The following is a 115,343-nucleotide window of genomic DNA, read 5'->3' on the forward strand; positions in this document are numbered from 1 at the left end:
CGCCGGAATTCTACCCATTTTTCCCATAACACAGTAAGAATACCCATTTTTACCGGCATTCCAGCTGCTGCCCGATTGTCTCCAGAAATACATCTTCCAATGTCGTACTGCGAAGCGCTGTTTCCTGTTCTGACGCGGACAAATACTGAATTGCCTCCTCCTTTCCATGAAAATAGTGTGATTTCAGCCCATCTGGTGAAGTCTCATCAACCGCATACCGCCCCAGCGTCTCTATCATATGCCCCGGAGCATCTGTTTCCTCCAGACGTCCACCGCACATAAAGCCGACACGGTCACAAAGCGTTTCTGCTTCCTCCATATAATGCGTTGTCAGAAGAATGGTAAGCTTTTGCTGATTCAGCTTTTTCAGAAGATTCCACATCTGACGGCGGGCAAATGCATCCATCCCTGCAGTCGGTTCATCCAGAAGAAGGATTTCCGGTTCTGTTAAAAGTGCCCGGCAGACCATCAGCTTCCGCTTCATGCCTCCGGAAAGCTTTCGGACGGTTCTCTTCCGATAATCGATCAACCCGCAGAATTCCAGCAATTCCTCTGACCGCTCCCGAATCTTTTTGATCGGCATATAATAAAGACGTCCCTGATATTCCATAATCTCGTTCATCGTCATATCCTGACGCATCGAGTATTCCTGCGTAACGACACTGAGTTTTTGTTTCAGCTGGTTTTTCTGACGGGTCAGCAGCTCTCCGTTGATCCAGATTTCACCCGAAGTCGGAAGCAGGAGAGTGGAGAGCATTCCGATGGTGGTCGTTTTTCCGGAACCATTCGGTCCCAAAAGCCCAAAGAACTCGCCTGTCTCAATTTTCAGGTTCAGATCCTCGACCGCCAGAAAATGATCGTATTTTTTTGTCAGATGCTTTAATTCAATCATGGTTCCCTTCCTTCACGACAATAATCGAATAATAACTTGCCCGTTCTGGAATTTCATCGATTTTATGATAAATATGCTCCTCTGGCATACCACAATTTTCGATCATGATACCTGTCATATGCTTTTCTTTCAGGGTCGCCTTGACAAGCGGCATCTTGGAAGCTGCTTTCATCAGAACCTTGGTACCTGGAAGTTCCAGCGCCGCCTCAATATCATAAGTGGACGGAATAATATGAAGCTGTTCTGAGCGGTCAACAAGACTGTCCTGAAGCTTGGCGCTGACCGCGCAGAAGGACGGAATGCCATTAATGATTTCAGTTGCATAACCATGTGCTTTTACAATTCGATGGATATAAATATAGGTACTGTAAATCGTCGGATCTCCGAGCGTGAGGCAGGCAACATCCTTCCCCTGTTCCAGCTGCTCTATAATCTGATTCGAGGCAGCCTGGTATGCTGCATTTAAAACAGCTTTATCTTTTGTCATCGGAGTAGTGAGGTTTAAGCATTCCTTTTCATCCAGATTTTCCACGATCCCGCTGGCAATTTTATAGGAAACTGCATTTTCCTTTCCATCCGCCGGTACCGCAATCACCGGGCACTTCTGAATCGTGTCAACTGCCAGATACGTCATGAGCCGCGGATCGCCCGGACCTACTCCTACGCCATATAAGGTTCCTTTTATCATAAACATTTCCTTTCTGTGAAAACTGTGAGAAATTCAAGTGTTCAACTTTTAAAATTTTTGTACGATGCCTTTTTTGCTTTTTTAATAAAGTACGAAATTAGCCTTTTTCAAAAGTAAAAAATTTTGTACTTTATAGTTAGTGGTTAATAAATGGCTTAGATACAAGGATTATAGCATAAAGTACAAAAATTTCAAAATGCACTTTATTTCAGAATGTACTTTATTTCGAAACAGAATAAAGTACATTTTCAAATCGCTCCATTTTGGAAATTTCATAAATAGTGGAATAAAGTGGGTTACAAGAATTCCAAAAGCAGTTATCCGCAAAAAGGGTTAATGTCAGTGGAATGTATTTTGGATATGTTCCCCAAAATGGAAAACAAATACAGATGAGCTTATCCGATGGCTTTGACTGTTATCAGTCTACACCATCGGTTTCCTCAAGTCCAGCTAACCCCTGAATAGTAACTGAGAGGTCATTGTATAGTATGAAGTTGTATTCTAGACAGAAAAATTTTTTGGATGTATACTATAGAGTTGGATTTACTAAAAAGCAAAAGCAGGAGGAAATAATACTGTGCGCGATGTACTGCGGGAAGAAAAGAAATTTCTGCTGAATCAGGCAGAAGCTTTAAAACTCCGGAATTATCTGTCAAATGTGGTTCATACCGATTTACATAATGGATCCGATGGTTACCAGGTACGTTCTTTGTACTTTGATTCTTTGTCAAATCGGGATTTTCAGGAAAAAGAAGATGGTCTGGAGTTAAGAAGGAAGTTTCGTTTGCGGGTATATAGTCCTGATGCGGATTTTGCACTGTTTGAAATGAAGCAGAAGCAGGGACCATATCAGCGAAAGCGATCATTAAGATTATCCAGAAAGGAAGCGCAGGCTCTCATTGAGGGTGATTATTCTGTACTTTTAAACAGTGGCAGTGAGTTTGGACAGGAATGTTATTCAATTATGGAAATGTGGGCATACCGTCCTAAAACAGTTGTAGAATATGACAGATTTGCATTTATCGCGCCAGAAAACTCTATTCGAATAACCTTTGATTCCGGAATACGGGCTAATGAAGTGAATTTTAATGTGTTTGATAGAAATCTGGTGTTAAACAGTGTAATGTCGCCTTTTGCTGTAGTGCTGGAAGTAAAATACAATGGCTTTTTGTTAAGCTATATCAAGCATATGCTTCTGCCCGTTCAGAAAAGCGAGCTTTCCGTGAGCAAATATTGTATGGCAAGACAAGTTGGCTGTAACTACAGGTTTTAGGAGGAAAGGAAATGAAAGAGACGATTTATAACCTGCTTGCCCAACAGGGGGATATGACCTGGCAGCAAATTATAATGCATATTCTGGTAAGTGCTGTCATTGGTCTGTTTATTTTTATTTCATATGTGATTTCACATAAGGGAACGATTTACAGCAAAAAATTTGGAGTAACACTGATCGTTCTGACGGTTATGACAGGAACAGTTATGACTGTCATAGGAAACAATATTGCATTGTCGCTTGGTATGGTCGGTGCATTATCTATTGTGCGTTTTCGAACTGCAATAAAAGATTCCAGAGATACTGTATATATTTTCTGGACGATTATTGTGGGAATATGCTGTGGAGTTGGAGATTATCTGGTTGCTGCAGTAGGCAGTTCTGCTATTTTTCTTATTTTTCTTATCATGGGAGCGATTCGCAGTGATAACCGTATGCTTTTGATCATCCGTGCAAAAAGAAGCCGCTGTGAAAATATAGAATCCCAGGTCTTTCGTTATTTTGGGACTGGTGTCGTTCTTCGGGTAAAAAATACGACAGAGGAAAATGCTGAGTACATTTATGAATTATCCAGAAAAATACTGGAGAAAGTTCAGAAACAGTATCCGGCTTTAACAGATGATTTCTATAACCTTGGACAAATCGAAAGTGTTAATATTGTAGCTCAAAGCGATGAAATTTATAACTGATATGAAATATAAAATAATAGGATTTATATGCTGCTTTGCGGTTATCCTGATTGCCGTTTTTGCGCCATTGTCTTATAAGGACTACCGAAAAACGGAGAGAATTCATCAGCATGAACAGGAAATTCCCCAGGAACCATGTACGGATCCTGCGGATGGCGGTCTGTGTACATATCTTCCGATTGTCAAAATTGATACAGATGGGATAGAAATCCCGGGAAGACCCATTAAGGATGATGGAAACAACCGCATTTATACACGCGCTACGGATGGGGAAACTACAATTGCTGCTCAGATGGATATAATTGGGAATGACAGCAAAGAGTACCATCATGCAAATGAAACGGCAGATGTATCTTCTGAAATCCGTATACGAATGAGAGGTAATTCCTCAAGAAAGTTTGATAAGCCAAGCTATGCCATCAGACTTGTAGATAAAAAAGGGGAAAACAATCCGCTTTCCATTATGGGAATGGATGCGCACCATGAATGGGTATTATACGGTCCCTGGCTCGATAAAACAGCCATACGAAATTATATGTTTTACAATCTTGCCGGAGAAATGATGTCTTATGCGCCAAATGTAAGATTCTGCGAAGTAATTCTTAATGGTGAATATGAAGGTCTATATGTAATGACTGAAATGATAACCGGCGGAAAAGATGGCGCCAGGCTGGGACTTCGTGTAAATGCCAAGCGCAGCACATTTTCCGGATACCTGCTTCGCCTGGATCATCAGCATGCGGGCGAAGAAGCTTTAAACAGCTTTACAACGTATACCTACAAAACCCCCTTCCTGCTGCAGATAGAATATCCCGGAAACAGGAACAGGGATGCCAGACTGACAGAAGAAATCCGACAGGATTTTTCAAATTTTGAAAAAACTCTGTATTCATATGATTATGACAGGGAAAAACATGGCTACACTTCTATGATAGATGTAGACAGCTTTGTAGATTACTTTATAATCAATGAGCTTTCCAGTAATGCAGATGCCGGAAACTATTCCACTTATATTTATAAGGGAACCGATAATCTGTATCGTATGTGTGTATGGGATTTTAATAATGCCTGCAATAACTATTTCGAGGAGGAACTTCCTTATACAGGATTTTTCCTGAACAACCGATTATGGTTTGAAATGCTTATCAAAGATGAGGATTTTACTGAACGGATCATCCAGCGATATCATTCCTTGCGAAAAGGTCTGTTAAGTGAGGAATCACTTTATCGTTATATCGATGAAACCCTTGATTTTATCGCACCAGCTCTTGCAAGAAACGATGCACGATGGGGAAGTGTGGAACAGCAGGCAAAGGGACTTCTGGTTCCGGTATCGAGAAATCTTGACAGTAGATCTGCCGCTGAAGGACAGTTAAAAGGTTACTTGCGAAACAGAGGAAAATGGCTGGATGAAAACATTGAGACTCTGCGTCAGTATTCAGCATCCTCCCGTGTAAAGCAGTATAATGAGGTTAATGATTAAAATATGAAACGATTTATTATCAGTATATCTGCCATCATTCTGCTTGTATTTATTGGATTTATAGCTGTGTTTTATGGCGGATTTTATGTAGACTCAGGCCGAGACAATCATGTAAACACATTTGTCCGGACTGAGAATAAAGAGATACTTATAAAGGACAAAGATAAGTGGAAACCATTTGAAGTCAGAGGAATTGACATGGGAAGCGGTATTCCAGGTGAATGGTCTACCGATTATGCGATCACCAAAGAAACCTATCTGCGCTGGTTTCAGCTGATCCAGGAAGCAGGAGCAAATACGCTGAGAGTCTATTCTGTCCAGAATCCGTCTTTTTATAATGCGTTCTATGAATACAATTCCCAACATGAGGAGCCGTTATATTTACTTCAGGGAATCTGGGTAAATGATTATATACAGAACTCCCGAGTGGATGCATATGCCGACTCCTTTGCAGGAAAGCTTCTGGATAATTGCCTGGTCACTGTAGATGTGATCCATGGAAAACGACTTATCATCAATAATGATGCAGATACAAGTACAGGACTTTATTTACACGATATCTCGAAATGGGTGCTGGGATATATTATCGGAAATGGATGGGAAGATACAACCGTTGCATATACAGATGAGAAATATCCGGATATGGAACCGTATAAAGGAACCTATCTTACTGCTTCAAAAGATGCCTCTGCCTTTGAATCCCTGCTTGCAGAAACAGGTGACAGGATGCTGTACTATGAATCAACAAGATATGATGAGCAGCGTCTGATCTCCTTTTCCAGTGGAAATGCAACAGATCCTTTTGATTATCCTAAAGAGATTGCAGAATATTTCCGAAAATGTGCCCGGATCGACGCAGAACATATAACTGCAACTGATAAATTTATATCCGGTCAGTTTGTCAGCTACAGTGCATCTCCATATGATCAGGATTACCTTTCCTGTATGGAATACACAACATGGAACAGCTTGTCTGATAAAAAGATTGACTTTAGTGACTGTATCACTCCTGACGGAAAAAGGAATACTTATCGGGCATATTTAAGACTTTTAAACGAACATCATACAATGCCGGTTTTGGCTGTTGAATTTGGTGCAGCCACAGGACGAGGTGAGATTCAGGAGAATCAGGTAACCAGCAGAGGACTTGGATACTATTCTGAAAAAGAACAGGGAAAGATTCTGGTAGATTGTTATGAAGACATTATGGCTGCCGGACTTTCCGGAGGCTGTGTCTACTCCTGGCAGGATGAATGGTTCAAGCATACCTGGAATACCATGTATGCTGTAGATTTAAGCCGTAATATTTACTGGGAAGATGCTCAGACAAATGACCAGCATTTTGGCTTGCTGGCATTTGACTGTGGGGAAAAAGAAAGTGTTTGTTACGTGGACGGGGATACTTCCGAATGGACGGATAAAGATATGGTGATCCAATATGAAGACGGCTCTTTCATCAGTGTGAAGTATGATGCCTCCGATGTTTATTTATATCTCCATAAAAAGGGCTTTGATCTGGAAAATGACACGCTGTATGTTCCGGTTGATACGACCCCTAAAACAGGCAGTACCCGTATGGAAAATTGTACAGCAGAATTTGAAAGACCTACAGATTTTGTACTGATCTTAAATGGAAAAGATAATACTCGTCTGTTGGTTCAGGATCGGTATAATCCCATTCATGCCAATTATGAGGAAGATATTACAGGAGAAGATTCTTATATTGATCCACCGGCTCGGGATAGCGCTGTATTCGAAAATATCTGCATGGTATTACGGGATGTTATTGGTCAGTATCAGGATGCTGCCACACCGTTAAGAACCTTTGAAAGTGGAAAGCTGCATTATGGTAATGGAAATCCATCTGCATCTGATTATGATTCCAGAGCAGATTTTATCTGTAACGGAGATGATGTGGAAATTAGAATCCCATGGCAGCTGCTGAATTTTTCTGATCCGTCCCGAATGCAGATTCATGATGATTATTATGACGGAAATTATGGCATTGAAGCAGTGGGGATCAAAGAGATGTTTATAGGTCTTGGCAGAGAAGGAAATACTATCGAGATGGGACGGCTTAAACTGAAAGGATGGGAAAATACAGTATCTTACCATGAAAGATTAAAAGAAGCATACCAGGTTCTGAAGACATACTGGACAGGAAAGGAACACGAATGATAGCACAATTTGTGATTGTTTTTTATTTTATTGTCTGTGTGGGGATTATTCTGTTTAACTGCTTCACAGAGATAATTTCAAGATATCGTTCCTGTGTTCTGAAAAGGAGGGAACAACGATATTGCGAAGAATACAGACAGTTGTTTTTAGATAATATAACGGAAAATAAAAAGCAGGAAAAAAGGCTGGTTAAAGAGCTTCAGTCAACCAGTAGACTTCTGACGTTCAGTGAAGCATTATATAAAATTGAAAACAGTATGCCGGAACAATTCCAGCAGGGAATAGCATCTGTAAGTCGGCTGATGGAAGAACTGATACCGGTTTATAAAAGAAAATCGGATACGGAAAAGGCCTGCTTGGCTTATGTATTTGCCATATTTCATATGACGAAATTCCAGGCCAAGGAAATTGTTTTCCCATTTCTTTTTGAACTGCTTGGAAATAAAAGTCTCTATTGCAGAGAGAATGCTTTGCGGGCGTTATACAGTTCAGAAGATATACACGCAGTTATGCAGGCATTGGAATTCCTGAATGCAAATGAGCAGCTGCTTCCGCATAAAAAAATACTTGCAGATGGACTTCTTTCCTTCGATAAAAAAGAAGAACTGATACCACTCCTTTGGAAAAAATTGAGTGAATTTCATCCAAGGATGCAGGTAAACCTGTTGGATTATATTCGATATGCATCGTCAAACTGGAAGGATGAAATGCTGTCTATGTTGGAAACAAGCCAGGATATGGAAATTCAGATCGCATGTGTCCGCTATTTTGGCAGATATCAGGATGAAAGAAGTGTTTCTTTTTTGCTTCATCACGCCAAAGAAGAAAAGGAAGGGGTCTGGGAATTGCAGAATGCCTGTATTTCCTCTCTTGCTATGTATCCCGGACCGCAGACACTGGAAATTTTGAAAAAAGAGATTTACAGTAAAAACTGGTATGTCCGTCATAATGCTGCAAAAAGCCTTGCAGTTCTGAATACAGATAGGGACGCATTAGCTGATATTTTACAGGGAAATGACCGCTATGCAAAAGAAATGTTAGAGTACCAGTTAGATGCAGCAAAAGCACAAAGGAGGGCGGGTTTATGACCGATGCATTTCGTTTTTTTCTGGAATGTGTCAATCTGTTTTTTATTATATATCTGATTGGATATTCCAGCTTTTTGTTTTTGTCGGTTGTAGCAGGAGCAATTGAACTGTACAAATCATACCGCCTTGAACAGCTGCACAATAAACTGTGGCAAAGCTATTACATACCGGTTTCCATTCTTGTTCCGGCTTATAACGAGGAGATCACGGTGAAGGACACAGTTACTTCACTTCTCAACCTGGATTATAAACTATATGAAATTATAGTGATAGATGATGGTTCTAAAGACAAAACATCTCAGATCCTGATTGATGCATTTCATATGGAGCGAGTGGCGCGCCCGATCCGTCATCTAATCCAATGTCAGCCTGAGGAAGATGTTTATGAATGCCCGAACCAGAAAGTACCCATTACTTTGATCCGCAAGAAGAACGGCGGAAAAGCAGACAGCTTAAATGCCGGAATCAATGCAGCCAGGTATCCTTGGTTTATCTGCATGGATGCGGACTCTATTTTACAGCATGATTCGCTGGAGAAAATCATTCGTCCGGTTCTGGAGGACGAAAATGTAATAGCCGTTGGTGGAAGTGTCCGTCCAGCCAATGGTGTTGTCATAAAAAAAGGTCATGTGATAAAATATAGGCTACCTAGAAATATAATAGCAAGAATGCAATCCCTGGAATATGACCGTTCTTTTCTGGCAGCACGTATCCTGTTGGATAAAATCAATGCAAACATGATCATATCCGGAGCTTTTGGATTATTTGAGAAAAAAACAGTGATTGCCGTAGGCGGATATGACAGCAGTACAATGGGCGAGGATATGGAACTGGTAGTCAGACTTCATGAATTCAGCCGCATGAATCGTAAGCCATATAAGATTGATTTTGCACAGGATGCCATCTGCTGGTCGCAAACACCGGAAAAATTAAGTGAATTGGGCAAGCAGCGGAAAAGATGGCAGAGAGGATTGTTCCAGTGTATGTGGGGACACCGTAAAATGCTGGCAAACCCACGGTACGGAGCTGTAGGACTTTTATCCTATATTTATTTTCTGTTTTACGAATTATTGTCACCATTTATTGAATTTTTTGGTATACTTACAATGGTTTTATCTGTGATGATGGATATGCTGAATGTGAAATTTATGCTGGTATTTCTTGCCTGCTATGCCCTGTATGGTATTTTACTCACATTAACTGCATATTTTTCAAGAATCTATACCATTGACCAGAGGCTTTCTTTTCGAGACTGATCCTTGCTATTACTGCTTGTTTTTTTGAAACAACTTTTCTCCGCTTTTATCTGGCATTTGTCCGTGTGACTGCATTTGTGGGATACAAGAAGAACAAACTGAACTGGGGTAAACTGGAAAGAAAGAAAATGAACGGAATATAATTTTATTACTATGTCAATTTAGATTGATCGAAACGGCGGGAGGAAGTCTTGATTTAGCTGCGGGAAAAATAAGATTTGAGACTATATTACAATGGGTTATCAGTCATCAGAAGTAATGATTTTGGGAGAGATACCTTTACGGCATCTCTCTTTTTGTTTCATAGGAAATTGCGTCCTATGTCACATTATTTAAATAATCCATGTTACCGAGTGCTCTGGAAATGCCCTAAAAGTAAAAAATAATGCGGATGCAGTAGGAGCATTTAATATCCTGCGTAAATATCTTTCCGTATCCGGAAAACAGAAAGAACTGTCCGTAACCGGACTAAAGAATCCAGAAATAATAAAAGTAGCTGTATAGCCGAAAGGTAAGCAGTAGTGGTGTCATGGACGCACCCTGAAAAAAGGCGGTATCCCGCCAGATTTCAGATGCTCTGGTAACTTAGTTACCGAGTAGTTCACATAAATTGGATTCTTATAATATTATGGTTTTCAGAACTTATTTCTTATCTTTTGGTATTCTCTAGGTGAATATCCTTTTAGCTTGTGGAAGAGTCGGCTGAAATAAAGCTGGTTATCATACCCGACCATCTTAGAAATCTCATTGATGGAATAAGTTGTTGTTTCAAGTAAAATCTGAGCATTGGTGATTCGGATTCCTACTGGATAGTGGATTTGAAAGTCAAAGAACGTTTAACCGAACATTTAAAGAAAGATACAAAATATCGCCGAGTGACTATCGGAGTAAATGCGTGAAAGATATGTTGTTATAAACGGTTCTATTAATGGAAAAGAGCTTTCTGTATCCACAAAGAAAAATCCGGAACGGAAGTTTCAGACGGAAACCCATACCGTTATAGGAAAAGCAGCCGGAGACTTCCAGAACCAACAGAAGATCCAGAAAAATGATCGTGAACAGAGGCTGGCAGGAATCTACTACAACCGAGGAAGAAATGCAGGCTGTAAACCGGAACATCAATGAGCAGAAAACGCAGACCATCGAGACGCTGCGGCAAACCATTAAGGAATGGGACATTTCATGAAGAATTGGAGAAACTGTTTCCAGAATTAAAATAGACACATATAATTGAACCGGCCTTTCATACATTGAGAGGGTATTCTTAATCAAAACATAAGGGAAATCCGTATAGAAATCAATGAAGATACAAAGGAAACAATGCAGGAGAAGATTAAACGGATGCCGGTTACAGAAGCAAGCCGAATGGCAGTGTACTAAAATTTGGTGGATGTAACTGAAGAAAAAATATGATATAATGTGAGTAACAAGTCGGGATTTATAAAGGAGAATATTGATGAAACTATTTTTATGTTCGCACTTTTCAAGTGTAGGAAGTCTGATAAAGGAAGAAATTGAAAATAAGAAAGTCGCATTTATTCCAACAGCTTCACTGCGTGAAGGCTACACCGGTTATGTCGGCTCGGCTCGAAAATTATTCAAAAAGTTGGGAGCAATCGTAACTGAAATTGATATTTCAACGGAGGCTTATTCAACGATACAGTCTGTTTTTGAAGAAGCAGATGTGATATATTTTACCGGCGGAAATTCTTTCTTTCTTATGGACCAGCTCCGTAAAACGGGAACTGATGGACTGCTGAAAAAGGAATTGGCAAATGGAAAATTGATGATCGGCGAGTCGGCAGGCGCAATTATATGCGCTCCAAGCATCCAATATATCGAGCAAATGGATGAAAAGCCGGAGGACTACTCACAAGAAGATGATGCAGGGATTGATTTGATTGATTTCTATGTTCTTCCGCATTATCTTACAGCACCATTTAAGAAAGTTACCGAGAAAATAATGACTGAGTTTTCGGATTTGAATCTATGCCCAATTAACAACCGTCAGGGAATTGTAATTGATGGTGAAGATTCAAAGGTTATTTGCAAAGACTAATTTGAAAATTTCAGTTTGCCGATGCTAAAAGGTTAAAACAGAATATCGCGGAGACGATGGACTATACGATTTATTAAAATATATTATCTATGCGAGTTTCTACATAATTGTGATTAAAACGGGTATGGATTTCTATGGGTATAAGCGCTTTCCGAAACTATACGAATCGTATTCTGCACCGTGGTATACAGAAGCATTACTGTATATCGCTGCCTCGCTTTTCGTGATTGTCGTATGTTTTGTGCTCAGAGTAATCATTGGACGAAAGATGAAGAAGAGGTGAGCTATATGTTTATGCTGTTTGAGTTTATGTTTCCGATTATCTTCGTAATGGTTTTTGGCATGATCATCTTCCAGTTTGTGACAGGAATCGGAACATGGCATAAAAACAATCAGTCACCGCGTTTGTCGGTGAGTGCAACCATCGTCGCAAAGCGTGAAAATATCACACATCATAGCCATGCAAATGCGGGTGACCTGTCTGGAACTCATGGCTACCATTCGACTTCAAGTACCAGCTACTATGTCACGTTTCAGGTAGAGAGCGGTGACCGGATGGAACTGTCGGTTTCTGGCAGAGAATATGGAATGCTGGCGGAAGGCGACATTGGGAAACTTACGTTTCAGGGAACGAGATATCTGTCATTTGAGCGCGTGTGATTCTGGAGGTGATAGTGTGAAAGGAAGTAGACGAGGAGGTGATTTTAAGAAAAAGTTTATGTCAATTCAAGTTAACGAATCCAGAATTAATGTCGCGATGGTCTTCTAATAATGAAGAACCAATGTCACATTATTTAAATAATTCATGTTACCGAGCACTCTGGAAATGCCCTGATTGTGGTGGCGAATATATAAGTTCTATTCGAGATATGGCAACGGGAAACGTGGATTGTGTGTATTGTTCAATGAAAGAAGTTCTTCCGGGTGTTAATTCCTTTGCCGTATTGCATCCGGATTTAATGAATGAGTGGAACCATTTGGATAACTATTTGTTATGTGATCCTGATCAGATTTTGGATAATTGCATAACACCTGTTTGTTGGACATGCCCAGTGTGTGCACACGATTATAAGTGCTCACCAAAGCAACGGATTCTTTATCAAAAACGAAACATGGATGCTTGTACTTTCTGTAAAGGTTTGCGAAGAAAGGAACGGCATTATATTTGACTAAGAGAAGGTCACTTTACATCCCTCAAAATGGGTAAAGTGACCTTTAACATCAATTATGCGACGGGGGACAGCTCGGCTTCTGGAACAAACAAGACGGCAGAAACAGAGCAGGCCACACAGGCTGTTACGCAGGCAGCTTCTCGGCAGACCAGCACGGAATCCTATATCCTCAATACCAATACAAAGAAATTTCATCGGCCGTCCTGTTCATCGGTCAAACAGATGAAGGAGAGTAATAAAAAATCCTCATCAGAGAGTAGGGATGCGCTGATTGCTGCAGGTTATGATCCGTGTAAAAAATGCAATCCGTAAAAATGTGTCAGATATTTAAAAAATATGGAAGAGGAAGGTTGTAGTTCTATATTGCAATACTTCTTCTTTGCGCATATTGGATATGCTGTTGAGGGCGACTGTTGCACGCAGAAGGTAAGTTGCGCCGGTCTGCGATAATGTGCTGTTTGTATAAGGAAAAGGACAAGGAGTTATGATGAATTTTAGTGGGATATTGATTGGTGTGCTTACCTTTTTTCTGATTGGATTGTTCCATCCTATTGTTATATATGCGGAGTATTACTTTGGAAGCCGCTGTTGGCCGGTATTTTTGCTGGTGGGCATTTTGTGTATGATTCTATCCGTAAGAATGCAGGAAATACTTTGGTCGGTTTCCCTGGGTGTTTTGGGCGTCAGTTGCTTTTGGAGCATTAAGGAACTGAAAGAACAGGAAAAAAGAGTGGCAAAAGGATGGTTCCCGAAGCGGAAGGTGGATAAGCACTAAAGAAGAAAGCGGGGAGATGAGAAGATGGCGGTATGGAGATTACAGGTGAATACTGGAGGAGCGAACGTTGCGGATTATTGCTTGCAAAACCATGTTGCAGCACTTTGGGCTGGCAAGGTACTTGCTATGGAACGTTTACGAAATGAGAGATAGAGCGTATGGAAATAATCTATACGTTGTCAACGCACCATAGCGTTTACTATACGTTCTATTTTTTGCCTTTTTAAGAAAAGTGATTAAAAAACTATTGACAATTTGTTACTGGGAGAGATAGAGAGTGCGTTTTGATGAACTTTTTGAAATGAGAAAACTGACAGGAATAAAATTAAAGGACTACATCAGTGGCAATGGATTCTCTAAGGTATCGTTCTGCAAAAAGGCAGAAATTTCTCGACCTACTTTAGATAAAATTTTAAATGGCGAGATAGATAGTAAAAGCTCATTCGATAAGCATTTGAATAAAATTTTTACCAGTTTGGGCATTGGCCCGGATACTTTGATGGAATTTTCAACGAAAACGCAAAGCGTAGATGCGATGTACTCGCAAAAGGCTCTGATAAATTATCAAATGAATGATAAGGCAAAGATGGAGTATGATCTGTTGCAGGATATTTTAAACCTTTGCAGTGTTTATTATTAGAGGCAGAAGGCTATGAGTGAACAAACTACAGCAGCCAACTTAGACGAAGTTATTGAGACACAGATGAAGCAGAGTGAGAGTGCTTGAACTAGGAAAACCGATGGCATAGACTATAAGCAGTCGAGGTCATCGGTTTTTACTTGGCAAATATGAATTTTAAACTTTATTTTAGCAAAATACTATTTTCACTTTACACGGAAATAAAGTACGAAATTAGCCTTTTTTACCTAAAAATTTTTTTTACTTTTTGCCTTTTTGCCCTTTACTCTATTTCTCTCAGCTGCACCTTATTCCTTGCGCTTCGCCGCCGTTCATCCTCCAGCGCCGCATAATGCTTCTTCGTCGTATTGACATCACTGTGTCCCAAAACATCTGCGACGAGGTAAATATCGCCGGTTTCACGGTACAGATTCGTGCCGTAGGTGCTGCGGAGTTTATGTGGCGTGATCTTTTTTAGCGGTGTGACGAGCTGTGCGTATTTTTTGACCATTTTTTCCACGCTGCGTACGTTAATGCGCTTACGCTGCATGGAGAGGAAGAGTGCTTCTTCGCTGCCTTCCTCTGGGACAATATGTTCACGCTCGCTGAGATAGTCCTGAAGCGCATATTCTACCTCGGCACCAAAATATACGATGACTTCCTTTCCGCCTTTTCGATGAATCCTAAGACCACCGTTTCGGAAATCAACATCGTTGATATTCAGTCCGACACATTCTGATACACGAAGCCCCGTACCAAGCAGAAGCGTCATCATCGCCAGATCTCGCAGCTTGGTCTTTGCATGGTAGGCTTTCTGTTTTTCGGTCAGACATTCGCCATCCTCAACCTCATCCAGGAAACGCGCCACCTCGTCAACATCGAGGCGTATAATTTCTTTTTCATGAATCTTGGGAAGCTGCAGAAGAGAAGCGGGATTATTCTGAATCCGCTCGGTCCGGTAAAAATAGTTGTAAAAGCTTTTGACCGTCGATACTTTCCGCATGATACCCCGCTCTGTATTCATCAGATCCTCACGTTTTTCGGTCGAATAACATTTCAGATACTCCATATATTCTTCCAGATCCATCAATTTGATTTCATCCAGAAGAGAGAGCGGCAAATCGCGCAGCTTCTTTGATTTAAGCTCTGGATTTGCTTGTTTCAGGAAATCAAAAAATGTCTTTAAATCATAGGCATACGCAAGCCGGGTGCGCGCTGATGTACGAGGTTCAATGCCGCGGAAGAAATCGGTACAGAACGGTGGCAGCTCTTTCAGAATGCCTCGGATTCGTTTTGTGTTTTCGATGTCTTCCTGTTCGTGGTAGGAGAGTGCAGCCATATCACAATTCCTCCTTTGGTGATGATGAAAGGTCCGAATGTATCAAATTTTTCAGGTGTCGATCGGTCCGTTCCGGCCATCGGGATTGTTTCCATCAATAATCGCATGGAAAAAGCGATCTTTTACCCCCGGTGAATCATGGTTGAGTTTCTTTGTTAATTGCTTCACATACTCGCGTTTTGTTTTTCCATCTACCGGGCATGGATTTTTACAGACTGGAAGATGGTATTTGTTTTTAAATCCGATCACATCGGCTTCCTGGACATACATCAGCGGGCGGATCAGAGTCAATCCCGTTTTGTCCAGATGGGTTTTCGGCGAGAAGGAATAGAAACGTCCCTCATAAATCAGGGATAAAAGCATGGTTTCGATCAGGTCGTCGCGGTGATGTGCATAGGCGATTTTATTACAGCCAAGTTTCAGTGCCGCTTCATTTAAAGCGCCTTTTCGCATCTTGGCACAGAGCGCACATGGATTGGATTCCTGACGGGTTTCAAAGAGAATCTTGCCGATTTCCGTCGGGACGACCGTGTAGGGCACGTTTAATTCATCACAAAGCTCCTGAACCGGTTTTAAATCAAATGCAGCCGCATCCGATGAAAGCGTCGGCGACAACCGGTTCGAAACCTCCGGAGAAAGTGCCTGAAAGCCCAGATCAACTGTAATAGCACAAAGTTCAAATGGTTCCGGGTAAAACCGGCGAAGCCCTGTAAAGCATATAAAAGTGTCAGGCTGTCTTTACCGCCAGAAATACCGATAGCTATTTTATCGCCGGATTGAATCAGACGATAGTCATCAACCGCCTGGCGGGTTAAACTTAGAAGACGTTGAAGTTTCATGAGAACATCCTTTCAAATATAACGAATGAATAGTTTAGCAAATAGATTAAGTGCATACACATATTTATATTTCAAACTATTCGATAAAGTAGGCTTTCACGAATAGTTTTGTCCATCTCCCTATCATACCATGTTTCCCTTTATTTGTAAATAAATCATTTTATGAATTATTCAATATCGTATTTCAGCATAAAAACAAACCTAAACACAAAATGGATGGATGCCGCCTTTGCCATTTACCAGCAAAAAAACAAAGGTAACATCCATCCAACTCTTAATCCAAAAACGCCCGGTAATACGGCCAGACCGTATGGACCTTTCCGACCGTTACATTGCTTGCACTGCCGGATTCATGTACGCCCAGTATGGTTCCGTCTGCGTTCCAGCCTAAAAACATTACAACGTGCGAATCACCGCCAAGCTGGACAAGCAAGTCGCCCGGCTGAAGCTCTGCGCTGTTGATCGCCCGTCCTGTCCGCACAATCTCGTAGGTGCTGGCGGCACCCATTCTATTGCCAAGCGCGGTCCAGTATACCCAGTTGACCCATCCAGAACAGTCAAGCCCTGACAAAATCCGTCCCTTGTAATCCGGGCTTGTCACGCTGGCAAAATGATTGCCGGAAAGTCCTGCTGTACTCGGTTTTCCTCCATAATAATATGGAATCTTGCCAACGGAATTGAGCGCGCATGTGATAACGGCACGCCGCTCCGGTGATAAATCCTCTGGAAGTAAATCCAGGTAAGACGCAATTTCTGCCGGTGTCAGCGGATTCCCGAGTGCAAACTCTGAACTGGCAATCCCGTACATTCCCTGCCAATCCTGAGCAGCGAGTGTCTGGGCGGCTGTCTGTTTTTCTTCCGTCCAACCCTGCCAGTTCCCGACAGCCTGATTTCCCGTTCCATCGAGTGCAAACAGATTATGCTTCTCTTTCAGACCGGTTGTCTTAACGGTAATGGTCAGATCAACATGTCCCGGGCAATATTTTCCGTTTTCATTTAATGTAACTGCCGCAGCGCTCTCCGCACTGAACGTCGCCTCTGACGGGGACGCTGCCGCTTTTGATTCGGCTGCCTGCTCCTGTGTGGAAGCCCCCGGTCCCTGTGCCGGTTTGACATAATTATTTGCTGTGGATGCCGCCTCGCTCTCCGTTAACGGCTCTTCTGCCGCTGTCTGACTGTCTCCTGCGCCCTGGGCATCTAAAGCCTCCGAGGATGCCTCTCCTGCTGCACTGCCGCTCTCCACATCGTCATCTGCTGTTCCCTCTGTCGCCGGCTCGTCCGGCAGTTCTGTACAGCCCTCACAGTAATACACATTGCTAATGCTCACGTGGTACTGGTGGGAACTGGTCCAGAGCTGATTGATATAGGTATTGAACAGGTCTGTATTTTTCCAGTCCAGGCTATATGTATATACATTTGCCATAGACAAAATATCGGTCGCATTGGATACGAGGGACGTCGGCTTTCCGTCTCCGTCACATATCTGGAAACGGATATTTTTCCAATTTGGAACTACCCAGCTCGCCGGGTCCTGTGCGTTATGCTCTGGATTGGAGGGATCATAGCTGCCGAGTACCTGTGCAGCTAGCAGCCCCATTTTCTGTGAAGCCGTAAGCGGTGTCGTCTGGATCCACCCGTAAATCTCCGATATCCACTGTGCATCCCGTGTTCCAAGCGCTTCGTACATCTTCGCGCCCCAGGTATCTTCTGTCCCCATACTCCGGAATCGTTTTGCAAGTTTATACCATGGAAGAGACTCAAATGCCGCCAATGGATCAGACAGATCAACAGCGCTCTCTTCCGTCCGGAGCGCCATCAGGTTATACTCCGTTTCCGACGGAATATATTCTTCCGAGTCTGCTCCCAGACCATTTAAAAATCGGGATGCCATGTGAATCGGGTGTACCATTTTCTTCATCAGACGGTCGCAGAAGGATTCGTCTGTATCATTTTGTGTCTCCTGGTCTAAAATCCCATCTGCAATCACAACTTTATCAGCAGGCACACCGACTGATAAATCCACCTCCGGGCGCACTGCTTCGGCAATCCCGCACAATAAAATACCCGATGCCGCCATGAGCGCCGTTCGGATTATATAAGAATGTCTTTCTTTCATCATCATTTTCTTCATGTATCTACATTCAAAATCTTAAGTAACTATTTTGTTTTTATACCCCAACGCAATCTCATCTTCAAAGCATCCAGGCGCAAAAAACCGGTGCGTCCTTTCTGATTCTTCACCAGATATTCAAACACACCGGTTTTAATTATACTTTTATGCGTTCTCGTTTATCTTAAGAAATTCTTGTTTCTTTTTGGCGAATTCCTTAATAATTTCTACGGCACCGTCGATGCCTACGACACTGCTGTTGATGCAGAGGTTATAGCTCTTGGAGCTGCCCCAGCGTTTGCTGGAATAATAGTTATAATAACCAGAACGCTGCTTATCGGTCTTGATCATCACATCTTTTGCCTTATCGCGGGTAATATTGTGACGTTTCATCAATTCCTGAATCTTCACTTCCTCATCTGCACAGATGAAAACAGACACTACGTTCGGATAATCTGCCAGCGCATAGTCCGCACACCGTCCTACAATGACACAGGATTCTTCATCTGCCAGTTTCTTGATCGTGTCAAACTGTGCCAGGAAAATCTTGTGGTTGATCGGCATATCCATATAAGCCGATGTATTATAACCCATCGAATAGGTGTCCATTACCAGTGAATATAAGAAGCTGTTGGTTGGTTTCTCATCATGCGTCTTAAAAAGCTCTTCACAGAGACCGCTGTTCTTCGCTGCCAGTGCAAGAAGCTCTTTATCATAGCACTTGATTCCCAATGATTCCGCCAGTTTTCGTCCAATCGCTCTTCCGGAGCTGCCGCATTCGCGACCGATTGTAATTACTAAATTTTTTTTCATGTCTCCCTCAACTCCTTTCAAGTTCTGCCTTTATTATAACACAAGCTATCTGAAAAGTCATCATTTTTTCGGAATAAAAGGTATTTATTAGCGACACAGAAATAAACTATCTGAAAAAAATGTGTATACGAATCAGAACGATCTTACTATTCACGTTACTTTTACTTTCCAGCTTTTTTCCGCAGCTTCTCCAGCAGTTCTTCAAAATACGCTGGCAGCGGCGCAGAAAACTCCACATATTCCCCGGTCCGCGGATGGATAAAGCCTAAGACTCCCGCATGCAGGGTCTGCCCTTCCAGTGAAAATGGCTGCCGCGCCGGACCGTACACCTCATCGCCCAGAAGCGGATGACCGATGCTTGCCATATGGACGCGGATCTGGTGTGTGCGTCCCGTCTCCAGGCGGCACTCGATAAATGTATATGCCCCGAAGCGTTCCAGTACGCGGTAATGCGTGATCGCATCGCGCCCCTGTTTGGAGTGGATGCTCATTTTCTTGCGATCCGTCGGATGACGCCCGATCGGTGCATGGACAGTACCCTCATCCTCGCGCAGATTGCCAAATACGATGGCATAATACACGCGGGTGATCGAATGCACCTTGAGCTGTTCTGCGAGAGAATTGTGGGCGAAATCATTCTTGCACACCACCAGCACGCCGGTCGTGTTCATATCGATCCGGTGGACGATCCCAGGGCGCATGACTCCGTTGATGCCGGAGAGCTGATCCCTGCAATGGTACATCAGCGCATTGACCAGAGTCCCCGTATAATGCCCTGCCGCCGGATGGACAACCATCCCCTTCGGCTTATTGACTAAAATCACATCCGAATCTTCATACAAAATGTCCAACGGGATATTTTCCGCCTCGATCGCCGCCTCCTGCGGTTTTGGAACTTCAAAGGCGATAGTTTCCCCGCCATTTACCTTGAAACTGCTTTTAACCGCTTTTCCGTCTGCTGTCACGCTGCTCTCTTTCAGAAGTTTCTGCAAAAAGGAACGGGACAGATCCGGGCAGGCGTCCGCCAGAAATTTATCGATGCGGGTTCCAGCCGCCTCTTCTGGAACCAGATATTCCTGCATCATCGCCCCGACTCCTTTTTCGCACCTTTAAAAGAAAGAAATTCCAGTTCCTCATCCGAATAGAAGAAGAAAAACAGAAGGATCAGCGAGAAAGTCGCGATCACCACATAGCAGTCTGCCACATTAAAAATCGGGAAATCAATCAGCTTAAAATACAGGAAATCCACCACATATTTCTGTGTCAGACGGTCGATCATATTGCCAACTGCGCCTGATACGAGCAGAAACAAGCTGCACATCAGCGGCAGATACCGTTTCCCTGCCGGCATCCGGTAAACCGCCCACAACACCGCCAGAATGACTGCCGCTGCAATCAGGAAGAAGAATCCCTGCCGTCCCTGCAGCATTCCAAAAGCAGCGCCACGGTTTTCAGAATAATAAAATTCAAACACACCTTTAATGAGCACAAATGGCTTCTGCCCTTTCAGATGGACAACTGCCAGATGTTTTGTAAACTGATCCAGTCCGATGCTGACTCCCAACCCGATAAAAAAGATAAAGAACTGTCGTAATTTCGTGTTCATGCACCTGATTCCTTTCCTGCTATTATACCAGCACCTGATCGAGTGCCTGTTTCATCTCGTCCTCGGTTACCGTGCGATCCACGTAGGCATCGCCGATGGAATGAATAAGAATAAATTTGATGATGCCGGAATCCATCTTCTTGTCGTTCTTGGACGCTGCCACAATCGCATCTTTCTCAAGCCCGGATACCTGCGTACCGATATGGAATTCTCCCAGTGCTTCTTTGAAGCGGTTTGTTTCCTCCGGTTTGATCATGCCGCGGTTTTCCGACAGTTTCATCGCTGCCAGCGCGCCGAGTGCCACGCATTCACCGTGCAGAAGTTCAAAGTTTTTCAGCTTCTCGATCGCGTGTCCCAGCGTATGACCAAAGTTTAAAAGCATACGGTCGCCTTTTTCGGTCGGATCCTTCTCTACCACAGCACGCTTGATCTCATTGCTCCAGGTCACTGTCTTGCGGAGTGCCTCCGGTTTTCTCGCCCAGATATCTGCCGCATTTTCAAGCAGCCACTCATAATATGCCGCATCCTTGATCAGACCATGTTTGATAACCTCTCCCATACCAGCGGAAAACTGGTTGTCCGGAAGCGTCTGAAGCGTATTGATATTGGTAAATACCAGCTTCGGCATATGAAACGCGCCAACCATATTTTTGTACGCGTCAAAATCAACGCCCGTCTTGCCGCCAATGCTGCTGTCCACCTGGGAAAGAAGCGTCGTCGGAATCTGCATGAAGGCAACGCCGCGCAGATAGGTCGCCGCCGCGAATCCGCAGAGATCGCCCACAACTCCGCCGCCGAGTGCTGCCAGCATATCGTTGCGGTCAAAATGGTTCAAAATCAGGGTCTCATATAAATCCCGGACGGTGTCGAGGTTTTTGTGCTCCTCTCCCGCCGGAAATACGAACGAAATTACCGTCTTGCAGCACGGCGCCAGGAGTTCTTTTACCTCATTCAGATATAATTTTTCTACATTCGAATCCGTCACGATGCAGAGACGGCGGTTTGAAATGGAGAGTTTTTCGATTTCACCCGGAAGTGCCGAAAAATCTTCGGTCATCACAATATCATAGATCGCCTTCTCGTCCAGGTGAACGGTTACGCGATTCATTTTCTCATTCTTTACTTCTGTCATTTGTTTTCAGTCCTTTCTTTTTTACACATATTTATCCGCATAAACATACAGACGTCCCTTTTTCGACAATCCCCCGCTCCCGGCAAAGCGGAATTTTCCCATGCCGCGCACAGATACAATCTCGCCCTCTTTAAGCTGCACCGCCGGGGAAGTCACCTGTTTCCCGTCAATAAATACCTTTTCGCCCTCAATGAGCGGCAGTATCTTCGTGCGGGAGGATGAAAATACCATCGCGATCACACTGTCAAGACGCGGTGATGCAACGCTTCCACTCACGCGCTCCATCTTCGGTGTGATCGGCTCCGTCGCGTCCGCCTTGCGGCAGATCACGGAGGTGTGGCGCACCATCGTGAGTTCCTGGCAGAGATAATCCGCCATCTTTTCCTGGCAGAAGACGCAGCAGCCATTTTCCTTCATCAGAATATCCCCAATGCAGCTGCGCTCAATCCCCAGGTTCATGAGCGCCCCGAGATAATCCCGGTGCGTCAGCGCCTCACTGTAACGCAGGTTTGCCGGAATGACCTCCAACACGGCAATCGGAAGTCCAAACTCCTCATCATCATACGAAGCCAGAAAACAAAGAAGTTTGCGCTCTGCGCCCTCAAAGCCACCCGTCAGGCAAGTCCGCACCGGCGGCAGCGTCTTCTCGATCGAGTGAAAGATCGCCTGTTCATTTAACGACAAAAAGCCGGTACTTGTCTGTATATCGCGCTGATAACAGAGTCCGGCCAGTTCTATCATTCTCTTTTTTAAAAGCTGTTCTTCTTTTTCCTGCAGCATCGCGTGTTTCTACTCCTGTTCGAAAGTGCTTATATAAAGTATGCTCCTGCCCAGAGAGCCTGTATACAATCAGAAATCACACAAATTTCCGATTGTATAATAAATACTCCCAGGTTCAGATATATAGCGAACCTGGGAGTATATCAGTATCAGAAGTGGAGATTCATCCCGGAAACATTCATGGAACCGTCTGCTAAGAGTTCGGGAAAGTCGCCGGACAGCTCAACCGATGACGGTGTCGCAATAAAAATGTAATTGGAAATCTTCTGGAGATTTCCATCCATCGATAGGTCGCGCCACAGGTAAAATCAATGATACGCTGTGCAACCTCCATGTGGATTCCTTCCATATTTAAAACAACAGCTTTTCCAGCCAGCAGGTAATCGCAAATCTCTCTCGTATCCTCCATGGAAGTAGGTTTGATCAGAGATACTTCCATGCTGCGGCGCATCTGCACTACCTTATTGTTAGAGGAACGTGGCAGAAAACGCGGCTTAGATTCCTCCTCGTGGCGGTAATCATCCATCTCTTCGTCCCTCTTGCCGAAAGAACGCTTCTTAATCACCGGTTTTTCTTCTTCGTAATCTTCCTCATCAAAGTAATCGTCATCATTCTCTGTGAGACGCATTGTATCCATTAATTTGTTCAGAATACTCATAACCCTATTTCTCTCCTATCTTTGCCCTGGTTCCAAAAATGCCCGTACCGACTCTTACCATAGTTGCACCTTCTTCAATCGCTGTCTGATAGTCTCCGGTCATTCCCATCGAAAGGACATTCATAGTAACATTATCAATGTTTTTCCGTTTCATGTCAACATATAATTCATATAATTTTTTAAAAACACCACGATTTTCTTCCGAATTCTCTACAAATGGTGCAATCGTCATAAGTCCCTGTATGTGGACATGCGGGTACTTTGCAATTTCGCGTGCCGCTTCCTCGACTTCTTCCGGGGCAAAACCAAATTTGGACTCTTCTCCGGCGACATTGACCTCCAGAAGAATAGAAACGTCCAGATCACGTTTGACCGCTTCTTTTTCGATCTGCTCTGCCAGTCCCACCGTATCGACGGAGTGAATCAGAACTGCCTTGTCAATTACCTGACGGACTTTATTTTTCTGTAAATGTCCAATCATATGCCAACGGATATCAGACGGCAGCTGCGGTTCCTTCTCCAGAATCTCCTGCACCTTGTTTTCGCCGAAATCTCTGGCGCCGGCATCATATGCCTCTTGAAGCATCGGCACCGGCTTTGTCTTACTGACCGCGATCAGCGTGACATCCTCCACCTTCCGTCCGCTCCGCTCGCAGGCGTTCCGTATATTCTGACGTACTTCTTCTAACTGTTCCTGAACCATATGTGATACACCTTCCTTATCTCTATATTTTGGAAATATCATTACTGATATACGATCTGGCCATCCGATACGGTGCTGGCATCCAACACGATATGGTCATAAACCGATAATCCATATTTGGTTCCTTTTTCTACAATGTAATATTCACCGCTATTTGCAAGTTCTTTCACCTGCTTGAACACCGCGTATCCCTTATTAATATTGTAAGCACCTGTCAGCTTTGCCGTCGGTCCTACCTGGAAGCGCTCGTTTGAATCCGGCTTCACCAGATAATCGCCGCTCTTTAACAGCCCATCGTCGCTCTTCTCGACATAATAATACTCATCGGTCGAGCTGTAAATCTCTGGCGTGACAAATTCAATCGACGCCTTTCCGCCTTCGCCGTAAACTTCTTTATTGAAACCAGCCTCATCTTCAGTAGCGTTGCCGCCCGTTGTCATATAGTCAACTGGAATGGTATAAAATTCCTTCTCCATCACCGATGATACCGGAATTTTAAGTCCCTGCGTTTCCTCGCTGGAGATCTCAAAGGTCATAAAACGCTCGGATTCAAACTGGATCATGTAACGGTCCAGATCCAGGCGTCCATACAGATTGCCATCGGAACCGGTAAACATCGAATAATTTCCCCGGAATTTCATATCACTTCCCAACGGCTCGATCGCCAGTGTATCTTGATCGGCAAACTGCTCTTTATCCTTGTCATCCATCTGAAACACGATACTCCAGTTCTCCGATGTGATGATCTTGTACACCGGCGTGCCCGCCTCGATCAGTTCCCCAGCTCGTCCCACCTGCCGCGTATATTGACTCCGGTCAAACGAATCCGCCGTCACCTCCTCCGGCGCGACTCCCTCAAAAGAATCGGTCACATAGGAAATAATACCCGGCTGGGGCGCCGATATCTGTTTGTAATTGATACCCTGTGCCTGAAGCTGTGCATCCATATCGCCCAGCGCATTGAAATTCATATACTCTGCAACCGAAGCCTGCAAAGAATATTTGGCGTCGTAAACGCTTTCAAAGTGCTGATCGTTGTAGGATAAACAGAACGAACTGAGTTGTTTCTTCAAATCAGCCAGATTTTCTGCTGACAGGGACACCCCAGAGGACTGATTTTCTTCCAAAAATTTCCCCAGCTCGCCGGTCTCATCTAGCGAATAGACGCGCGCCCCAGCGCCTGCCCGCTTTCCCTCGCGCACATAATAGTTGACGTACCCGGTCTGCGGTGCATTTTCCACTGTCTCATCCCGAAACAGGATTCCGTTGTATTCTTTATTATTTACAATACTTCCCTCGACGACCTCATAAAACTGGACGTGATCCCGCCTGAGATATGTATAGACACTGAAAGAAAGATAGACGAAAATCATGGCAAAAATGATCATGCCTACATTGATATTCAATGGCTTTCTGTAGCGTACAATTTTCTTGTTTTTGGCCATGCAGCTCTATCCTCCCTTTTCCCGATGTACTTCTCTGGCAGCTGTTTCTGCAGTTTCACAGTTACCAGACAAAAATCCACGCAAATTTGTCTCCGGCCATGGACTTTTGCAATATTCTGTATAGCCCAACGTACAGCCTTTATTATACGAGTGAATTGTCCAAATTTCAAGATCAATTCATCCCGTCAATTATACAGAATCATCCATAATCTGCAGATGCCAGAAGGAGCGGCAGGGAGTATCGCCCGCATTCCGCATCGTGTGATAGAGATTCGGCTTGATATAGATCGAATCGCCCGGTCCTAAGAGATAAACCGTTCCATCCAGATTGACCTCCATCTTGCCTTCCAGAATGACTCCGACCTCCGCGTATGGATGCAGCCCCCAGGACGGCGGTGTATCTTTTGTCTCTGGATCATAGGTTGAAAACTCATAAATACCGCGTTTCTTTCCAAAATCCAGACGGCGGATTTGAAGCTTGTACTCATCATATTCATATAACTGCTGCTCCTCCTGGCGGATCAGGGTTCTCTCCTCGCCGGAAGGACTGAGCAGATCCCGGATCGAAATACCAAGCGCCACGCAGATGCGCTGCAGATTGTTCAGCGTCGGGCTTGCTTGGTTCCGCTCCAGATTGCTCAGATATCCCACTGACAGATCGGTAAACTGGGACAGCTTCTGGATCGTGATAGATTTACTCTTGCGAATCTCCTTGATCCGCTGTCCAATATTCTCCACTTCTTCAAATTCCATGCAATCCCTCCGAACGTTTTATTTTTACGGTTCTGCTATTTTTCATTATGCGTTCCGTTTTTTCCATGCCGCCTCGATCTGATCGAGCGCCTGTGCAATCACACTGCGCGAACTGCCCAGATTAAAGCGCATAAATCCAGATCCCTGTTCACCTGAATGCGTGCCCGGATCCAGCCATACCTTCGCTTCATCCGAGAAGAATGCCATCAATTCATCATCCGTCATCCCCAGTTCACGGCAATCCAGCCATGCCAGATACGTTCCCTCCGGTTCTACCAGTTGAATCTGCGGCACACGGTTTTTACAGAAATCGCGCACCAGTGCCAGATTGCCAGCCAGATAGCCGATAAGCTGATCCAGCCATTCCCCGCCGCCTTCATACGCTGCACGGCAGGCGAACAATCCCAGACGGTTCATATTTTCCTGACCAACATCCAGCAGCTCCGACCGGAATTTACGCCGCATCTCCGGATCCGGGATAAAGAGGTTTGATGTCGCCATGCCAGCCAGATTGAAGGTCTTGCTCGGCGCTGTACACATCATCGAATGAAGGCATGCTTCCTCTGAAATCGACGCATACGGAGTCTGCTCATGCCCCTGCCATACAAAATCGCCATGGATCTCGTCGCTGATCACGTATACATGGTGACGCAGGCAGATGTCAGCCAGTGCGGTCAGCTCTTCCCTCGTCCAGACACGGCCAACCGGATTGTGCGGATTGCATAAAATCATCAGTTTGACATGCTCATCCAGCACCTTCTGCTCCAACTCTTCCAGATCCATCTCATAATGTCCATCTTTTAAAACCAGCGGATTCTCCACCAGCGTCCGCTTATTGCGGAGGATCGCCCGGCTGAATGGATGGTAGACCGGCGGCTGGATCAACACCGCATCGCCCTCCTGGGTAAAAGCCCGCACTGCGATCGAGAGTGCAAACACGATACCTGGCGTGCAGGTCATCCACTCCGGCTGCAGAGTCAGATGATGGCGTTTCTGATACCACGCTGCCACCGCATCAAAGTACGACTCATCTGCCCGGCTGTAACCGAAAATCCCGTGATCTACTGCCTTTTTCAGCGCTTCAACCACGCTGTCCGGCGATCGAAAATCCATATCCGCCACCCAGAGCGGTAAAATATCCTCCGCCTTTCCATTCTCCTTCTTAAAATCGTGTTTGATCGACCACGTATGGATTCGATCGATCGGTGTGTCAAAATCGTACTGCATAGAAAATCCACCTTTCTGTTATATATCGTTAAAATTTTCCAAATTCAGCCATAATTTTAAAAAAATTCTAACTAATATTTTACACCAGTCGGCGATCAATGTCTACAATTACTCCTTCAATTAGCCAAAAAACTAAGAAGCTGACGAGGACAGGGCGGTCTGGCTTTCAGCTTATCAAATTGTACGCATTTTGAGCACAGATGTCCGAATGAGGCAGATGTAAGTCCGCATCAGGCGAGCATCTGTAGCGAAAGCAAGCGAACAATGATAAGTCTGAGAAGCCAGGCTGTCCTGTCCCCGTCAGCTTCGACGCCTTCACGAATCTATTTAATTTACTTTACCATATGACAAGCCACAAAATGCCCCGGCGTCACTTCCCGGAGTTCCGGCAGCTTCGCCCTGCACTCCTCCGTCGCATACGGACATCTCTCGGCAAAACGGCAGCAGTCCTTCGGGTTGATCGGGCTTGGAATCTCGCCCTTAACCATGATACGCTTCTTCTCACGCACCAGTCTCGGATCCGCAACCGGAATCGAGGACAGAAGCACCTGCGTGTACGGATGCAGCGGATGTGCATACAGCTCTTCGGAATCGGCAAATTCAACCATCGTTCCCAGATACATAACGATGACACGGTCGGAAATGTACTTGACGACGCTCAAGTCATGCGCAATGAAGAGATAGGTCAGTCCCATTTCTTCCTGCAGTTCCTTTAACATATTTAATACCTGCGCCTGGATTGAAACATCCAGTGCGGAGATCGGCTCGTCGCAGATCACAAACTCCGGTTCGACCGCTAATGCCCTGGCAATACCAATTCTCTGCTTCTGACCGCCGGAAAACTCATGCGGGAAACGGGACATATGGTCGCGGTTCAGACCGACGCGCTTCAGGATCGCCTCTACCTTCTGATCCACATCCTTGTCCGTCGCCAGTCCATGCAGTTTCATGCCGGAACCGATGATATCCTTGACCGTCATACGCGGGTTCAGGGAAGAATGTGGATTCTGGAAGATCATCTGCACATTCTTGCGGAATGCTTTTTCCTCTTCACGGGTGTATTTAAAAATATCTTTTCCTTTATAGGTAATCGTGCCTGCTGCCGGCTCATAGAGCTTTACCAGGCACCGTCCCGTCGTGGACTTGCCGCATCCGCTCTCGCCTACCAGACCTAACGTTTCTCCTTTATAAATCGTAAAATGCACGTGATCGACTGCTTTCAGCACCTTACCCCTGCCGACATTGAAATACTGGCAGAGATCGGTGACCTGAAACAAGGGTGTGCTCCTATCAATTTGTTTTGCCATGGTGTCCCCTCCGTTTCTCTTCCGGCAGTGCCGCAACATTTTTCTCTTCTTCCTGTTTCTGCGCCTCAGTCAGCCCTTTCATGATATCCACCTTCGGCGCATATTCATGCTGCAGCCAGCACGCACAGGTATGTTCGTCTGAAAGCCTGTGAAATTCCGGCTGTTCTTCATAACAGACCTTCATCGCAAACTCACAGCGCGCTGCAAACGGGCATCCTTTCGGCGGTGCGAACAGATCCGGCGGTGTTCCGTCGATGGGCACCAGCTTCTGATTCTTGGAGGTATCCAGCGTAGCGATTGATTTGATAAGACCTGCCGTGTACGGATGTGCCGTCTCATAGAAGATCTCATCAACCGTTCCTTTTTCAGCCACCTTGCCGCCGTACATAACAAGCACGCGGTCGCACATCTTGGCGATAACTCCGAGATCGTGGGTAATCAGGATAATCGAGGTGTTCATCTTATCGCGCAGTTCCTTCAGAAGATCCAGGATCTGTGCCTCGATTGTTACATCCAGCGAGGTCGTCGGCTCATCCGCGATGATGATGCTTGGCTTGCCAACCAGCGCGATTGCGATCATGACACGCTGTTTCATACCGCCGGACAGCTCATGCGGATACTGTTTATAACGGCGCTCCGGCTCATTAATGCCGACCAGACGCAGGATCTCCAGCGCCCGTTCCCTGACTTCTGCCCGGGTCATCCCCTTCCGTCCGACAAAGACCTCCTCGATCTGTTTTCCAACTGTCATGGTCGGGTTTAACGAGGTCATCGGATCCTGAAAGATAAATCCAATCTCCACACCGCGGATTTTCCGCATCTCGCGGTCTGTCTTGGTGATGATCTCCTCGCCTTTATATTTGATCGAACCGCCCTCAAAAAATCCCGGCGGCTCCGGATTGAGCTTTAAAATGCACTGGGAGGTAACACTCTTGCCACATCCGCTCTCGCCTACGATTCCAAGAATCTCGCCTTCGCGTACATTAAAACTAACATCCCGGACGGATTTTACCACGCCGCCGTATGTATGGAACGAAAAGGTCAGATTCTTGATTTCCAATATATTTTTAGCCATTGTCTCCTACCTCCTATTCCGTTCCTCTCAGTCTCGGGTCAAATGCATCCCGCAGACCGTTTCCGAGCTGGTTGAGCGCCAGTACGGTTGTACAGATAAAGAATGCCGGCACGTACAGCATATGCGGCGCTGCCGTCATCATACGGGTTCCCTCTTTTGCCAGAACGCCCCAGCTTGCCTGCGGCGGGGAAATGCCGAGACCGATATAACTCAAGAACGCCTCCTGGAAGATGGCGCTCGGGATTGCCATTGTCAGGTTTGTGATCAGAAGACCCATGATATTCGGGATGATCTCACGCACGATGATGGTGAACGCCGACTCGCCCATGACGCGGGCTGCCAGTACGAAATCCTGCTCTTTCAGGCGGTATACTTCGCCTCTGGTGAAACGGCAGGTTCCCGTCCATCCAACGATAACCATTGCAATGATTAAGCTCTTAACGCCGGAGCCTAATACTACCATAACCAAAATACAGACGATCAGGGATGGGATACCATAAATAACATCGATGATACGCATGACGATCATATCAAGCTTGCCGCCATAATAGCCGCAGAAACCGCCCAGCACCGTACCAATTACAGTATTTAAAAGGGCTGCCAGAAGACCGATCGTCAAAGAAACACGTGCGCCCATCCAGACACGTACCCAAAGGTCACGCCCCAGAGAGTCGGTTCCCAGCCAATGAGCTGCTGAAATCCCCTTGCTCATCGAGTAGGCATCCTGCTGGTCAAATCCGTAGTGGCTGAACATCGGTGCAAAGATCGCTAACAATCCATATGCAATCAACAGAATCAGGCTGAAATATGCCGCCTTATTTGTCCGGATTCGTCTCCACGCCTCCTGCCAGAAGGTCAGGCTTGGTCGGGAGATCGATTCCATTTTTTCAATATTTTTACCTACCATCTCAAACTTGTCGCGGGTAATCCTGCGTCCATCTGTCAGGTTTTCGGATGTGCCTGCTGCTGCGCCGGAATTCTCAGAAGGCAGCACATTTCCATCTTTCATTTTCATCTCACCCATACTGCCACCTACTTTCCGCCGATCCGCACTCTCGGATCGATCACGCCATACAGAATATCAACTACCATGTTGCAGAATACCAGGAATGTGCCGTAAAACGCCGTCATGCCAAGGATCAGGGAGTAATCGTTGTTCTGCACACTCTCAACATAATATTTACCCATGCCGGGGATAGCAAACAGGGACTCAATAACAAATGTACCGGTCAGAACGGCTGCTACCGTCGGACCGAGGATCGTGACAACCGGCATGATCGCGTTCCGGATCTGATGCTTCCAGGTCACACGGAACTTGGAAATGCCCTTCGATCGCGCTGTCTTGATATAATCCTGCTGGACTACCTCCAGCATACTCGCACGCATGATACGCGAGACGGACGCCATCGTGTAGAATCCCAGTCCGATCGACGGCAGGATCGTGTAGGCGAAGCCTTGTACTGCGCGATCGGGAACAGCCCCCATTTGACTGCAAAGAAATGCTGCAGCAGCGCGCCCATGATAAAATCCGGGACACTTGTACCAAATACAGCTACAATCACAAAGATTAAATCAATTTTATTGCCACGGTTTAATGCAGAGATAATACCAAATACAAGACCAAAGGAAATCGCAAAACATAATGCGCGGATACCAAGGTCTGCCGAATACGGAAATGCACCTGCTAACAGGTCATTGACGGTACGGCTCGGATATTTGGTAGAAAAACCGAAATTTCCATGAATCAGATTATTCAGATATGTCAGATACTGCTGGAGTAAGGGTTTATCGAATCCGTAGTAGGCACTTAAATTGGCCTTTGCGGTTGCTGACATTTTCGGATCATTGAACGGTCCGCCCGGCATCAGCCTTGCCAGGAAAAATACAACGGATACGAGAACAAACACAGTCACAATGGATATTCCCACCCGCTTCAGTATATATTTTTTCATAGGTTCACGCTCCTTTAACTACGGGAACATCCCAAATCCGGTTGTTCCGGCCGCCGGTTACGGCTCATTCATCCGCCAGGCAGCCACCGGATATGTACTGCGCTTCAGAAATCCAGCCGCTTTGCCGGATCCTGAAGCGCAGGTGCTTCAATCATCTTCTAAGGTTTTTCAATATGTTTTGGATAGATGATGGATTAGTTTGTGATGTCCACATACATATAGTCATAGTTCAGTCCAACAAAGTATGCGCCCAGATTCTGTACACGGTCAGATACCATATACGGAACCTCTCTTAACTGAAGCGCTACCAGTGCGCCGTCTTCCAGGAGTGTCTTCTCTGCATTGAACAGATTGTCCATACGCTCTTTACCGGAAGTTGTCTTGGAAGCGTCGATGTACTTATCGTATTCATCACTGTGGTAATTTAAGTAGTTGTAGCCGGAGGTGCTGTACCAGAGCTCCAGGTAGCTGTACGGGTCAGAGTAATCCGGTGCCCAGCCGCTCATGATGATATCGTACTCATCACTGTCCGGAACCAGGAGTGCGTTTTTCGTTGCGTACGGAACCATGTTGATATCTACGTTGATACCCAGGTTGTTCTTCCACTGGTTTGCAACAACCTCTGCCTCTTTCTTCGCTGTGTCAGAATCGGATACAACCAGTTTCAGGGAAATATCAGAAGCACTAGAAAGACCTAATTCAGATAATGCCGTATCCAGATACTCTTTTGCCTTATCCATATCACCCTGAAGTGGGAATGCCTCTAACGGATACTCGGTGCCGTACTCGCCGTCCACGCCGCGAACCTGCGGAAGCACATATCTCTGGTTAGCCTGATATAAGCCATTGTGGGTCAGAAGAATGTATTCTTCACGGTTGACTGCGTAGTTCATCGCCAGACGCAGGTTCTTGTTTGCCAGATATTTATTCCGGTGATTCAGTGCCGCATAATCGTCTGCGCCGTTGTAGTAGGACTGTGTCTTGCCCTCATACTGCGCTGCCAGCTCGGTTGGAACCTCTGCCAGATCCAGCTCGCCTGCATCGAACATCGAAACAGCAGTAGTCTGATCGGCTACGGTCAGAATCTCAACGCCGTCCAGACTGATCTTTTCATTGTCATAGTAATCTGGATTCTTCGTCAGTTCTACCTTGCCGTTACTGTATTCACTTACAACGAACGGTCCATTGTAAACCTGTTTATCGGCACTTCCGCCGAACTCATTGCCATATTTCTCAACCAGGTCTTCACGTACCGGCATGAATGCACTCATGCTTGTCATGCTGACAAAGTAATCAGCCGGATTCTCAAGCGTAATCTCCAGGGTAAAGTCATCCAGTGCCTTGACTCCCAGTTCATCCACCGGAAGTTCACCCTCACTGACCTTGGCACCGTTCTTTAAAACAGCACCCAGATAGCTGGCAGGGCAGGCTGCTGCCGGATCGCAGAGACGCTTCATACCGTACTCATAATCCTTAGCCGTAACAGTCTGTCCATCACTCCACTTTGTATCCTGACGGAGTTTGAAAGTATATACGAGACCATCATCGCTGACTTCATAGCTCTCAGCGGTTGCCGGCTGCAGCTCGCCCTGTACGTTGCGGTACAGACCATCATAGATATGATAGGAGACGGTCGCGTCTGCTACGGAGTTTGTCTTATCAGGGTCAATCGTCGCGATATCCGCCGTGTTGGAATAACGGAAAATCTTTTCGCCCGCTGCTGCTCTCTGGGAACTGTCACTTCCCGATTCAGCTGCCTTCGTATCATCCACCGAAGCGCTCGGAGTGGAACAGCCCGCTACACTCGCTGCCATCAGTGCAGCTAATCCCAGTGCAAGTAGTTTGTTTTTTCTCATAATATTCCTCCTTGTCCTTTTTTATTAAAGCTCAATCAGTTCCTTGGTGGCGCTGATCAGGTTTTCATTGCCTGTCTCCGTGATGAGAAGCTGATCCTCAATGCGGATACCGCCCCATCCTGGAATATAGATACCCGGTTCCACGGTCATGACATTATTGGCATGCACGATATTTTTAGAAACAGGCTCATAAATGGAATCTCATGGACAAACATGCCGACGCCGTGTCCGATTCCTGTGTAGTGATATGGAAAATACTCGGTCCCCTCGATGATCTTCGTGGATTCATAATATGCATCTGATGCCGAAACCCCGTCTTTTAAGAATCCTTCCACCGCGGCGACCATCTGCTGCTCAATCCTGTATACTTCCTTCTGCTTCGGCGTTGCGCGTCCGACTACCAGAGTACGCGTCATATCAGATAAATAACCGTGATACTGGCATCCATAATCCATCAGGACCAGATCGCCGTACTCAATCGCTTTCTGAGACGGGATTCCATGAAGCAGGGACGTTCTCGCACCGGAGATGAGGATATTGCCGTATGGCTGTGTATCCGCACCCTCCAGAACCATATAGAGCTTAAACGCGCCGCCAGCTCTTTCTCGGTAATGCCGACCCGGATATCCTTCTGGATCTTTTCATATGCCCTTGAAGCAATATCACAGGAGATACGCAGGCACTCAATCTCTTCCGGCCTCTTGATGGAGCGGAACTCCTCAATGATGCCGTCCGCCGGTACCAGCTCTGCTTTTACCTCCGACTGGAGATTCTGGTACTGTTCAACGGTCAGGTGGGATGCTTCATAGCCGATCGTCTTTGCTCCAACCTTTTCCGCCGCGTAGGCAAGTGCCTTTCCGATGGAGCCGTAGGTGTCTCTCCAGTTCAAAATCGTGTAATCCGGGCACTCATAGGAAACCTGCTCGGTGTAGCGCGGATCTGTCAGAAAGAATTTTTCCTGCTCCGTGATAAAAAGCCAGGAATCTTCGCCGGTATAATGGCTGACATACTTTACATTGACCGGGCGGCTGATGAACATGCCATCCAGGTGCTCTTTCTGCATATACGCAAGTAACTGTTCCATGCTTACTCTCCTCCCATCACTGATTCTATTTCTTCTATCGTTCTGGGGATGGATGCTGTCAGATTCTCACAGCTATCCTCCGTTACCAGGCAGTTATCCTCGAGGCGGAAGCCGATGCCCCATTCCTCGCAGTAGATGCCGATATCCACGCAGAAAACCATACCCGGCTCTACGATATCGACATCGACCAGATCATGTGTGTCCCAGCCAACATGGTGGGCGCCGCCGTGCCAGATATATCTGCCGACATCCTCATACCGGTCACATAAGCCGATCGCTTTGAGCTGTTCGAAATTGTATTCCCTCGCCAGCCGGTCCACGTCTGCCATCTTCATTCCCGGCCGAATGATGGAGAACATATGCTGCGAAGTCCGGTATGCACATGTGTAAAGAAGTCGCTGCCGTTCGGAAAACTTTCCGTTGCACGGCCAGCCGCGCGATACATCATTGAAGAGGTGGTCGTACTGGGCGCCTACGTCGTTGAGAATCATATCGCCGTCTTTCGCCTGCCCTGTGTACTCATAATAGTGAATACAGAAATTATTGGCTCCCGCGGAAATGATACTCGGAAATGCCGGTGCAAGGCATCCGTGCTGCGCCAGTGCGTAGTCGAATTCGGCTTTATACTGGTATTCGTACATTCCCGGCTTTGATGCTTCATCATCGCCAAAATGCCGTCCCTTGTAATCTTGACTGCCTCCCGCATCGCCTCGATCTCACACGGCTGCTTGATGGTGCGCTGGCGGCGTATCTGACGGGAAATATCCGTGAGTGTGGCTGCCGGGTACCACTTTCTAAGTTTCCGTGCCATCCGGATACTCTCGGTATCTGCATCCTCCGGATCGTGCCGGTACAGATCCATCGCAATCCGCTCAAACCGTCCGCTCCGCATCAGAAGTTTCAGACGGTTTTCCCACTCGCCGCTCGATGCGATCTGCGCGGTCCCGGATCGCGCCCTGGCCTCCTCCGGTGTGAACCGTTTCCCGGTCCACCGCTCGGCCAGCATATCCGGCGGAAGTATGTAAAGTGTTTCCTGTACCTCTTCTCCGTCCTTCTCTGCCATCAGGACTGTGTGTTCCTGCCCGATGCCGGTCAGATAGAGAAAACTCCGATCGGCATAAAACGGATAATTTTCATCGGCTGTTTTTCGGATGGAAGAACCGGAAAACAGGAGAAGCAGGGTGTGATCCGGAAGGCTGTCATACAGCCGCTGTCGGTTCCCCTGGTAGAATTCTGCATTCATAGTATTTTCCTTCCTGTCTTTTAAATGATTTCCGCATACTTTTGTATCTGTCTCACAAATAGACGCATCGGAATCTTTTGTCTCCCGACACGTGTCATTATACCGTATAAATCGAAATTTTACAATTATTTTTCAGTATATTTTGTAATTTTTTTATCCAATACAAAAAATTTCATATGCATGATAGGAAATACTTATAATTTTGAAAAAAATGTAAAAGCATATCTATTTTTTCCCAAAGGTGGTACCTGCAAAAGAAGCATTTCAATGAAAATGTGGAAAGATGGTTTTGAGCCCAAACTAGAAAATTAGAAAAAAAAGAGACCATCCAATTCTCCTTTTTCAGATGAATCGGACAGTCTCCTGTCTCCGCCCTGCGCTGACAGCTGCGGTTTCGTTCATTTTGAATCTCTTATAAAGATACTACAACACTTTCTTTCGCGCACTCTGGAAGATCGGCTGCATTCATGGATATGCTTAAAACGAATTTTACATGATATTTCTCACTGATGGTCTCCAGCGTCTTGTAGGTCTCTTCAATATCCGCTCCCTCGAGGCAGGCAAGTTTCAGGAAGCTGTCAAGATACATCTGCTCCAGATCATGATCCTGGCAGATAATACCACAAATAAATCCGATAAATCCATCGCTGGTATCAATCGGATATTCCTGTACATTGATAAGGCGAATCTGGTTATTCAACTCATACATATGTTTGGAACTCTTATCCAGATAGACAACGGAACCCTTGGCTTCTTTGACAGCCGTGTTCGCCATATCGAGTAAATATTTAGTTTTTCCTTTTCCCTTTGCTCCTGCGATGATCTGAACCATAACAATCTCCTCCTTGAGTTTATTTAAGTTGTATGTAAAATCTTTTATTGTATAAATAATTATAGTATAAATTTATAAATATTGCAATCACTTATTTGAAATTTTAGTCAAAATTTCCGTCATATTGTCATAAAGTGACGGACGATTTGCAGATTTTAGCACAACCGATATATATTCCTTGCCATCGTCCCCATCGCTCGCCATGATCAGGCAGTAGCCAGCCGCCTGTGTGGTGCCAGTTTTGCCGCCTAAGACAGTCACTCCCTCCGGTGCCTCGCGGTCTCCCTTCAGATACCAGTTGCCAACCTTCCAGACCTGCTGTTTTGCGGCTCCATTTGCATCGGTATAATCAGCTGTATAAGACTGCGCGTTAATGATCTCACAAAACAGCGGCAGTTTAAGCGCCTCGTTGAAAATCAGATAGAGATCATATGCCGTTGTATAGTGGTCGGTGCTGTGCAGACCATTTGCATTGACAAAATGCGTGTGGGTCGCACCGAGTTCCTTCGCTTTCGCATTCATCTTCTCCACAAACGCATCCGTGCTTCCGGCGATATGATCCGCAATTGCATTGGCTGCATCGTTGCCGGACGGAATCATCAGTCCGTATAAGAGCTGCTCCAGCGTAAAGGTATCGCCCGGCTTGATGCCTGCCATCGAAGCGCCTGCCTCGCGGATCACGACATCGTCATTTGCCGTCACCGCATCGGAAAGATTGCCTTCCTCGATCGCGATGATCGCCGTCATTACCTTCGTGATGCTCGCCGGGTACATCTGGTCATAGATGTTCTTACCATATATAACGCTGGAGTCGGTCACATCAAACAATGCGCCCGCCTGCGCCGTCACCGCATCATCTGGAGCAATATCGCCGTCTGCAGATTCCGGTACGCAGAGAGAAGAGGCAAAAAAGGGCGCCAGCCCGGCACCTGCCGCTGGCGTCATCTGCGCTTCCCGTTCTTGAAATGAATATGCCTGTTCCAGACCGCGGGCACCACAGCCGGTCAGCATGCCGATACCGCAAAGCATCAGTGCGCCCGCAAGTCCGATTGTCTGTTTTCTCATTTGTACATCTCCCGCCATTCCATATCGCCGCGGTCAAGCGCCTTGACGAGAAGCTCTGCCGTCGCCAGGTTTGTCGCCATCGGGATATTGTGAATATCACAGAGGCGGACAACATCATTAACATCTGGCTCATGCGGCTTCGGCGCCAACGGATCGCGCAGGAAAATCAGCAGATCGATCTGATTGTGTTCGATCTGTGCGCCGAGCTGCTGGGAACCTCCCAGATGACCCGGCAGATATTTATGGAGGGTCAGATTCGTAACCTCCTCAATCAGGCGGCCTGTCGTTCCTGTCGCATAGAGTTCATGCTTGCTCAGGATGCCGCGATATGCGATACAGAAGTTCTGCATCAGTTTTTTCTTCGCATCATGTGCGATTAACCCGATATACATCTATACCTGCCTCCTTAATGATTCCTATTTTTCATAACCATAAAATTCAATTTCCATGCAGCTTCACAGTCCATGCATGTACTTACTGAACGGTTACGTTATTTCGTTGCAATCCAACATTGAGAACAACTCCCATTCCGATAAACATACTGAGCAGCGAACTAAGTCCGGAGCTTATGAAAGGAAGCGGAAGACCCGTGTTCGGGAAGATTCCCGTGGCTACCGCAATGTTGGCAAAACTCTGGAACGCCAGAAGCGCCGCCATGCCCGATGCAATCAGACGTCCAGCTGTGTCTTTTGCGCGCGCCGCAATCCAAAGGCACTCATACACCAGCAGCGCATAGAGGGCAATGACCGCCACGCCGCCGACAAACCCAAGCTCCTCTCCGATAACAGCGAAGATAAAGTCCGTCTGTTCCTCCGAGAGGAAATTTCCATTCTTGACGGAGCTTAATGTGTTGTTAAAAAGCCCCTTGCCGCGTAGCTGCCCGGAGCCGATCGCCATCATGGAGTTATCCTGCTGACGGTTCAGATCCGTAAATTCACTGCTGCTGTGGAAAATCTTTCCCATGATACGCTGTGCCTGGTATTTCTGGAGAAACGGGATGAATCCCTGCAGCGACAGATAGATAAGCGCCGCAAATCCAGGTACCCCGACCGCCACCGCACCGGCAATCCATTTGTAACTGATACCGGCTACATAAACCATGCACAGAATCATGAAGCAGATGACGATGGTGGTGGAAAGGTTCGGCTGTAAATATACCATGCCGACCGGAAGGACACAGATAAGCGCCGTCATCCCCAATGTCTTTGGCTCATTGATTTTATCCCGGTTTCTGGAAAGAAAATTCGCCAGGATGAGGATCAGACCGATCTTTACAAACTCGGACGGCTGGATCTGAATCCCGCCGATCCGCAGCCAGCGGGTCGCGCCCTTGGTGGTACGTCCAAACAAAAGAACTGCCGCCAGCATTCCGGCACAGACCACATAAATAAGCGTGGTAAATCGGAAATACTGATGGTAATCAATCAAAGACAGAACCAGACAGATAATCAGGGATACAACCACTCCGATAACCTGTTTTATCACAGAGGAACGGTCCTGATTGCTGGCGCTCCCGACAACCAAAATGCCGAGAACACTCAGCAGAATCATATAAATGAGGGCTCGAAAGTTGTAATTTCTAAATTGGTAATCGAATATCATGCTGTAAATGGCTCCTTAAAGTAAGAACCGGCACCGACGCACAGACCGCCGGGAATACCTCCGCCGGCTGTTCTGAGGATGTCCTCAGAATCCGGAGTGTCACATCCCCCGGATCAATCTCCAGATAACGTGACACGCTCCTCAGGAAATCTGCGCGAATCAGATCCAGAAGTTCCGGCGAACAGCCGCCCGATCGGCAGTCAGAAGGTGTTTTAAACGCTTTCTGGCTATCTCGCCGGAATTCTTTTTCGTAAACAGTTCTGCAATCAGAATCATAGCGTCCCCTCCTATGCACGTTTGAGGAAGCCGGATATCCGGGACCAGAAGCCCGGAGACGCATCAAGCTGTATAAATGGTACCGATTCTCCAAGTATTCGTTTGCATATGTTTAAATATGCCTGCCCGGCATATCCATTCATGCCGACCAGCGGTTCGCCCTGATTCGTGGATATAACGATATCCTCATCGTCCGGGACTGTGCCAATCACAGGGACAGACAGAATATCCATCACATCATCCACCGACATCATATCGCCCCGGCGCACCATATCGCTCCGGATCCGGTTGATGATCAGGTCCATACGCCCGACCCCGGATGCTTCTAAAAGTCCGATGATCCGGTCAGCATCCCGTATCGCGGATACCTCCGGTGTCGTGACAATCAGCGCCCGGTCCGCCCCGGCGATCGCATTGCGAAAGCCCTGCTCAATCCCGGCGGGACAGTCAAGCAGTATGTAATCAAACTCTTCTCTTAAGTCTTCTACTAATTTTATCATCTGCCCCGGACTCACGGACGACTTGTCCCGCGTCTGGGCGGAAGGTAATAAGAACAGGTCAGGATATCTTTTGTCTCGAATCAGCGCCTGCTTCATCCGGCAGTTTCCCTCGATCACATCGACCAGATTGTAGATAATCCGGTTTTCCAGTCCCATGACGACATCCAGGTTTCTCAGACCGATATCGGTGTCGATGAGAACCACCCGTTTGCCAAGCATGGCAAGCCCGGTGCCGACGTTCGCTGAGGTTGTCGTTTTGCCGACGCCTCCTTTTCCGGAAGTAATAACGATAACTTCGCTCATAGGAACATCCTCCTGTATTCTGTTTTACCATTTTATTCTACTCTAAAAAGTAGAATAATTCCAGTCTTAAATCCATTAAATACGCTAAATAAAATGAAAATAATCTAAAAAACTTTTTTTGACCGATTCTACGTCAATGTTTCCACCGGATACCGATGCAATCATCGGTCCGCGCCCCATCTTTTTACCCTGGCTGCGCGTTTTGGCTGTCAGATCAGCAATCCGAGGTGCATCGGCGACATTGCCAGCGCGGTGATCACCGCGTCCTCACTTCCCGCCGCCCCAGCATGGGCGGAACCCGCCAGCGTGCCAAGGACAACGATATTGCCCCGTGCGCTGACACGCGCGCCGCGCTCCACATTCCCGATGATCACGATGCTCGCATCGGATTCCAGCAGATCGCCCCGGGATAAATTACCCTTATAAAATTGTCCCGTCCGGGCAGTCAGCTCCATCAGCCGCTCGGTCAGCGCCTTTTCACAGCGGGCGATGCGGTTAGCGTCAGTATCCAGCAGACAGAGAATCTCTATCTGGGAATTGGCGGTAATCGCATCCGTCACCTGCAGTTCCTCGATTGGGGTCAGTTCCCTCCCCTCCAGGGTCAGCGTCATCTGGGCGGATCCCCAGAATTTTTCACTTTCTTTAAACTTTTTCCCTACATCCTCCAGTAACTGTTCAAAGGGAGTGTCCGGATTCAGAATTACCGTCATACCGGACTTACATCCCTTTATTACTACGGAACTTTTCATAGTTCCATCACCTCTTAATCTCCATTGATTCGTTCATTGGACGCATCCAATGCTCCTGAATTCAGGATATCATCCAGACTCGCATAGCCATAGAAGTAACGATATACGTGTTTTGCCACCATCGCCGCATTCGAAGAAGAATATCCATTCGGGATACTGACCGTCACCGAAATTTCCGGATTCTCATACGGTGCAAACGAAATAAAGAACGCGTGGTTGCCCCGTTTCTGGGACTCCTGCGCCGTACCGGTCTTACCGGCACGTGTACGTCCAGACCATCAAACACACGCTTGGTCGAACTGTTGGTAACTACCTGGCGCATACCTTGTTGGACTGCATCCCAGGTGCTTGTCTGGAAATCAAGGGTTGACGCCACAGCCGGCGAATAATCCTTGACCAGATTACCCTGGGAATCCGTCTCCTTATCAATCAAGCTCAGATCATAGACCGTGCCGCGGTTGGCAAGCGCCGTCACATAGCGGGCAAGCTGCACGCTCGCAAACTGGTGCGTACCCTGTCCCATACTGGAACGCTCCGGATCGGTATCACTGATAGACGGCGTCGCCTCCGAGATTTCAATGCCCGAAGTCCGGTCCAAACCGAACATGGTCGCGTATTTTTTCAGCGTCTCCAGACCTTTCTCCGGTTTGTAGCTTCCATCTGCCTCTGTGGACAGGCGGTGCGCCACCTCCGAGAAGAAATAGTTACAGGAATTTTCGATGCCTCCCACGACATTTAACGGTCCGTGGAAGCCCGGATATTTCCAGCATCGGATCGGATTGCTGACTTCCTCATAAATACCGGTACAGTTAATCATATCAGAAAGCGTGATTGCCCCCTCTTCCAGACCTGCAATCGCCGTGATCGGCTTGAAGGTGGAGCCTGGTGCTTTCAGTGTCTGCGTCGCATTGTTTCGCAGCGGCAGCGACTGATCGGCATTTAGCTGGGCAAAATAGGTGCTGTCCGAAATCCGGTTGTTGTCATAGCTTGGATAAGATACCAGTGCCAGCACCTCGCCAGTCTTCGCGCTCGTCACGACACAGCTCGCCGTACACGGGTCAAGTGCCAGCTGCGCCGGTGTGATCTCAATATTGCGGATCTTATTCATCAGGAACTGGTACGCATATTCTTCCCCGCTGACACGCAGCAGGTTGACCTCATTCTCATCGTATGCAAGCACATTCTGGGAATAGAGCGCCATGCAGAGCTCGCGCCCGGTCACAACATTGTTATTGATTAAATACTGATAAATCAGTTTCTCGAATGCCGGATCCTGTTCCAGATCGCGGAAACAGTCGTCCAGCAGTGCCGTGAAGACATCGTCCGCATTCGAATACCGGCTCTGGATGTCCAGCTTCGTCGTATCGATCCAGTTGTTGGCAATTCCATAATATAAGTATTCCCGCAGACTGATCGTACCGTTCTTCCACGCCTGATACATGTCACTGGACGTATCGATCGCATCACGCTGGACAATCGCCTTGTTGCTGGAAGAAAGATACGAATAGATATACTGCATATATGCCTGCATTTCCTCTGAAAGCGCGTTCATCGGCGTTGCATTTTCAGACTGCAGTTCGCCCCGCAGTTCCTGTTCAATTCGCACGCGTGAGCTCTCGTACTTCTGATAAATCTGCTGTTCCACATCGGATGCCTCTTCGGAAGCAAAATTGTCAATCGAGAGGACGTTGTTGTTGATCAGCTGGAAGTATGCCTTCTTGATCGGTATCTTAATACTGGAAGAATCGATATAAGCGATATCTTTCTCATCCTGGTTGACAATCGTCTTTAACAAGACGCCCGCCAGCTGCTTCTCCAGAATGTGGTAAATACCCTTCTGAAGGTTCAGATCGAGGGTCAGCCAGATATCGTTGCCTGCCACCGGTGCGACTTCCCCGGTCACGCTTAGGATTCTTCCGACATTATCTACATATGCCGTCTGGGAACCTTTCTTACCCTTTAATTCCAGCTCCATCGAGGATTCGATGCCGGTACGGCCTACGACATCATTTAACTCATAGTCATCGTTGACCGCCTTTAACTCCTCCAGACGTTCGCTCGTTACTTTTCCCGTATATCCAATGATCGGCGCAAAGTAGAGGCTTTCATTGTACATACGGATCGTCGATTCCTGTATATTGACGCCCACCAGATCGGCTGCGTGCTCTAAAATGTCTGCAACGGTCTCATCGCTGATATCCGTCGCGATCGTTGTCGATTCGTACTTCTGGAACGCGGTAAAACGCATCGTGTAGCGGATACCGACGATCTGCAGCGCCACCTCATCCGAAACATCGATGGGATTGCCGTCTTTGTCAAGCGGGCGCCCGTCCCGGTTCTTATCGTCACCGAGTGTCAGGTGGTACTCCTTTTTCATCCGCTCCAGCAGATCTGGCGCTGAAATGTCGGACGGGTATTTTCCATCTGAATCGTCCATCTCATCCACATTTTTAAGACCATAATAATCACGCAGGAATCGCTTGCGTCCGGACTGTGTCTCGGAGGTATACACGACATTTCCATCGTGATCGAGCGTAAGCTCTAAACTGGTCTGTGCGCTCTCACCGTGTTTATTCAAGATCGATACCAGATCGTAGAGCATCGTGTTCCACTGTGCATCCGTCTTGTACGCACCGGTATCCTGTATGGTAACGTCGTATGCCAGTTCGTTGTACGCCAGCACATTGCCGTTCCGATCGTAGATATTACCCCGCGTGCTGGCAGTCTTTATGACTTTTTCCGTCATCGCTGTATATGCATCCTGATACTCTTCGCCCTTGATGATCTGCAGGTTGAACAACCGCATCACCAATGCGGACGACATCAGGCAGAACACAACCACCAGGACAAAAAGCCGGGAGGTAATCACTTTTTTGAACCATTCTCGCAGATATTCTTTCAGGTCATCAAACAATGTTCGAATCTCTCCTTTGTTCCCATTCTTTCAGTTTCCGGTTGATAAAAAGGAAAAACCGGTATACGACAAGCGTCGTAACCGTGGTAAATATGATCTCCGGGATAATGATGGAGACCAGATAATGCCCAAAATTCAGACGATTCCGTATCAGGAACCGGAATACATAGATGTACAGGTTATAGATTAAATCACTTGCCAGGCTCAAAAGCAGCGGCAGCGTGATGTAGTCTTCATAATAATACTTGTTGCAGATTCCACTGACATACCCCAGATTGATGAAAAACAGTGTATAAAAGCCAAATGGTCCACTGTAAAACAGATCCATAAAAAGACCTGCCACCAGCCCGTAGAACATCCCCCGCTCGCGCCCCTCGATGAAGCTGCACACAAACACCACAATCAGCAGCAGGTTCGGAGCCGAAGATAAGAAGGCGATCTGTGGGAACACGCAGATCTGGATCGTGAATGCCAGAATCAGCATGACAAGGTTAATCAGCAGCTTCCGCATTATTGTCGCCTCCATCCCCATTTTTCAGCTGGGTGATTACCAGTACCTCCTGCAGGTTATCAAAATCTGCAACCGGAATGATTGTACCGGATTTGGTTACGTTGTTGGCATCGGTCGTCAGCCCGGAGGCATAACCGATGAGAATGCCCGGCAGGAAAATATCACTGATGTTGGAGGTCACGATCTTGTCGCCCTCCTGGATATCTGCCTCTTTCTTGATATGGTCAAGTCCCAGCCGTCCATCCTGGTAAAGCGTCAGGTTGCCGGATACATTACAGGTATCGCCGGTCCGCAGGGACATGCCGCTGACGTTGCTGTCGTCATCGATGATCGCGCGGACAGTTGCATAGTTTGCCCCGACATCGGTTACAATACCGACCAGTCCGCCGCCTGCCATGACGTTCATATCTTCCTGGATGCCATCGTCCGCTCCCTTGTCGATCCGGAATACCTGAAACCAGTTTCCAGAGTCCTTTGCAATGACACGGGCGGCTATTTTTTTATACTGCATATATTCCTGATCAAGCTGATACAGCTCTCTGAGACGGTCTAACTCGTAAAGCTCCGACTGCAAGCGGTTGTTCTCTTCCACCATCTGATCCAGACGCATCTGGAGATTTTTGTTCTCCTCCTGCGCCTCCCGCAGGGAGGAAAAATTTTCAAGCGCATTGTAGAGACCTGTGCCGATCGCGTTGACGCCTGACTGCAGCGGTACCAGAACAAAACCGACACCCGTCCGAAGCGGCATCAGAAAGCTTGATTTGATAGACGTTGCTGTAATCAGCACAAGACAGAAGGCTGACATACCTGCCAGAATATACTTGCTGTTTTTCATAATGATAGTATTCCCCGTTCTTTGAAACTAAAATAGGCTTGTTCGCCGATAATCACATGATCCAAAAGCCGGATTCCCAGCATAGCGCCCGCCTCCTGAATCCGGACGGTCGTCCGCCGATCCTCCGCACTGGGGGTAGGATCCCCGCTCGGATGATTATGTACTAAAACGATGCTGGCTGCATGATAGCGCAGCGCCTCGATAAATATCTCCCTCGGAGACGCCGGAGAGTGATTGAAGGTTCCCCGAAACAGCAGGATATCCCGAATCAGCTTCTGCTTCGTATTGAGGATCATCAGGTGCATCTCTTCCTGCTCTTTGTGACGCATTTCCTCCATATAAAAGGCGGCGATCGCCTCCGGCGCCGTAAACGCAGGCGCTTCTGAAAGCGTCAAGGTGCGCCAGATCCGCTGTGACAGTTCTCCCACACACAAAAGTTCGATTCCCTTGACCCTGCCGATTCCTTTCTGCTCCATCAGTTCTGGAAGAGTCAGATGCAAAAGCCCTAAAATTCCCGGTGGCTGCGCCTGCGCCAGAATCCGGGTTGCCAAGGAAAGTGCCGACTCCTGCCGGTTTCCGGTCCGGATAAGGATCGCTAAAAGCTCGGCGTCCGTCAGTGCCCCAACTCCCTCCCTCTCACATTTTTCGTAGGGTCGGTCTTTTTCAGGGATATCTTTCATGGTAAGACGCCATCCAGCGGTCGGTTCAGAACTTTTTACTGGTTTCTCTGTTTCTTTTTTCATTGATTGTCCTCCTGCGTGCCTCTCCTCTGCATACAGAAAGCCATTCCCACCAGGCGGGATTCTTTGATTAAATCAGACGATATGCGATCAGTGCAATGACAACGCCGATGATGCTCGCCATCGTCACCCGGATTGACAGACCAAACGTGATAACCAGGATTCCTAAATCAAGAACAACCGGGTCCATCAGACCGAAGGATTGTCCGTAATTCAGCCACGACAGTCCCCTGACGCCGGATGCCATATTTCCGATAAATCCACCTAACACAATCCCTGTCATCAGGAGCAGCAGAAGAATCCAGAAATTTTTTGCTCGATTCATGATACCGAATACCGTCCCTTTCTATAATCTTTATTATCTTAGCACAAACTGCCGGAATGTGTATAGACAGTCCGGCAGATTTTTTTTTAAAGTTTTCTTAAAATTAATTACAAAATCATTCAAAAAACGTCATTTCTAGTCGATTTTGAGCTGCTCAGGTTTTACTATGCCTGCATCCAGAAGCTTCTGCAGGGACATTAAAATGCCTAACTTCGCATGGTACCAGGTCAGTCCGCCCTGGAAGAAGACGTTGTACGGCGGTTTGATCGGACCATCCGCGGAAAGCTCGATCGAGGATCCCTGGATAAAGGCACCTGCTGCCATAATAACCTGGGAATCATACCCCGGCATATCCCACGGTTCCGGCGATACATAGCTGTCAACCGGCGCCGCCGCCTGAATGCCCTGGCAGAACGCAATAACACCCTCCGGTTTTCCAAACGTGATCGCCTGAATGATATCATAGCGCGGCTCCGTGCTGTTCGGAACCACATCAAAGCCCAGGCGCTCATAGACGTTTGCCGCAAAGATAGCTCCCTTTAATGCGCCGGATACAACGGTCGGTGCCAGGAAAAGTCCCTGGAAGAAGGACTGGTTGACGCCAAGACTCGCGCCGACCTCCCGTCCGAGTCCCGGAGAACCAAGGCGGTACGCTGCATTTTCGATGCACTGTCTGGTTCCGGCGATATAGCCGCCGATCGGCGCCAGTCCGCCGCCCGGGTTTTTGATCAGGGAACCGACTACCATGTCCGCACCGAGATCGCTCGGTTCGATCCGCTCAACGAATTCGCCATAGCAGTTGTCTACCATACAGATCACTTCCGGTTTGATGGATTTAACAAATGCAATCAGTTCACCGATCTGCTCTGCCGAGAGGGTTGGACGGGATGCGTATCCCTTGGAACGCTGGATGGTTACCAGTTTTGTCTTCTCGTTGATCGCCGCGCGGATGCCGTCGTAATCGAAGGTTCCGTCCGGCAGCAGGTCAACCTGACGGTATGAAATGCCATACTCCCGCAGGGAACCGTTGGACTCGCGGATGCCGATCACTTCCTCCAGAGTATCATACGGTTTTCCCACCGGCGAAAGCAGCTCGTCGCCCGGGCGCAGGTTTCCGGCTAATGCCGTGTAGAGCGCGTGCGTTCCGCACACGATCTGCGGGCGCACCAACGCGTCCTCAGTGTGGAATACATCCGCATATACCTGTTCCAGCGTCTCACGTCCGAGGTCGTTGTAACCATATCCGGTTGTACCGGAAAAATGAATATCGCTGACGCGGTTTTTCTGCATCGCAGCGATTACCTTTAACTGATTGTACTCTGCATTGCCATCGATCTCTGTGAAACGGTCTTCCAGAGCCGCTTCGATTCTGGCTCCATATTCAAGCACTTCTTTCGAAATGCCGAGGTCGCCATACATTTTCTCTAACTCCATGGTGATTCCTTTCCTGTTGTCGGTTATTCGTAACTGTTCAGTACCTTCACAGTCACGCGCAAAAATCCATTAAAAATTGCCTACGGCAATGGGATTTTTGCCTGCTGACCCATGTTTTCGTACGGTCAGCGCAGTAAATGCGCAGACCTACTGAACAGTTACGGTTATTCTATAATTCTTTTTTTGTTTCTTTAACTTTTCTTGATTTTTACAACTTATAATTTAGAGTGTTCCATCCATCTTATGAATCACACTCCATAATACCCGCTTCCGCCGCTAATTCCTGCAGAATATGTTCCAGCACGCGTTCTCGGTCATTATCAAATTCCGGCAAATATAAGAAACGCACGTCGCGTTCCCGCCGGAACCAGGTAAGCTGACGTTTCGCAAAATGGCGCGTATCGCGTTTCAGGATATTGACCGCTGTCTCCAATGACATTTCGCCATTTAAATATGCCAGAATTTCTTTATATCCAAGTCCCTGCATCGCCACTGAATCACGCCTGCAGCCCATCGCCTGCAGCTGCCTCACTTCCTCGACCAGTCCCTCTTCCATCATCTCATCGATCCGCTTCTCGATCCGCTCATAGAGAACCGTCCGATCGGTATTTAATACATAATAGAAGAAATGGTACGGTGAAGTCTTTGCCCGCTCCGCCTCATTGTGGGCAGAAATCTTCTCGCCCGTCTGCTCATAATATTCCAGCGCGCGGATCACACGTTTTACATTGTTTGCGTGGATCGCCTCCGCCGATTCTGGATCGACCGCCCGCAGACGCTCATGCAGGACTTCTGCCCCCTGTTCGGCTGCCAGGCGTTCCATCTCCTCCCGAAACTGCGTATTTTCGTCGATCTGGGTGAAATCAATATCATTGAGCAGTGCCTGAATATAAAAGCCGGTTCCACCTGCCACGATCGGAATTTTTCCGCGGCTGTAAATATCTTCCGCCGCCGCGCGGGCAAGTGCCTGAAACCGCACGACATTGAAATCCTCAGTTGGCTCTAAAATATCGATCAGATGGTGCGGCACACCGTCCATCTCTTCCAGGCGTATCTTTGCCGTACCGATATCCATGTGGCGGTACACCTGCATCGAATCCGCGCTGATGATCTCGCCGCCGATCCGCCTGGCAAGCTGAATGGACAGCGCCGTTTTTCCGACTGCCGTCGGTCCGGTCAGGACAATCAGGGGCTTTTTTTCAGCCGCTTGTTCCAGATTTCCCATAAGACTTTCTCTCCTTTTAATGGGTTATACAATCCGTTTGAATTTCTTCTCCAACTCATATTTGCTCATCGATATGATCGTTGGGCGTCCATGTGGGCACGCATACGGATTTTTGAGTTCCAGAAGTTCATCGATCAGCTTGTCCGCTTCGGCAAATGATAATGTGTGATTGCCCTTGACCGCCGCCTTACACGACATCGTCGCCACACGCTCATTGATGAGATCCGGGGTTCCGCTTCCATTGCCCTCCGCCAGATCGTCGATCATCTCCATCAGAAGCTCGCGTTTTGCGACGGAAAAGAGGTTCGCCGGGACGGCACGCACCGCGTACTCCTTGCCGCCAAACGGCTCAATCTCAAATCCGATCGAAGTAAAATGTTCCATATACTGCTCTAATTTGAGCTGCTCACTGCTGTTGAGACTCAAAATGATCGGCGGATCGATCATCTGGGAGGTGTACTCCCTCTTTTGAAGGGATGCCATCGTCCGCTCATAGAGGATTTTCTCATGCGCCGCATGCTGATCAATGATGTACAGATTATCATGATACTCCACCAGCCAGTATGTGTCAAACAGCTGTCCAATCAGGCGGTGGTTCGCACGCGCCGGTTTGGTCAGGAGTTTATCTTCAAACAGATCCATCTGACGGGGCTTTTCAGATGGGGCGGACTGGGTCGTTCCCGTTGAAACAGATGCAGGAGATGCAGTTTGCCCCGCTGAAGCTGAGATGGATTCGCTGGAAGGCGCTGATGTGGCCGGCTCTGGCAGATCTGACTCTGTATTAATTGAAACATTTTCAACTCTGCCGGTTGTGTCGGTTCTTCCAAACACTTCATCGAACCGCCCCGTTCCTGACACAGCCGCATTTGATCCGCTGCCGTTTTCAGCCCCATATCCCGGCACATCTTCCGAGACCGACATCATTTCTGCCTGCGACGCCCCCAGACGTTTCGTCTCAAACGGTTCCGGATGTTCCTCACGGATACGGACTGGTTTTAAGGACGGACGGCTGCCCTGGCTGCTTTCCATCTTTCTGGTTGGAAGCTCCGGCAGCACTCCCTTTTCCAGCCCCGGAATCTTCAGCTCTTTCTCTGCATTCTTCTCATTCTCCAGCGAAACCGCCGGAATCAGTTCCCGGTTAGCGAGTGCCATCGCAATCGTATGGTAGACCGTCCGGTAGATCTGTTCGCCGTCCCTGAAACGGATCTCCATCTTCGCCGGATGGACGTTGACGTCAATATACGACGGATCGATCGTAAATTGCAGCATCGTAAATGGATACTTGTGCTGCATCATGAACGGTTTATATGCGTCCTCGATCGCCTTTCCGATGATACTGCTCTTGATATAGCGTCCGTTGATGAAATAATTTTCATACGTGCGGTTGCCGCGCGCGATCAGCGGCTTACCGATGAAGCCGCCTACCCGGATCGGATCAGCTCCGGCATCCACCTCAATCAGGTTTGCCGTGATCTCGCGTCCAAAGACCGCATAAATTATATCTTTTAAGTTATGATTTCCAGAGGTATGGAGACGGCTCTGGTTGTTATTGATGAAACGGATGGAGATTTCCGGATGCGACAGGGCAATCTTTTCGACTAAATCTGCCACATGGGACCCTTCTGTCGCCGGCGTCTTTAAAAACTTCCGGCGTACCGGTGTATTGTAGAACAGATCTCTGGCGATAAAGGTCGTACCTTCCGGCGCACCGACCTCCTCCAGTCCCAGTTCCTCGCCGCCCTCGATGCGGTAACGGGAACCGCTGATCGAATCGTTTGTTTTCGTGATCAGTTCCACCTTCGCCACCGACGCGATCGACGCCAGCGCCTCGCCGCGGAACCCTAACGATGCCACCTGAAACAAATCCGACGCCGTCCGGATCTTGCTGGTCGCATGGCGCTTAAATGCCAGTGGGATCTCCTCGCGTACAATGCCGCTTCCGTTATCCGTCACCCGGATCGTCTGCAGACCGCCGCCCTGAATCTCCACCGTGATCGCCGTCGCCTTCGAATCGATCGCATTTTCCAAAAGCTCCTTGACAACCGACGCCGGCCGTTCAATGACCTCGCCGGCTGCAATCTGATTGATTGTATTGGAATCCAAGACCTGAATCGCAGCCATCTATCTCCTCCACATCCTTCCTAAACTCTTTTTTACTGGTGCATCCACCGGTTTTTCAGCTTCGCCTGCAGCTTATCTAATGTATTGAGCGCATCCAGCGGAGACATCCGGTTTACTTCCAGTTCCATGATCTCCTTGATGATATCGTCCTCATTGACCGTGTCAAAGATCGACATCTGCTGCAGATCTACCTCGTCCGGTTTTGCCACCTTTTTGCGCGTCTGGGTTCCCGGACCATTTTCTGCAATCTCCTTCGCACGCGCTGTAATGTCGGCATCGCTCAACTCTTCCACCAGTTCTTTTGCCCGATCGATGACCGGAGCCGGAACGCCTGCAAGCTTCGCCACCTGGATGCCGTAGCTCTTATCGGCGCCACCCTTCACGATTTTACGCAAGAAGACGATATCGTCGCCCTGTTCCTTGACCGCGATACAGTAGTTGTTGACGCCGCTTAAGGTTCCTTCCAGCTCTGTCAGTTCATGGTAATGTGTCGCAAACAGCGTCTTAGCACCCAGAATCTTCGTATTACTAATATACTCCACAACCGCCCAGGCGATCGAAAGGCCGTCGAAGGTACTCGTACCGCGCCCGATCTCGTCGAGAATCAGAAGGCTGTTTTTCGTCGCATTCCGCAGGATATTCGCAACCTCGGTCATCTCCACCATGAAGGTACTCTGACCGGATGCCAAATCATCCGAAGCGCCCACACGGGTAAAAATACGGTCGCAGAGACCGATATCCGCCTCATCCGCCGGGACGAAGCTTCCGATCTGCGCCATCAGCGTGATCAGCGCCGTCTGACGCATATAAGTTGACTTACCAGCCATGTTCGGACCGGTAATGATCGAAATCCGGTTCTTTCCGTTGTCTAAATATGTGTCATTGGCGACAAACATCTCGCCGCCCATCATGCGCTCTACGACCGGATGACGTCCGTTTTTGATGCGGATGATGCCCTTTTCGTTGATATGAGGTTTCACGTAATTGTAACGCGTCGCCACCACCGACAGAGACGCCAGCACATCCGTCATCGCGATCGCACGGGCGGTACTCTGAATCCGGTTTACCTCGCCCGCGATCTGGTCGCGCACCTGGCAGAACAGATCATATTCCAGAGAAACCAGCTTGTCCTCGGCGCGAGAATGATATCTTCCAGCTCTTTCAGCCGGTCGGTCGTATAGCGCTCTGCGTTTGTCAGGGTCTGTTTACGGATGAAATAATCCGGCACCAGATCCTTAAAGGAATTAGTCACCTCAAAATAATAGCCAAATACCTTATTGAACTTGACTTTCAGGTTTTTGATGCCTGTCTTTTCGCGCTCGCTCTGCTCTAACTGTGCCAGCCAGTCTTTTCCTTCTGTCTTTGCATGACGCAGACGGTCTGCCTCCTCATGGTAGCCTTCCTTGATGATGCCGCCCTCGCGCACCGTGATCGGCGGCTCTTCCACGATCGCCTTGTCAATCAGTTCCTTCAAATCTGCCAGTGGGTCCAGAGCGGTTTCCAGGTTTTTAAGCAGCTCGCCTGAAAACTCCTTCAAAATCTGTTTGATATACGGAAACATCGCCAGTGAATTGCCAAACGCGATGAGATCGCGCGGATTTGCCGTCCGGTAACTGATGCGTCCGATCAGACGTTCGAGATCGTAGATCGGATTCAGATATTCGCACAGCTCCTCGCGGCTGATATAGTTCATGTTCAGCTCTTCGATCGCATTCTGGCGGCGCAGGATCTCCTCCCGGCTGATGAGCGGCTGCTCCACAAGTGTCCGCAGCATACGGGCGCCCATCGCCGTTTTCGTCTTATCAAGCACCCAGAGAAGTGTTCCTCGCTTCTGCTTTTCCCGGAGCGTCTCTGTAAGCTCCAGGTTCCGGCGCGTGGACGTATCCAGCATCATAAACTGTCCGGTCGTATAGACAGTCAGGCGCGTCAGGTGTTCCAGTGTATTTTTCTGCGTCTCATACAGATACTGCAGGACAGCACCCGCCGCGATCGCGCCCGTCTCATAGTCTGCCAGTCCCAACGCTTCCAGGTGCTCTACATGAAAATGTTCCCGCAGGATTCTCCGGCAGGAATCATCAGAAAAGAACCGATTTTCAAGTGCTGAGATCACGGCGTTTAACCGTACTTTCAAGTCCTCTAAATCGATTCCTGACATGTAAAAAGCCTCGTTGCAGATAAGCTCCGACGGCGAAAATTTATAAATTTCATCTAACAGACTGCGCTCGTTGCGAACCTCCGTCACAAGATAGTCGCCCGTGCTGACATCAACCGTCGAAACGCCGAATACACCGTCTATGTATACAATTCCCATCAGGTAATTGTTTTTTGATTCCTCCAGAACCTGTGAATTTGTCAGGGTTCCCGGCGTCACCACCCGGATTACCTCCCGCTTCACAAGTCCCCTTGCCTGTTTCGGATCCTCCATCTGCTCTGCGATGGCGACCTTATAGCCCTTCTGGACGAGACGGCTCAAATAACCCTCTACGGCATGATAAGGAACACCGCACATAGGCGCGCGTTCCTCCAGTCCGCAGTCTTTTCCAGTCAGGGTAAGTTCCAGTTCTTTCGAAACAGTCTGGGCATCCTCAAAAAACATCTCATAGAAATCGCCAAGACGATAAAACAGAATACAGTCCGGATACTGTTTTTTCGTCTCCAGATAATGAGTCATCATTGGTGAAAGTGCCACAATTTACCTCTCTTCATCGCGATCCGCCCGTTTTCCGGCACTTCACTCATCTGAATGCCAGACCGGACAGACCGCTGTCGTTTTATTTTAGTTGAATTTCGGATCCGTCGGATCCCAGGTCTGCTGATCGGAGATCGGTACCAGCTCCGGCTTATCAAATGGAGATGCTACATTGGCATCCTCGTATACCTGTACAGTCGTTCCCAGATGGCAGTTATCATATACCCACTTGGAGTTTCTACAGTTCAGGCGTACACAGCCTAAAGAACGGGAAACACCCAGACCATTATAGCCGACGGTCAGAAGGTTATTCTCATTCGGGGTTGCGTATGTAATCGAATGGAACAGGAATCCCTGTGTGATACGGGTTGCATACTGGGTGTAAGTATCATTTACCATCAGTCTCCAGCGATATTTCTCCGGTGTCTTGAAAGTTCCAATCGGTGTATCATCACCGACGGAGGTCAGCATCGCTTTCACTGGAATAATATATCCGTTATTGCCGTCTTTTGCATAAACCGTCAGGCAGTTCAGTGTCTTATTTACCTTCAGGAGATAATCGGACTGCTTGCCAATCAGGCTGTCTACGTCCTGAACCAGACGACCGCAGGAGTCAAAGTAGAACTTGTAACCATCGATATACTGCCAGCCGGTCTTTGCATAGCCATTTTCAAAATAATAACGTACAAAGTCATCGGAAAGCCAGCCGTTATATACGCTTCCGTCCTCATTGAACATAACCGTTGCATTTTCTGCTACGCTCAGTCTGCCGGAAGCAGCTGATTTGTAGCGCGGTGCTGCACTCTGCGGACCTGCGCTTCCCTTCGGAACTAATACGACTTCAATCGAAAGGATCTTCTCGCCGATATCCACGGTACCAGCCACTTCGCCGTTCTTCGCATATCCCATCTTGCCCTGACCGCTGGATGTAACGCTATAGTAAACATCGTACATCTTCTCAGCCTGACCGGAAAGCTGAATCTGGATCGCCTCTACCCAGCTTCCAGAACCAACCACACCGGTCTGGATGCCGTCATGGTACCACCACAGATAACCGCCTGTGTTGGTATATGCACGATAGGACACGCCGCCGATCCCCTCAAAGTTTTTCAAATCCATCGCAAATGCAGAAATATCGCCTTCCGCATTATACAGATAATTGACGCCGACATGAAGTGCCGTGTTCTCATCCTGCTGCCCGGTTCCCTGGTTGAACTGCTCTGCCGATGTTGACGAACCGGTGTTTGGCATACCGACTGTACCGTTTGCAATGTCATCTGCCGGTCCTGCATATGCGACAGAAGCACTTCCTGCCAGCATGCAGGCTGACAGCAGAACCGTCAATCCTTTATAATGCTTTTTCATAAATTTATCCTCCTTAATCTACCATGGATCCCATATAGTAAAATCCCTTGGATTCCTTCAGATATACTTTAACAATTTTACCAATCAGCTCTTTTCCACCTGGGAAATGAACGATTGTGTTATTGGACATACGTCCGGTTACCAGTCCCTCCACGTGACTGTCCGGTTCCTCCACCAGAACCTCCTGCACCGTATGGACATCTCGTCCACAGACCTGTGCAGAAATCGCCTGTACCTCTGCGAGCAGACGGTCGAAACGTTCTTTGACAACTTCTTCTGGAACCTGATTTTCCATCGCTGCCGCCGGAGTTCCGGTGCGCTTCGAATAAATAAAGGTAAATGCGCTGTCGTAGCGGACTTTCCGCACAACCTCCAGTGTCTCCTCGAAATCTTCCTCCGTCTCTCCCGGAAATCCAACGATGATATCCGTCGTCAGGGAAATATCCGGTACCGCCTTGCGGATGCGCTCTGCCAGTTCCAGATACTGCTCCTTCGTGTAATGGCGGTTCATCTTCTTTAGGATCTCGCTGCTGCCCGACTGAAGCGGCAGATGCAGATGGCGGCAGATCTTCTTGGAAGATGCCATCACTTCGATCAGCTCATCCGACAGATCCTTCGGATGGGAGGTCATGAAACGGATCCGTTTAAGCCCCTCAATCCGCTCTACCCGGCGCAGAAGTTCTGCAAAGGTAATTGGAGATTCCAGGTTCTTTCCGTAGGAATTGACATTCTGCCCTAACAGCATGATCTCCACGACGCCGTTCTTAACCAGCTCTTCAATCTCACGGATGATGTCCTCCGGCGCACGGCTGCGCTCGCGTCCGCGCACATACGGGACGATGCAATAGCTGCAGAAATTGTTGCAGCCAAACATGATATTAACGCCAGACTTAAATGTATATTTGCGCTCCGACGGCAGATCCTCAACGATCTTATCAGTTCCTTTCCAGATATCGATGACCATCTTCCCCGTCTCAAAGCGCTGTTCCAGCAGCTCTGCCAGTTTATATACATTGTGCGTACCGAAAATCAAGTCCACAAAGCGGTAGCTCTTCTTTAATTTCTCTACAACCTCCGGCTCCTGCATCATGCAGCCGCAGAGTGCGATCATCATGTGCGGATTCTTTTTCTTGAGGCTGTGAAGATACCCTAAACGTCCATACACGCGCAGGTTCGCATTTTCACGGACTGTACATGTATTGTAGAGGACGAAATCCGATTCCTCACTGGTTCCTTCCACAAATCCTGCTTCCAGCAGAATACCGAGAAGCTTTTCTGAATCGTGTGCATTCATCTGACATCCAAACGTCGAGATAAAGCAGGTCAGCGGACGCCCCAGTTTGTCCGAAATCTCCTGTACCTTCTGGCGGCAGAGTGCCATATAATACTGCTGGCGCTCCGGTTCCTGCTGCGGTACACCGCCCACCGGAATCTGACATTTGTCAGACACAAACACGCCTGCTGCGGATTCGGACGAATCGTTTGTATGTAAATCCATAAATTGTATTGCTCCTTACTATTCTTTCATTATCCTAATAATCCTAATATTTCATACATTAGATAATATTACTATATGGTGCTCATTTTCGCAAGTCCCATTCCTGCCAGAATCCTTTCCAGTTTCTTACAAAATATTCCGGTTCATGTATCTGGAAGCAAAAACAGAGTTTACCACACGGCTGCTCTGTTCCTGTATGCCTTTGATATGTTTCTGCTTCGCGCGAGTGCGCCAGACATTACAAAACTTTAATTGTCTGCTCCGGTGTCACAATATATGCCATTTTTTTATCGTGCTTTTCGGTTTCAAATGCCGGAAACAACTGGAATCCATAGCAGAGTCCCACCGCCATATGATCCGGTTCTGCCGCAAAAAAGCGGTCATAATACCCCGCCCCATAACCGATGCGGTTCCATCCTTGGAAAACCCTACGCCAGGCGTGATCACCAGCGCTTTCGGCGCATCTGCCTCCTGACATCCGTCCGCCGGTTCCGGGATGCCATATGCCCCCGTCACAAGCTGACACCGATCTGTGACATAGAAAAAACGCATCTCACGCCCAAACACCCGCGGCAGCGCCACCCGGCAGCCGCGTTTTAACAGCTCGTCAATCAAATATTCCGTACTTGCCTCACCGCGCACACTCGTATAGGCATACACTGCCGTCCCGGCTGATGGAAAGAAGGGGTGGAGACGTTCTAACAATGCCTCATCCCATCGTTGTTTTTCTTCTGGCAGCAGAGTCCCGCGTTTTTGAAGGACATATGCGCGAACCTCCTGTTTTGATATCTGCGATCCAGATGAATGAATAACCATCTCTTCTACCCTTCAATTAATTCTTCGTATCCGTAACGCCGCCGTATTTCTTACCCAGATCCGTAATAGAACCGTCTTTCTCTTTAATCAGTATCGAATTTAACTGTCCTCGCATATTTCCACGGATTGACTCAATGTACTCCTTCCGAAGCGCTGCCTGCTCTTTTTTCTCTTCTTCGGTCAATCCAACTGCCTGGCTCTTATGATATAACGTATTAATACGGTCAATTCTTTCCTGTTTCATCTATCATTTCTCCTCTTATAATGCTTGTTTCTTCGCAGCTACAGGCAGACATCCTTACTATAAAGCCTAAAGCCGCTGAACCATTCTCTCTCACAATTTAATTTTGGGGATAGCATACTTCGCGATAATTGCCTCTGCCGTCTTCATCCCATCCATCGCCGCCGAGGTAATGCCGCCCGCATATCCAGCGCCTTCGCCGCATGGGTAGATGCCCGCGATCGTGCTGCTCTCCATCGTCGCGTGGTCACGCGGAATCCGCAGCGGCGAGGAGGTCCGGCTCTCTACTCCGGCAAAAACCGCATCCTCGCGGTCAAAGCCATGAATCACATGTCCAAAATGTTCCATTCCCTCTAACATCGCTGCCGAAAGCACTTCCGGCAGCACCTCCCGCAGATTTCCAAATGCAAACTGCCCTTCAAACTGTGGTGTCACTGCTCCAAATCCCGTTGAAATCCGGTTTTCCCGGAAATCTCCATAAAGCTGTACCGGGATTTTTCCGCCGCCGCAGCGGTATGCCGCTTCCTCCAGCTGACGCTGGAACGTCACGCCGCCAAGTGTGCCCGGCTGTGGAAAATCCTCCGGTGTAACGGTCACAATCAGGGCGCTGTTTGCGTTTGCACCGGCACGATCATGGTTGCTCATGCCGTTGATTGCCAGCCGTCCCGGCTCTGAGGATGCATCCACAACAAAGCCGCCCGGACACATACAGAAAGAATACACGCCCCTGCCTCCGGAGGTCTGTGCCGTCAGCTTATAGCTGGCCGCCCCCAGATTCCCGGCTTCTTCCCGTCCGTACTGGCTTAAGTTGATCTGCGTCTGTGGGTGCTGGATCCGCAGTCCCACCGCAAATGCCTTTGCCTGCATGTCGAGCGGTTTCTCTGCCAGCATCGCAAACGTATCGCGGGCGCTATGCCCGATCGCCAGCACCAGTGCCGATGCCGGAATCTCCTCCACCGTCCGTCCTGCCTCCGACGTGCCTTTACGGGCACTAACGCGGATGGAACACAAATGACCATTCTGTGTCTCAAAGTCCTCCAGACGGCAGCCAAACCGTACCTCACCGCCCAGGCTCTCTATCTCACTTCGAATATTCTTTACCACCGTCCGCAGAACATCCGTTCCAACGTGCGGCTTGTTCACATAGGTAATTGTCGGATCCGCGCCCGCCTGCGCCAAGATTTTCAGCACTTCCTTATTCCGCCCAGACGGATCCTTGACCAGCGTATTCAGCTTCCATCTGAAAACGTACCGGCACCGCCCTCGCCGAACTGCACATTGCACTCCGGATCCAGCGTTCCATCTGTCCAATAACGTGCAACCGCCTTTGCACGGCTGTCCGCATCCAGCCCCCGTTCCAGAATAAGCGGGCGATATCCGGCACGCGCCAACATCAGACCACAAAACATACCTGCCGGACCAAAACCCACGATTACCGGTCGTTCCCGAAGCGGCTCTATTCCCGGATCGGGCAGGCGGTACGCCTCTTCCTTTCGGATCTGCACATTTACACTACGCGCACGTTTGACAATCGCCGCCTCTTTCCCTGCCACTGCAACATCTAATGCATATAAATAGTACAGATCTGGCTTTTTGCGCGCATCCAGAGACTGGCGCACCAGCTCCACCGACTGTATCTGATCTGCCGATACTCCCATCATTTTGGCGGTTTTCTTGCGAAGATCCGCCTCACTGTGGCTGACCGGCAGTTTTACCTGATTTACTCGTATCATTTATCTGACTCCCTTCCAGCACATTTTCCAGCTGCTGCGCCGCTGCTCCACGCCCACTGGAGATTATAACCGCCGCAGATGCCATCGACATCCAGAATCTCCCCGGCAAAATATAACCCTTTTACCTTCTTCGATTCCATCGTCTGTGCGTCAACCTCCCGCACATCGACGCCGCCGCAGCAGATCTGTGCCTGTTCAAAGGAATTTGTACCGTTCACGCTGACCTCAAACCGGCAGAGCAGATCCCCCAGCGTCTGAATCTGTACCTCTGTCAGGCTGCCAACCGTCCGATCTGGCCGGATTCCTGCCTGTTTTAAAAACAGAGCTGCCAGTTTTTTATGTATCCAGCCGGAAAAAAAGTCCTCCACCTGCCGTTCTTTCAGGCGCTCACTCCGCTCTTTTAATATCCGGCGTGTCTCCGTTTCCGGGCATTCCGGATAAAAATTGAGTACCGCCCGTACATCCCGTCCCTCATCGAGCGCGCGCGCCGCAAAGCGGCTGACCTGGAAAACCGGAATCCCCGAAATACCATAATCCGTAAGCTGCACCTCACCCTTGTCCTCCGCCAGCTTTCTGCCATCGCTGTAGAGTATCACAGAGGCATCCGCGCGTACTCCAGCGAGCTGTTTAAAGAACTTTTCCGGGCAACGAAGCTGAACCAGTGCCGGAAGCGGCTTGATGATATGGTGTCCCAGCCGTTTCGCCAGTTTGTATCCGCTTCCATCCGAACCTGTACCCGGTGCCGCCTTGCTGCCGCACGCCAGAATCAGCGTCTCGCTCGAAAAGCTCCCCTGGGACGTCTTCACTTCAAACCGGTGTTTCGCATCTTCGCGCGGCGTGATCGAGAAAACTTCACATTCCGTCACCACCTGAACCGACTCCCGCGCAAGTCCCAGACGGAGTGCATCTAAAACAGCGCTTGCCTGCCCGGAATATGGATACAGATATCCGTCCCGTTCCCGCGTCAAAACGCCGAGATCCTCAAAATATTCCAGTGTCATCGGAAGCGTAAACGCCCCAAGCGCCTTCCATGGAAAATCCGGCTGACCACTGCGGTAGCAGAACGGCTCCTGCAAACGGTTTGAAAGGTTACAGCGTCCATTGCCGGTAGACAGGATCTTCTTGCCGACCCGGTCTTTATGTTCCAGCAGAACCACCTGTGCGCCCTCCCTGGCAGCAAAAATGGCAGCCGTCATTCCGGCTGCTCCCGCTCCCACTATGATTACTTTATTCTGACTCATTCCTATTTCCCTTCCTGACCGTTTGCTTCGTACCGTTCATACGCGGACTTTCTTCTTTGTTTTTTGACTGTATTATAATCACATCTAACTGCTGAAAGACTCCAGATAGTGAAACACATCCGTCATTGTGTCGAACCAGACTCCTTCCAGCAGTTTTTCCTGTTCTTCCACGGAAAATTCTGAGAGCGGCATATGGGTCTGGAAACAGACTTCGCCGCTTGTTCCGTCAAAGATAAGCAGCATCCCATCCTCCGCCGTCAGACAATAGCCGGATTGTTTCTCCGCCACTTCCGGTTCCGGGTTCAGAACCGCATTATTCTCCGGCATCCGCTCTGACTCATACACGCGCCCCGGTACCGGTTCCGCCCGCCGTGGACGGTACCACCAGAGCCCTGCCGCCAGAAGCAGAAGCATTGCAAAACAAAAAAGCGCCGCAAACAGTATTCCCTGATATTTTCTCATAATAAGGATACCTCCTGTTGTGTATCCTTATTATTCACTTTTTTCTAAATTTTAATCATAACTAAATTTCTAACCCTACATCAGATGCAGCTTCCGGCAGATGCGTGTGAGTTTCCGTCCCATCGGCATCGAATACATCTCATCTTCCTCGATACAGTGCAGCTTGATAAGAAGCACGCCATATACCGCGACCGCCACAAGCACCGCCAGCAGCGTTCCCAGCACATTGCTGTGGATCACCAGCGTAACCCCACGGTACACGCCATATGCCGCCGCGCCCATAAATGCTGCGCTGATCGCCGGCAGCAGGAAGGTCTTGACCATCTCCTGGCGGTAACCGAGTGTGTTGCGGATCGCGATCGCATTTAAAATGCACATAAAGAGCGCAAATAAAATACTTGCAAATACCATACTGTAGATACCCATATTGAAGATCATCAGCATAATATACAGCGCAATCACGTGTAATGCCAACGAAATCAAGGCGTTCCGCACCGGAACATTCATCCGGTTAAGTCCCTGTAAGATTGCATTGGTAACCGTCGAAAGCGACAGGAAGATAACGGCTGAAGCGCCAATCATCATCATACGGATCGCTTCCGCATTGTTGCCGCCCCGGAATAACAGGTTATTGACCGGCGCTGAAAGTACCGTCAGCCCCACCGCCGACGGAATCGCAATCAGCATAGCAAACCGGATCGCAAGGGCTGTCTTCTCAATCGCCGCCTTTCGGTCCTTACGCGCTATTGCACCGGACAGCGAAGGAATCAGCGATGAGGACAGTGAGTTCGCCATCGCAAGCGGGACATGTACCAGCAGCATATATTTGTTGTTGTAGATACCCCAGAGGGCTAAAAACTCTTTGCCGCGTCCCAGCGACTCCATGCCGTGCGCCATGATACCGTTGTCAATAACCGAGTTAATATTGTAAACACCCGAGCTTACGATAACCGGAATAACGGTAAAGAAGAAGATTCTCGAAATCTGACGGTAGGAATCCACACTACCGCTCCGATCCTTGGCAATCCGCCGTTTTGCCGTCGGACGGTAGAGTAAAAACAATACCAGCACAAATAACAGGGCTGCAAACGCGCCGCTTCCTGTGCCGATCGTACCGCCTGCCGCGCCAAATGCCTGTGCATATCCATCTTTTCCATATACTTTCGCTGTATCCAGTCCCACCTTGAAAAGGACGCTGGCGGCCACCACACTGATAATCGCGTTGACCACCTGCTCCAGGATCTGGGAGATCGCCGTCGGAATCATCGTTCCATGTCCCTGGAAGTAACCGCGCAGCACGCCCAGATACGCCATGATCCAGATCGTTGGCGCAAGTGTGCGGAGTGCATACACGCAGAACGGCGTGTTAAACAAGGTCGTTGCAAAAAAGCCTGAAAAATTCCAGGTAATAAAGCATGCCAGACCACCTACGACCGTCGCATAGACAAGCGCCGCCCGCAGAACACGGTTCATATTGCGGTACTGCCCTTTCGCAAGGCGGGCCGCTACCATCTTCGACACCGCCAGAGGCAGACTGTACGATGAAAGGATCAGCATGATATTATATACATTGAATGCCGTCGAATAATATCCCATGCCCTCATCGCCGATGATATTCGTCATCGGGACGCGGTACAGAATACCGATCAGACGCACAATGATACCGGCAACTGCCAGGATCGTACCCTGAATGACAAAATTTTCTTTTCTCACCGGAACCGCTTCCGGCTTCCGGCTGCTTCCTGACCGGTTACGGCTTCTACCCGCACTTTCCCGGCTGCCTCCGGTTGCTTCTTCTCTACGTCCTGCCGTACGCTGCCGGCTGATTATCTCTCTTTCTGTCTCTTCCCGCATTCCGGGTTTTCTTCTACTCCGTCTGTTCTCCATAGAATTCCGCCTTATCCATACGGTCATTCGGAAGGATGCAGACCCAGGTCTTGCCCGGATTCAGCTTGATTTCCTGACCGTCCATATCGTAATACTTTGTGACGCCGTAAGCGCCGTCTTTTTCCCAACGAATCAGAATGCCGTGTCCATTTGTAAAATAATACCCCGTCGCCGGTGTATGGACATCAATATCCAGATATTCCGTCGGTTTATAATATTTCCACAAACAGTATTGGAAAATAATATTTTTAACCGCTATCTGTCCTTCATCTCCCATATGCGGACCGCCATACTGATACCGGTAGTACAGCCCGTCCTCCGGGTGATACTCAAACCAGGGATTGCTTAACTGATAACCTGGCACTACTTTGGCCGCTGCGATACCATCCTCAAAGCACACCGGCGCACTCTCCGGCGCAAAAGTATAATGCCCCTCATAGCTCTCCGGGTACACATCCGCATAACCGCTCGCCTCGATCGCCTGGCGCAGCTTTGGTCCCGATGCATAGGCATTGTGCGGGGTCTTCCGATCCTTGGTCCGGAAATACGCAGATGCCCCATTGCCTTTGATTCCATCTAAATGTTCCATCTGCTCCAGATACGGAAGTGCAAACGTATTCTGCCCATAATGTGCATAGACCGCCTCAAATTCCCTTGCAAAAAAAGTATAGTATGGGCGGCAGCTCCGGACGGAACCGATCCGGTTCAGATCGTCATAGTCCTCTATCAGTGCCATATAGCGGTTCATGCTGCCTTCCACTGGTGCCTCATAGACCACTCCGGCATGGTTGATGCCATACTGCGGAAGCGCCACCTTGTCATTGCTCATCATGATCGCGAGCGGACGTCGGTTCGCCTTTGCGACATCCGTCCATTCCCCGGTCAGATAACTCTGTATCTTCCCGTCTTTTTCGCAGCGTTCCTCCGGCTCTGCTTCCGGCTGCGTTTCGGCCTCCGTCTCTGTATTTAAGGACAGCTCACGTGTCTCCTCCTGTGTCTCTGCTACCGTTACCGATATTTCTTTGTGAGCCGAACAGCCTGACAGCCAGCAGACTGCCATCAGAGTCAGTGCCAGTGCCCTTATTTTCCAACTGCTTTTTTTCATTCCGTACTTCCCCCATCACATCCCCATATGCCTCATTTCCCGAATGGGCTCTCCCCTTTCCCTCCGGTTCTTTTCCCTGCTTTTAGCGCGTATACCCTTTGCCAGCCAGGATTTCCTCCTGTTTTTTCTCCATCACAAGACGTTCGTCATCTTCCATATGATCGTAACCGCACAGGTGCAGCATACTGTGTGCCACTAGGAACGCCAGTTCGCGCTCCTTAGAATGACCGTATTTCTCTGCCTGCTCGTCTACCTTATCGATCGAGATCACGATATCTCCCAGAAGAAGTTCGCCCGTCTCCGGGTTAAAATAGTCCTCTGACTGCTCTTCCAACCGTTCAAAATCGGACGGCACATCGTAATCACCCATCGGAAAAGAGAGGACGTCGGTTGCCCGGTCAATTCCTCGGAATTCCTTATTAATACGATGAATCTCCTCATCATTTGTCAGGACTACATTGACCTCCGCCTCATACGGGCATTTTTCATAATCGAGCGCCGCAACCACGATCTCCTCGATGATCGGCCGGTAATCTATCTCCCACTCCCGCTCTGCTTCATATTCGATCTGGATTGTCATCTGTTCTTTCTTCCTCCATCTTTCCGGTCACGCGTCCCGGAACTATTTCTCCGGAAACCGCGGGACGCATCCGCATCTTTTTTCTCATACGCATCGTATGCCTCTACGATCTTCTGTACCAGCGGATGGCGGACTACATCGCTGCTGGTCAGATAGCAGAAACCAATATCGTCAATTTTCTTGAGTACATGAATCGCCGTATCCAGTCCGGACGCAGCTCCGGCAGGCAGATCCTTTTGCGACTGGTCGCCCGTCACGATCACCTTGGAACCAAAGCCGATACGTGTCAGGAACATCTTCATCTGTGCCGGGGTCGTATTCTGCGCCTCATCGAGAATGATGAACGCATTATCCAGGGTACGACCACGCATGTACGCAAGCGGCGCCACCTCAATCAAGCCCTTCTCAGAATTGTGCAGGTAACTTTCTGCCCCCATAATCTGATACAGCGCATCGTAAAGCGGACGCAGGTACGGATCGATCTTGCTCTGCAGATCGCCCGGCAGAAAACCCAGTTTTTCCCCCGCCTCGATCGCCGGACGCGTCAGGATGATCCGGCTTACCTCGCCACTCTTAAATGCCTGTATCGCCATCGACATCGCCAGATACGTTTTTCCGGTACCCGCCGGACCGATGCCAAATACAATCATCTTCTTGCGGATCAGGTCCACGTACTGTTTCTGTCCCATCGTCTTCGGTTTGACCGGCTTGCCCGTGATCGTCCGGCAGATGATATCCTTATCGATCTCGAGAATCTGATCATCCTTCTCCGTGAAGGACAGCGACAGGGCGTAATCAACATTCTGCTCGGTAACGGTATTGCCGCGCTTGGAAAGCTCTAACAGATTGTTGAACACACTCTTCGCCTGCCGGATCGTCTGCTCCGGACCGATGATTTTCAGCGCGCCGTCGCGTGTGATCATCGTCACGTGCAGCGTCCGCTCAATCTTTTTCAGATACGCGTCAAACTGTCCGCATACATTCCGCTCATGTTCCATCGGAATATCAATCATTGTCTCTATTATGCTCATTCCTTTGCTGTTCTCCTTGTGTCACAACTTGAATCGGCTCCTCCGTCTGAAGCCGTACCTCAAAATGGCAGACTCCGCCATTTATTAGTATTCTACCATCACTTGCCATAATATGTACACCTTTTTCGATCAATTTTTCTTCCGTCTCCTTTTGAAATGCCGCTGACAGCGCCGCAAGCTCTGGTTCTGTATACCTTTTTTCGCAGACAGACGTCTCCCGGTACTCACTCCACCCGACAGAAAGCGGCAGATAAAAATCAAGCGGGAGCCGCAATTTCCGGTACTCCGTCCGGATCGTCCAGGCAGGTTTCATCCGCCTGCTTCGTCTGAAAAAGCCCCACTGCTCCGCCATATCGAATGTATGTTCTATCATATCATAAAATTCTGGAATTTTCCAGTAAAATGTGTGTGTTCCTGCTTCCAAAGCAATTCCGTATCGTTTCTTTCCCGTTTCCGTCCGCATTTCCCTCCAGAGCGGAAGCTCCTTTCTCCCGACCCGCTCCCGGATCCCATATATATCCGCATCCGCCCGCACCCGGTAAGAGGAAATTTCTTCGCCTCCATCATCTGTGATCGGCACCGTTCCCGACACCAGAAGCTGCCCCTTTTCCACCGTATCTCCCGCCTGCACAAGCGGGATTCCGCTCCGGACGACTACCGACGTGATCCGCGCGTCGGATGCCGCCGCCAGATCGCACGCCTCGCCGGACTCCACTTCCTGACGGACCGGAACCTCGCTCTCCCGCAGACGGATGAAAAGGCGCGTCCCATGCAGGCGCACCGACACCCAGGTGATATCTTCAAATGACTCCCGCAGTTCTTCCTCCAGCCTCGCACAGGAAATCCGCTTCTTGGGAATTCCCTCTTCAATCTGCAGCGTCTGGAGGTAATGATTCAGCTCACTTTCGGTATAACGCCGGTTTCCACTCCAGTCGATCTCCCAGACAAATTGTGCCAGAAACAATAATAACAGAAAAAAAAGGACGAAGCTGACCGCCCACCCTTTCCGTTTCCGGTTCCGCCAGAGAAACACCGGCAGTCCACGCTTTTCAACGATATGCAGACGGACTCCCGCTTTTCTTGCCAGTGGCGCACACCGCTTAAAATCGCGGATTTCCATATAAAACAGCAGATTTTCCTGCTCTTTTTTTACCTGCCAGACATTTAAACCTGCCAGCGTACAGAGATTCAGGAATCTCTCCGGGGAGGTGCCGCGCATGTTAAGCCGCACTATCCCATGTAGAAGGTGTCTTACCTTCGCCATACTCATTCCTCACAGCACCCCAAATTCGACAGACACAATCTGCCCCGTGACCCGCAGATTGTCGCGGTCATAATACTCAATCGAAAGCCCTTTCCCCTTGATAGTAAGCCGGATGTTCTTTCCCGTCAGCCGCAGCATTTCGTCGGAAAAAAAGAGAATGCTCCTGTAATTTTCTACCACAGCCGCCCGACTGCCGGTAAATACAGAAGCATCTCTCCGAGAACGACGTCCTCCGGCAGATGAAGTGCCGAAACGATCGCTTTTTTCTGTCTGCCAAACAAGCGCCTACCGCCTATTTCATTGTTATTATCTAATATATGTAGGAAAGCAGAAACTATGCCGTTTACTATTTTCCCGTCAAACCCACTATCATTTCCAGCATCCGCGGCACACAGTAAATCAACGGCAATGCATACCGCAGGGAAACCACCGGTCCCAGCAGAAGTGTTCCCCAGCAGCCTAGCAGAAGCATCAGCGGAATGATCTCATACGCCCGGTGCTTCCAGACTGCAAATCCTGCCGCAAACAGCATCAGCCAGAACGGAAATGCCTGATTGAGAAGCACCGACAGCACCGGAACCGACTGGAATGCCGGTGTCAGTGTCGCCTCCCTCAACCAGTCCGAAAGCGCCTGAAAATGGCTGTTACGCGTGATATGCAGGATATTTAAATTACCTTCCAAGTATGCCCCGTCGTATAAAATATAGCTGATCCAGTACTGGCTGTCTCCCATATACCAGTACCCCCAGTTCCCCATCAGAAATGAATCCAGATAAATACCCGGATGGCGCTTCCCGATTTCCGACCAGATACGAACGAAGCGTCCCATATCTGCCTGCATCACTTCCGTATGGAATCCATTTTTCACCGGATCCGCATTGACACGGACATACTCACTGAGCGCCTGCGGGTCAATCAGCGTCTCGATATAATCCTTTTCCTCCGGCGTCAATTTCTCCGGGACTTCATGATATATGCGCGCCAGCTGCTGCATTGGCACGCACAGCATCTCCCTCGCATCGCCCTTTCCCACGCCGAACGCCGTTGGAATCGGACCGGATAAAACATACCATAAAGCTGCCACCAGCAGAGATGCCCCGATAAACCAGTTTCTGCGATACACTTTTTTTCGTAAAAACAGGCAGACTGCCAAAACAAAAAACAGGAACACATAGATTCCCTGATTCCGGAACAGGCACATGAAAAACACACTCACAAAAAAGAGCAGCCAATCACCCGTCTTTCCCACTTCTTTCCGAGAACCTGTTCCATTCGGATTTTTCTCTTTATCCAGCTCTCTTTCTTTATCCAAATCCTCTTTCTTCTGGCACATTCCCCGCCAAAAATGCTCCGGATCCTCCGCCAGACAACATGCCGTATCAAATGCCAGCAGGAAAAATGCGCCAAAGAGCACATCCTTCGTCGTGACAAAGGAAAAGACCGTCAGATACGGATTCAGGATCCAGAACGTCCACGAAGCAACGCAGAGCCATCGCGGTGCCCGCCGCGCTTTCATCCGGCACAGACACAGGGAAAATACTGCACTCATAAAAAACGACTGCGACAGCGCATACAGCGCCATCCCTGCCTGATAGGTATGGAACAGACGCCCCGCAATCTTCATGCAGAGTCCCAGATATAGCGTATGAATTAATGGATGGTGGGTTGTCAGCGGCAGTTTTCCATAAAACTGAAGGAGCTGCGCGGACGCATCGTAAGAATAAATGCCCGGATAAACCGCCAGAAAAACCGGAAGATAGACGCACCAGGAGAGAAACATCCATTTCAGCCATGTCCCCAAATCCGAATTTTTCGCTGCGCGCTGTTTCGATTCCCGTCCCTGGCTTTCCACATCGCGGCTGCTTCCCTGGTCTTCGCAGTCTTTCCCCCTCCGTGCTTGCGTCCGTTTCTGGTAACTGTTCACAGGCAGGAATTCTCTGAACTGAAAATCCCGTATCTCAGGCCAGCCACGCCCCAAAGCATCCAGTCCCACACAAATCGCCCAGACCATCACCGTCATACACACCGCCCAGCCCGCCAACTGTCCCAAAAACTGTCCCGCCGTCCGGTAAATCAGCTCATTGCGGCTGTAACGGATTCCCAGAAGAATCATCAGCCCCATCAAAACGCCAAGCACAAGGCTGACTGCTGCCAGGCGCCGATCCGCAATATATTGTTTCAATCCCTTTCCCCGTCTCTCATTTTCCTGCTTTTCTCTCATGCCCCTCACTCCATCATCCGCCACATCGCATTTCTTCTCTTTCTCCTATTGCACAAAAAAGTCCTGGTTCATATGAAAACCAGGACTTTTGCGTTACTTAATTGTATTTGCGTTTTCTAGCAGCTTCGGATTTCTTTTTACGACGAACGCTCGGTTTCTCGTAATGCTCTCTTTTCCGAATCTCCTGCTGGATACCAGCCTTAGCACAGTTTCTTTTGAATCTGCGTAAAGCGCTGTCCAGACTCTCGTTATCTTTAACGATTACATTTGACATAGCTCACACCTAACCTCCCTCCAGTTGTGTAATAAGTGCATATTAATACAACTGTATGGGTATTTTTTTAGCACTAAAAAGATTATATCATAAAAAAATGATACGTCAACAACATTTTACATTTTTTTATGATTTTTTTATTTTACTTGCTCTGCTACTACTTCTGCCGCTTTTTCAAGGGCTGCTGCAATACCAGACGGATTCTTTCCGCCAGCCTGTGCCATGTTCGGACGGCCACCGCCGCCGCCGCCGACAAGACCTGCGATTGCTTTGATTAAGTTTCCAGCATGTGCACCCTTCTTCATCGCGCCGTCAGTTACAGAAGCCATCAGGCTTACCTTGCCATCCAGAGTAGATGCAATCAGAACAACGCCGTCGCCCAGCTTCTCTTTCAGCTGATCGCCCAGATTACGCAGACCGTTCATGTCTACATCCTTAACCTCAACTGCCAGCAGCTTCACGCCGTTTACATCCTGTACCTGGTTCATAACATCGCCCAGAGAGTCGTTCGCCAGCTTACTTTTTAACTTCTCATTCTCTGCGTGCAGAGTCTTGATCTCTTCTAACATGGACTCAATCTTGCTGCTCAGTGCAGCCGGAGTGGTCTTTGCCAGTTTCGCCGCCTCATGCAGCTCATTCTCTACCTCTTTGTAGTGGTTCATCAAACCGGTGGAGGTCAGCGCCTCGATACGGCGGACGCCTGCTGCAATACCAGCCTCAGAGAGAATCTTGAAGGATGCAATTGTGCCTGTGTTGGATACGTGTGTACCGCCGCAAAGCTCGGTGGAGAAATCTCCCATCTTGACAACACGGACTTTCTCGCCGTACTTCTCGCCAAACAGTGCCATTGCGCCCGTCTTCTTTGCCTCATCCAAGGACATAACATCGGTTACAACCGGCAGGGATGCTGCAATCTCATCATTTACAATCTTTTCAACCTTCTCTATCTCCTCTGGAGTCATCGCAGAGAAATGAGTAAAGTCGAAACGCAGACGGTCACGGGTTACCAGGGAACCAGCCTGCTCTACATGGCTACCAAGTACGGTACGCAGCGCTTTATGAAGCAGATGAGTTGCGGAATGGTTGCGGGAAGTCAGCTCACGGTTTTCCTTGTCAACCGACATGATTACTTTTTCTCCCACCTCGAACATACCCTTTACTACAACACCGACATGACCGATCTTGCCACCCTGTAAATGAATGGTATCTTTTACTTCAAACACAGAGCCGTCCGGAGCGGTAATCTGACCGAAGTCACCCTCCTGACCACCCATGGTTCCGTAGAACGGGGTTTCCTTGGTAATAATTGTACCAGTCTGACCGTCAGTCAGTGCCTCTACAATCTCATCCTCGGTCGTCAGAACGGAAATCTCGGATTCCGCTGTCAGACGATCATAGCCGATAAACTCAGTTGTAATAGCCGGATCGATGGACTGATATACCGTAACATCCGCGCCCATATAGTTAGTCGTCTTTCTCGCCGCTCTCGCCTGTTCTTTCTGGCGTTTCATCGCTGCGTTGAAGCCGTCCTCATCGATACCGAGACTCTTCTCCTCGAGAATCTCACGGGTTAAATCGATCGGGAATCCATACGTATCGTAGAGCTTGAATGCGTTGTCGCCGGACAGCACTTTCTCGCCCTTCTTGTTCATATCTTCTTCCATATCAGCAAGGATCGCAAGACCCTGATCAATGGTCCTGTTGAACTTATCCTCTTCCTCAGAAAGAACCTTGAAAATCATCGCGCTCTTCTCTTCCAGTTCCGGATAACCATCCTTGGAAAGGTCGATAACGGTGCGGGACAGAGCTGCTAAGAACTCACCCTCGATGCCAAGTTTTTTGCCATGGCGTGCTGCACGGCGCAGAAGGCGGCGCAGAACATATCCGCGTCCCTCGTTGGATGGCATAATGCCATCGGAAATCATGAAGGTGCAGGACTTGATATGATCCGCTACAATACGCAGAGAAATATCGGTCTCATGATCTTTCTGATATTCGGTATGTGCCAGCTCGCAGACACGGTCTAACAGAGCTTTGTTGGTATCAACCGTAAACAGGGAATCTACATCCTGTACGATCACTGCCAGACGCTCCAGACCCATTCCGGTATCAATGTTCTTGTGCTCCAGCTCGGTGTAGTTGCCGTGACCGTCATTGTTAAACTGGGAGAATACATTGTTCCATACCTCCATGTAACGGTCACACTCACAGCCTACCGTACATCCCGGTTTGCCGCAGCCGTATTTCTCACCGCGGTCATAGTAAATCTCAGAACACGGACCGCACGGACCAGCGCCATGCTCCCAGAAGTTATCCTCTCTGCCAAAGCGGAAAATACGCTCTGCCGGAATACCCATCTCTTTGTTCCAGATATCAAATGCCTCGTCATCGCTCTCGAACACAGACGGATAGAGGCGATCCGGATCAAGTCCGACAACCTCGGTTAAAAATTCCCAGGACCAGTGAATCGCTTCCTCTTTGAAATAATCACCGAAGGAGAAGTTGCCAAGCATCTCAAAAAAGGTACCATGACGGGCAGTCTTACCGATATTCTCGATATCGCCGGTACGAATACATTTCTGACAGGTACATACTCTTGTTCTCGGCGGAATCTCCTGACCCGTAAAATATGGCTTTAACGGAGCCATACCAGAGTTGATAAGCAGAAGGCTGTTATCATTATGCGGAACCAGAGAGAAACTCTTCATTGCCAGATGTCCCTTGCTCTCAAAAAAGTCTAAGAACATCTTTCTAAGTTCGTTCACACCGTATTTTTTCACGTTGCTTCCTCCTATAGTTACTTCTATTTAAGTAAAATTTTCCTCATTCTTTATATCCTATCATAGGAATTTACATTTCGCAAGAGGTTTATCGGTACAAAAAGTGTACAAAAAGTGTGCAAAAATGGGACCCTTACCGCAATTCTATATGCCGCAAAAGTCCCATTTACTAATTTTTTCACTACTCTGCCGGAAGATACGATTCATACAAATCCAAAAGCTCATACGCCCGATCCCGCGTCGAATTTGCCAGCGACGCCGTATACTCGACATTTTCCATCGTGCCGCCCTTGTAGCGCTCCGCCGCCTGTTTCGCCGCCGTATCACGTTCCCGGATCCATCTGCGTTCCAGACCACGCAGCGTGTCTGTCTCCTCGTCTGGAAGCACCGCCATGATTGCCTGATAAATCTGATTTAATTCGGCATCCCAGAGCCGGTACTCATACGCGACCGCCTCCCGCATCGCGTCGGTCGTATTCGCACTTCCCGAATTTTCCAGGTTTTGAATCGTATTCTCGATCTCGCCCAGCCGGTTCCGGTAATCTTCCGCTGTCCGGTCCGAGCCTGCACCTGTCCCGGAGGACGCGCCTCGCGCAGGAGATACAATTCCATTTTCAACCGGGGACACAACCGCCCCTGTATTCACAGAATGATCCGACTCATCGCCCGCGCTCTGCTTCTCTGCCGCCTTAGCAGCCGCCCGATTATCTGCACGTTTTTCCTTTTGTTCACCTAAAGACTGGACAGAAACATCTCCTTCCGCCTGCATACAGGCTCTGTCTTCTGTCCCCACGCTTTCCGCATGCGCCATTTTTTTAGAAGATGGCTCCGGCGCATCCTCCGCCAGACCATTTTCCGCTGCTTCCGCCGCAAATGGTTCCGCCTCATACATCGCCTCCGGTCCGACCGTCAGGCTTCTCTCACTTCCCGCCTGCTCCCGGATATAACGCCGCGTTGCCGCCGTCGTCACAATCCCCAGCACCAGAATCAGACCGAGGGCAGCGATCATTCCTTTATTTTTCAAATTACTCTCAACCGCCTTTGCTATTCCTGTTCACTTGATAATTTTAAAATAGCACATTTAAGACGGTTTGAAAATAGATGATCGAAAGATGTAACATATCGTAAGGGTTGTTATAGTAACTGCTCACAGGTAGGAATTTTCTGAACTGAAAATTCCGTACAATACAGTTCCGGATGCAGATTTTGCCGATTTGGAATGCGAAGCATCGGCAAAATCCTGTTACTGGTCACACATGTGTGAGCAGTAACGAGCTATACCCCCGGATCCACCATCAGCTCGTCCCCATCCGCCGCCGAAGTAGCCAGAAAATCACATCTCTCATTCTCCGGATGTCCATTATGCCCTTTCACCCAGAAAAACGAAATCTGATGGGGTTCCTTGGCAGCGAGCAGGCGTTTCCATAAGTCTACATTCTTAACCTCCTCATTTTTTCCGCGTTTCCAGCCTTTTTTGATCCAGCCCTCGATCCAGTGCTGGTTAAAAGCGTTGACGAGATACTGGGAATCTGAATAGAGTTCGATCTCGCAGGGGCGGTTGAGCGCCTCGAGACCGGCGATGGCTGCCATCAGCTCCATACGGTTGTTCGTAGTTCGTTTGTAGCCGCCGGAAATCTCTTTCGTGTGCAGTTTTCCTGCCGGATCTACATAGTGAATGACGGTTCCAAATCCGCCCGGACCATCTGGATTGCCGCGGGCGGCGCCGTCTGTGTATATAGTTACTTTCAAGTCAGAAATCTCCTTTATGTCTATTATTGAAGCTTAGCGGTCCCACTTATCGCAGAGCGAGTTGATCTGGTCGGCAAAACGTGCCAAATCTTTGTTCGCCCCGCCCTCGTTATGCATAACAACACGGCGCAGGCGGTCGCAGGCTGCCAGCAGGCGGGCAAATACACCAGCCGCTTTCTTCGTTGCTTCGTTCACTGCCGGTTTCTGAATCGGAATACCCTTCGTAACAGTCACGAAGCATCCCTCTTTCAGGTCGTAGGAACTGCCGGAGAACGGAGCCATCGCATTGATGCCGTAAGTCTCCTTGACCGTCTCTGCAAATGCATCGCACACTGTGTCATCGCCGTGTACCACGAAGACCTGGGACGGTTTTTCCATAAAACTGCCAACCCACTCCAAAAGCCCGGTCTCGTCCGCATGGCCGCTGATGCCCTCGATCTTCTCGATCCGTGCTTTGACCTCGATCGACTCACCGAACAGCTTCACTTCCTCGCGTCCCTCAGTAATGCTGCGTCCCAGTGTGCCGACTGCCTGATAGCCAGCAAACAAAATCGTACACTCCGGTCTCCAGAGGTTGTGTTTCAGATGATGGCGGATACGGCCCGCATCACACATGCCGGCTGCCGAGATGATAACCTTCGGTTCCTCGTTGAAGTTGATTGCAACGGAATCGCTGCTGGTGATCGAGAGATGCAGACCCGGGAAAGAAATCGGATTGATGCCCTTTTTTACCAGCTCCTTCGTCTCTTCATTGTAGCAATCCATCATATTGTCCTTGAACACGCCGGTCGCTTCCACCGCCATCGGGCTGTCTAAGTAAACCGGAAATACGCCGTGCCCGGTTACAAGGTTCTTCTCCTTGATAATACGGATGTAATTCAACACTTCCTGCGTTCTGCCGACCGCAAATGCCGGGATCACGACATTGCCGCCCTTATCCAGCGTCTCCTGAATCACGCGGGCAAATTCTTCCACGTGATCGCCTGTATTCTTGTGGAACCGACCGCCGTAAGTGCTCTCCATGACAACATAATCCGCCTGACGGATGTACTGCGGGCTGCGAATGAGTGGCTTGTTTTTGTTACCGATATCACCTGAAAATACAATCTTCTTGGAACAATCGTCTTCCTTCATCCAGATCTCGATCGAAGCCGAACCAAGCAGATGTCCCACATCGACAAACCGAATCTCCAGATTGTCATTCAGACGGATAATCTCATTGTAATTGCAGGGGACAAAGTGATGCAGTACCCCTTCTGCATCGTTCATCGTGTAAATCGGTGTCACCTCCGGTTTTCCGGCACGCATGGCTTTCCGGTTTTTCCACTCCGCTTCTGACTCCTGGATATGGGCGCAATCTTTCAGCATGATATCACACAGATCGCAGGTCGCGCGCGTCGCCATAATCTGTCCGCGGAATCCCCTCGCATAGATAAGCGGAAGCAATCCCACATGATCGATATGGGCGTGCGTCACCAACACATAGTCCACATCCGAATACGGAATCGGAAGTTCTGCATTTTCATACTTGTTGATCCCCTGTTCCATACCGCAGTCAATCAGAATATTCAGCCCGCATGCCTCCAGAAAATGACAGCTGCCTGTAACCTCATGATCCGCACCGATAAATGTAAGCCTCATAAAATCAGCCCCCCTGTTCTGTCGTTTGTGTCTCCGCATACCCCTTGCGGAAAGTGTTTTTGCTATTAGCCTCATTATAACTGATTTCTGACAATTTTGCAATTTCCCCGATAAAGTTTCGATAAAATTTTCATAAAATCACCTTATCTGTCCCACATTCCCATTCCAGACAACGCACCATTTTCCCAACAAGAGCCAGACCTATTCTATTATATAATAATACAGATCATACCCCCATTGCTGTCATTGATGATTTTCTGCAGCGTATCCTGCAGCTTCACCTGGCAGTCCTCAGTGAGCTGGGAGATCTTGGCCTGAATCCCGTCATCGACGATCTGGGCGATTGATTTTCCAAAAATATTGGTTTCCCAGATGCCTTCCTCACCTTTTCCAGCATTCTCCCGGATGTATCGGATCAAATCCTCTGCCTGCTGTTCATTTCCCACAATCGGCGCGATCTCAGTCTCAATCTGCGCTTGATGAGATTGATGGACGGCGCCTGCGCTTTCATTTTGACTCCATATTTATTGCCGTGGCGCACCACCTGCGGCTCATCGAGGACGATCTCCCCGCGTTCCGGCGTGACAACCCCATAGCCCTTCTTGCGCGCCTGCGTGAGCGCCACGGATGCCTTTTCATACTCGCTCTGCATCGACGCCAACCGCTTCAAGGTCTGCATCAGCTGGTACTCGCCCTCGATCGGCATTCCCACATACTCGCTGAGGATCTGATAATAATGCCCGTCGTCCAGCTCGACCACCGCCTGAACGCTGCCATCATCCATTTTCATTGATACAATCCGGATCCGACGGATCGCTTCCCCGGTTTCCTCCGGCAGCGCCAACGCCACATCGCGCATATGTACCGTCCGATCCATCATCCCCCGGACTGCCTGTATGACCTCCGATTTAAGCCAATGGCTGTTTGGCAGAATCTCCAGCCATTTCGGAATCGAAAAATCGATCTCCGTGACCGGGAATTCCAGAAGCACCTGCCCCAGAATCTCCCGGATATCCTCGGCGCGCAACTGCTCACAGTTGACTGGGAGCACCTGCACCTCATATTTTTCGGTCATCCGGGCTGCCAGCGCCCGCGTCTCCTCCGAATATGGTTTCTGCGAGTTTAAAAGCACCAGAAACGGCTTTCCCAGTTTTTTCAGTTCCTGCACGGTCTTCTCTTCCGCCGGAACATAATTCTCCCGTTTCACTCCCCAAAACTGCCGTCCGCCGTAACCACAAGCCCGATCGTCGAATGATCCGTGATGACCTTGCGCGTTCCCAGCTCGGCTGCCGCTGTAAATGGAATCTCCTCCTCATACCACGGCGTCCGCACCATGCGTTCTTTCTCGTTTTCAATATGACCGGCAGCGCCCTCCACCATGAAACCGACGCAGTCGATCAGGCGGACCCGCACCTCCACACCGTCCCCAAGCGAGAGCTTTGCCGCCTCTTTAGGGATAAATTTCGGTTCCGTTGTCATGATCGTTTTCCCCGCCGAAGACTGGGGAAGTTCATCCCGGGCGCGCTCACGGGCATGGACATCTTCCAGCCCCGGAAGGACGAGAAGTTCCATAAAGCGCTTAATAAAGGTCGATTTCCCTGTCCGAACCGGACCAACCACCCCAATATAGATCTCGCCGCCGGTTCGCGCCTGGATATCGCTGTATACATTAAAATGATCCATAAAAATACCCCCTTGGTCTGCTGATACAATGTATTCAGACCATAAGGGGGTTATGAATATTCCCATTTGGAAAGCTCCGGCTCACAGAACATTTTTATTCGCTCAGATAAGCCTTCTTCACTCTCTCATTATTCATCAGTTCTTTCGCATCACCGCTCAGAACGATATTGCCCGTCTCAAGCACATATGCTTTATTGGAAATGGAGAGCGCTTTTTTCGCATTCTGCTCGACCAGAAGAACGGTCACTCCGTCCTTGTTGATTTCCTGGATAATATCGAAAATCTCATTAACATAGAGTGGGGACAGACCCATCGACGGCTCGTCGAGAACGATCAGGCGCGGATGGCTCATGAGGGCGCGTCCCATCGCAAGCATCTGCTGCTCGCCGCCGGACAAAGTTCCGGCAAGCTGGTTCTTGCGCTCTTTCAGACGCGGGAAACGCTTGTAAATCATTTCGATCGTATCTTCAATTTCCTTCTTGTCATTTCTCGTATACGCACCCATTTTCAGGTTCTGGAGAACCGTCAGGGAAGCGAACACACGGCGCCCCTCCGGCACGTGGGCGATTCCCATTGATACCAGCTTATAGCCCGGTACATGGGTAATATCCGTTCCCTCAAATGTGATATTGCCTGCCTTGGACGGCAGCAGACCCGTGATCGTGTGAAGCGTCGTCGTCTTTCCGGCTCCGTTGGCACCGATCAGCGCTACCACATCGCCCTGTTCTACCTCAAAGGAAATTCCCTTGAGTGCCTGTATCACACCATAATATACCTGTAAATCTTTTACTTCCAGCATTGACATACGAAACTTCCCCCTATTCTCCCAGATATGCTTTGATAACTTCTGGATTGCTGAGTACTTCGCTGGTCGGTCCCTCTGCCAGCATATGACCGAAGTTTAAGACCGTCAGGCGCTCGCAGATACCGGAGACCAGCTTCATATCATGCTCAATGAGAAGTACGGTCATATCAAAATGATCGCGCACGAAACGGATCGTCTTCATCAGCTCTGCCGTCTCATTCGGGTTCATGCCGGCTGCCGGCTCGTCAAGAAGCAGAAGCTTCGGCTCGGTCGCCAGCGCTCTGGCGATCTCCAGCTTTCTCTGCTTGCCGTATGGGAGGTTCGATGCCTTATAATCAAACTCTTTGTCGAGGTCAAACACCTTCAAAAGCTCCATCGCGCGCTCATCCATCTCTTTCTCAACCTTGTAATAGGACGGAAGACGCAGAATGCCGCTCAGCGTAGAATATTTATGATGGTTGTGAAGACCAACCTTTACATTGTCAAGCACGCTCAGCTCCTTGAACAGACGGATATTCTGGAAGGTTCTCGCGATGCCTGCCTGATTGATCTGGATTGCCTTGTGACCGGTAATGTCCTTTCCATCCAGCAGAATCCGTCCGCCATCCGGCTTGTACACGCCCGTCAAAAGGTTGAAAATAGTCGTTTTACCAGCGCCGTTCGGTCCAATCAGGCCGTAGAGCTGTCCTTTTTCTATCGTGATGCTGAAATCATCGACCGCTTTCAGACCGCCAAAAGAAATACTTAAATTTTTTACATCCAGCATTGCCATGATTTACGCCTCCCCTTCTGTCTTCTTTTTCCGGAATGATGAAAAGATGCGCCCGCGGACCTCGATCGCCTTCGGACTGGAGGTCAAAAGCATCATTACAATCAGGACGACCGCGTAAATCAGCATACGGTAATTATTGAGGCTTCGAAGCATCTCCGGAAGCAGGGTTAAGATAACCGCCGCGATCATGGAACCACGGATATTTCCGATGCCGCCCAGAACCACAAATACAAGGATCATAATGGACATATTATAACCGAAGCTTTTCGGGGTCGCTGCCAGCGTCGCCAGGTTGTGTGCGTACAGAACGCCTGCCACACCGGCTAAGGAAGCAGAGATGGTAAATGCCATCAGTTTGTATTTCGTGATATTGATACCCACAGACTCTGCCGCAATACGGTTGTCGCGGATCGCCATGATCGCACGGCCTGTCCGGGAATTGATGATATTCAATACAATAAACAGGGTCAGGAGTACCAGGATAATGCCGATCGTAAAGGTCGCCGTCTTCGGTGTACCTGTGATACCCTGTGCACCCTTGATGATCACCTGACCGTCCGCTGCCAGCTTTAAGGAAGCTACATCTTTCATGGAAACGTGGATTCCGTTTCCGTCGATGCCGACGTACAGAACATTGATAATATTTTTAACGATCTCACCGAATGCCAGCGTTACAATCGCCAGATAGTCTCCTTTCAGACGCAGAACCGGAATACCGATGAGGATACCAAATACCGCCGCTACCGCCGCACCGACAAAGAGCGCCAGAATGAAGCGTACCTGGTTGCTTGCGATCAGATTTTTCATGGCATGATTAAAAAATGCACCTGAAAACGCACCCGCACACATGAATCCGGCATGACCCAGACTCAGCTCGCCGAGGATACCAACCGTGAGGTTTAAGGAAACCGCCAAAATCGTATAGGTACAAAGTGGAACCAGAATACCCTTTAAAAGACTGTTTACATGGCCGCCTGCCATCATAATCTGAATCAGAATGTAACAGCCGATTACAATCGCATACGTGATCGCATTCTGAATCCGAATTTTATTTTTATATGCGTTCATTTTAAACACCTGCACTTTCTCTTGCTTATTGCAGTTCATGCACCATCTTGTTTTCACACAGCACTTTCCGTTTCAAAAGTCCCCGGCATGAACCATCGTATAATTTTCTCTATTATACTTTCTCCGTCATCTTCTTGCCGAGAATACCGGTCGGGCGGACCAGAAGCACAATAATCAGGACAGAAAATACGATCGCATCAGAAAGCTGGGAGGAAATGTACGCCTTGGCAAGGTTTTCAATGATACCAAGCAGGATACCGCCGATAAATGCGCCCGGGATCGAACCAATACCGCCAAATACCGCTGCCACGAATGCCTTGATACCCGGCATGGAACCGGTGTACGGAGACAGGGACGGGTATGCCGAGCAGAGCAGCACGCCTGCTACTGCCGCCAGGGCGGAACCAATCGCAAAGGTTACGGAGATCGTGCGGTTTACATTGATACCCATCAAGGTTGCCGCACCGCGGTCCTCAGAAACCGCCAGCATCGCCTGACCCATTTTCGTCTTATTGATAAATGTCATCAGGGCAGCCATAATCACGATACAGCTTAAAATCGTCACGATCGTGACACTGGAGATCGAAAGCTTGCCGCCAGCCAGCTTTAATGCCGGTACAGTAATAACCGATGTAAACTGTCTCGCATTGGAACCAAAAATCAGAAGCGCCACGTTCTGGAGCAGATAACTGACACCGATCGCAGTGATCAGAACTGCCAGCGGTGACGCATCACGCAGCGGTCTGTATGCAACTCGCTCGATCGTAACGCCCAGCACTGTACACACAACCACCGAAGCCAGAATACCCACAACCGGAGAACCGCCCATCGTTGTGACAATCGTAAACACTGTGAAACCGCCTACCATGATGATATCGCCGTGTGCGAAGTTCAGCATGCGCGCGATGCCATAAACCATGGTGTAGCCCAGTGCAATGATCGCATAGACACTTCCCAGACTGATGCCATTGATTAAATAAGAAAGAAAACTCATATGTATACACCTACCTCTTTGTTTCTACGTTTTCGCATTTCCCTGTACACGCATTTCGCTGCACATGTTTACCTGTGACCGAATTTAGCAGAACAAGTATGACCGTCTCGCAGTCTGCAGAAAGCAAACACCTGGTTGCCGTCGCAGGCAAGCATGTGCAGTGAACCGTTTTAAAAAGAAAGCTGTTACTAAATGCCCGGCAGCCATCTGTGCCGCCGGACATCCAGTAGCAGTCCCATCAGAGCTACATACATATAGCCGCAACGGTTCTGAAGTTTTTAAATTTTTAATTACTGCATCATCTCATATTTGCCGTCTTTGATCTCTACAGCTTTCGGCGCTTTCTGCGGCTCGCCTTCTGCCGTCCAGTGCATCTCTGTACCGGTCAGACCATCGATCTGGATCTCAGTCATAGCTGTTTTCAGTGCATCGCAGATATCGGAAGTGCTCATATCTGGTGTGATCTCTGCCTTCTCTGCAGCTGCCTTAATTGCATATACGCCGTCGTAAGCATCTGCTGCGAACTGAAGCGGGTCGATGCCGTAAGCATCACGGTAAGCAGTTACGAAGTCCTGGCTGGACTCCTCGTCTACGGAGAACGGAGTCAGAAGCATCAGACCTTCTGCTAAGGACTTATCAAAGCCATCAACGCTCAGGATACCGTCCATACCATCACAGCCGAAGAACTGCGGATGGAAATCTTTATCGTTTGCCTGTTTCAGGATAACAGATGCCTCCTGATAGTAGATCGGCAGGAATACCAGATCAGCGCCGGACTCTTTTGCTTTATCAAGCTGTACGGAGAAATCGGTATTGTTATCAGATGTAAATGCCTCGCTGGCTACTACCTCCAGACCCTGATTCGGGGCCTCTGCTACGAAGGACTCGCGGATACCATCGGAGTACTCGCTGGAGCTGTCGTAGATGATAGCGATCTTGGTTGCCAGTTTGTGCTCGCCGATGTACTGAGCGGATGCACGTCCCTGATCCGGGTCAGAATAGCATACGCGGAATGCGTTGTCGCCGGAAATACTCTCAACAGCAGATCCGGACGGAGTCAGCTGGAACAGGTTATCTGCTGCTGTCTCTGCTACAACTGCGATACACGGCTTGGAAGTAACGGTACCAAGAAGCATCTGCATGTTCCAGTCTTTTAAGGTATTGTATGCGTTGATCGCCTTCTCCGGATCATTCTCATCATCCTGGAAGTTGAACGCTACCTGGTAACCATTGATACCGCCAGCCTTGTTGATCTCATTGATTGCCAGCTCAGTACCATTCTTTACAGCCTCGCCGTAAGCGCCAGCCGCGCCGGTGATCGGTCCGATGCCGCCGATTTTAAATACTTCGCCGTCAACTCCCTCTGCGCCCTGTGCATCTTCTGCTGCTGATTCAGAAGTGCCCGCATTTCCAGAACCGCCGCAAGCGGTCATAGACATCGCCATCATGGCCGCAAGCCCAAGACTAACTACTCTTTTTTTCATAATATTCTCCTCCAATTCTATGCTGCAATGGAATACAACAACTATTTGAATGAGGCAATTATAAATTTTACCCCTCTAATTGTCAATACAAAAACCACCTAAAAAAGAGGGAATTTAGCAGATTTTCAACTTTTTGCGCTAAATTCTCTCTTTTCCAGATCTTGTAGTTATATTAGATATTCTTACGGGTTATAGTAAACACTTTTTACAAGTTTTGTCCGCCTGACACAGACACCTGCATTTTCCAGAAAAACATAGTAGATCTCATTGCTATTTTTCCGAATTCTATCACTCAAATTCAGAAAAACGGCTGCCGTCTGAATTATCCTTCCCACGGAAGATCGCTCGATTCGATCCGCGGATCGCGCATCATCAGATCCGCCAGCGCCTCTTTCGGAGATTTTCCGTCAAACAGCACCTGATTGACCTGGGAAACGATCGGCATATCGCAGCCGTATTTCTGTGCCAGCAGAAGACCGGCTTTCGCAGAATAAACGCCCTCGACAACCATCTGCACTTCCTTCATCGCCTCATCCATCGTGTATCCCTTTCCAATCAGGATACCCGCCCGGCGGTTGCGGCTGTGCATGCTCGCACAGGTTACGATCAAATCACCGATGCCGGATAATCCGTAGAAGGTCTGCTGTTTTCCGCCCATTGCAATACCCAGACGGGCAATCTCCGCAATTCCGCGGGTGATCAGTGCCGCCTTCGTGTTATCGCCGCATCCCAGCCCATCCGCTGTACCGGCTGCCAGCGCAATGACATTTTTAAGAGCCGCGCCAATTTCCACGCCCAGCATGTCCGGGCTGGTGTAAATGCGGAACACCGGACTCATGAACACACTCTGCATGAACTCGGCAGTCTTTTTGCGGTGCGCCGCTGCCACACAGGTAGTCGGAAGTCCCCGGCTCACCTCCTCGGCATGGCTCGGTCCGGAAAGGACGGCTACCTCCGCCAGCGGAAGTTCCTCCTCGATGACCTGTGACATCGTCATAAGACTCTGCTCCTCGATTCCCTTCGCCACATCCACGACAATCTGACCGTAACGCAGGTATTCCTTCATCTTCGCCGCCGTACTGCGGACATAGACGGACGGAACCGCCATAATCAGCATATCCTTCTCCGCCATCGCGGTGCGCAGATCAGCTGTCATCTGGATCTGATCCGGAAGTACAACCTCCGGCAGATTTTTGTGCCGTCTGGTGCGGCTCATTTCCTGGATCTCTGTATCAAATGCGGACCAGATTGTCACATCCTGCCCATTATTGTTCAGAAGCACCGCCAGGGCTGTGCCCCAGGTTCCGGCTCCGATAATTCCTACTGCTGCCATCCTGATACCTCCCGACCTGCTTTTCTCTCTTCTTCTCTCTACAGGTCAATGTTATTTGGAAATTTTTATACATTCCCACTACTTATGACGTTACTGTTCATGCATACGTGCCCAGTAACGGAATTTGCCGTGGCTTCGCATTTAAATACGGCAAATTCCTGCTGCCACCACGTTTTCTTACGGCACTTTCGGTTCCAAAAGTGCCCACCTGTGAACAATTACCTTATGGCAACTATGTAAAGTGTTGCTAAACTTCTTTCATGATTTCTTCGCGCCCAGTTTGTTTTCTGTGCCGGACAACAGACGCCCAATATTGCTCCGATGGCGCCAGATCGCCATGCACATCAGAATCGCGCCCAGTGCATAGAACTGGATGCGGTTCGGCGTGCTTACCCGGTAGGAACCCATGCTCTCAAAGATCACAAGCTCTGCAAAAAAGGTGATCGACACAAGAATCGAACCAAGCGATACATAGCGGGTCAGGAACACCGTTACGGAGAAAATCACGAAACAGGTCAGCGTAATCCGCAGATCCATCGCTGTCATGATGCCCGCCATGCAGGCAATTCCCTTGCCTCCCTTGAATTTCAGGTAAAACGGGAAATTGTGACCGAGTGTGACTCCCAGACCCGCATACAATGCAAGAAGATCCACATCCGCATTTCCCTTAAACAGCAGACGGCAGACTGCCATTGCAAACACCGCCTTGAAAAAGTCCCCTAAAAATACGATCGCGCCCGCTTTCTTTCCCATCACACGCAGGACGTTCGTAGAACCGGCATTTCCGCTGCCGTACTGGCGGATATCCATATGATTTGCCTTTCCATACAGATAGCCGGACTGGATCAGACCAAAGATATAGCCAATCACAATACAGATGAGACGTTCCATTATTGATCCTTCCCCTTTCTCTCGCGGATCAGGAATTTTAAGGAAGTTCCCTTGAATCCGAATGCGTCACGGATCTTGTTCTCGAGATACCGTGTATATGAGAAATGCATCAGTTCCTTATCATTGACAAACACAACGAATGTCGGCGGTTTGACCGCTACCTGTGTCATATAGTAGAGCTTTAAACGCTTGCCCTTGTCAGACGGCGGCTGCTGCAGTGCCACTGCCTCTGCCAGGATCTCATTGAGAACGCCGGTTGCAATACGCAGTGTCTGATTTTCGCGCACCATGTCGATCATCTCAAACAGCTTATTCATACGCTGTCCGGTCAGTGCGGATACGAACACGAACTCCGCATACGGAATAAAGGACAGAACGGTCTTAATCTTATTGGTGTACTCATAAATAGTCTTATCGGTCTTATCGATCGCATCCCATTTATTTACCACGATGATAATACCTTTTCCACGCTCATGTGCGATACCGGCAATCTTTGCATCCTGCTCGGTTACTCCCTCTTTCGCATCGATGACCATCAGAACCACATCAGCCCTCTCAACCGCCGTTACGGTACGGATGATGCTGTAGCGCTCCAGCTCCTCCTTGATCTTGCTCTTGCGGCGCAGACCTGCCGTATCGATAAAGACATATTCGGTACCGTTGCGGACAATCTCTGTATCGACTGCATCGCGGGTCGTACCGGCGATATCCGATACGATGACGCGGTTCTCGCCCAGAAGCTTATTTATAATAGAAGATTTACCTACGTTTGGTTTTCCGACAATCGCCACTCTCGGACGGTCATCCTCTTCCTCGTCACCGCTTCCCTCCGGGAAATGTGCCACGACTTCATCCAGCAGATCGCCCAGTCCCAGACGGGAGGCTGCCGAGATCGCTACCGGATCACCGATACCGAGGTTGTAGAACTCATAGACATCATTGCCAAATTTCGCCGGATTGTCTACTTTATTGACCGCCAGAACAACCGGTTTTCTCGATTTACGCAGCATATCCGCCACCTTGGAATCCGAATCGGTCATGCCCTGACGCACATCTACGATAAACAGGATCACATCCGCCGTCGCGATCGCGATCTCCGCCTGCTCACGCATCTGGGACAGGATAATATCCTTCGTATCCGGCTCGATACCGCCAGTATCGATCAGGGTAAAAGCATGGTCTAACCAGGTACAGTCCGCGTAAATACGGTCACGCGTTACACCTGGAGTATCTTTTACAATCGAAATCATATCGCCCGCAAGGACGTTGAAAAGGGTGGATTTTCCCACGTTTGGACGTCCAACGACCGCCACCACCGGTTTCTTTTTCATATTTATGCCTCCATTTATTTTCATGCTCCGCAGCTGGTTTGTAAATCCACAGCTGCTATTTTTATTGTCCAGTTACTTGTTTCATTCATTGTGATGCATTTCACATCCAGACGCTTTCTTTCTGTGTGTCCGAAAGCACGTTTTCCTCTGTATTTCCAGCCATCACGTTTCTTTCTCATCCTCCAGATCTGAGTCTTCCTCTTCAAAACAAACGACTTCGTCCGGGGCATCCTAATCCAGGTCTTCCGGCTCATATGCGTACACCTGTACGCCATCCAGATCTTCTTCCTGCCAGTTATCATCCATCTGAGCGGCAAATTCCTCCGGATCCGGCTCATACTCGCCATGCCTGGAGCTTTCCTCCTTCACAGGAGCCAGAATTGCTTCCACAAAATCACGTCCGCTTGATTTTACAATATCCACCGGAACTTGTAAAGCATTTTGTACATCCGTGCGGGTCAGATCATCCAGAAATGTCTCCTCGCCGCTTCGGAACATGGCGCTTGGAAGCAGCAGGCGGCTGCCAAGCGGCTGTTCCTTTAACTGTGCAATCAGATCCTTTGCCGTGATCAGCCCCGCCACCGTGATCCGCTCACCAAAGAAGTCATTGCGGATCGCATATACATGTACCTTTTTCCCCGGGAACTGGCGGCACACGCGCTCTACATACTGCTCAATATACGGGGCAGCCAGCCGTCCCGTTGCAATCGAAATCTCCTCCGGGCACACCTCGCCAGCCTCTCCCGGATGCAGCTGCTCCAGCGCCTCGGCTATCTCCTCCTCCATCAGGCGAATCATGCCGACCCCATTTTCCAGCTGGATATAGCCATCATAGCGATCCGCTTCCGGAAGCGGGCGCCCGGCGCCCATGTAAAACTCATCGCTGGCGTGAATGAAGTGAATACCGTGTTCCGCATAGATCTTCTTCTGCCATTTCTCTATCAAATCAATGGTATCGCCCAACTGCTCCGGTGTAAACGGCTCAAGCGGATACAGACCATCGCGGTACTTCGAGAGACCGACCGGCACGACCGAAACACTCTGCATCGCCGGAATGTATTTCGTCAGATCACGGATCGAACGGTCTAACTCCGCCCCGTCATTGACGCCCCGGCATAAAACGATCTGACCATTCATCGGGATATCCGCCTCATACAGGCGGTCGATTTTCTGGAGTGCCTCACCGGCAAAGCGGTTATGAAGCATCTTGCAGCGCAGCTCCGGATTCGTCGTCTGCACTGAAATATTGATCGGCGCCAGCTTAAACCGGATAATCCGCTCAATATCCTTATCCTTCATATTCGTCAGCGTGATATAGTTGCCCTGCAGGAACGAAAGTCTGGAATCATCGTCCTTAAAATACAGTGTCTCACGCATGCCCGGCGGCATCTGGTCGATGAAACAGAAGATGCACTTATTCCTGCAGGAACGATAATCGCTCATCAGACCATTTTCAAAGGTAATCCCCAGATCCTGATACTCATTTACGATATCCAGTTCCCACTCCTCGCCGTTCTTCTTGCGGACCAGCAGCGTAATCTCCTCACTGTTTATCTTATATTCATAATCAAAAATATCCTCTATCTCATCTCCATCGATCGTCAGAAGGACGTCCCCCGGCTCCAGCTCCATTTCCTCCGCAATCGAGCCCGGATCGACCGATTTTATCAGATGACCTTTTTTCATTTATAAAATCCTCATTTCAAATATTTTTAAACCCTAAGAATCCAGTATTATATTAACAGTAATCAGCTTTTTTGTAAAGTTGTGCTTCTGATTCGCAGATGTGGATTTTTTCAAAAGCAAGCCAAATATTTGATTTTTTTTGTAATTTTCTCATTTGCTATTGACGTTTCTTATCGTAAAATGGTATAAAATAGTTGTATTATGTCCTGCAAATGGCAGACAAACTTGTACGCTCTGCCCGCATGCATCGAAGGACCTACACTGTTTGGAGGTATAATCATGTCGAATGACTACGTGTTTAATGACACGCTTCCGGTTGCGCCGCTTAAAATTGCCGCACTGGAGAGCTGCCGGGATCTGGCTGAGAAAGTCAACTCCCACATTATCAATTTCCGCCGCAACGATATTGAAGTCCTGAAAAAACGTCAGGAAAATTTACAGTACCGCGGCTATGATGCTGATTCCTACATGCTTGACTGCGCGTGCCCGCGTTTCGGAAGCGGTGAAGCAAAAGGCATCGTCAATGAGTCTGTCCGTGGTACCGATATTTACGCCATGGTCGATGTAACCAACTACAGCCTGACCTACAAAATGAGCGGATTTACCAATCATATGTCCCCGGACGACCATTACCAGGATTTAAAACGTATCATCGGCGCATCCATTGCTACCGCACATCGTGTCAATGTTATCATGCCGTTCTTATATGAAGGACGCCAGCACAAGCGCAGCGGTCGTGAATCCCTTGACTGCGCGATGATGCTCGAAGAACTGATTCAGATGGGCGTAAGCAACATCATTACTTTCGATGCACATGACCCGCGTGTACAGAACTCCATTCCGTTAAGCGGTTTTGATAATTTCATGCCGACCTACCAGTTTATCAAGGCATTACTGAACCATGACAAAACCTTAAAGATCGACAAGGACAACCTGATGGTTATCAGCCCGGACGAGGGCGCTATGTCCCGCGCCGTATATCTGGCAAACAACCTGGGTGTTGACATGGGTATGTTCTACAAACGCCGCGATTACTCCCGTGTTGTCAATGGACGTAACCCAATCGTTGCCCATGAGTTCTTAGGTTCTTCCGTTGAAGGAAAGACCGTTCTCATCATCGATGACATGATCTCCTCCGGCGAGAGCATGCTGGACACCTGCCGCGCCCTCAAAGAGCGCAAGGCAAAACGCGTCGTTGTATGCGCTACCTTCGGTCTGTTCACCAACGGACTTGAGAAATTCGACGAATTTTCGCAAAAGGTTACCTCGACTGCGTCGTAACCACCAACTTAAACTACCACACGCCGGAACTTCTTAAACGTGACTGGTATGTAGAAGCTGATATGAGCAAGTTTATCGCTGCAATCATCAACTCCCTGAACCATAACGTATCTCTGGAGAACGCACTGACTCCGACTGCGAAGATCCAGAAGCTGATTAAGCGGTATAACGAGGGACAGATGTAATGAGAATTGACGGCTGATAAACGGCTGTAAATTTCAAAAAACTCCTGCATACACAGATGAATGTTCATTCTGTGTATGCAGGAGCTTTTTCTAATTAATCTACTCAAACCGCGATTTGCAATTCAATCCATCCCCATCACAAATTCACCTTCTCCCAACCTCTCTCCAAATACCCATTCATCTTCCGTTTCAGTTCCTGATTCTCCTCCGCCTCCAACAGCGGATCTTTATCCATTAATTTCTTCACTTCATCCGAAACTGCCTTCAATATATCTGCATCTGCAAATATATCCGCTAAATGGAATTCGAGATCGCCGCTCTGGCGGACGCCGAAGAGGTCTCCGGGACCGCGCAGTTTTAAGTCTTCGGAGGCGATGTAGAAGCCGTCGTTTGACTTATTGAGAATATCCAGCCGCTTTCCGGCGTCTTCCTCGCCGGAGGCGTTGACCATGATGCAGTAGGACTGATCTTTTCCTCGACCGACGCGCCCGCGGAGCTGATGGAGCTGCGCCAGACCGAAACGCTCGGCATTTTCGATCATCATAACGGTGGCATTCGGGACATTGATTCCGACCTCGATGACCGTAGTGGATACCAGCACATGAATCTCATTTGCCGCAAATGCTTCCATGATCGCATTTTTTTCTTTTCCCTTCATCTTTCCGTGCAGATATTCCACCCGGATCGACGGGGACAGGGCGCGGCGCAGCTCTTCGGTATAATCGATGACGTTCTCTGCCTCCAGCATCTCGCTCGGCTCGACCATCGGGCAGATGACGTATGCTTGACGGCCGGCACGGACTTCATTTTCGATGAAACGGTAGGCATTCGGGCGAAATTCACGGTTCACGACACAGTTCTTGATCGGCTGCCGGTTTGCCGGAAGTTCATCGATGATGGAAATATCAAGATCCCCATATAAAATAATCGCCAGCGTCCGCGGGATCGGCGTCGCACTCATGACAAGCACATGCGGCTCGCCGCCTTTTTTGCTCAGCATTTCCCGCTGTGCCACTCCAAAACGGTGCTGTTCATCCGTGATTACCAATGCCAGATTGTCGTACACCACTTTTTCCTGAATCAGCGCGTGGGTTCCAATCACGATATCTGCCTCATGATTTTCAATCGACTCTCTGGCAAGCCGTTTTTCCTTCGCTGTCATCGAACCGGTCAGAAGCACCAGACGATATGTGATTCCCAGCGACGCAAACAATTCGGTCATCGACTCGTAATGCTGGCGCGCCAGTACCTCCGTCGGCACCATCAGCGCCCCCTGATATCCATTTGCCGCCGCCTGCAGCAACGCCAGAATCGCCACAATCGTCTTACCCGAACCAACGTCGCCCTGAATCAATCGGGTCATGATATGCCCGCCGGACAAATCGGCGTACACCTCCCGGATTACCTTTTTCTGTGCCCCGGTCAGAGCATATGGGAGGCGCTCTTCCACCGACGCCATTTCCCCAGAAAACGTAAATGGATATGCGCTCTTTTTATCTTCTTTTTTGTCTTTGAGCAGGCGCACTGACATCAGGAACATGAAAAATTCATCAAACACAAGACGTTTCCGGGAAAACATCAGTTCTTCCCGGTTTGCCGGAAAATGGATGTGCTCCAGCGCATAGTTGATTTCCGCCAATCCGTACTTTTCCCGCAGACCAGCCGGCAGATATTCCCGTTCCATCTGGCGCATCGTGAGGGCTTCCGTGACTGCCTTTGCGATCGTCTTATTGCCAAGTCCCTTCGTCTGTCCGTAAACCGGCTGCATAGACGACACGACTTTCGCATACTGTTCCGGGCGGTAGATCTCCGGCTGCTCCATCGTAAGTCTTCCCCGTTTTTTTACCACACGGCCACGGAAAATAAAGCGTTCCCCCGCCTTGAGCGTCCCGCGCAGATAGCATATTGTACCATGCCAGCGCCAGTGTGCCTCCGCTATCCCGCAATCCAGCCGTCGTAACCTGCAGGCGCGCTCCATACCGCACCACATCCGCCGTTTTTGCCAGGATTCCGCCGACTGCCGCGATCGTATCTTCCTTCAGTTCCGCGATCGGCTGCGGTTCCTTAAACTCATCATAAGCACGCGGATAATAATGAAGCAGTTCTTCCACCGTTTCCACGCCTATTTTTTGAAATAGCTTTGCCGTCTTTTCACCGATGCCCTTGACAGCGGTTATATTCTGCTGTTCCATTTATCTCCTCCTGCTTTTCAGAATATTCTCCGGAAAATCAGCCACGCGGACAGTTACCGGACAAAAAATCCGGGAATACATTGGAATGAAAGAGAGGCAGGACGCAGGGATCTCTCCCCTGACCTGCCTCATTTCATACTTATGAATTATTTTGTTTTATACGTCAAATGTTTTATCTGCGCCATCACATAGAAAATTCATTTTCTCGTTATCTGCATTTTCTCAGCCAATAGTGCAGATTCATTTAACGCATTTCAATCACTTTAAACGACCTAAATCTACTCTACCGAAATCATATAATAGTAAATCGGCTGCCCGCCATTCTGGCATTCAAATTCGCAGGATGTAAATTCTTTGCGGGCTTTCTCACAGAATGCCTCTGCGTCCTCTTCCGTGACATCCTCACCATAATAGATCGTCACAAGCTCAGACTCATCATCTACCATCTTACGAAGTGACTCCATCGCGGTCTCCTCGATATTCTTGCCAACTGCCAGCATGCCGCTGTCGCCGATCCCCATGATATCGCCCTCTGCGATCTCCATACCATCGATCGATGTATTGCGGACTGCGTAGGTAATCTGACCGGTCTTAACGTGGCTCATCTCCTCGGTCATCTGTTCCATATTTTCTTCCACCGTCAGATCCGGAGCAAAATTAATCAGCGCCGTGATACCCTGCGGAACCGTCTTGGACGGAACTACATATACCTTGGTATCTTCTGACAGGCTCTTTGCCTGCTCTGCCGCCAGAATAATATTTTTATTGTTCGGCAGAATGTAAACTGTCTCGGCATGGACTTTTTCGATTGCTTCCAGCATATCCTCCGTACTCGGATTCATCGTTTGTCCCCCCTCGATGATATAGTCAGCGCCGATACCCTTGAAAATCTCAGAAAGACCTTCTCCGACCGATACGGCGATAAATCCATATTTCTTGCGTGGTTCTTCCTTCTTCTCTTTGGCTTCTTCTTCTGCCTTCTGCTGTGCCGCCAGACGTTCGGAATCTTTGATCAGTTTCTCCTGATGTTCCTCGCGCATATTGTCAATCTTGATGCGGGACAGGGAACCGTAGGTCAGTGCCTTCTGAATCGCCAGACCTGGATCGTTTGTATGAACGTGAATCTTGACAATATCATCATCTGCCACAACTACCAGGGAGTCGCCGATCGTGCTCAGATAATCTTTCAGTTCCTGCTCTGTCGTCTCATCCGCCGGTTTTTCTGCATTGATAATAAATTCCGTACAATAACCAAAACGGATATCCGCTGCCTGCGTGCTTCCGGCGCCTGTTGCTGTTTTTGCCGCTCCATTTCCCGATACAGACGGAGTAACTGCCGCGTCGATATCCACGACTTTTCCTTTTAAGCCCTCAATACAGCCCTTGATAACCTGAATCAGACCCTGTCCGCCAGAATCCACTACACCTGCCTCTTTCAGAACCGGAAGCATCTCCGGTGTCTGGCTTAAAACATATTCGCCGTACTCCAATACTTTCTCTGAAAATTCAAGTACGTCCTCGGTCTGCGGTGCCAGTTCTGCCGCTTTATCCGCCATTCCCTTGGCAACAGTCAGAATCGTACCTTCCTTCGGCTTCATAACTGCCTTATAAGCTGTCTCCGTCGCACGGTTAAATGCGTCTGAGAGAACACTCGTCGTAATGACATCTACCGTCTTAATCTCTTTCGTAAATCCGCGGAAGAGCTGTGAAAGGATAACGCCGGAATTGCCTCGTGCGCCACGCAGGGAACCGGAGGAAATCGCTCTTGCTAACGCCTCCATCGTCGGATTTTCAACGGCTGCCACTTCTCTGGCGGCTGACAGAATCGTCATCGTCATGTTCGTACCGGTATCTCCATCTGGAACAGGAAATACGTTCAGCTCATTGATCCATTCCTTGTTGGCCTCCAGGCCTTTTGCTCCAGCCAGAAATGCATTCTTTAACATCCCGGCATCTATATAATTCATGCCCACAGGGTTTGTTCCTCCTTAATCTATCACTCTTACGCCTTCAACATAAATGCTGATTTTCTCAACCTTCATGCCAGTAAACTCTTCTACTTTATATTTTACACTCTCGATCAGGTTGTCCGCAACGGTAGAGATGCTGACCCCGTATGCCACGATTACGTGGAAATCGATGCTGAGTGCATTGTCCTTGATGGCTACGTTGATGCCGTGTGTCAGGCTTTCTCTTTTAAGCAGTCTTACCAGACCATCTTTCATACTGACAGCCGCCATGCCAACGATACCGAAGCATTCTACTGCTGTCGTTCCGGCGTACATTGCAATTACTTCCGGATCGATCTGGATCGAACCCATTTTATTGTCGATGCGTCCTTTCATATTGACAGCCTCCGTTTCTTTACTTGTTTTTGTTTGATTCGAATTTTATGCCATGATTTTTTACGGGCTGGACATGCGGAGCCTGAGCGGCTCCTGTGTCGGCGCGTGGGATGAAATATATGCGTCTCTCTACCCCGTCATGCAGCTCGATTCCGCTTCGCTCCATCTCGCTCACGGGCTTCGCCCTATGGATAAAAATGTCTGAAATACGGCTTATGTGCAAGCACAACACCGTTTTTCAGCCTTTTTTATCCGCATGACTCATGGCTTACGCGTATATTATACACCACCCACGTTAAAAAGGAAATAGAAAATAGACATCTGTCGAAAACTTTTTTTATTTTTTTTGGTTTTTCACTTGCATATTTTCCTATTTTCTGCTATTATACCTTTGTTATGGATTTTAATAGGAAGTCCAATGATCGGTTAAGGAGGTGCTACGATGGCTAAGTGTGCAATCTGCGAGAAAGCTGCTCATTTTGGTAATGCAGTGAGTCATTCACATAGAAGATCTAACAAAATGTGGAAAGCTAACGTTAAGTCTGTTAAGGTTAAAACTAATGGCGGAGCTCAGAAGATGTATGTATGTACTTCTTGCTTAAGATCCGGTTTAGTTGAAAGAGCCTAAATCGAGTTTAACTGGCCTCAGGTGTCTGCCTGAGGCTTTTTTCTTGTCCTTAGCATAATGAACGACAAAAAATGTTGGAAATATGCTTTTTGAACACATTCCAACATTTTATATAAAACTTTTCCTTCAAAACACCTTAAAACAAGTTCAGCAGCGTTCCATACAGCTTCTCATTTCCCATCACCACCAGCGCCAGCTCTTCTTTTGCCTCGCTGAGCTGATAAAAAAGATGCCTCACATCGCGCTCCGTCGAGCGCAGATATCCCATTTCATCATAATAATAGCGCCCATCCAGCCGATGCACCATGCAATCGACTTCTCGCGTATGGCGAGATTGTATTTCTACGGCAGAATCGGATTGCTCTTCCAGTTTTTCCTGCCAATCGGATTCCTGGCACTCATATCCCTGACGGATGTAATCATTCAGCAAATTAGCTGCTTCTGACTCATCGTTGGCATAAACCACCGCGACATGGGGATAGCGCCGCATTCCGCGTCCGTGCGGCAGGTGCATCATATTTTGTATAAAATAGGAAAGTTCTGCATTCGCACGGATCCGATTCGTCAGGTGGAATGTCTGGATTCCCGGCTGCTCCCCCAAGAGCTTTATTGCACCCAGTTCCAATTCTTCCGGCGAAATCATATCCTCACAGTTACTGGAAAAAATAATCGGACGCGTTTTGCCGATCTCCAGCAAAATTTCCAATGTATTGGGCGACAGAAGGTGTGCCTCATCTACTAAGATCGCGCTGTATGCTTCAAACCTGATTTCCGTTCCCGTTTGAACACTATCCTCCGCCAGGTACTCCACCCGCCGCAGCCGCTCATGCAGCACCTTCCACTCTTTTCCCGCTTCACCGCAGTGGATCATGCACACCCGCTGCCGCCCGGAGAGTTTCATCGCAATATCATATAAAAGCAGCGTTTTTCCCGTCCCCGGAAGCCCGGTAAACCAGAAATATCCCGTCCGGTCTGCCCGGATTTTCTTTAAAATCTGGCGTTCAATATCCCTCTGCTGGTATGTCAGGAAATATTCTTTCTTTAAGAACCGTCCCGGCTCTGTGAGCGGCGAAATCAGGTACAGCTCCGCCTGAAACAAGTCTTCGATATTACCTGGATAATCAGCACTCTCCTGTTGCAAATCCCAGCAGAGCTGTTCCCAGTCCGCCTCCACAATGCGGTCATGATTCGTCAGACGCACCAGGCGGTTCTGGCTGCTAATATAAGTGTACGAACGAATCGGCTTTCCCAGCGCCGCCAGATAATACCGGTTTTGTATGAGCTGCTTGCGGATCGCCTCATCCGACACCTGTCCGCTCTTTAATTCAAGGTTTAAAATTTGTTCTTCCTTGATCTGAAGCAGATCAAACTCTTTCCCCAGTCTCGGAATCTGAAACGAATAGAAAAAACGCAGTGCGTACACCGCCTGCATATGTCTCTCCAACTCCGAAACAAGCGCTTTCATGCTGTCCAGCTCCCATTCCCGTATTTTCAGAAACACATCCCGCCCCGAAAGCTGTCGTTCCAGCTTTTGAAGGTATTCCGTATTCTGATTTCGGGTAATCGTGTAAATAGAGATTGCTTTCATACCTGTACCGCCTGCGTTCCTTTTCGCCCTTTCCAAACTTTATAGATCCCTCTTTTTGCCGCAGCACTCCATGAGCGCCGCCAGCACCTTATCCATCTGCAGTGGTTTTGCCAGATGCACATTCATCCCAGCTGCCAAGCACTGCCTGGCATCCTCTTCAAAGGCATTTGCCGTCATGGCAAGAATCGGAATCTGCCTTGCATCCGCCCGCGGAATCGCCCGGATCGCGCGTGTCGCAGCCAGACCATCCATCACTGGCATCATCACATCCATGAGAATCGCATCGAACGTCCCCGGAGGTGCCGCCTCAAAGCAGTCTACTGCTTTCTTCCCGTTCTTCACAATCGTGACATGGGCACCCGCATCGGTCAGAAGTGTTTCCGCGATCTCTGCATTCAACTCATTGTCCTCCGCCAAAAGCAGCTTCAAACCGTGAATATCTCCTGACGGCGCTGCTTCCTTAACCGGGAACTCCTCCGGCGGCGGTGCAATCTCAAATGGAATTTCCACCACAAACGTCGTTCCAATGCCGACCTCACTCGTCACCTCGATGTTTCCGTGCATCTGTTCAATCAGCCCTTTGACGATCGTCATGCCAAGCCCAGTTCCCTGGTAAACACTACGCGCATCATTTTTCTCCTGTGCAAACGGGTCAAAGATGTGATCCAGAAATTCCTGGCTCATGCCAACTCCCGTGTCCGAGATCGTCCACCTATAGACGCACCAGCCGTCCCGTACATCCTGCGCCTCCACCCTGGTACTGATTTTTCCGCCCGGACGATTGTATTTGATGCAGTTTCCATAAATATTCAGGAAAATCTGGCGCAGATGGAGCTGGCTTCCATAAATATACGGATACGGAATCTCCGCTTTTCTTTTATCATACTCCCATTGAATGCCCGCATCTACCGCGCGCTCGATGATGATGCTCACGATATCGCGCGTCATCTCTGCCAATGAAATATAATCATGTGCCAGAATGATCTTTCCCTCTTCCAGCTTGCTCATCTGCAGCACATCATTGATGAGGGACAGCAGATGCCCCGCCGCCACCTGCATTTTCCGGTGATTTTCCATCAGCATCTCCTTATCATCAAAATGTGCCTCATCGATTTTCAAAAGCCCGATAATGCCATTGAGCGGTGTCCGGATATCGTGACTCATGCGGCTTAAGAAATCTGTTTTCGCCCGGTTTGCCGTCCGCATTTCATCAAATGCCGCCTGCAGGCGCGCGTGCTCCTGTTCATCCCGCGCGTGCATCTGCGACGTATCCTGCAGAAGAATGATCGCATGAACCACCGGCATCTCACAAGAAAGCTCCGTATCAAACACGATCGTCTGCGTCATCAGAACTGTTTTCTGTACCCAGCAGATCGTGCCATCCTCCTCCTGGATACAGTATTCCACGGAAATATGTTTCTCCCCTGCCTCAAACCGCTTCAAAAGCTTAGCCGGATCATCTGCTATGCGATAGCTTCCCAAGGTCTCCTGGGTGACCATCTTCATATATTCACTGCAATAATCACGGTAAGAGCACGGCAGCGGATAGTCCATAAATAGCTCCCGGCATCTCTCTTCTTTTCCATTCAGAACAACACCCTTCTCCAGAAGATCCTTTGTCAAATTAACTGTATATATCATATCCGACAGATCCAGGAGTGCATCCACATAGCTGTCATTTTCCAGAATCGACTGTTTGAGCTGTTCATAATAAAGCGTCAGCTGTTCCTTCGCATCTGCCCGTCCTTCTGAACTTTTCCGGATCGTCTCAAATGCCAGCAGGAAATGATGCAGCTTTCCTTTCTCATCCCAATCTACCGGGATCAGCGTCAGGCGGCTGTAGAGTCCCTGATCGTTAGTGTCATACTGCAATTCAAGTAGATCTCCCTCCGCCTGCAGCTTCCCGGAAAGCTTTGAAATCTGCAGACTCTGGCGGATGTAGGCGCGGTCAGCACGAGGCACTCGTTCCGTTGCTATCTGCTCCGCCGCACCGGAATAGCTTCCGTCCGACGCCAGGAAGAAATCAACACTGGCACGGAGTGTCCGGTAGGTATCCATGTGCGCGTCGCAGTAGAGACAATCCGAAAAGTTTCTCCCGAACCGGTTTAAAAGCTTGAGCAGGCGGAAATCCAGCCGTTTTTCCGCTGCCGCTTCCTCGCGCTTTACATGGTTTTTGTTGATATACATATTTTTATCGGCAAAATTGAAAAGCTCCCGCATCGTACTGCCCGGAAAATCACTGGCAAGTGCATACCCGACCGCATAGCTGAGCGGCATATCCGGATATCCCTTTGACTCCTCTGTCATCGCCTCCCGCACATGGGTGAGGCATTCCCGCATGGCCTCCTCATCCAGACCATGCGTAACGGCAATAAATTCATCGCCGCCGTCCCGCCCTACGAACTGTTCCGCAGGCATGGACGCGCGCAGGCAGACGGCGAACCGCCTGATGTAGGCATCCCCCGCCTCATGCCCCATGCTGTTGTTGATTCGGCGGAGATTATTCAGGTCAAAACTGCATACTCCCACATTCTCCGCCGCCGGTTCCGGATCATCCAGCAATTCTTCGCATTTATTCTTATTGGGAAGTCCGGTCGCCTTGTCCAAATACACCTTTTTCTGCAGCGCACGGTTCATCGCCGCAAAGCGCACCGCCTTGATAAATTCATATCCAATCAGAAGCATCAGAACAATAATATCAATCGTGATATATTTTTCAATTACCGTCAGCGAGGATGCCTTCCTCTGGGAATACGCCTCCGCCAGTCCCGTCGCCTCATCACAGATTTCAAAGAACCGCTCGCTCTTATCAATGATCTCTGTATTCTCATAGCCGACTTCTCGGACACGCAGGATTTCATAGTGAAGCGCGGCAAAGTACTCCTCCAACTCCTGCATCTTACTCTGAAACGCCCCGTCATCAAGGCGCACCAGCCCCAGTTCGCCATTGCCATTTCGCAGACCGTCGACGAAGGCCTCAATATCCTGAATCATACCATCCTCCGGCTGACCGGAAATTTCCAATTTAATGATACGCTGTGTCTTTCCGCGCACCAGTCCCGCATAATTGACCACACGCGCCGTTCCCTGAATACTGGAGACAATTCCCATCATCACGATAATCAGTGCCGCCAGCACAACCGCCAGCACGCCGATGCAGATCTGTATTATGTTTGAAGTCTTTTTCTTCTTACTCTTATTCGCATTCTCGGAATCCATCGCTCCGTCCTCCCGTGAAAAAGAATGTGCCTTGGCACATTCTCGCGCCAAGCGCGGTCGCTTGCGACATGTTTCTGGTACGCCCTTTTTCCTGCACCTGCCATCTTGTTATTTTACATCTTATATTCCAGAAAGCATCCATCCTCATGCGACTCAATCCGCCCGACCGCCTGCAGATACGAATAAATAATCACCGTCCCGGCAAACTTCATCCCACGCTTTTTGAGATCTGCCGACACTGCATCTGAGAGCGGCGAGCTGACCTTGCCTGTCTCATGAATCACCGCATCTCCTGTCCAGTGAGTCAGATACGCGTCAAAACTCCCATATTCATTCTGAATTTCCCGGAATATCCGTGCATTCGTGACAGCGGCATGAATTTTCAGCCGGTTATGTACAATTCCCGGGGCGGTCCGGAGTGCTTCCTCCTTCGCCTCGTCGTAACCGCACACCTTGTCCAGGTCAAATTCATCGAACGCGGCGCGGAATGCCTCCCGCTTATTGAGAATGCACTCCCACGAAAGCCCTGCCTGAAAGCATTCAAGGATCAGCATCTCAAAGAGCTTCGCATCATCCCGAACCAGCTTTCCCCACTCCTCGTCGTGGTAACGGATATACAATTCATTCTTTGGATTCGCCCAGCGGCAGCGGTGTTTTCCATCGTGCCATTCCATACGTTTATCTCTCCCTGTTCGTCATTTGCTCTCACATTTTTTGCTTATTTATCCTTGTTTTTCATTCAAGAAAACATAAATATGCCATATCTCTCGTTTTGAAGTTCTACATAAGCGGCGCCAGAATCCGCAGCGCCTTCCCCGCAAACCGCCGGATAAACGGATACTTCCGGCAGCTTTCCAGAGTGATCCGCTCGCTCTTTGCAAGTGTTTTCTGGAAATCTTCTTCCACATCCATCACAACCGCATTGCGGAAGAAATAGGACGCGCACTCAAAATGCAGATACAGGCTTCTGAAATCAAGGTTGATCGTTCCGACCACCGCCTTCTCATCGTCGCTCGTAAACATCTTCGCATGGATAAAGCCCGGCGTGTATTCATAGATCTGGACACCAGCCCGCAGAAGCTCCGCGTAATAGCTGCGAGCCAGCAGGTACGCATATAACTTATCCGGTATATGCGGCATGATAATAATGACCTCCACGCCGCGTTTTGCCGCAAACTTGAGCGCCGCCAGCGTCGTATCGTCGAGAATCAGATACGGAGTCGTGATGTGCACATACCGGCGTGAACGCCCTAAAATATCGAGGTACACCGACTCGCCGACATTTTCCCCGTCGAGCGGGCTGTCCGCATACGGCATCACAAAGCCGCCGTAATCCATCCCCGCCGGCATATGAAATTCCGGCGGACATAAAAATCGGCGGTACTCCTCGCCATCCCGCTCCGTCACATCCCAGAGCTGCAGAAACATCATCGTAAAACTATCCACGGCTTTTCCTTTGATCAGGACTGCCGTGTCCTTCCAGTGTCCAAAGCGCACCCGCTGGTTGATATACTCATCCGCCAGGTTCACGCCTCCGGTAAACGCAGTATGACCATCAATCACGCAGATCTTCCGGTGATCGCGGTTATTCTGATAACTCGAGAGAGCCGGACGCACCGGCGCAAAAATCTTGCACTGAATCCCCTTCTCCTGCATCGCCTTCTCATAGCCGTGCGGCAGCGTGAAGAGATTTCCCATGCCGTCATACATAAATCGGACTTCCACGCCCTCGGCGGCCTTCGTCTCTAACACCTGTAAAATCGCATCCCACATCACTCCGTGTTCTACGATAAAATATTCCATAAATATAAAATGTTCCGCTTTTTTGAGTTCTTCCAATAATACTGGAAACATATCATCTCCCAGCGGGAAATAACGTGCCCCCGTATTTTCATACGCCGGGAAACGTCCGTACTGGTTCATATAGCGGACGAGATTGCCGCCACTGGCGCTGATGCTCTCATAGTGTGCCAGCACCTCCGGATCCTGTAAAAGGTACGGACGCAGTTTTGTCCCAACTTCCTCGATCCGCCGGTTAATACGGTGCGTGCCAGGCTGCAGCGTCAAAAACAGATAAAACAGCGTTCCAAACACTGGAAATACCAGAATCGGCACAACCCAGGACAGCTTGATCGTGCTGTTTCCTTCATCGCTGATAATATAGATCAATATCAGGGCACTGAGTATCGCAGATCCGCCATACATATAGATCAGGTACTCTCTAAACCAGTCAAACCCGGCAAAGAGCACAAGAATCTGTATCAGCAGAAACAGCGTTCCCAGCGTGGTACGACCGAAAATCAGACGCAGCAGTTTTTTCAATTTTTTAAGTATTTTCTCCATTTTCTACCAGTCCATTTCTCTATCTTGTTCATCGGGCATCTGCCATATCATTTAAAACTACAGTGCCATCTCTCATAGTATGACAGATTTTTGCAAATAAAACAAGAGGTCAGCCAGAGACTAACACAGATTTATGTGTCATCCCGACTGACCTGTCGTTGTAAGCGCTCATTTTAACAACCGCATTGAAACATCTCACGGATACCCGGCATAAAGCTGTTATATCGCCATTCTTGGCATTTTAGTCCTCCAGCGCCTGACGGATATCCTCGATGATATCATCCACATTCTCAATTCCGACACTCAAACGGATCAGGCTTGGATCAACGCCTGCCTCCCTGAGCTGCTCATCGGAGAGCTGACGGTGAGTATGGCTTGCCGGATGCAGAACGCAGGTTCTCGCATCGGCAACATGGGTTACGATGGCTGCCAGTTTCAGCTTATCCATGAACTCGCCAGCTGCCTGACGACCGCCCTTTAAGCCGAAAGAAATAACGCCGCATGTACCGTTCGGCATATATTTCTGCGCCAGTGCATGGTATTTATCATTTTCAAGTCCCGGATAATTCACCCAGGCCACATCTTCACGGCTCTGTAAATACTCGGCGACCTTCTGTGCATTCTCACAGTGGCGCGGCACACGCAGATGCAGTGTCTCCAGACCGATATTCAATAAGAAGGAATTCTGCGGGGACGGGATGGAACCGAGATCACGCATTACCTGTGCGGTTGCCTTGGTGATATAAGCCGCCTTACCGAATTTCTTCGTGTAAATAATGCCGTGGTAAGACTCATCCGGCGTCGTCAGACCCGGGAATTTATCTGCATGTGCCTCCCAGTCAAAGTTGCCACTGTCCACGATGCAGCCGCCGACGGTCATCGCATGTCCATCCATATATTTTGTAGTAGAATGCGTTACAATATCTGCGCCCCACTCGAACGGACGGCAGTTGATCGGAGTTGCAAACGTATTATCTACAATAAATGGAATACCATTTCTGTGTGCAATCCGGGCAAATTTTTCCAGATCCAGCACTACCAGAGCCGGGTTTGCAATCGACTCACCGAATATACACTTTGTGTTCGGGCGGATCGCCTTCTCGATCTCCTCTTCCGGCGCATCCGGGTCAACTAACGTAACATCGACGCCCATTTTTTTCATCGTAACGACAAACAGGTTTGATGTGCCGCCGTATACGGTTGCCGAGCAGACCAGATGATCGCCCGCGCCGCAGATATTAAATACCGCATAAAAGTTTGCCGCCTGTCCGGAGGATGTCAGCATTGCTGCCGCGCCGCCCTCCAGCTCACGGATCTTATCTGCGACTGCATCATTGGTCGGGTTTGCCAGACGGGTATAAAAATATCCGTTTTCTTCCAGATCAAAGAGTCTTCCCATCTGCTCACTGGTTGAATACTTAAAGGTCGTGCTCTGGTAGATCGGCAGAATTCTCGGCTCGCCATTTTTCGGCTGCCATCCGCCCTGGATGCACGTTGTTTCCATTGAACGTTTCATTTTTCTTCTCCTTCATATGTTTATTTTTAAATAATTATATAGTAATTGAGCCCATTTTTTAGTACGGCTCTTTTACATCACCATATCAAACAGCGAAAGCTGATTGCTCTCCGGCAGCCCCGTCAGAATTCCCAGCTCTGCCATCAGATCGCACACCGTCTTCGTAACCTTGGTACGGTTGATAAAGTCCTCTTTCGACAAGAACTTTCCGTCCTCCGCCGCAAAAACAATCGCGTCTGCCGCTTTCTCGCCGAGTCCGTCGATACTGCTTAACGATGGCATCAGCTTTCCGTCTATGATCTGGAAATTGCGGGCTTTTGCCCGGTAAATATCGATGGGCATGAACTCAAATCCGCGCGCGTACATTTCCTGTACGATACGCATATCGCGCAGCGTGTCCTGCTCTTTCTTGGAAAGAGAATCCGACCGGCTCTTGTACTCCGCCAGATGGTACTCCAGCTTATCGCGCCCCTGGCACATCAGCTTGTAGGTAAATCCACTCGCACGGATGCTGAAATATGCCGCATAGTACGCCAGCGGGTAAAATACCTTACAGTACGCCACACGCCACGCCATCATAACGTAAGCCGCCGCGTGCGCTTTCGGGAACATATACTTGATTTTCAGGCAGGAATCGATATACCACTGCGGCACATCGTGAGCTTTCATCTCCTCAATCCACTCCGGTTTCAGTCCTTTTCCTTTTCGGACAGACTCCATGATAGTGAAGGAGAGTCCCTCTTCGAGTCCTTTCTGAATCAGATAAATCATAATATCGTCTCGACAACAGATCGCCGTCTGAATCGTCGCCTGTCCGCTCAGGATAAGGTCTTTCGCGTTTCCTAACCATACATCCGTACCGTGGGACAGACCGGAAATCCGCACCAAATCCGAAAAATATTTCGGTTTGGCATCGATCAACATCTGCATCGCGAAGTCTGTACCAAACTCCGGAATGCCAAGCGCCCCGAGCTTACAGCCGCCGAGATCCTCCGGCGTGACACCGAGCGCCTCCGTGTTCTGGAAGAGACTCATGACCTCCTTCGAATCCAGTGGAATATCCTTAACCGGGTCGAGTCCCGTCAAATCCTGCAGCATACGAATCATGGTCGGATCATCGTGTCCGAGAATATCGAGTTTCAACAAGTTGTGGTCGATGGAGTGGTAATCGAAATGCGTCGTGACGGTGCGTGTCGTCATATCGTCCGCCGGGTGCTGCACCGGTGTAAACGTGTCAATCTCCTCTCCGAGGGGCAGTACGATGATACCGCCCGGATGCTGTCCGGTGGTACGCCGCACGCCGACGCAGCCGGACACGATGCGCTCAATCTCGCACCGGCGCTTACGGATTCCTTTATCCTCATAATAATGCGCCACAAAACCATACGCTGTCTTATCCGCCAACGTACCGATCGTCCCCGCACGGAAGGTCTGTCCTTTTCCGAAGATGACCTCCGTATAGCTGTGCGCCCGGCTCTGGTACTCGCCGGAGAAGTTTAAGTCTATATCCGGCTCCTTATCGCCCTTGAATCCCAGGAACGTCTCAAACGGGATGTCGAACCCGTCTTTTTTCAACGGTTTTCCGCACTTTGGACATATCTTATCCGGCATATCGCAGCCCGCCATACCCGAAAACTTCTTTACGTCTTCGGAATCAAAATCGTAATAATGGCAGTTCGGGCAGTAATAATGCGGGCTCAGCGGATTTACCTCCGTGATACCAGACATCGTCGCCGCCAGCGAGGAACCAACGGATCCTCGCGAACCAACCAGATATCCATCCTCATTCGACTTCCAAACCAGCTTCTGCGCGATGATATACATAACGGCGAATCCATTGGAAATGATCGAGTGAAGTTCACGCTCCAACCGATCGACTACCACCTTCGGCAGCTTATCGCCGTACATATCATGCGCGTGGTTGTAGCAGATGGTACGCAGCGTATCATCCGAATTCGGAATAACTGGCGGACACTTGTCCGGGCGTACCGGGGAAATGCGCTCACACATCGCCGCGATCTTGCGCGTGTTTGTGATAACGATCTCCTCCGCCTTATCGCTGCCTAAATATTCAAATTCCCCCAGCATTTCCTCGGTGGTCCGCAGATACAGTGGTGCCTGATCGTCTGCATCCTTAAAGCCCTTGCTCGCCATGATGATACGGCGGTAGACCTCATCCTCCGGATCGAGAAAATGTACGTCGCAGGTCGCGCAGACCAGCTTGTTCCACTGTTCGCCAAGTTCAATCACTTTGCGGTTCAGATCCTGCAGATCCTCCCAGGTGTTGACCGAACTTTTCTCATCCCGCAGCATAAATGCGTTGTTTCCAAGCGGCTGCACTTCCAGATAATCGTAGAAATTCGCTATTTTTCCCAGTTCCTCCTCCGGAACCCCGCGCAGAATCGCCTGAAACAGCTCGCCCGCCTCGCACGCCGATCCAAGAATCAGCCCCTCGCGGTGGCTCGCCAGCAGACTCTTTGGAATCCGCGGACGTTTTGCAAAATACGTCAGGTTTGACTGGGAAATCAGCCGGTACAGGTTGATTCGCCCGACATCATTCTTCGCCAAAATAATAATATGGTAGGTCGGCATCTTCCGGATCATTTCCGGTGTCATTTTGCTGAGTTCGTTGAGCTGCGTCAGGTTTTCGATATCACGAGCCTTTAACATCTCGATGAACTTGACAAAAATCTCTGCCGTCGCCCCCGCATCATCGACCGCCCGGTGATGGTTTTCGAGGGAAATTTTAAGCTCTTTCGCTACCGTGTCGAGCTTGAAGCGGTTCAGGTCGGCAGCAGGACACGCGCCAGCGAAACCGTATCGAGAACGGTCGGCTGGAATGTGAGTCCCTGCCGTCTCGCATTTTCTTTGATGAAACTGATATCAAACGACGCGTTGTGCGCGACCATGACCGCACCCTCGCAGAATGCCAGAAACTCCGGCAGAACCTCTTCGATCGTCGGCGCGCTGATTACCATGCCGTCGTTGATGCTTGTCAGCTGTTCAATGTCATAGGGGATTGGCACTTCCGGGTTGACAAATGTGCTGAATTTGTCCACAATCTTTCCATCCGTCACACGCACCGCGCCGATCTCGATGATGCGGTTCTTGATCGGGCTGAAACCGGTCGTCTCGATATCGAATACAACGCAGGTGTGGTCTAACGTCTGTCCTTTCTCATTCTCCGCCAGCTCCTTCATATCATCGACGAGATAGCCCTCAACACCATAGAGGATCTTGAAGTTTTCGCCCTTATCGACCGCATGGTTCGCATCCGGAAATGCCTGCACACAGCCGTGGTCGGTGACAGCGATCGCGTCCATGCCCCACTGTTTGGCACGTTTGATGATATCCTTGACCTCGGAAACACCGTCCATATCGCTCATCTTTGTGTGACAGTGAAGCTCCACGCGCTTGACCGGACTGTTGTCCATCCGCTTGCTGGTGAAATCTTCGCATTTCTTGATGCCGGAAACCGAACCGATCGTCAGCTCGCCGTCAAATTTATCAATGTTGGCAACACCCTTGATGCGGACAAACTGTCCCGCCTTGGTCGCCATCTTCAAATCATCCAGCGTATCTTCCCGTGCAAAGATCTTGACGCCGATTGTATCTGTAAAATCCGTTACCGAAAACATAAACAATGTGTTGCCGCTGCGAAGCTCCCTTAGCTCGCAGGTCAGGATCTTTCCGCGGATGACAACCTGCCCAACCTCGCCTTCCAGCTCCTCGATCGGGCTCGCCTCCTCATCGAAATCGCGCCCAAACAGCACATCCGGATTGTCGGATTTCTTCATATAGCCCGAACGGCGGTACTCGCCGCCCTTGCTAGATCCAGCATTTGCGCTGCCTGCCTGGTTTCTGCCTCCTGCCGGATTCCCTCCGGCTTTCAGCTTACCAACCGGTTTTAAAACAGTCTTTCCCTCGTCAAATGGCAGATCGACACCGCCAGAGGCAGGTTCTGCCCCCGACGGTTCCATATACGCCTCATTGGCACCTGCTGCCCCGGCAGCCGCGCCGCTTCCGCCTGCCGAGCCACTCTCGCCTGCCGCCTGCGGCTTCATGTAGATGATCTCCGGCTCAGTATTCTTCTTCTCAACCGGACGGTAGGAAGTCTTCACAACCATTGGCACATTGCAGCGCTCGGTGAAGATTTTCTCCAGAATCCGCACCAGTTCCTGTGCCTTATCGCGCACGATCATCGTGTCCTCCAGCGACAGCTCAGGTATCCTTCTTCTTCAAAATCCATCTCCGCCTTACGGAACATATTATAAAGAAGGATACTGTAATTTTTCAGCTCCATCAAAATACTGTCCCGGTACACATTCATGAGTTTTTCCGGCGTGTACTGGCTGGACAGATGGTATTTCTCCAAAATCTTGATCGTCACCCGTTTGCCCGGAAACAACTGCTCCTTGATGCCTTTTTCCAGATCGTAGATACTCTGCTTGTGCATCAGGCGCGGGCTGTCGATGTAGACGCGGATCACGCTCCGGTCACGGTTCGTCGAGATCTTCTCGATCCCGACCATTTCAAGCAGTCCCCGCACATTTTCCGCAATATGTAAATCTGGAAATACCTCCAGAAATGTTTTCATTCTATCATTCCTTTGCTTTTTTCTCTTCCACCATCCGGTCAAGCTCCGCTTTGAGCGCCGGTAAAAGTTCACTCTCCGGCAGTTTTTTCACAATCTCGCCCTTTCGTATCAGAAGTCCTTCGCCGATACCGCCGGCTACACCGAGATCGGCTTCCTTCGCCTCGCCCGGTCCGTTGACCACGCAGCCCATGACGGCAACCTTGATATCCAGCGGATATCCCTGTACCAGCGTCTCCACCTGGTTTGCCAGACCGATGAGGTCGATCTGCGTGCGTCCGCAGGTCGGACATGAAACAACTTCCACGCCACCCCGACGAAGTCCCAGCGTCTTCAAAATCAGCTTTGCCGACTTGATCTCCTCCAGCGGGCTGCCTGTCAGGGACACGCGGATCGTATCACCGATTCCCTGACTCAAAATCAGTCCCAGACCGACCGCTGACTTGATATTGCCCGCAATCACAGTTCCCGCCTCTGTGATACCGACATGCAGCGGATAATGAGTCTTTTTTGCAATTAGTTCATGTGCTTTTACACACATCATAACATCCGAAGATTTGATGCTGATGACCAGATTATCATAACCCATCTGCTCAATCAGGCAACCTTATCCAGCGCACTCTCAACGAGTCCTTCCGCTGTCACGCCGCCATATTTCTCTACCAATGGCTTTTCCAAAGAACCGCTGTTGACGCCGACACGAATCGGCACGCCATACTCTTTTGCCTTGTCAACCACCGCCTGGATCCGCTCTCTGGAACCGATATTTCCCGGATTGATACGGATTTTGTCCGCGCCGCACTCGATCGCCGCGATCGCGAGACGATAGTCAAAATGAATATCCGCCACCAATGGAATATGTATCTGGCGTTTAATCTCCGTCAGGGCAGCAGCCGCCTCCATTGTCGGCACTGCCACACGGATAATATCGCAGCCCGCGTGCTCCAGCGCCAGAATCTGCTCGACGGTCGCCTCCACATCCTCTGTTTTCGTATTACACATCGACTGGATCAGAATCGGATTGCCGCCGCCGATCTGACGTTTTCCAATCTGCACCACTTTCGTCTCGTCCCGGTATCCCATATCGTTCCTCCCAAACCTTTCTTCTCCGACATGAAATTTCCGGTCTTTTTCGAGCGAATCTTTCATGCCTTTGAATTAAATGAATTAGTAACTGTTCAGTACCTTCACAGTCACGCGCAAAAATCCATCAAAAATTGCCTACGGCAATGGGATTTTTGCCTGCTGACCCATGTTTTCGTACGGTCAGCGCAGTAAATGCGCAGACCTACTGAACAGTTACATGAATTATTACAATAAATTTCTAATATCATTAAACAACACAAACAGCATCAGCGTCATCAATGCCGCCATGCCCGCCATATGAACCATGCCCTCTTTTTCCGGATCAACCGGCTTGCCGCGCAGCATCTCCAGAATGATAAAGACGAGCCGTCCGCCGTCCAGCGCCGGGATTGGAAGCAGGTTCATGACACCCAGATTGGCGCTGAGCAGAATACACATATTTGCCAGATTGACAAGCACAATCATAAGTCCGTAGCTCTGGCTTTCCTTGACCGTCGTGCCGATCATTGACACAATCCGCACCGGACCTGCGATATCGTTCGAGCTGACCTGCCGCTTCAGAATCATGCCAAGGCTGCTGAATGTCACACGGATCCAGTAGCGCACTTCGCAGAAGCTATACTGCGCTGTCTGAATCACAGACGCCGGTTTCTGGTAAACGCCGCCGCTGATTCCAATAAGATAGCGTCCCGCCTCCTCGGAATAACGCGGAACCATCTGCGTCGTGTGGGATTTCCCATCCCGCACATACTCCACCGTGACACTCTTTCCCGGATGGAACTGCAGATAGGTCTGCACGTCGCGGTACAGATAGGTGCGTGTGCCATTTAAGCGCTCGATCGTATCGCCCGCCTGCAGCCCCGCCTCCTGTGCCGGATAGCCGTCCTCGACACTGACAACCGATGCCGGGTCAAAGCCCACACAGCTGATTACGAAAAAGGCGCAAAACCACGCCAGAATGAAGTTGAATACGGGTCCTGCCACCACGACTTTAAAACGTGTCCAGGCAGAAACTGCATTAAAATAAGTCCCGGAGGCGCCCGGAGGCAGCAGGATCCGTTCCGTTTTTCCATCTGTCAGACTCTGGTTCTGATCGCAGGAACTTCCTTTTTCCGCCTCATCCGGCGCATCATACCCTTCATCTTCCCCCAGCATCATACAAGAACCGCCAAACGGAAGCAGTTTCAGCGAGTACCGCGTCCCGCCTTTCACAAAACTGAAGAGTCTCGGTCCCATGCCGAGTGAAAACTCAACGACGCAGATTCCGCCCCGTTTTGCCAATAAAAAATGTCCAAATTCATGAAACAGCACGATCAGGCTGAATACAATCAGCGCCGCCAGCAAACTTACCAATCTACCACCTGCTCTCTATAAAATCATAGGTTTCCTGTTCTGCTGCCAGAATCTCTTCAACCGTCGGATTCTCTTTCACGGTATGGTGTTCCATCGCCGCCTCAATCATATCAGTGATGGTCAGATATCCGATCTCGCGATCGAGGAATTTCTGGACTGCCCGCTCATTTGCCGCGTTGAAGACGGTCGGAAGCGTGCCACCGCGCCGTCCGGCTTTGTATGCCAGGGAAAGCCCGTGGAAATTTTCAAAATCCGGCGCTTCAAAGGTAATCTGTGCCAGCTTTGCAAAATCCAGCCGGTCGCCCGCCAGGAAGCGGCGTTCCGGATAATACAGCGCATATTGGATCGGAAGCTTCATATCCGGCGTGCCAAGCTGCGCTATTACCGCGCCGTCCTCGTATTCTACCATTGAATGAATCACACTCTGCGGCTGCACAACCACCTGCACCTGATCCATCTCCACGCCAAAAAGCCATCTCGCCTCCATAACTTCCAGACCTTTGTTTACCATCGTGGAACTGTCGATCGTGATCTTGCGTCCCATCGTCCAGTTCGGATGTTTCAGCGCATCTTCAACCTGCACACCCTTCATCTGCTCTCTCGTCCATCCGCGGAATGGTCCGCCGGACGCTGTCAGGAGAATCTTGTGGATCTTATTTCCCGTCTCGCCGTTCAAGCTCTGGAAAATCGCGCTGTGCTCGCTGTCCACCGGCAAAATGCGGACATGTTTCTCTTTTGCCAACGGCATAATGATATGCCCCGCCGTCACCAGAGTTTCTTTGTTTGCAAGTGCAATATCCTTTCCGGCATTCATCGCCGCGATTGTCGGGCGGATGCCGATCATGCCGACCACCGCTGTCACCACAATCTCCGCACTCAGTTCTGTCGCCACTGCGAGAAGTCCATCCATGCCGCTCTCAACACGGATATCCAGATCCCGCACACGGTCTTTCAGTTCTTTTGCTTTTTCCTCGTTCCAGACCGCCGCGATCTTCGGAGAAAACTCCCGGATCTGTTTCTCCAGAAGATCAATATTGCTTCCAGCCGCCAGAGCCGTTACTTCTATATCTTTATTCGCCCGGACCACTTCCAATGTCTGTGTTCCGATCGATCCGGTTGATCCAAGTATCGCAATTTTTTTCATTTCTTATTCTCCTGTTTCTGTATTTTCATACATACTTTCGTTTTATCGTAAAAACGTCAGTGCAAAATAAATCGCCGGTGCCGTAAAAATCATGCTGTCGAACCGATCCAGCACGCCGCCGTGTCCCGGAATCAGGTTTCCGTAATCCTTGACATTGTGGTTCCGCTTGATCGCCGACGCCGCCAGATCCCCGATCTGGGAAATGACCGCCGCAATCGCACACGCCACCGCGCATGCCACCATCGGATTGCTGACCTCGTCCATCTTCACACCGAAGAAATATGCATAAATGCAGCCTAACAGAGCCGATCCGACCACACCGCCGACGGCGCCCTCGATCGATTTTTTCGGGCTTAAAACCGGTGCCAGACGGTGTTTTCCAAGGAGCATTCCCGCGCAGTATGCGCAGGTGTCACAGCCCCAGGAGCTTAAAAAGATCAGCCAGACAAGGTATTTTCCATCCGCCATTGCCCGCACCTGATACAGGTAGGAAAGCATAATTCCCAGATAAAAAATGCCGAAAAATGCTACTGTAATCTGCTCGGTCCCATATTTCGGAAACGTGAACACGTAAATGCTCATCAGCACCATCAGGGCTGCAATCGCAAGCAGCGTCACATAATGCTGCCCTTCAAACCACACCAGCCCATAATATCCCAGACACGCCAGATACCCGGCGATGCCCGGCGCTTTTTTCTCAATCCCCATAACCCGGTAAAGCTCAAACATACCGATCAGGGAGATCGCGGCGGTCACACAGTACAGAAGGACACCGCCCTTTGTAACCAGTAAAATCGCGAGTGCTACAAGCACAATCCCGCTTATCAGCCTCGTTCTGAACATGGCAACTCCTCCTTATGCCTTGACTCCGCCAAAGCGTCTGTCTCTTTGATTGAACTGCTCAATTGCCTTTATAAGCTCGTCGCGGTTGAAATCCGGCCACAGGCAGTCCGTGATATAAATCTCACTGTAGGCAAGCTGCCACAGCAGATAATTGGACAGGCGGATCTCGCCGCTGGTGCGGATCAGAAGATCCGGGTCCGGGATGCCCGCCGTATCTAAATAGGACGCAACGGTCTGCTCTGTCACGTTCTCCGGCACCAGCTTTCCGTCCTGACAGTCCATCATCATATGGCGCACCGCGCGCGTGATCTCATCTCTGCCGCCGTAGTTGACTGCGATCACAAAGGTCATGCCCGTGTTTGCCGCCGTCTCGTCTTCCAGGCGGTTGATGCCCTCGATGATATCGCTGTCAAAGCGCGTGCGGTCGCCGATCATTTTGACTCTTACATTATTTTTCTTGGCAATCTTTAAAAGCCGTTTCAGATAAAAACGGAAGAGCTGCATCAGCGCCCCTACTTCTTCAGCAGAACGCTTCCAGTTTTCCGTTGAAAAACCATATACCGTCAGATAACGGATTCCCAGTCTCGCTGCATCCTCAACCGTCTGTTCAACCGTCACACACCCCTGTTTATGACCTACGGTTCTCGGAAGACCTCTCTTCTTCGCCCATCTGCCGTTGCCATCCAGAATGAGGGCGACATGCTGCGGAATTACCAGGTTTTCGATGTCCCTTTCCATCCAGTTTTCCTCCATAATATTCCCTTAATAGCCAGAAAACAGGACCAGCCGGCCATCCGCATCTGCAATGCCGGCCAGCCCTGCTTGAGGCAGCCTGATTTTTACATTTAAACTCTATTGTATTTTTATACAGTCATGATCTCAGCTGTTTTTTCTTCTACTGCTTTATCAACCTTTGCGATCATCTTGTCAGTCAGCTTCTGGATCTGATCCTCGCCATCTGCCAGCTCATCCTCGGTGATCTCGCCGCCTTTTTCCAGCTTCTTTAACAGGTCGTTTGCATCACGGCGGATATTGCGGACTGCAACCTTCGCGCCCTCGCCCTTTTTCTTAACATCCTTTGCCAGATCTTTACGGCGTTCCTCAGTAAGCTCCGGGAAAATCAGGCGTACTGCACTTCCATCGTTGTTCGGGTTGATACCCAGATCGGAAGTCAGGATCGCTTTCTCGATGTCCTTAATGAGCTTCTTCTCCCACGGCTGGATCAGAATCATACGCGGCTCCGGTACAGAGATATTTGCCACCTGCTGTAACGGGGTCGGTGCGCCGTAGTAATCTACTTTGATTTTGTCCAGTACATGCGGGTTCGCACGTCCAGCACGAATGGATGTATACTCATTCAGCAGTGCGTCATAGGACTTATTCATCTTCTCTTCGTAAACTTTTAATCTCTCCTGCATAAAATCCTCCTAGTTATGCGGTAACCACTGTACCGTTAATTTTTCCGCGCATTGCATTTACAATTCCGTCTTTTTCATTCAGGCTGAATACTGCCATCGGAACGTGATTTTCCATACACATGATGGAAGCTGTGAGGTCTACGACCGCCAGCTGCTTATCGATCACCTCCTGAATCGTGATCGTATCATACTTCTTTGCATCCGGGTTGATCTTCGGATCGCTGTCATAGACGCCGTCGATCGCCTTGGCCAGAAGAATGCAGTCTGCATCCATCTCAATCGCACGCAGCGCTACGCCGGTATCAGTTGAGAAATACGGATGGCCTGTACCACCTGCAAAAAATACGACCATACCCTTTGAGAAATATTTATTGGCTCTGTCCTTTGAAAACAGCTTCGTCATGGAACCGCACTCAAATGGTGTCAGAATCTGTGTCATCATACCCTCGCTCCGGAAGATCTCCGACACGTAAATACAGTTCATGACCGTTGCCAGCATTCCGATCTGATCCGCCTTGGTCCGATCGATTGCATTGCTCTGGCGGCCTCTCCAGAAGTTTCCGCCGCCGATCACGATACCTACTTCGATTCCGTCATCGACCGCCGTCTTAACCTGTCTGGCTACTTCCTTGACCGTTGCTTCATCAAACCCGGTTTTCTTGTCGCCTGCCAGCGCTTCTCCGCTCAGCTTCAGTAATACCCGCTTTAATTCCATAATTCGGTTCTCCCTGTCTATATGTACGTTCTGATGTACATTTTATCTGTGATGACCGTAAAAAGCCGCGTCACCTTATCAAAGATATTCTACCACAAAAAATCCGAATGTGCGATAGAATTTTCGTAAATCCTGTGCATCCTTTCATCATTTTCCCCAAACGCCTTTCTGTATACGGATTCTTCGCCCTGTTTTTCATTTTTTTCCAAATTTTAGTGCCCGTTTTACTTCTTTTTCTATTTCACCTTTTCCCGCCGCTCTCATTCTGCCCCCAGCTTCTCATTATTTATCTGCACTTATCCTCTGCAATCTTTTTCTGTGCATTATTTAACAACCTTCCTAGGTGCAATCCATGTATGTGCATTATTTTATTGGATATGCATTTTATAACATTGCAAATTTGAATCATTATATTGTTTGATAAAAATCAATTTCCAGCTACAATAGTTATATCAGTTGTAATTATTTATTATCTCTGAAATAACAATAACGCATGATTCTTTCGGATCGGGGAGGCACTTGAAAAATATGACAGCAATCGATCAAAAACAAATTAACAAGCAGCAGACAAACCGTTATGAAAAATATTACCGTCAGATAGGTCTCAACATCGCTTATTACCGCAAACTCCGCGGCATGAGCCAGATGGCTTTAGCAGAGGCGACCGATTTAAGCCGGACTCATATATCTAACATCGAGGCACCGAACATGAAAACGAGTCTTTCCTTAGAGAGTCTCTTTGA

At 48.9% G+C, this 115,343-nt stretch carries 96 protein-coding genes and 10 pseudogenes (2 of these 106 only partly in view); 16 read left to right on the plus strand and 90 right to left on the minus strand.

The window, feature by feature from the left end; genetic code table 11:
- The 3 genes in view from DWX91_RS01960 to cobI are tightly spaced (each overlapping or abutting the next) and all read right to left on the minus strand, a layout consistent with a single transcriptional unit that may run on beyond the window.
- Positions 1 to 59 carry the 5' end (the start) of an ABC transporter permease gene (locus DWX91_RS01960; RefSeq protein ID WP_233430146.1) on the minus strand. It extends 685 nt beyond the left edge of the window, so only the first 59 of its 744 coding nucleotides appear in the window; the start codon lies at positions 57 to 59; its stop codon lies off the left edge, out of view.
- Positions 50 to 892: an ABC transporter ATP-binding protein gene (locus DWX91_RS01965; RefSeq protein ID WP_118472345.1), complete on the minus strand. Its 843-nt coding sequence runs from the start codon at positions 890 to 892 to the stop codon at positions 50 to 52. The genes DWX91_RS01960 and DWX91_RS01965 overlap by 10 nt, the downstream gene beginning before the upstream one ends.
- On the minus strand, positions 885 to 1,580 hold the full coding sequence (gene cobI / locus DWX91_RS01970; RefSeq protein WP_333549078.1) for a precorrin-2 C(20)-methyltransferase: 696 nt from the start codon (positions 1,578 to 1,580) through the stop codon (positions 885 to 887). Before cobI ends, DWX91_RS01965 begins: the two co-directional genes overlap by 8 nt.
- Positions 1,581 to 2,157: 577 nt before the next feature.
- Between cobI and DWX91_RS01975 the strand changes: the two genes are divergently transcribed.
- The 6 genes from DWX91_RS01975 to DWX91_RS02000 all read left to right on the plus strand — a co-directional run bounded on the left by DWX91_RS01975 (position 2,158) and on the right by DWX91_RS02000 (position 9,547).
- The gene (locus DWX91_RS01975) at positions 2,158 to 2,853 is read left to right on the plus strand and encodes a polyphosphate polymerase domain-containing protein (RefSeq protein WP_118538223.1); all 696 of its coding nucleotides are present in this window, start codon (positions 2,158 to 2,160) and stop codon (positions 2,851 to 2,853) included.
- An 11-nt stretch (positions 2,854 to 2,864) separates the two neighbouring features.
- Positions 2,865 to 3,542 carry a DUF4956 domain-containing protein gene (locus tag DWX91_RS01980; protein WP_118467686.1) on the plus strand — a complete coding sequence of 226 codons (678 nt, stop codon included), beginning with the start codon at positions 2,865 to 2,867 and terminating at the stop codon, positions 3,540 to 3,542.
- 1 nt (position 3,543) lies between these two features.
- The gene (locus tag DWX91_RS01985; RefSeq protein ID WP_182426625.1) at positions 3,544 to 5,025 is read left to right on the plus strand and encodes a CotH kinase family protein; all 1,482 of its coding nucleotides are present in this window, start codon (positions 3,544 to 3,546) and stop codon (positions 5,023 to 5,025) included.
- Positions 5,026 to 5,028: 3 nt separating this feature from the next.
- On the plus strand, positions 5,029 to 7,203 hold the full coding sequence (locus DWX91_RS01990; RefSeq protein ID WP_118472343.1) for a hypothetical protein: 2,175 nt from the start codon (positions 5,029 to 5,031) through the stop codon (positions 7,201 to 7,203).
- A gap of 509 nt (positions 7,204 to 7,712) precedes the next feature.
- A complete protein-coding gene (locus tag DWX91_RS16385; protein ID WP_147353128.1) occupies positions 7,713 to 8,291 on the plus strand; it encodes a HEAT repeat domain-containing protein in 579 nt (192 codons plus the stop codon).
- The gene (locus DWX91_RS02000) at positions 8,288 to 9,547 is read left to right on the plus strand and encodes a glycosyltransferase family 2 protein (protein WP_243098949.1); all 1,260 of its coding nucleotides are present in this window, start codon (positions 8,288 to 8,290) and stop codon (positions 9,545 to 9,547) included. The genes DWX91_RS16385 and DWX91_RS02000 overlap by 4 nt, the downstream gene beginning before the upstream one ends.
- 635 nt (positions 9,548 to 10,182) lie before the next feature.
- On the opposite strand, the gene DWX91_RS02010 is transcribed toward DWX91_RS02000, so the two are convergent.
- A complete protein-coding gene (locus DWX91_RS02010) occupies positions 10,183 to 10,365 on the minus strand; it encodes a helix-turn-helix domain-containing protein (protein ID WP_333491415.1) in 183 nt (60 codons plus the stop codon).
- On the opposite strand from DWX91_RS02010, the pseudogene DWX91_RS02015 reads away from it, so the two are divergent.
- From DWX91_RS02015 to DWX91_RS02055, 7 genes and pseudogenes are all read left to right on the plus strand, one after another.
- Positions 10,353 to 10,463, plus strand: a pseudogene (locus tag DWX91_RS02015) (AraC family transcriptional regulator); the annotation flags it as partial. The gene DWX91_RS02010 and the pseudogene DWX91_RS02015 overlap by 13 nt on opposite strands.
- A 132-nt stretch (positions 10,464 to 10,595) precedes the next feature.
- Positions 10,596 to 10,733 (plus strand): hypothetical protein, encoded by a 138-nt coding sequence (locus DWX91_RS16525; RefSeq protein WP_181357141.1) that lies wholly within the window; start codon positions 10,596 to 10,598, stop codon positions 10,731 to 10,733.
- A gap of 270 nt (positions 10,734 to 11,003) precedes the next feature.
- On the plus strand, positions 11,004 to 11,606 hold the full coding sequence (locus tag DWX91_RS02025) for a Type 1 glutamine amidotransferase-like domain-containing protein (protein WP_007888235.1): 603 nt from the start codon (positions 11,004 to 11,006) through the stop codon (positions 11,604 to 11,606).
- Positions 11,607 to 11,894: 288 nt separating this feature from the next.
- Positions 11,895 to 12,266 (plus strand): DUF2500 domain-containing protein, encoded by a 372-nt coding sequence (locus DWX91_RS02035; protein ID WP_106999873.1) that lies wholly within the window; start codon positions 11,895 to 11,897, stop codon positions 12,264 to 12,266.
- A 539-nt stretch (positions 12,267 to 12,805) separates the two neighbouring features.
- Positions 12,806 to 13,090 (plus strand): Ada metal-binding domain-containing protein, encoded by a 285-nt coding sequence (locus DWX91_RS02045; RefSeq protein ID WP_118472339.1) that lies wholly within the window; start codon positions 12,806 to 12,808, stop codon positions 13,088 to 13,090.
- 172 nt (positions 13,091 to 13,262) lie between these two features.
- Positions 13,263 to 13,553, plus strand: a complete 291-nt coding sequence (locus DWX91_RS02050; protein WP_015552777.1) for a DUF4491 family protein — start codon at positions 13,263 to 13,265, stop codon at positions 13,551 to 13,553.
- Positions 13,554 to 13,830: 277 nt separating this feature from the next.
- Complete coding sequence (locus DWX91_RS02055) at positions 13,831 to 14,193, plus strand: helix-turn-helix domain-containing protein (protein WP_118467674.1); 363 nt, start codon at positions 13,831 to 13,833, stop codon at positions 14,191 to 14,193.
- A 262-nt stretch (positions 14,194 to 14,455) separates the two neighbouring features.
- Here DWX91_RS02055 and DWX91_RS02060 read toward each other — a convergent pair whose 3' ends face one another.
- From DWX91_RS02060 to DWX91_RS02385, 70 genes and pseudogenes are all read right to left on the minus strand, one after another.
- Positions 14,456 to 15,511: a tyrosine-type recombinase/integrase gene (locus DWX91_RS02060; protein ID WP_117795383.1), complete on the minus strand. Its 1,056-nt coding sequence runs from the start codon at positions 15,509 to 15,511 to the stop codon at positions 14,456 to 14,458.
- 1 nt (position 15,512) lies between these two features.
- A pseudogene (locus DWX91_RS02065) lies at positions 15,513 to 16,350 on the minus strand (tRNA 2-thiocytidine biosynthesis TtcA family protein).
- A gap of 274 nt (positions 16,351 to 16,624) precedes the next feature.
- Entirely contained in the window at positions 16,625 to 18,481 is a 1,857-nt protein-coding gene (locus DWX91_RS02070; RefSeq protein ID WP_118472337.1) for an NlpC/P60 family protein, read from the minus strand.
- A 144-nt stretch (positions 18,482 to 18,625) separates the two neighbouring features.
- Complete coding sequence (locus DWX91_RS02075; protein WP_022358645.1) at positions 18,626 to 19,273, minus strand: AAA family ATPase; 648 nt, start codon at positions 19,271 to 19,273, stop codon at positions 18,626 to 18,628.
- A gap of 161 nt (positions 19,274 to 19,434) precedes the next feature.
- Positions 19,435 to 20,358: an RluA family pseudouridine synthase gene (locus DWX91_RS02080; protein ID WP_118472336.1), complete on the minus strand. Its 924-nt coding sequence runs from the start codon at positions 20,356 to 20,358 to the stop codon at positions 19,435 to 19,437.
- The gene (gene lspA, locus DWX91_RS02085) at positions 20,355 to 20,879 is read right to left on the minus strand and encodes a signal peptidase II (RefSeq protein ID WP_106999863.1); all 525 of its coding nucleotides are present in this window, start codon (positions 20,877 to 20,879) and stop codon (positions 20,355 to 20,357) included. The genes DWX91_RS02080 and lspA overlap by 4 nt, the downstream gene beginning before the upstream one ends.
- A gap of 22 nt (positions 20,880 to 20,901) precedes the next feature.
- Positions 20,902 to 22,011, minus strand: a complete 1,110-nt coding sequence (gene aroB, locus DWX91_RS02090; protein ID WP_118472335.1) for a 3-dehydroquinate synthase — start codon at positions 22,009 to 22,011, stop codon at positions 20,902 to 20,904.
- 21 nt (positions 22,012 to 22,032) lie between these two features.
- Positions 22,033 to 22,791 (minus strand): RNA-binding protein, encoded by a 759-nt coding sequence (locus tag DWX91_RS02095; RefSeq protein ID WP_243017791.1) that lies wholly within the window; start codon positions 22,789 to 22,791, stop codon positions 22,033 to 22,035.
- Positions 22,792 to 22,984: 193 nt separating this feature from the next.
- Positions 22,985 to 23,449, minus strand: coding sequence for a cell division protein SepF (locus tag DWX91_RS02100; RefSeq protein WP_412693809.1), 465 nt, complete (start codon positions 23,447 to 23,449; stop codon positions 22,985 to 22,987).
- 4 nt (positions 23,450 to 23,453) lie between these two features.
- Entirely contained in the window at positions 23,454 to 24,152 is a 699-nt protein-coding gene (locus DWX91_RS02105; RefSeq protein WP_106999861.1) for a YggS family pyridoxal phosphate-dependent enzyme, read from the minus strand.
- 41 nt (positions 24,153 to 24,193) lie between these two features.
- The gene (locus DWX91_RS02110) at positions 24,194 to 25,597 is read right to left on the minus strand and encodes an HlyD family efflux transporter periplasmic adaptor subunit (protein ID WP_118472334.1); all 1,404 of its coding nucleotides are present in this window, start codon (positions 25,595 to 25,597) and stop codon (positions 24,194 to 24,196) included.
- Between the two features lie 189 nt (positions 25,598 to 25,786).
- Positions 25,787 to 26,350, minus strand: a complete 564-nt coding sequence (locus tag DWX91_RS02115; protein ID WP_117795366.1) for a helix-turn-helix domain-containing protein — start codon at positions 26,348 to 26,350, stop codon at positions 25,787 to 25,789.
- A 45-nt stretch (positions 26,351 to 26,395) separates the two neighbouring features.
- Positions 26,396 to 27,577 (minus strand): MalY/PatB family protein, encoded by a 1,182-nt coding sequence (locus DWX91_RS02120; protein WP_118472333.1) that lies wholly within the window; start codon positions 27,575 to 27,577, stop codon positions 26,396 to 26,398.
- Positions 27,578 to 27,909: 332 nt separating this feature from the next.
- Entirely contained in the window at positions 27,910 to 28,884 is a 975-nt protein-coding gene (locus DWX91_RS02125; protein ID WP_118472332.1) for an ABC transporter ATP-binding protein, read from the minus strand.
- Complete coding sequence (locus tag DWX91_RS02130; protein ID WP_118293701.1) at positions 28,868 to 29,959, minus strand: ABC transporter ATP-binding protein; 1,092 nt, start codon at positions 29,957 to 29,959, stop codon at positions 28,868 to 28,870. The genes DWX91_RS02125 and DWX91_RS02130 overlap by 17 nt, the downstream gene beginning before the upstream one ends.
- A gap of 13 nt (positions 29,960 to 29,972) precedes the next feature.
- Positions 29,973 to 30,983, minus strand: a complete 1,011-nt coding sequence (locus DWX91_RS02135) for an ABC transporter permease (protein WP_243098950.1) — start codon at positions 30,981 to 30,983, stop codon at positions 29,973 to 29,975.
- Positions 30,984 to 30,991: 8 nt separating this feature from the next.
- Positions 30,992 to 31,366, minus strand: a complete 375-nt coding sequence (locus tag DWX91_RS17050) for an ABC transporter permease (protein ID WP_243015181.1) — start codon at positions 31,364 to 31,366, stop codon at positions 30,992 to 30,994.
- The gene (locus DWX91_RS17055) at positions 31,321 to 31,911 is read right to left on the minus strand and encodes an ABC transporter permease (protein WP_243098951.1); all 591 of its coding nucleotides are present in this window, start codon (positions 31,909 to 31,911) and stop codon (positions 31,321 to 31,323) included. Before DWX91_RS17055 ends, DWX91_RS17050 begins: the two co-directional genes overlap by 46 nt.
- Before the next feature lie 194 nt (positions 31,912 to 32,105).
- Entirely contained in the window at positions 32,106 to 33,767 is a 1,662-nt protein-coding gene (locus DWX91_RS02145) for a peptide ABC transporter substrate-binding protein (RefSeq protein WP_118472331.1), read from the minus strand.
- Between the two features lie 24 nt (positions 33,768 to 33,791).
- A complete protein-coding gene (locus DWX91_RS17820) occupies positions 33,792 to 33,917 on the minus strand; it encodes a M24 family metallopeptidase (protein WP_284525703.1) in 126 nt (41 codons plus the stop codon).
- Complete coding sequence (locus DWX91_RS17060) at positions 33,914 to 34,336, minus strand: M24 family metallopeptidase (RefSeq protein WP_412693811.1); 423 nt, start codon at positions 34,334 to 34,336, stop codon at positions 33,914 to 33,916. The genes DWX91_RS17820 and DWX91_RS17060 overlap by 4 nt, the downstream gene beginning before the upstream one ends.
- Entirely contained in the window at positions 34,222 to 34,851 is a 630-nt protein-coding gene (locus tag DWX91_RS17065) for an aminopeptidase P family protein (RefSeq protein ID WP_243098952.1), read from the minus strand. The genes DWX91_RS17060 and DWX91_RS17065 overlap by 115 nt, the downstream gene beginning before the upstream one ends.
- Positions 34,852 to 34,853: 2 nt before the next feature.
- Positions 34,854 to 35,453, minus strand: a complete 600-nt coding sequence (locus tag DWX91_RS02155) for a M24 family metallopeptidase (protein WP_243015187.1) — start codon at positions 35,451 to 35,453, stop codon at positions 34,854 to 34,856.
- Complete coding sequence (locus DWX91_RS02160) at positions 35,339 to 36,094, minus strand: aminopeptidase P N-terminal domain-containing protein (protein WP_118538227.1); 756 nt, start codon at positions 36,092 to 36,094, stop codon at positions 35,339 to 35,341. The genes DWX91_RS02155 and DWX91_RS02160 overlap by 115 nt, the downstream gene beginning before the upstream one ends.
- Before the next feature lie 412 nt (positions 36,095 to 36,506).
- On the minus strand, positions 36,507 to 36,926 hold the full coding sequence (locus DWX91_RS02165) for a hypothetical protein (protein WP_022359521.1): 420 nt from the start codon (positions 36,924 to 36,926) through the stop codon (positions 36,507 to 36,509).
- Positions 36,927 to 37,013: 87 nt separating this feature from the next.
- Positions 37,014 to 37,991: a D-alanyl-D-alanine carboxypeptidase family protein gene (locus tag DWX91_RS02170; protein WP_182431289.1), complete on the minus strand. Its 978-nt coding sequence runs from the start codon at positions 37,989 to 37,991 to the stop codon at positions 37,014 to 37,016.
- A complete protein-coding gene (locus DWX91_RS02175; protein WP_022359519.1) occupies positions 37,988 to 38,383 on the minus strand; it encodes a methylglyoxal synthase in 396 nt (131 codons plus the stop codon). Before DWX91_RS02175 ends, DWX91_RS02170 begins: the two co-directional genes overlap by 4 nt.
- Positions 38,384 to 38,465: 82 nt before the next feature.
- Positions 38,466 to 39,542, minus strand: a complete 1,077-nt coding sequence (locus tag DWX91_RS02180; RefSeq protein ID WP_347560923.1) for an FtsW/RodA/SpoVE family cell cycle protein — start codon at positions 39,540 to 39,542, stop codon at positions 38,466 to 38,468.
- 28 nt (positions 39,543 to 39,570) lie between these two features.
- Entirely contained in the window at positions 39,571 to 39,729 is a 159-nt protein-coding gene (locus tag DWX91_RS17070) for a hypothetical protein (protein ID WP_243033913.1), read from the minus strand.
- Positions 39,730 to 39,880: 151 nt separating this feature from the next.
- Positions 39,881 to 40,672 carry a septum site-determining protein MinD gene (minD, locus tag DWX91_RS02190; protein WP_022359515.1) on the minus strand — a complete coding sequence of 264 codons (792 nt, stop codon included), beginning with the start codon at positions 40,670 to 40,672 and terminating at the stop codon, positions 39,881 to 39,883.
- A gap of 209 nt (positions 40,673 to 40,881) precedes the next feature.
- On the minus strand, positions 40,882 to 41,421 hold the full coding sequence (locus tag DWX91_RS02195) for a septum site-determining protein MinC (RefSeq protein ID WP_412693810.1): 540 nt from the start codon (positions 41,419 to 41,421) through the stop codon (positions 40,882 to 40,884).
- A 14-nt stretch (positions 41,422 to 41,435) separates the two neighbouring features.
- Positions 41,436 to 41,627, minus strand: a pseudogene (locus DWX91_RS17825) (hypothetical protein); the annotation flags it as partial.
- Positions 41,585 to 44,245 carry a penicillin-binding transpeptidase domain-containing protein gene (locus DWX91_RS02200; RefSeq protein ID WP_412693812.1) on the minus strand — a complete coding sequence of 887 codons (2,661 nt, stop codon included), beginning with the start codon at positions 44,243 to 44,245 and terminating at the stop codon, positions 41,585 to 41,587. The gene DWX91_RS02200 and the pseudogene DWX91_RS17825, both read right to left, overlap by 43 nt.
- Positions 44,246 to 44,327: 82 nt before the next feature.
- Positions 44,328 to 44,846, minus strand: a complete 519-nt coding sequence (gene mreD, locus DWX91_RS02205) for a rod shape-determining protein MreD (protein ID WP_022359512.1) — start codon at positions 44,844 to 44,846, stop codon at positions 44,328 to 44,330.
- Positions 44,827 to 45,681, minus strand: coding sequence for a rod shape-determining protein MreC (gene mreC, locus DWX91_RS02210; protein ID WP_106999850.1), 855 nt, complete (start codon positions 45,679 to 45,681; stop codon positions 44,827 to 44,829). Before mreC ends, mreD begins: the two co-directional genes overlap by 20 nt.
- The gene (gene radC, locus DWX91_RS02215) at positions 45,678 to 46,424 is read right to left on the minus strand and encodes a RadC family protein (protein WP_118472324.1); all 747 of its coding nucleotides are present in this window, start codon (positions 46,422 to 46,424) and stop codon (positions 45,678 to 45,680) included. Before radC ends, mreC begins: the two co-directional genes overlap by 4 nt.
- Positions 46,425 to 46,491: 67 nt before the next feature.
- Positions 46,492 to 46,746 carry a DUF4321 domain-containing protein gene (locus DWX91_RS02220; RefSeq protein ID WP_106999848.1) on the minus strand — a complete coding sequence of 85 codons (255 nt, stop codon included), beginning with the start codon at positions 46,744 to 46,746 and terminating at the stop codon, positions 46,492 to 46,494.
- Between the two features lie 135 nt (positions 46,747 to 46,881).
- Positions 46,882 to 48,180 (minus strand): aminotransferase class I/II-fold pyridoxal phosphate-dependent enzyme, encoded by a 1,299-nt coding sequence (locus DWX91_RS02225; protein ID WP_118472323.1) that lies wholly within the window; start codon positions 48,178 to 48,180, stop codon positions 46,882 to 46,884.
- 241 nt (positions 48,181 to 48,421) lie between these two features.
- On the minus strand, positions 48,422 to 49,405 hold the full coding sequence (gene miaA / locus DWX91_RS02230; protein ID WP_118472322.1) for a tRNA (adenosine(37)-N6)-dimethylallyltransferase MiaA: 984 nt from the start codon (positions 49,403 to 49,405) through the stop codon (positions 48,422 to 48,424).
- A gap of 24 nt (positions 49,406 to 49,429) precedes the next feature.
- A complete protein-coding gene (gene mutL / locus DWX91_RS02235) occupies positions 49,430 to 51,526 on the minus strand; it encodes a DNA mismatch repair endonuclease MutL (RefSeq protein ID WP_118472321.1) in 2,097 nt (698 codons plus the stop codon).
- Positions 51,527 to 51,558: 32 nt separating this feature from the next.
- Positions 51,559 to 54,200, minus strand: a pseudogene (mutS, locus tag DWX91_RS02240) (DNA mismatch repair protein MutS).
- A 102-nt stretch (positions 54,201 to 54,302) separates the two neighbouring features.
- Positions 54,303 to 55,580, minus strand: a complete 1,278-nt coding sequence (locus DWX91_RS02245) for a L,D-transpeptidase family protein (RefSeq protein ID WP_118472319.1) — start codon at positions 55,578 to 55,580, stop codon at positions 54,303 to 54,305.
- 13 nt (positions 55,581 to 55,593) lie between these two features.
- Positions 55,594 to 56,961 carry a tRNA (N6-isopentenyl adenosine(37)-C2)-methylthiotransferase MiaB gene (miaB, locus tag DWX91_RS02250; RefSeq protein ID WP_243098955.1) on the minus strand — a complete coding sequence of 456 codons (1,368 nt, stop codon included), beginning with the start codon at positions 56,959 to 56,961 and terminating at the stop codon, positions 55,594 to 55,596.
- 384 nt (positions 56,962 to 57,345) lie between these two features.
- On the minus strand, positions 57,346 to 57,894 hold the full coding sequence (locus tag DWX91_RS02255) for a 5-formyltetrahydrofolate cyclo-ligase (protein WP_118538231.1): 549 nt from the start codon (positions 57,892 to 57,894) through the stop codon (positions 57,346 to 57,348).
- A 16-nt stretch (positions 57,895 to 57,910) separates the two neighbouring features.
- Positions 57,911 to 58,138: a DUF896 domain-containing protein gene (locus tag DWX91_RS02260; RefSeq protein WP_022359502.1), complete on the minus strand. Its 228-nt coding sequence runs from the start codon at positions 58,136 to 58,138 to the stop codon at positions 57,911 to 57,913.
- A 90-nt stretch (positions 58,139 to 58,228) separates the two neighbouring features.
- Positions 58,229 to 59,868: pseudogene (locus DWX91_RS02265) on the minus strand (FAD-dependent protein).
- Positions 59,865 to 61,109 (minus strand): NAD(P)/FAD-dependent oxidoreductase, encoded by a 1,245-nt coding sequence (locus DWX91_RS02270; protein WP_118472315.1) that lies wholly within the window; start codon positions 61,107 to 61,109, stop codon positions 59,865 to 59,867. The pseudogene DWX91_RS02265 and the gene DWX91_RS02270 overlap by 4 nt, the downstream one beginning before the upstream one ends.
- An 84-nt stretch (positions 61,110 to 61,193) precedes the next feature.
- Entirely contained in the window at positions 61,194 to 61,571 is a 378-nt protein-coding gene (locus tag DWX91_RS02275; protein WP_106999838.1) for a hypothetical protein, read from the minus strand.
- Between the two features lie 75 nt (positions 61,572 to 61,646).
- Positions 61,647 to 63,458: a polysaccharide biosynthesis protein gene (locus tag DWX91_RS02280; RefSeq protein WP_243017789.1), complete on the minus strand. Its 1,812-nt coding sequence runs from the start codon at positions 63,456 to 63,458 to the stop codon at positions 61,647 to 61,649.
- A complete protein-coding gene (locus DWX91_RS02285) occupies positions 63,439 to 64,563 on the minus strand; it encodes a DUF3048 domain-containing protein (protein WP_118472313.1) in 1,125 nt (374 codons plus the stop codon). Before DWX91_RS02285 ends, DWX91_RS02280 begins: the two co-directional genes overlap by 20 nt.
- An 82-nt stretch (positions 64,564 to 64,645) precedes the next feature.
- Positions 64,646 to 65,143, minus strand: a complete 498-nt coding sequence (gene ybeY / locus DWX91_RS02290) for an rRNA maturation RNase YbeY (protein WP_022359625.1) — start codon at positions 65,141 to 65,143, stop codon at positions 64,646 to 64,648.
- Positions 65,140 to 66,174, minus strand: a complete 1,035-nt coding sequence (locus DWX91_RS02295) for a PhoH family protein (protein ID WP_243017788.1) — start codon at positions 66,172 to 66,174, stop codon at positions 65,140 to 65,142. Before DWX91_RS02295 ends, ybeY begins: the two co-directional genes overlap by 4 nt.
- Positions 66,149 to 67,438: a sporulation protein YqfD gene (locus tag DWX91_RS02300; RefSeq protein WP_182431287.1), complete on the minus strand. Its 1,290-nt coding sequence runs from the start codon at positions 67,436 to 67,438 to the stop codon at positions 66,149 to 66,151. Before DWX91_RS02300 ends, DWX91_RS02295 begins: the two co-directional genes overlap by 26 nt.
- A gap of 9 nt (positions 67,439 to 67,447) precedes the next feature.
- Positions 67,448 to 67,618, minus strand: a complete 171-nt coding sequence (locus DWX91_RS17075) for a YabP/YqfC family sporulation protein (RefSeq protein WP_243098953.1) — start codon at positions 67,616 to 67,618, stop codon at positions 67,448 to 67,450.
- Between the two features lie 166 nt (positions 67,619 to 67,784).
- Positions 67,785 to 69,659, minus strand: a complete 1,875-nt coding sequence (locus DWX91_RS02310) for a DUF6020 family protein (RefSeq protein WP_118472311.1) — start codon at positions 69,657 to 69,659, stop codon at positions 67,785 to 67,787.
- Positions 69,660 to 69,756: 97 nt separating this feature from the next.
- Positions 69,757 to 69,933, minus strand: coding sequence for a 30S ribosomal protein S21 (rpsU, locus tag DWX91_RS02315; RefSeq protein WP_003504099.1), 177 nt, complete (start codon positions 69,931 to 69,933; stop codon positions 69,757 to 69,759).
- 137 nt (positions 69,934 to 70,070) lie between these two features.
- A complete protein-coding gene (gene alaS / locus DWX91_RS02320; protein WP_207722918.1) occupies positions 70,071 to 72,680 on the minus strand; it encodes an alanine--tRNA ligase in 2,610 nt (869 codons plus the stop codon).
- Positions 72,681 to 72,894: 214 nt separating this feature from the next.
- On the minus strand, positions 72,895 to 73,737 hold the full coding sequence (locus DWX91_RS02325; protein WP_118472309.1) for a lysozyme inhibitor LprI family protein: 843 nt from the start codon (positions 73,735 to 73,737) through the stop codon (positions 72,895 to 72,897).
- Positions 73,738 to 73,988: 251 nt separating this feature from the next.
- A complete protein-coding gene (gene rnhA / locus DWX91_RS02330) occupies positions 73,989 to 74,462 on the minus strand; it encodes a ribonuclease HI (RefSeq protein ID WP_022359619.1) in 474 nt (157 codons plus the stop codon).
- A gap of 33 nt (positions 74,463 to 74,495) precedes the next feature.
- Entirely contained in the window at positions 74,496 to 76,103 is a 1,608-nt protein-coding gene (locus tag DWX91_RS02335) for an MBL fold metallo-hydrolase RNA specificity domain-containing protein (RefSeq protein WP_118472308.1), read from the minus strand.
- Between the two features lie 209 nt (positions 76,104 to 76,312).
- Positions 76,313 to 77,786, minus strand: a pseudogene (spoIVA, locus tag DWX91_RS02340) (stage IV sporulation protein A).
- A gap of 94 nt (positions 77,787 to 77,880) precedes the next feature.
- A complete protein-coding gene (locus tag DWX91_RS02345) occupies positions 77,881 to 78,591 on the minus strand; it encodes an ABC transporter ATP-binding protein (protein WP_022359704.1) in 711 nt (236 codons plus the stop codon).
- Between the two features lie 13 nt (positions 78,592 to 78,604).
- Positions 78,605 to 79,363, minus strand: a complete 759-nt coding sequence (locus DWX91_RS02350) for an ABC transporter ATP-binding protein (RefSeq protein ID WP_022359705.1) — start codon at positions 79,361 to 79,363, stop codon at positions 78,605 to 78,607.
- Between the two features lie 3 nt (positions 79,364 to 79,366).
- Positions 79,367 to 80,431: a branched-chain amino acid ABC transporter permease gene (locus tag DWX91_RS02355; RefSeq protein ID WP_106999829.1), complete on the minus strand. Its 1,065-nt coding sequence runs from the start codon at positions 80,429 to 80,431 to the stop codon at positions 79,367 to 79,369.
- 112 nt (positions 80,432 to 80,543) lie between these two features.
- Positions 80,544 to 81,425 carry a branched-chain amino acid ABC transporter permease gene (locus DWX91_RS02360; RefSeq protein WP_022359707.1) on the minus strand — a complete coding sequence of 294 codons (882 nt, stop codon included), beginning with the start codon at positions 81,423 to 81,425 and terminating at the stop codon, positions 80,544 to 80,546.
- A 290-nt stretch (positions 81,426 to 81,715) separates the two neighbouring features.
- Positions 81,716 to 82,909 carry an ABC transporter substrate-binding protein gene (locus DWX91_RS02365; RefSeq protein WP_118472306.1) on the minus strand — a complete coding sequence of 398 codons (1,194 nt, stop codon included), beginning with the start codon at positions 82,907 to 82,909 and terminating at the stop codon, positions 81,716 to 81,718.
- Positions 82,910 to 83,231: 322 nt separating this feature from the next.
- The gene (locus tag DWX91_RS02370) at positions 83,232 to 84,242 is read right to left on the minus strand and encodes an NAD(P)H-dependent glycerol-3-phosphate dehydrogenase (protein WP_118472305.1); all 1,011 of its coding nucleotides are present in this window, start codon (positions 84,240 to 84,242) and stop codon (positions 83,232 to 83,234) included.
- Between the two features lie 258 nt (positions 84,243 to 84,500).
- Positions 84,501 to 85,133, minus strand: coding sequence for a glycerol-3-phosphate 1-O-acyltransferase PlsY (gene plsY, locus DWX91_RS02375; protein ID WP_022359710.1), 633 nt, complete (start codon positions 85,131 to 85,133; stop codon positions 84,501 to 84,503).
- Entirely contained in the window at positions 85,133 to 86,464 is a 1,332-nt protein-coding gene (gene der / locus DWX91_RS02380; protein WP_118472304.1) for a ribosome biogenesis GTPase Der, read from the minus strand. Before der ends, plsY begins: the two co-directional genes overlap by 1 nt.
- A 231-nt stretch (positions 86,465 to 86,695) precedes the next feature.
- Entirely contained in the window at positions 86,696 to 88,150 is a 1,455-nt protein-coding gene (locus DWX91_RS02385) for a DUF512 domain-containing protein (RefSeq protein ID WP_118467626.1), read from the minus strand.
- 279 nt (positions 88,151 to 88,429) lie between these two features.
- Here DWX91_RS02385 and DWX91_RS02390 point away from each other — a divergent pair.
- Positions 88,430 to 89,616, plus strand: a pseudogene (locus DWX91_RS02390) (ribose-phosphate pyrophosphokinase).
- Between the two features lie 136 nt (positions 89,617 to 89,752).
- Here DWX91_RS02390 and recG read toward each other — a convergent pair.
- The 3 genes and pseudogenes from recG to DWX91_RS02405 form a co-directional block, all read right to left on the minus strand.
- A pseudogene (recG, locus tag DWX91_RS02395) lies at positions 89,753 to 91,808 on the minus strand (ATP-dependent DNA helicase RecG).
- Positions 91,809 to 92,086: 278 nt separating this feature from the next.
- Complete coding sequence (locus DWX91_RS02400) at positions 92,087 to 93,781, minus strand: DAK2 domain-containing protein (RefSeq protein WP_118472302.1); 1,695 nt, start codon at positions 93,779 to 93,781, stop codon at positions 92,087 to 92,089.
- Between the two features lie 15 nt (positions 93,782 to 93,796).
- Positions 93,797 to 94,153, minus strand: coding sequence for an Asp23/Gls24 family envelope stress response protein (locus tag DWX91_RS02405; RefSeq protein ID WP_022359718.1), 357 nt, complete (start codon positions 94,151 to 94,153; stop codon positions 93,797 to 93,799).
- Between the two features lie 442 nt (positions 94,154 to 94,595).
- Between DWX91_RS02405 and rpmB the strand changes: the two genes are divergently transcribed.
- The gene (gene rpmB, locus DWX91_RS02410; protein ID WP_003504147.1) at positions 94,596 to 94,781 is read left to right on the plus strand and encodes a 50S ribosomal protein L28; all 186 of its coding nucleotides are present in this window, start codon (positions 94,596 to 94,598) and stop codon (positions 94,779 to 94,781) included.
- Between the two features lie 136 nt (positions 94,782 to 94,917).
- On the opposite strand, the gene DWX91_RS02415 is transcribed toward rpmB, so the two are convergent.
- The 13 genes and pseudogenes from DWX91_RS02415 to pyrH all read right to left on the minus strand — a co-directional run bounded on the left by DWX91_RS02415 (position 94,918) and on the right by pyrH (position 114,600).
- Positions 94,918 to 96,369, minus strand: coding sequence for an AAA family ATPase (locus DWX91_RS02415; protein WP_118472301.1), 1,452 nt, complete (start codon positions 96,367 to 96,369; stop codon positions 94,918 to 94,920).
- A gap of 39 nt (positions 96,370 to 96,408) precedes the next feature.
- Positions 96,409 to 99,588 carry an ATP-binding protein gene (locus tag DWX91_RS02420; protein ID WP_118472300.1) on the minus strand — a complete coding sequence of 1,060 codons (3,180 nt, stop codon included), beginning with the start codon at positions 99,586 to 99,588 and terminating at the stop codon, positions 96,409 to 96,411.
- Between the two features lie 113 nt (positions 99,589 to 99,701).
- Positions 99,702 to 100,262 carry a DNA-3-methyladenine glycosylase I gene (locus tag DWX91_RS02425; protein ID WP_118472299.1) on the minus strand — a complete coding sequence of 187 codons (561 nt, stop codon included), beginning with the start codon at positions 100,260 to 100,262 and terminating at the stop codon, positions 99,702 to 99,704.
- 106 nt (positions 100,263 to 100,368) lie between these two features.
- Positions 100,369 to 101,910: a cardiolipin synthase gene (gene cls / locus DWX91_RS02430; protein WP_347560922.1), complete on the minus strand. Its 1,542-nt coding sequence runs from the start codon at positions 101,908 to 101,910 to the stop codon at positions 100,369 to 100,371.
- A gap of 262 nt (positions 101,911 to 102,172) precedes the next feature.
- Positions 102,173 to 103,447, minus strand: coding sequence for an O-acetylhomoserine aminocarboxypropyltransferase/cysteine synthase family protein (locus DWX91_RS02435; RefSeq protein ID WP_117795288.1), 1,275 nt, complete (start codon positions 103,445 to 103,447; stop codon positions 102,173 to 102,175).
- A gap of 72 nt (positions 103,448 to 103,519) precedes the next feature.
- Positions 103,520 to 108,044: pseudogene (locus tag DWX91_RS02440) on the minus strand (PolC-type DNA polymerase III).
- A gap of 4 nt (positions 108,045 to 108,048) precedes the next feature.
- A pseudogene (gene ispG / locus DWX91_RS02445) lies at positions 108,049 to 109,124 on the minus strand (flavodoxin-dependent (E)-4-hydroxy-3-methylbut-2-enyl-diphosphate synthase).
- Between the two features lie 228 nt (positions 109,125 to 109,352).
- Positions 109,353 to 110,480 carry an RIP metalloprotease RseP gene (gene rseP / locus DWX91_RS02450; RefSeq protein ID WP_117795282.1) on the minus strand — a complete coding sequence of 376 codons (1,128 nt, stop codon included), beginning with the start codon at positions 110,478 to 110,480 and terminating at the stop codon, positions 109,353 to 109,355.
- Position 110,481: 1 nt separating this feature from the next.
- The gene (locus DWX91_RS02455) at positions 110,482 to 111,624 is read right to left on the minus strand and encodes a 1-deoxy-D-xylulose-5-phosphate reductoisomerase (protein ID WP_117795280.1); all 1,143 of its coding nucleotides are present in this window, start codon (positions 111,622 to 111,624) and stop codon (positions 110,482 to 110,484) included.
- Between the two features lie 42 nt (positions 111,625 to 111,666).
- Entirely contained in the window at positions 111,667 to 112,467 is an 801-nt protein-coding gene (locus DWX91_RS02460; protein WP_118472294.1) for a phosphatidate cytidylyltransferase, read from the minus strand.
- Positions 112,468 to 112,479: 12 nt separating this feature from the next.
- Positions 112,480 to 113,205, minus strand: a complete 726-nt coding sequence (locus DWX91_RS02465; RefSeq protein WP_117795278.1) for an isoprenyl transferase — start codon at positions 113,203 to 113,205, stop codon at positions 112,480 to 112,482.
- A 125-nt stretch (positions 113,206 to 113,330) separates the two neighbouring features.
- Positions 113,331 to 113,885 carry a ribosome recycling factor gene (gene frr / locus DWX91_RS02470; RefSeq protein WP_022360460.1) on the minus strand — a complete coding sequence of 185 codons (555 nt, stop codon included), beginning with the start codon at positions 113,883 to 113,885 and terminating at the stop codon, positions 113,331 to 113,333.
- A 13-nt stretch (positions 113,886 to 113,898) separates the two neighbouring features.
- Positions 113,899 to 114,600: a UMP kinase gene (gene pyrH, locus DWX91_RS02475; protein ID WP_106999774.1), complete on the minus strand. Its 702-nt coding sequence runs from the start codon at positions 114,598 to 114,600 to the stop codon at positions 113,899 to 113,901.
- Positions 114,601 to 115,128: 528 nt separating this feature from the next.
- Between pyrH and DWX91_RS02480 the strand changes: the two genes are divergently transcribed.
- A protein-coding gene (locus tag DWX91_RS02480) for a helix-turn-helix domain-containing protein (RefSeq protein WP_022360458.1) crosses the window boundary here: on the plus strand, positions 115,129 to 115,343 show its 5' portion. 79 nt of this gene lie beyond the right edge of the window; only the first 215 of its 294 coding nucleotides appear in the window; the start codon lies at positions 115,129 to 115,131; the stop codon falls past the right edge of the window.

The sequence above is a fragment of the Clostridium sp. AF22-10 genome (genome assembly GCF_003478725.1).
GTDB classification, from domain to species: domain Bacteria; phylum Bacillota; class Clostridia; order Lachnospirales; family Lachnospiraceae; genus Otoolea; species Otoolea fessa.

Bases quoted from the DNA above. Each gene is read 5' to 3' on its own strand.
- DWX91_RS01980 (WP_118467686.1), top strand. From the start codon at position 2,865: ATGAAAGAGACGATTTATAACCTGCTTGCCCAACAGGGGGATATGACC.
- DWX91_RS02110 (WP_118472334.1), bottom strand. From the start codon at position 25,597: ATGGCCAAAAACAAGAAAATTGTACGCTACAGAAAGCCATTGAATATC.
- lspA (WP_106999863.1), bottom strand. From the start codon at position 20,879: ATGAACACGAAATTACGACAGTTCTTTATCTTTTTTATCGGGTTGGGA.
- DWX91_RS02115 (WP_117795366.1), bottom strand. From the start codon at position 26,350: ATGGAATTTGAAGAAGTGGAGAATATTGGACAGCGGATCAAGGAGATT.
- DWX91_RS02270 (WP_118472315.1), bottom strand. From the start codon at position 61,109: ATGAGTCAGAATAAAGTAATCATAGTGGGAGCGGGAGCAGCCGGAATG.
- DWX91_RS02300 (WP_182431287.1), bottom strand. From the start codon at position 67,438: ATGGCGAAGGTAAGACACCTTCTACATGGGATAGTGCGGCTTAACATG.
- DWX91_RS02255 (WP_118538231.1), bottom strand. From the start codon at position 57,894: ATGGTTATTCATTCATCTGGATCGCAGATATCAAAACAGGAGGTTCGC.
- DWX91_RS02060 (WP_117795383.1), bottom strand. From the start codon at position 15,511: ATGGCTGCACTCTCCTACCACGAACAGGAAGACATCGAAAACACAAAA.
- ybeY (WP_022359625.1), bottom strand. From the start codon at position 65,143: ATGACAATCCAGATCGAATATGAAGCAGAGCGGGAGTGGGAGATAGAT.
- DWX91_RS16385 (WP_147353128.1), top strand. From the start codon at position 7,713: ATGCAGGCATTGGAATTCCTGAATGCAAATGAGCAGCTGCTTCCGCAT.
- miaA (WP_118472322.1), bottom strand. From the start codon at position 49,405: ATGGGAAATCTGGAACAAGCGGCTGAAAAAAAGCCCCTGATTGTCCTG.
- DWX91_RS02045 (WP_118472339.1), top strand. From the start codon at position 12,806: ATGGGTAAAGTGACCTTTAACATCAATTATGCGACGGGGGACAGCTCG.
- DWX91_RS02360 (WP_022359707.1), bottom strand. From the start codon at position 81,425: ATGAGTTTTCTTTCTTATTTAATCAATGGCATCAGTCTGGGAAGTGTC.
- DWX91_RS02295 (WP_243017788.1), bottom strand. From the start codon at position 66,174: ATGAGCATAATAGAGACAATGATTGATATTCCGATGGAACATGAGCGG.
- DWX91_RS02095 (WP_243017791.1), bottom strand. From the start codon at position 22,791: ATGCTGCAGGAAAAAGAAGAACAGCTTTTAAAAAAGAGAATGATAGAA.
- DWX91_RS02405 (WP_022359718.1), bottom strand. From the start codon at position 94,153: ATGAAAGGACGCATCGACAATAAAATGGGTTCGATCCAGATCGATCCG.
- frr (WP_022360460.1), bottom strand. From the start codon at position 113,885: ATGCAGGAGAGATTAAAAGTTTACGAAGAGAAGATGAATAAGTCCTAT.
- DWX91_RS16525 (WP_181357141.1), top strand. From the start codon at position 10,596: ATGATCGTGAACAGAGGCTGGCAGGAATCTACTACAACCGAGGAAGAA.
- DWX91_RS02415 (WP_118472301.1), bottom strand. From the start codon at position 96,369: ATGAAAGCAATCTCTATTTACACGATTACCCGAAATCAGAATACGGAA.
- DWX91_RS02165 (WP_022359521.1), bottom strand. From the start codon at position 36,926: ATGGTTCAGATCATCGCAGGAGCAAAGGGAAAAGGAAAAACTAAATAT.
- DWX91_RS02345 (WP_022359704.1), bottom strand. From the start codon at position 78,591: ATGTCAATGCTGGAAGTAAAAGATTTACAGGTATATTATGGTGTGATA.
- DWX91_RS02130 (WP_118293701.1), bottom strand. From the start codon at position 29,959: ATGGCTAAAAATATATTGGAAATCAAGAATCTGACCTTTTCGTTCCAT.
- DWX91_RS02070 (WP_118472337.1), bottom strand. From the start codon at position 18,481: ATGAAGAAAATGATGATGAAAGAAAGACATTCTTATATAATCCGAACG.
- aroB (WP_118472335.1), bottom strand. From the start codon at position 22,011: ATGACAGAAGTAAAGAATGAGAAAATGAATCGCGTAACCGTTCACCTG.
- plsY (WP_022359710.1), bottom strand. From the start codon at position 85,133: ATGGAACGTCTCATCTGTATTGTGATTGGCTATATCTTTGGTCTGATC.
- DWX91_RS17055 (WP_243098951.1), bottom strand. From the start codon at position 31,911: ATGAAAAAATATATACTGAAGCGGGTGGGAATATCCATTGTGACTGTG.
- DWX91_RS02075 (WP_022358645.1), bottom strand. From the start codon at position 19,273: ATGAAAAAAAATTTAGTAATTACAATCGGTCGCGAATGCGGCAGCTCC.
- DWX91_RS02180 (WP_347560923.1), bottom strand. From the start codon at position 39,542: ATGATTCTGCTGAGTGTTCTCGGCATTTTGGTTGTCGGGAGCGCCAGC.
- rpmB (WP_003504147.1), top strand. From the start codon at position 94,596: ATGGCTAAGTGTGCAATCTGCGAGAAAGCTGCTCATTTTGGTAATGCA.
- DWX91_RS02245 (WP_118472319.1), bottom strand. From the start codon at position 55,580: ATGAAAAAGCATTATAAAGGATTGACGGTTCTGCTGTCAGCCTGCATG.
- DWX91_RS02000 (WP_243098949.1), top strand. From the start codon at position 8,288: ATGACCGATGCATTTCGTTTTTTTCTGGAATGTGTCAATCTGTTTTTT.
- DWX91_RS17820 (WP_284525703.1), bottom strand. From the start codon at position 33,917: ATGACCGTGGAACCGGGTATCTATATTCCAGGATGGGGCGGTATCCGC.
- DWX91_RS02220 (WP_106999848.1), bottom strand. From the start codon at position 46,746: ATGAATCGAGCAAAAAATTTCTGGATTCTTCTGCTGCTCCTGATGACA.
- mutL (WP_118472321.1), bottom strand. From the start codon at position 51,526: ATGGCTGCGATTCAGGTCTTGGATTCCAATACAATCAATCAGATTGCA.
- pyrH (WP_106999774.1), bottom strand. From the start codon at position 114,600: ATGGAATTAAAGCGGGTATTACTGAAGCTGAGCGGAGAAGCGCTGGCA.
- DWX91_RS01965 (WP_118472345.1), bottom strand. From the start codon at position 892: ATGATTGAATTAAAGCATCTGACAAAAAAATACGATCATTTTCTGGCG.
- DWX91_RS02120 (WP_118472333.1), bottom strand. From the start codon at position 27,577: ATGCAGTACGATTTTGACACACCGATCGATCGAATCCATACGTGGTCG.
- DWX91_RS17065 (WP_243098952.1), bottom strand. From the start codon at position 34,851: ATGGAACAGTTACTTGCGTATATGCAGAAAGAGCACCTGGATGGCATG.
- DWX91_RS02285 (WP_118472313.1), bottom strand. From the start codon at position 64,563: ATGAAAAAAAGCAGTTGGAAAATAAGGGCACTGGCACTGACTCTGATG.
- mreC (WP_106999850.1), bottom strand. From the start codon at position 45,681: ATGAAAAACAGCAAGTATATTCTGGCAGGTATGTCAGCCTTCTGTCTT.
- DWX91_RS02080 (WP_118472336.1), bottom strand. From the start codon at position 20,358: ATGATGCAGGAATATCTGGTTCCAGAAGAGGCGGCTGGAACCCGCATC.
- DWX91_RS02100 (WP_412693809.1), bottom strand. From the start codon at position 23,449: ATGAGTATTCTGAACAAATTAATGGATACAATGCGTCTCACAGAGAAT.
- DWX91_RS02135 (WP_243098950.1), bottom strand. From the start codon at position 30,983: ATGGGTGAGATGAAAATGAAAGATGGAAATGTGCTGCCTTCTGAGAAT.
- DWX91_RS02145 (WP_118472331.1), bottom strand. From the start codon at position 33,767: ATGAGAAAAAACAAACTACTTGCACTGGGATTAGCTGCACTGATGGCA.
- DWX91_RS02035 (WP_106999873.1), top strand. From the start codon at position 11,895: ATGTTTATGCTGTTTGAGTTTATGTTTCCGATTATCTTCGTAATGGTT.
- DWX91_RS02200 (WP_412693812.1), bottom strand. From the start codon at position 44,245: ATGTCGTCCGCATTGGTGATGCGGTTGTTCAACCTGCAGATCATCAAG.
- der (WP_118472304.1), bottom strand. From the start codon at position 86,464: ATGAAAAAGAAACCGGTGGTGGCGGTCGTTGGACGTCCAAACGTGGGA.
- minD (WP_022359515.1), bottom strand. From the start codon at position 40,672: ATGAGCGAAGTTATCGTTATTACTTCCGGAAAAGGAGGCGTCGGCAAA.
- DWX91_RS02355 (WP_106999829.1), bottom strand. From the start codon at position 80,431: ATGAACGCATATAAAAATAAAATTCGGATTCAGAATGCGATCACGTAT.
- DWX91_RS02335 (WP_118472308.1), bottom strand. From the start codon at position 76,103: ATGAGGCTTACATTTATCGGTGCGGATCATGAGGTTACAGGCAGCTGT.
- radC (WP_118472324.1), bottom strand. From the start codon at position 46,424: ATGAAAAAAGAAACAGAGAAACCAGTAAAAAGTTCTGAACCGACCGCT.
- alaS (WP_207722918.1), bottom strand. From the start codon at position 72,680: ATGTTCTTAGACTTTTTTGAGAGCAAGGGACATCTGGCAATGAAGAGT.
- DWX91_RS02280 (WP_243017789.1), bottom strand. From the start codon at position 63,458: ATGGAGAACAGACGGAGTAGAAGAAAACCCGGAATGCGGGAAGAGACA.
- DWX91_RS02050 (WP_015552777.1), top strand. From the start codon at position 13,263: ATGATGAATTTTAGTGGGATATTGATTGGTGTGCTTACCTTTTTTCTG.
- miaB (WP_243098955.1), bottom strand. From the start codon at position 56,961: ATGGCACTCTGCCGCCAGAAGGTACAGGAGATTTCGGACAAACTGGGG.
- DWX91_RS02460 (WP_118472294.1), bottom strand. From the start codon at position 112,467: ATGTTCAGAACGAGGCTGATAAGCGGGATTGTGCTTGTAGCACTCGCG.
- DWX91_RS02370 (WP_118472305.1), bottom strand. From the start codon at position 84,242: ATGGCAGCAGTAGGAATTATCGGAGCCGGAACCTGGGGCACAGCCCTG.
- DWX91_RS01990 (WP_118472343.1), top strand. From the start codon at position 5,029: ATGAAACGATTTATTATCAGTATATCTGCCATCATTCTGCTTGTATTT.
- DWX91_RS02025 (WP_007888235.1), top strand. From the start codon at position 11,004: ATGAAACTATTTTTATGTTCGCACTTTTCAAGTGTAGGAAGTCTGATA.
- DWX91_RS02365 (WP_118472306.1), bottom strand. From the start codon at position 82,909: ATGAAAAAAAGAGTAGTTAGTCTTGGGCTTGCGGCCATGATGGCGATG.
- cobI (WP_333549078.1), bottom strand. From the start codon at position 1,580: ATGATAAAAGGAACCTTATATGGCGTAGGAGTAGGTCCGGGCGATCCG.
- DWX91_RS02435 (WP_117795288.1), bottom strand. From the start codon at position 103,447: ATGAAACGTTCAATGGAAACAACGTGCATCCAGGGCGGATGGCAGCCG.
- DWX91_RS02275 (WP_106999838.1), bottom strand. From the start codon at position 61,571: ATGAGAAAATATCAGGGAATACTGTTTGCGGCGCTTTTTTGTTTTGCA.
- DWX91_RS02310 (WP_118472311.1), bottom strand. From the start codon at position 69,659: ATGAGAGAAAAGCAGGAAAATGAGAGACGGGGAAAGGGATTGAAACAA.
- DWX91_RS02260 (WP_022359502.1), bottom strand. From the start codon at position 58,138: ATGAAACAGGAAAGAATTGACCGTATTAATACGTTATATCATAAGAGC.
- DWX91_RS02455 (WP_117795280.1), bottom strand. From the start codon at position 111,624: ATGAAAAAAATTGCGATACTTGGATCAACCGGATCGATCGGAACACAG.
- mreD (WP_022359512.1), bottom strand. From the start codon at position 44,846: ATGCGGAAGCTGCTGATTAACCTTGTCATGCTGATTCTGGCATTCACG.
- DWX91_RS17050 (WP_243015181.1), bottom strand. From the start codon at position 31,366: ATGGCGTCCGTCTCGCGTATCATGCGTGCGAGTATGCTGGAGGTAGTC.
- DWX91_RS02125 (WP_118472332.1), bottom strand. From the start codon at position 28,884: ATGGCAAAACAAATTGATAGGAGCACACCCTTGTTTCAGGTCACCGAT.
- DWX91_RS02225 (WP_118472323.1), bottom strand. From the start codon at position 48,180: ATGGAGTTAGAGAAAATGTATGGCGACCTCGGCATTTCGAAAGAAGTG.
- DWX91_RS02170 (WP_182431289.1), bottom strand. From the start codon at position 37,991: ATGAGAAAACAGACAATCGGACTTGCGGGCGCACTGATGCTTTGCGGT.
- DWX91_RS02350 (WP_022359705.1), bottom strand. From the start codon at position 79,363: ATGGCAATGCTGGATGTAAAAAATTTAAGTATTTCTTTTGGCGGTCTG.
- DWX91_RS02160 (WP_118538227.1), bottom strand. From the start codon at position 36,094: ATGAATGCAGAATTCTACCAGGGGAACCGACAGCGGCTGTATGACAGC.
- DWX91_RS02175 (WP_022359519.1), bottom strand. From the start codon at position 38,383: ATGTATATCGGGTTAATCGCACATGATGCGAAGAAAAAACTGATGCAG.
- DWX91_RS02420 (WP_118472300.1), bottom strand. From the start codon at position 99,588: ATGGATTCCGAGAATGCGAATAAGAGTAAGAAGAAAAAGACTTCAAAC.
- DWX91_RS02425 (WP_118472299.1), bottom strand. From the start codon at position 100,262: ATGGAATGGCACGATGGAAAACACCGCTGCCGCTGGGCGAATCCAAAG.
- DWX91_RS02385 (WP_118467626.1), bottom strand. From the start codon at position 88,150: ATGAAAAAAGGTCATCTGATAAAATCGGTCGATCCGGGCTCGATTGCG.
- DWX91_RS02195 (WP_412693810.1), bottom strand. From the start codon at position 41,421: ATGAAAAGTTCCGTAGTAATAAAGGGATGTAAGTCCGGTATGACGGTA.
- rpsU (WP_003504099.1), bottom strand. From the start codon at position 69,933: ATGTCAAATGTAATCGTTAAAGATAACGAGAGTCTGGACAGCGCTTTA.
- DWX91_RS01985 (WP_182426625.1), top strand. From the start codon at position 3,544: ATGAAATATAAAATAATAGGATTTATATGCTGCTTTGCGGTTATCCTG.
- DWX91_RS02105 (WP_106999861.1), bottom strand. From the start codon at position 24,152: ATGGTTCAGGAACAGTTAGAAGAAGTACGTCAGAATATACGGAACGCC.
- DWX91_RS02465 (WP_117795278.1), bottom strand. From the start codon at position 113,205: ATGGAAAGGGACATCGAAAACCTGGTAATTCCGCAGCATGTCGCCCTC.